General features: G+C 61.0%; 63 protein-coding genes (1 of these 63 cut by a window edge). 39 read left to right on the forward strand and 24 right to left on the reverse strand.

What is annotated here, in order from left to right; genetic code table 11:
• The 3 genes from ACW9HX_RS01245 to ACW9HX_RS01255 all read right to left on the reverse strand — a co-directional run.
• A protein-coding gene (locus ACW9HX_RS01245) for a helix-turn-helix transcriptional regulator (RefSeq protein ID WP_457379162.1) crosses the window boundary here: on the reverse strand, window positions 1-107 show its beginning. The gene continues 610 nt to the left of window position 1, outside the view; only the first 107 of its 717 coding nucleotides appear in the window; its start codon is at window positions 105-107; its stop codon lies beyond the left edge, outside the window.
• A gap of 177 nt (window positions 108-284) precedes the next feature.
• Window positions 285-1,244, reverse strand: a complete 960-nt coding sequence (speB, locus tag ACW9HX_RS01250; protein ID WP_457379163.1) for an agmatinase — start codon at window positions 1,242-1,244, stop codon at window positions 285-287.
• Window positions 1,245-1,272: 28 nt separating this feature from the next.
• Window positions 1,273-2,364, reverse strand: coding sequence for a polyamine ABC transporter substrate-binding protein (locus ACW9HX_RS01255; RefSeq protein ID WP_457379164.1), 1,092 nt, complete (start codon window positions 2,362-2,364; stop codon window positions 1,273-1,275).
• Between the two features lie 99 nt (window positions 2,365-2,463).
• Here ACW9HX_RS01255 and ACW9HX_RS01260 point away from each other — a divergent pair, with 99 nt between their 5' ends.
• The 4 genes from ACW9HX_RS01260 to ACW9HX_RS01275 all read left to right on the forward strand — a co-directional run bounded on the left by ACW9HX_RS01260 (window position 2,464) and on the right by ACW9HX_RS01275 (window position 6,078).
• Window positions 2,464-3,363, forward strand: coding sequence for a LysR family transcriptional regulator (locus tag ACW9HX_RS01260; protein ID WP_457379165.1), 900 nt, complete (start codon window positions 2,464-2,466; stop codon window positions 3,361-3,363).
• A 99-nt stretch (window positions 3,364-3,462) separates the two neighbouring features.
• Window positions 3,463-4,929, forward strand: coding sequence for a nucleobase:cation symporter-2 family protein (locus tag ACW9HX_RS01265; RefSeq protein ID WP_457379166.1), 1,467 nt, complete (start codon window positions 3,463-3,465; stop codon window positions 4,927-4,929).
• Between the two features lie 71 nt (window positions 4,930-5,000).
• Entirely contained in the window at window positions 5,001-5,474 is a 474-nt protein-coding gene (locus tag ACW9HX_RS01270) for an LEA type 2 family protein (RefSeq protein ID WP_096820297.1), read from the forward strand.
• A 52-nt stretch (window positions 5,475-5,526) separates the two neighbouring features.
• Window positions 5,527-6,078, forward strand: a complete 552-nt coding sequence (locus tag ACW9HX_RS01275; RefSeq protein ID WP_457379167.1) for a GNAT family N-acetyltransferase — start codon at window positions 5,527-5,529, stop codon at window positions 6,076-6,078.
• Here the strand turns inward: ACW9HX_RS01275 and ACW9HX_RS01280 are convergent.
• Complete coding sequence (locus ACW9HX_RS01280) at window positions 6,068-6,991, reverse strand: carbon-nitrogen hydrolase family protein (RefSeq protein WP_457379168.1); 924 nt, start codon at window positions 6,989-6,991, stop codon at window positions 6,068-6,070. The genes ACW9HX_RS01275 and ACW9HX_RS01280 overlap by 11 nt on opposite strands.
• A gap of 84 nt (window positions 6,992-7,075) precedes the next feature.
• Between ACW9HX_RS01280 and ACW9HX_RS01285 the strand changes: the two genes are divergently transcribed.
• Window positions 7,076-7,990, forward strand: coding sequence for a LysR family transcriptional regulator (locus ACW9HX_RS01285; RefSeq protein ID WP_457379169.1), 915 nt, complete (start codon window positions 7,076-7,078; stop codon window positions 7,988-7,990).
• Here ACW9HX_RS01285 and ACW9HX_RS01290 read toward each other — a convergent pair whose 3' ends face one another.
• On the reverse strand, window positions 7,991-8,245 hold the full coding sequence (locus tag ACW9HX_RS01290; protein ID WP_007957535.1) for a hypothetical protein: 255 nt from the start codon (window positions 8,243-8,245) through the stop codon (window positions 7,991-7,993).
• A gap of 153 nt (window positions 8,246-8,398) precedes the next feature.
• On the opposite strand from ACW9HX_RS01290, the gene ACW9HX_RS01295 reads away from it, so the two are divergent.
• Complete coding sequence (locus ACW9HX_RS01295; protein WP_096820293.1) at window positions 8,399-8,716, forward strand: DUF883 family protein; 318 nt, start codon at window positions 8,399-8,401, stop codon at window positions 8,714-8,716.
• A gap of 54 nt (window positions 8,717-8,770) precedes the next feature.
• On the opposite strand, the gene ACW9HX_RS01300 is transcribed toward ACW9HX_RS01295, so the two are convergent.
• On the reverse strand, window positions 8,771-9,802 hold the full coding sequence (locus tag ACW9HX_RS01300) for an Ldh family oxidoreductase (protein WP_457379170.1): 1,032 nt from the start codon (window positions 9,800-9,802) through the stop codon (window positions 8,771-8,773).
• Window positions 9,803-10,172: 370 nt separating this feature from the next.
• Between ACW9HX_RS01300 and ACW9HX_RS01305 the strand changes: the two genes are divergently transcribed.
• Entirely contained in the window at window positions 10,173-14,786 is a 4,614-nt protein-coding gene (locus ACW9HX_RS01305; RefSeq protein WP_457379171.1) for a dermonecrotic toxin domain-containing protein, read from the forward strand.
• A gap of 309 nt (window positions 14,787-15,095) precedes the next feature.
• Window positions 15,096-16,097, forward strand: coding sequence for a FecR family protein (locus ACW9HX_RS01310; protein ID WP_457379172.1), 1,002 nt, complete (start codon window positions 15,096-15,098; stop codon window positions 16,095-16,097).
• 57 nt (window positions 16,098-16,154) lie between these two features.
• Here ACW9HX_RS01310 and pvdQ read toward each other — a convergent pair whose 3' ends face one another.
• Entirely contained in the window at window positions 16,155-18,497 is a 2,343-nt protein-coding gene (gene pvdQ, locus ACW9HX_RS01315; protein WP_457379173.1) for a bifunctional acylase PvdQ, read from the reverse strand.
• Between the two features lie 300 nt (window positions 18,498-18,797).
• Between pvdQ and ACW9HX_RS01320 the strand changes: the two genes are divergently transcribed.
• Window positions 18,798-19,175, forward strand: coding sequence for a fe2+ zn2+ uptake regulation protein (locus ACW9HX_RS01320; protein ID WP_457379174.1), 378 nt, complete (start codon window positions 18,798-18,800; stop codon window positions 19,173-19,175).
• A gap of 18 nt (window positions 19,176-19,193) precedes the next feature.
• On the opposite strand, the gene ACW9HX_RS01325 is transcribed toward ACW9HX_RS01320, so the two are convergent.
• Window positions 19,194-19,382: a hypothetical protein gene (locus ACW9HX_RS01325; protein WP_249486335.1), complete on the reverse strand. Its 189-nt coding sequence runs from the start codon at window positions 19,380-19,382 to the stop codon at window positions 19,194-19,196.
• A 157-nt stretch (window positions 19,383-19,539) separates the two neighbouring features.
• On the opposite strand from ACW9HX_RS01325, the gene ACW9HX_RS01330 reads away from it, so the two are divergent.
• The 6 genes from ACW9HX_RS01330 to ACW9HX_RS01355 all read left to right on the forward strand — a co-directional run bounded on the left by ACW9HX_RS01330 (window position 19,540) and on the right by ACW9HX_RS01355 (window position 26,986).
• Window positions 19,540-19,680: a hypothetical protein gene (locus tag ACW9HX_RS01330; protein ID WP_170929569.1), complete on the forward strand. Its 141-nt coding sequence runs from the start codon at window positions 19,540-19,542 to the stop codon at window positions 19,678-19,680.
• 264 nt (window positions 19,681-19,944) lie between these two features.
• Window positions 19,945-21,198 carry an MFS transporter gene (locus ACW9HX_RS01335; protein WP_457379175.1) on the forward strand — a complete coding sequence of 418 codons (1,254 nt, stop codon included), beginning with the start codon at window positions 19,945-19,947 and terminating at the stop codon, window positions 21,196-21,198.
• Between the two features lie 12 nt (window positions 21,199-21,210).
• Window positions 21,211-22,341, forward strand: a complete 1,131-nt coding sequence (locus ACW9HX_RS01340; protein WP_457379176.1) for a LuxE/PaaK family acyltransferase — start codon at window positions 21,211-21,213, stop codon at window positions 22,339-22,341.
• A 1-nt stretch (window position 22,342) separates the two neighbouring features.
• Window positions 22,343-24,793, forward strand: a complete 2,451-nt coding sequence (locus ACW9HX_RS01345; protein WP_457379177.1) for an aldehyde dehydrogenase family protein — start codon at window positions 22,343-22,345, stop codon at window positions 24,791-24,793.
• Complete coding sequence (locus ACW9HX_RS01350; RefSeq protein WP_457379178.1) at window positions 24,777-26,060, forward strand: phenylacetate--CoA ligase family protein; 1,284 nt, start codon at window positions 24,777-24,779, stop codon at window positions 26,058-26,060. Before ACW9HX_RS01345 ends, ACW9HX_RS01350 begins: the two co-directional genes overlap by 17 nt.
• Window positions 26,060-26,986 (forward strand): GNAT family N-acetyltransferase, encoded by a 927-nt coding sequence (locus ACW9HX_RS01355; protein WP_457379179.1) that lies wholly within the window; start codon window positions 26,060-26,062, stop codon window positions 26,984-26,986. Before ACW9HX_RS01350 ends, ACW9HX_RS01355 begins: the two co-directional genes overlap by 1 nt.
• Before the next feature lie 48 nt (window positions 26,987-27,034).
• Here the strand turns inward: ACW9HX_RS01355 and ACW9HX_RS01360 are convergent, their stop codons facing one another.
• On the reverse strand, window positions 27,035-27,568 hold the full coding sequence (locus ACW9HX_RS01360) for a hypothetical protein (protein ID WP_457379180.1): 534 nt from the start codon (window positions 27,566-27,568) through the stop codon (window positions 27,035-27,037).
• Window positions 27,569-27,949: 381 nt separating this feature from the next.
• Between ACW9HX_RS01360 and ACW9HX_RS01365 the strand changes: the two genes are divergently transcribed.
• The 18 genes from ACW9HX_RS01365 to ACW9HX_RS01450 all read left to right on the forward strand — a co-directional run bounded on the left by ACW9HX_RS01365 (window position 27,950) and on the right by ACW9HX_RS01450 (window position 50,755).
• The gene (locus ACW9HX_RS01365) at window positions 27,950-29,941 is read left to right on the forward strand and encodes a methyl-accepting chemotaxis protein (RefSeq protein WP_457379181.1); all 1,992 of its coding nucleotides are present in this window, start codon (window positions 27,950-27,952) and stop codon (window positions 29,939-29,941) included.
• Window positions 29,942-30,114: 173 nt separating this feature from the next.
• A complete protein-coding gene (locus ACW9HX_RS01370) occupies window positions 30,115-30,561 on the forward strand; it encodes a DUF411 domain-containing protein (protein ID WP_096820280.1) in 447 nt (148 codons plus the stop codon).
• On the forward strand, window positions 30,561-30,995 hold the full coding sequence (locus tag ACW9HX_RS01375) for a YqaA family protein (protein WP_457379182.1): 435 nt from the start codon (window positions 30,561-30,563) through the stop codon (window positions 30,993-30,995). The genes ACW9HX_RS01370 and ACW9HX_RS01375 overlap by 1 nt, the downstream gene beginning before the upstream one ends.
• An 85-nt stretch (window positions 30,996-31,080) precedes the next feature.
• Window positions 31,081-32,106, forward strand: coding sequence for an alpha/beta fold hydrolase (locus tag ACW9HX_RS01380; RefSeq protein WP_457379183.1), 1,026 nt, complete (start codon window positions 31,081-31,083; stop codon window positions 32,104-32,106).
• A gap of 13 nt (window positions 32,107-32,119) precedes the next feature.
• Window positions 32,120-33,073 carry a D-2-hydroxyacid dehydrogenase family protein gene (locus ACW9HX_RS01385; protein ID WP_457379184.1) on the forward strand — a complete coding sequence of 318 codons (954 nt, stop codon included), beginning with the start codon at window positions 32,120-32,122 and terminating at the stop codon, window positions 33,071-33,073.
• Between the two features lie 528 nt (window positions 33,074-33,601).
• Window positions 33,602-35,188: a glycogen synthase GlgA gene (gene glgA / locus ACW9HX_RS01390; RefSeq protein WP_457379185.1), complete on the forward strand. Its 1,587-nt coding sequence runs from the start codon at window positions 33,602-33,604 to the stop codon at window positions 35,186-35,188.
• Window positions 35,189-35,206: 18 nt separating this feature from the next.
• A complete protein-coding gene (gene treZ / locus ACW9HX_RS01395) occupies window positions 35,207-37,009 on the forward strand; it encodes a malto-oligosyltrehalose trehalohydrolase (RefSeq protein WP_457379186.1) in 1,803 nt (600 codons plus the stop codon).
• Window positions 37,006-39,084, forward strand: coding sequence for a 4-alpha-glucanotransferase (malQ, locus tag ACW9HX_RS01400; protein ID WP_457379187.1), 2,079 nt, complete (start codon window positions 37,006-37,008; stop codon window positions 39,082-39,084). The genes treZ and malQ overlap by 4 nt, the downstream gene beginning before the upstream one ends.
• The gene (locus tag ACW9HX_RS01405; RefSeq protein WP_457379188.1) at window positions 39,081-41,855 is read left to right on the forward strand and encodes a malto-oligosyltrehalose synthase; all 2,775 of its coding nucleotides are present in this window, start codon (window positions 39,081-39,083) and stop codon (window positions 41,853-41,855) included. The genes malQ and ACW9HX_RS01405 overlap by 4 nt, the downstream gene beginning before the upstream one ends.
• Before the next feature lie 29 nt (window positions 41,856-41,884).
• On the forward strand, window positions 41,885-42,205 hold the full coding sequence (locus tag ACW9HX_RS01410; RefSeq protein WP_457379189.1) for a DUF2934 domain-containing protein: 321 nt from the start codon (window positions 41,885-41,887) through the stop codon (window positions 42,203-42,205).
• Between the two features lie 103 nt (window positions 42,206-42,308).
• Entirely contained in the window at window positions 42,309-44,468 is a 2,160-nt protein-coding gene (gene glgX / locus ACW9HX_RS01415) for a glycogen debranching protein GlgX (RefSeq protein WP_457379190.1), read from the forward strand.
• Between the two features lies 1 nt (window position 44,469).
• The gene (locus tag ACW9HX_RS01420; RefSeq protein WP_457379191.1) at window positions 44,470-45,468 is read left to right on the forward strand and encodes an acyl-CoA dehydrogenase; all 999 of its coding nucleotides are present in this window, start codon (window positions 44,470-44,472) and stop codon (window positions 45,466-45,468) included.
• On the forward strand, window positions 45,465-46,223 hold the full coding sequence (locus ACW9HX_RS01425; RefSeq protein ID WP_457379192.1) for a PIG-L deacetylase family protein: 759 nt from the start codon (window positions 45,465-45,467) through the stop codon (window positions 46,221-46,223). Before ACW9HX_RS01420 ends, ACW9HX_RS01425 begins: the two co-directional genes overlap by 4 nt.
• Entirely contained in the window at window positions 46,220-46,819 is a 600-nt protein-coding gene (locus ACW9HX_RS01430; protein WP_457379193.1) for an SAM-dependent methyltransferase, read from the forward strand. Before ACW9HX_RS01425 ends, ACW9HX_RS01430 begins: the two co-directional genes overlap by 4 nt.
• Window positions 46,816-47,475, forward strand: coding sequence for a glycosyltransferase (locus ACW9HX_RS01435; protein WP_457379194.1), 660 nt, complete (start codon window positions 46,816-46,818; stop codon window positions 47,473-47,475). The genes ACW9HX_RS01430 and ACW9HX_RS01435 overlap by 4 nt, the downstream gene beginning before the upstream one ends.
• A 172-nt stretch (window positions 47,476-47,647) precedes the next feature.
• Entirely contained in the window at window positions 47,648-48,409 is a 762-nt protein-coding gene (locus ACW9HX_RS01440; RefSeq protein ID WP_457379195.1) for a PIG-L deacetylase family protein, read from the forward strand.
• An 86-nt stretch (window positions 48,410-48,495) separates the two neighbouring features.
• Entirely contained in the window at window positions 48,496-49,293 is a 798-nt protein-coding gene (locus ACW9HX_RS01445) for an endonuclease/exonuclease/phosphatase family protein (RefSeq protein ID WP_457379196.1), read from the forward strand.
• Window positions 49,294-49,684: 391 nt separating this feature from the next.
• Complete coding sequence (locus ACW9HX_RS01450) at window positions 49,685-50,755, forward strand: autotransporter domain-containing protein (protein WP_457379197.1); 1,071 nt, start codon at window positions 49,685-49,687, stop codon at window positions 50,753-50,755.
• Between the two features lie 54 nt (window positions 50,756-50,809).
• On the opposite strand, the gene glgB is transcribed toward ACW9HX_RS01450, so the two are convergent.
• Genes glgB through ACW9HX_RS01465 form a run of 3 tightly spaced genes read right to left on the reverse strand, consistent with a single transcriptional unit; the run spans window position 50,810 to window position 58,419 of the window.
• Window positions 50,810-53,041, reverse strand: coding sequence for a 1,4-alpha-glucan branching protein GlgB (gene glgB, locus ACW9HX_RS01455; protein ID WP_457379198.1), 2,232 nt, complete (start codon window positions 53,039-53,041; stop codon window positions 50,810-50,812).
• Between the two features lie 2 nt (window positions 53,042-53,043).
• A complete protein-coding gene (gene treS / locus ACW9HX_RS01460; RefSeq protein WP_457379199.1) occupies window positions 53,044-56,385 on the reverse strand; it encodes a maltose alpha-D-glucosyltransferase in 3,342 nt (1,113 codons plus the stop codon).
• A gap of 39 nt (window positions 56,386-56,424) precedes the next feature.
• On the reverse strand, window positions 56,425-58,419 hold the full coding sequence (locus tag ACW9HX_RS01465) for an alpha-1,4-glucan--maltose-1-phosphate maltosyltransferase (protein WP_457379200.1): 1,995 nt from the start codon (window positions 58,417-58,419) through the stop codon (window positions 56,425-56,427).
• A 218-nt stretch (window positions 58,420-58,637) separates the two neighbouring features.
• Here ACW9HX_RS01465 and ACW9HX_RS01470 point away from each other — a divergent pair, with 218 nt between their 5' ends.
• The 4 genes from ACW9HX_RS01470 to mapR all read left to right on the forward strand — a co-directional run bounded on the left by ACW9HX_RS01470 (window position 58,638) and on the right by mapR (window position 62,435).
• Window positions 58,638-58,796: a hypothetical protein gene (locus ACW9HX_RS01470; protein WP_173861372.1), complete on the forward strand. Its 159-nt coding sequence runs from the start codon at window positions 58,638-58,640 to the stop codon at window positions 58,794-58,796.
• A gap of 89 nt (window positions 58,797-58,885) precedes the next feature.
• On the forward strand, window positions 58,886-59,119 hold the full coding sequence (locus tag ACW9HX_RS01475; protein ID WP_085708222.1) for a DUF3203 family protein: 234 nt from the start codon (window positions 58,886-58,888) through the stop codon (window positions 59,117-59,119).
• 195 nt (window positions 59,120-59,314) lie between these two features.
• On the forward strand, window positions 59,315-60,745 hold the full coding sequence (gene ccoG / locus ACW9HX_RS01480; protein WP_457379201.1) for a cytochrome c oxidase accessory protein CcoG: 1,431 nt from the start codon (window positions 59,315-59,317) through the stop codon (window positions 60,743-60,745).
• A gap of 280 nt (window positions 60,746-61,025) precedes the next feature.
• Entirely contained in the window at window positions 61,026-62,435 is a 1,410-nt protein-coding gene (gene mapR / locus ACW9HX_RS01485) for a GntR family transcriptional regulator MpaR (RefSeq protein WP_457379202.1), read from the forward strand.
• Window positions 62,436-62,474: 39 nt separating this feature from the next.
• On the opposite strand, the gene ACW9HX_RS01490 is transcribed toward mapR, so the two are convergent.
• The 8 genes from ACW9HX_RS01490 to ACW9HX_RS01525 form a co-directional block, all read right to left on the reverse strand.
• Window positions 62,475-63,221: an SDR family oxidoreductase gene (locus ACW9HX_RS01490; protein ID WP_457379203.1), complete on the reverse strand. Its 747-nt coding sequence runs from the start codon at window positions 63,219-63,221 to the stop codon at window positions 62,475-62,477.
• Between the two features lie 85 nt (window positions 63,222-63,306).
• Window positions 63,307-65,388 (reverse strand): putative bifunctional diguanylate cyclase/phosphodiesterase, encoded by a 2,082-nt coding sequence (locus ACW9HX_RS01495; protein ID WP_457379204.1) that lies wholly within the window; start codon window positions 65,386-65,388, stop codon window positions 63,307-63,309.
• 307 nt (window positions 65,389-65,695) lie between these two features.
• Window positions 65,696-67,165, reverse strand: a complete 1,470-nt coding sequence (locus ACW9HX_RS01500) for an efflux transporter outer membrane subunit (protein WP_457379205.1) — start codon at window positions 67,163-67,165, stop codon at window positions 65,696-65,698.
• Window positions 67,162-70,269, reverse strand: coding sequence for an efflux RND transporter permease subunit (locus ACW9HX_RS01505; RefSeq protein ID WP_457379206.1), 3,108 nt, complete (start codon window positions 70,267-70,269; stop codon window positions 67,162-67,164). The genes ACW9HX_RS01500 and ACW9HX_RS01505 overlap by 4 nt, the downstream gene beginning before the upstream one ends.
• Window positions 70,266-73,370 carry an MdtB/MuxB family multidrug efflux RND transporter permease subunit gene (locus tag ACW9HX_RS01510; protein ID WP_457379207.1) on the reverse strand — a complete coding sequence of 1,035 codons (3,105 nt, stop codon included), beginning with the start codon at window positions 73,368-73,370 and terminating at the stop codon, window positions 70,266-70,268. The genes ACW9HX_RS01505 and ACW9HX_RS01510 overlap by 4 nt, the downstream gene beginning before the upstream one ends.
• On the reverse strand, window positions 73,367-74,659 hold the full coding sequence (locus ACW9HX_RS01515; protein WP_457379208.1) for an MdtA/MuxA family multidrug efflux RND transporter periplasmic adaptor subunit: 1,293 nt from the start codon (window positions 74,657-74,659) through the stop codon (window positions 73,367-73,369). The genes ACW9HX_RS01510 and ACW9HX_RS01515 overlap by 4 nt, the downstream gene beginning before the upstream one ends.
• Before the next feature lie 203 nt (window positions 74,660-74,862).
• Window positions 74,863-75,363, reverse strand: a complete 501-nt coding sequence (gene tpx / locus ACW9HX_RS01520) for a thiol peroxidase (RefSeq protein ID WP_085731150.1) — start codon at window positions 75,361-75,363, stop codon at window positions 74,863-74,865.
• 132 nt (window positions 75,364-75,495) lie between these two features.
• Window positions 75,496-75,939 (reverse strand): polyketide cyclase, encoded by a 444-nt coding sequence (locus ACW9HX_RS01525; RefSeq protein ID WP_457379209.1) that lies wholly within the window; start codon window positions 75,937-75,939, stop codon window positions 75,496-75,498.
• A 132-nt stretch (window positions 75,940-76,071) separates the two neighbouring features.
• Between ACW9HX_RS01525 and ACW9HX_RS01530 the strand changes: the two genes are divergently transcribed.
• Window positions 76,072-76,497, forward strand: a complete 426-nt coding sequence (locus tag ACW9HX_RS01530; protein ID WP_096820252.1) for a YciI family protein — start codon at window positions 76,072-76,074, stop codon at window positions 76,495-76,497.
• A gap of 306 nt (window positions 76,498-76,803) precedes the next feature.
• Window positions 76,804-78,180 carry a DUF1254 domain-containing protein gene (locus tag ACW9HX_RS01535; RefSeq protein WP_457379210.1) on the forward strand — a complete coding sequence of 459 codons (1,377 nt, stop codon included), beginning with the start codon at window positions 76,804-76,806 and terminating at the stop codon, window positions 78,178-78,180.
• 189 nt (window positions 78,181-78,369) lie between these two features.
• On the opposite strand, the gene ACW9HX_RS01540 is transcribed toward ACW9HX_RS01535, so the two are convergent.
• The 4 genes from ACW9HX_RS01540 to ACW9HX_RS01555 form a co-directional block, all read right to left on the reverse strand.
• Window positions 78,370-79,041: a DUF3313 domain-containing protein gene (locus ACW9HX_RS01540; RefSeq protein ID WP_457379211.1), complete on the reverse strand. Its 672-nt coding sequence runs from the start codon at window positions 79,039-79,041 to the stop codon at window positions 78,370-78,372.
• 209 nt (window positions 79,042-79,250) lie between these two features.
• Window positions 79,251-80,225: a hypothetical protein gene (locus ACW9HX_RS01545; protein ID WP_457379212.1), complete on the reverse strand. Its 975-nt coding sequence runs from the start codon at window positions 80,223-80,225 to the stop codon at window positions 79,251-79,253.
• Window positions 80,226-80,365: 140 nt separating this feature from the next.
• Window positions 80,366-80,845 carry a DUF934 domain-containing protein gene (locus ACW9HX_RS01550; protein ID WP_457379213.1) on the reverse strand — a complete coding sequence of 160 codons (480 nt, stop codon included), beginning with the start codon at window positions 80,843-80,845 and terminating at the stop codon, window positions 80,366-80,368.
• Window positions 80,842-82,515, reverse strand: a complete 1,674-nt coding sequence (locus ACW9HX_RS01555; RefSeq protein WP_457379214.1) for a nitrite/sulfite reductase — start codon at window positions 82,513-82,515, stop codon at window positions 80,842-80,844. Before ACW9HX_RS01555 ends, ACW9HX_RS01550 begins: the two co-directional genes overlap by 4 nt.
• Between the last annotated feature and the right edge of the window lie 100 nt (window positions 82,516-82,615).

Here is an 82,615-nt window from a genome sequence, read left to right on the forward strand (position 1 = left end):
GTGCGCTCGGAGATTTCCAGCTCGGATGCCAGCGACGCCGCAGTAACCGGGCGTTTCTTGCCACGCAGCACTTGCAGAAGGGTCAACAGGCGAGTGGTTCGCGACACGGCATGAGGCTCTGTACGGAAATTTGCCGGAGCTTAGCAGAGCCTGGTGTCAGAAATTGTCAGGAGCAACGTGGGAGCGAGCCTGCTCGCGAAAGCGGTGTATTAGACACCGATCAGTCGACTGAACTGACGCCTTCGCGAGCAGGCTCGCTCCCACAGGGGTGTGTTGTGGCTGGCCTATATATCAACTTTGTGCCGGGCTGCGTAAAGGCACAACATTTCCATCGCCAGCGTCGCCGCTGCCAGTGACGTCACGTCCGCATGGTCGTAGGCCGGCGCCACTTCCACCACGTCCATCCCCACCAGATTGATCCCGCGCAATCCGCCAAGGATTTCCAGTGCCTGCACCGTACTCAGCCCGCCGCAAACCGGCGTCCCGGTGCCCGGTGCGAAAGCCGGATCCAGACAGTCGATGTCGAACGTCAGGTACACCGGGTTGTCCCCGACCCGCGCACGAATCGCCTCGACAATCGCCTCGCAGCCACGGCGATGTACCTGCCGCGCGTCCAGCACCTGAAAGCCCTGATGATCGTCATTGGTGGTGCGCAAACCGATCTGCACCGAGCGCGCCGGATCCACCAGCCCTTCCCGCGCCGCGTGCCAGAACATGGTGCCGTGATCGACCCGCTTGCCGCCCTCGTCCGGCCAGGTGTCGCTGTGGGCGTCGAAGTGGATCAGCGACAGCGTGCCGTGCTTGCGCGCGTGGGCCTTGAGCAGCGGATAGCTGATGAAGTGGTCGCCGCCGAAAGTCAGCATGGCGCTGCCGGAGCTGAGGATGTGTTCGGCATGGGCCTCGATGCTTTCCGGGATTGTGTGCGGCGAGCCGTAATCGAAGTCGCAATCGCCGTAATCGATGACCGCCAGATGATCGAACGGGTCGAACGCCCATGGCCAGTGGCGTTCCCAGGCGATCCCGGTGGACGCCGCACGAATCCCCCGCGGCCCGAAACGGGCGCCAGGACGGTTGCTGGTGGCGGTATCGAACGGCACGCCGCTGACCGCAACGTCAACGCCGCGCAAGTCACGGCTGTAACGCCGGCGCATGAAACTGGTGATCCCGGCGTAGGTGCTTTCGGCAGCGGTGCCGTAGAGGCTGTCACGGGTCAGGGCCTGATCGTTCTGCATTGGCACGTCCATCGGTCTGCTCCTTTGGTGTTATCCAGCGTTATTGATGGCTACGGAAAGTGGTCCACAAGCGCGTGCGCTGGCGCATGTCCTTGAGGCTCATGCTGCGGTCGGCGTACAGCCGCTGGCGCACGTCCGCTTTGGGAAAGATGTCGGGATCGTTGCGCACCGCTTCGTCCACCAGCGGCGTGGCGGCCTGGTTGGCGGTGGCGAAGAACAGCGTATTGGTCAGCGCCGCCACGGATTCGGGGCGCAACATGAACTCGATGAACGCCCGCGCGGCTTCCGGGTGCGGCGCGTCCTTGGGGATGGCCAGGTTGTCCTGCCACACCAGCGTGCCTTCTTTCGGGATCCGGTACGCGACTTCGAACGGCTTGTTGGCCTTGCGCGCCTGATCGGCGGCCATGCTCGCGTCACCGTTGTAGGTCAGCGCCAGGCACACGCTGCCGTTGGCCAGATCGCTGATCTGCCGCCCCGTGGCAACGTAGAGCACCGAGGGCTGCAACTTCTGCAACAAGGCTTCGGCGGCGGCCAGATCGTTTTTGTCGGTGCTGTAGGGATCCTTGCCGAGGTAGTGCAGCGCCAGGCCAATCACTTCCTGCGGCGAGTCGAGAATGGCGATCCCGCAGTCCTTGAGCTTGCTGGCATTTTCAGGCTTGAACAGCAGATCGAGGCTGTTGAGCGGCACATCCGGCAGCCGCTGCCTGACCGCTTCGACGTTCATGCCCAGGCCCAGCGTGCCCCAGGTGTAAGGCACACCGTAGCGATTGCCCGGATCCACGGCCGCCAGTTTTTCCAGCAGATCAGGATCGAGATTGGCGTATCCCTTGAGCCCCTCGTGAGGGATTTCCTTCAGCGCGCCGGCGGCCAATCCACGGGCCAGCACGCTGGATGATGGCACCACCACGTCGTAGCCGCTGCCGCCGGTGAGCAGTTTGGTCTCCAGCACCTCGGAGGTATCGAAAGTGTCGTAGCGCACGTGAATGCCGGTTTCCTTTTCGAAGCGCTGCAGGGTTTCGGGCGCCACGTAATCGGCCCAGCTGTAGAGGTTGAGCGTCTTGTCCTCGGCCTGGGCGGCGATGGAGACAGAGAGCAACAGCGCGGGGAAACACAGCTTGAACAAGGGAGCCATGACGAACACCTGACCAGAGGAAGTGGTGGCAGGATGCGCCGTCGGATACATTGGAAAAATATCAAGTTAATTAACCTGACTTTATGCTGGAGTAATGTGATGCTCGGTCAGCTCCACGATGTCGATTTGCAGCTGCTGCGCCTGTTTCTCGGGGTGGTCGAATCCAATGGTTTCAGTGCCGCCCAGGGTGAGCTGGGGCTGAGTCAGTCGAGCATCAGCCAGCAAATGGCCAAGCTTGAGACCCGACTCGGCTATCGGGTCTGCAACCGTGGCAAGGGCGGTTTCAGCCTGACGCCCAAAGGCGAACAACTGCTGATTGCCGCCCGCAGTCTGTTCGATTCGATCGAGACCTTCCGTCATCAATCCAACGGCGTTGCCGGGCGCCTGATCGGCGAAGTGCGTCTGGGCTTATCGGAAGCAGTCGACCAATCGGTGCTGCAACGGGTGGCCGAAGCGATCCGGCGTTTTCGCGAACGGGACGAATCGGTGCGCATCGAGCTGATCAGCGCCATGCCCGGCGAAATGGAGCGCCTGTTGCTGCAACAGCGGCTGGACCTGGCCATCGGTTACTTCTCCCAGGTGCAGAGCGCCTTCGACTACCGCGAACTGTTCAGCGAAACCCAGCATCTGTATTGCGCGCCCGGCCATCCGCTGTTCACCGACGATGCTCCCAGTGACGCAGCGTTGCTGGCCTGCGACCGGGTCGATCACCCGTATCGGTTCCTGCGCAGTGACGAGCCGTTCCAGGGCAAGCTCTGCTCGGCGCGCTCGGAACAGGTCGAAGGCACCCTCGCCTTCATTCTGTCCGGCAAACACGTCGGTTATCTGCCCAACCATTACGCTCGCCAGTGGCAGGATAAAGGCCTGTTGCGCCCGGTGCGCGAAGGCGAGTTGAGCTTTGACGTGGCGTTTCATCTGGCCCGCCATCGGGCGCAGGTGCCGGGAGATGCACAGAAAGCGTTTGAGCAGGATTTGCTCTTCGCCTTTGGTCGAACCTGACCTTTTGGGCAGTTTTAATGCGTTGCCCTCGCCCCTCGCTTACGGCATCCTGCGCACCCATTTTCCGACCCGGCCCCGCATTGCGGCACGCAAACCACCATGACCGTCTCTGAAAAAGCCCCGCGCAACAACGATCTCATCTACGGTCTGAACGACCGTCCGCACTTCACCGCGACGGTGTTTGCCGCGCTGCAACACGTGTTGGCGAGCTTCGTCGGCATCATCACCCCGACCCTGATCATGGGCGGCGCCCTCGGCCTGCAAAGCGAAATCCCGTACCTGATCAGCATGGCGTTGTTCGTGTCCGGCCTCGGCACCTTCGTCCAGGCCAAACGTTTCGGCCCGGTCGGTTCCGGCCTGCTGTGCCTGCAGGGCACCAGTTTTTCCTTCATCAGCGTGATTCTCAGCGCCGGCTTCATGGTCAAGGCCCGGGGCGGCGGCACCGATGAGATCCTGTCGACGATCTTCGGCGTGTGCTTCTTTGCCGCGTTCATCGAAGTGGTGCTGAGCCAGTTCATCGGCAAACTGCGCATGCTGATCACCCCGGTGGTGACCGGCACCATCATCACGCTGATGGGCCTGTCGCTGATCAAAGTGGCGATGACCGACATTGCCGGCGGTTTCGGCGCGGCGGATCTGGGCGCGGCCAGTCATGTGTTCCTGGCGGCGCTGGTGCTCGGCACCATCGTGGTGTTGAACCGGGTTGATGTGCCGTTCCTGCGCCTGGGCGCGATCGTCATCGGCCTGACCCTCGGCTACGTGGTGGCGTGGCTGATGGGCACCGTGGATTTCGCCAACCTGCCCGAAGTGCCGGTGGTCAGCGTGCCGGTGCCGTTCAAGTACGGCTTCAACTTCGACTGGGTGGCGTTCGTGCCGGTGGCGGTGATTTTCCTGGTGTCGCCGCTGGAGGCCGCCGGTGACCTGACCGCCAACTCGATGATCTCCCGGCAACCGGTCAAAGGCCCGCTGTACATCCGCCGGATCAAGTCCGGCTTGCTGGCCGACGGCCTCAACTCGGCCATGGCCGCGGTGTTCAACAGCATGCCGATGGTGACGTTCGCCCAGAACAACGGAGTGATTCAGCTCACCGGCGTGGCCAGCCGTTACGTGGCGTTTTTCATTGCCGGCCTGCTGGTGCTGCTGGGGCTGTTCCCGATGATCGGCGCGGTACTGCAACTGATGCCGAAACCGGTACTCGGCGGCGCGGAACTGGTGATGTTCGGTACCGTGGCCGTGGCCGGGATCAAGATCCTCGCCGAGGCCGGCCTGCATCGGCGCAACATGCTGATCGTGGCGATTTCCGTCGGCATGGGCCTGGGTATCGCCGCCGTGCCGGAAGTGCTGCGCGAACTGCCGCAGGCGCTGCGCAACATCTTCGAGTCGCCAATCACTGTTGGCGCGCTGTGTGCGATCGTGCTGAATATTTTCCTGCCGGAAGAATTCATCGAACTGGAAGAGGATGACTTCGACCCGGAAGCCTCTATCCTTCAGGTCATGGAAAACCCGGACGTACCGGCCAAAGGTGAACCTGCCTCTACGGCCGCTGTCGCACAGTTGAACCGTTGATCCTGTCCGCTCAATAAAAAAAAGGGCTGATACCGGCAACGGTTCAGCCCTTTTTCAATGAGAGAGCATCAATGCGCCGCATCCAAGCCGTCATCCTGTCCCTGCTTCTGCTCTCCCTCAGCGCCTGTGCGCTGTTTCCCAACCGCGATCCGGTGAACATCAACGTGGTCGGCGTCGAACCGCTGCCGAGCCAGGATCTGGAAGTTCGCTTCGCCATCAAGCTGCGGGTGCAAAACCCCAACGAAACCGCCATCGACTACAACGGCATCGCGCTGGATCTTGACGTGAACGGTCATTCGTTCGCTTCCGGTGTCAGCGACCAAAGCGGTTCCATTCCACGGTTCTCCGAAGCCATCGTCAGTGTGCCGGTGAGCATCTCGGCGTTCTCGGTTTTGCGCCAGACCCTGGGCCTGAGCCAGACCCAAACCCTCGACAACCTGCCTTACGTATTGCGCGGCAAACTGGCGGGCGGTGTGTTTGGCACCATGCGTTTTGTCGACAGCGGCAAGCTCAGTCTGCCCAAGGCCAGTGCCGCAACCTGGTAAAGATGCGGTAGCCTGCACGGCTCACTGACAGAAACAGGGAAGCCGCAGGTTTATGGAAGACACCCCAACGTTGTACACCGAACGGCTGATTCTGCGTCCTCTGGAGCTGGCGGACGCCGAGGCCATCCAGCAGCAGTTTGCGCACTGGGAAGTGGTGCGTTATCTGAACGCCTTCGTGCCCTGGCCTTATCCGGACGACGGCGCCCTCACCTACCTGCGTGACATTGCGCTGCCGGCGATTGCGGCGGGCAAAGAGTGGCACTGGACGATTCGCCTCAAGTCGGCACCAGAGCAATTGATCGGCAACATCAGCCTGATGGACGAACCGGACAACCATCGCGGGTTCTGGCTCGCACCAGCCTGGCAGGGCCAGGGCTTGATGACCGAAGCCAGCGAAGTCGTCACCCGGTACTGGTTCGAAACTCTCGATCAACCGGTGCTGCGCGCGCCGAAAGCCGCACCGAACCTTGGTTCGCGAAAGCTCTCGGAGCGCACCGGCATGCGCTTGATCCGCTCCGATGAGGACAACTTCGTCGGCGGTCGCTTCCCCCGGGAGATCTGGGAAATCACCCGTGAGGAGTGGCAACAGCGCCTCAAGCGGTGAAGCGCACTCCGGGTTTGGCCCGCTCGTCCACGCTCAGTTCGAACACATCCGGCCGTGCATAGTGGCCGACCACGTCGTAGTCGTAGCGAGCCCGCACCAGTTCATCGGTATCGATCTCGGCGGTGAGCAAGCCAGCCTCACCGCGTAACGGCCCGGCCAGTACATCGCCCATCGGCCCGACGATCACACTGCCACCGGCAATCAGTGGTCGATCCCCGGGCCAGTTGGCGATCTCCACGCCCAGTTCGTTCGGCGAGGCCTGCACCTGGCAGGCGCTGACCACAAAGCAGCGCCCTTCATGGGCTATGTGGCGCATGCTCACTTGCCACATCTCGCGCTCATCCACGGTCGGCGCACACCAGACTTCAATCCCTTTGGCGTACATCGCCGTGCGCAGCAGCGGCATCATGTTTTCCCAGCAGATCACTGCGCCGAGCTTGCCGACCTGAGTGTCGAGCACCGGCAAAGTCGAACCATCGCCCTTGCCCCAGATCAGTCGTTCGGTGCCAGTGGGCATCAGTTTGCGGTGCTTGGCCACCAGCCCCGCCTGCGGGTCGAAATACAGCGCGGTGCAATGCAACGTGCTGCCCGCCCGCTCGATCACCCCAATCACCAGATTGGCGCCAGTGCGCGCCGACAGTCCGGCCAGCGCTTCGGTCTCTGCGCCTGGCACATCGATGGCGTTGGCAAAGTAACGGGCGTAAGCCTCGCGTCCTTCCGGCAGGCGATAACCCAGTTGCGTGCCGAAGCCCTCACCTTTCGGATAACCGCCGAGCAACGCTTCGGGCATCACCACCAGCGCTGCGCCGGATTCGATGATCGCGGTTTCCCAGCTCAGGATCTGTTCCAGGGTCTCAGCCTTGCAGCCGGGCAAGGCGCCGATCTGCAGGGCGGCAACGATTGATTTGGGCATGACGGTCACTCCGTGAAGTTCAGGTGTTGCTCATTCTCCGGCGCCACAGGATCATGAATAAAGCCTGACTCACTGCTGAATGATATGAACCAAATGAATATCGCCACCGTCGATCTCAACTTGTTGAAAGTCTTTGAAGCGTTGCATGAAGAATCCAGTGCGAGCCGCGCGGCGTTGCGTCTGGGCGTGACCCAATCGGCGGTCAGCGCAGCGTTGCGCCGGTTGCGCGAGGTCTATGGCGATCAATTGTTCGTGCGCACCGGCCGGGGATTGGCACCGACCCTCAAGGCCAATCAGTTGAAACCGGTGGTCAGCGACGCCCTGAACAAATGCCGGCAAAGCCTGGCAATGGTCGATCCTGCTGCAAATCATTACGAGGGCCGTTCGGTCGCTGTGGGGCTGTCGGATGATTTCGAGATTGCTTACGGACGACGCTTGATCGAGGAAATCGAACGAAGCGCTCCGAAACTGCGCCTGATCTTCCGCCAGACCCACAGCCAGATCGTCGCCCGAGCCCTGATGGAGCGCAGCATCGATCTGGCGATCACCGCCGGTGGATTCGCCGAGCGGCTGCTCAGTCGTCAGGTGTTGGGTGAAGGGGGTTACGCGTGCCTGGTGGATCCGGCGAGCCTGGCGCCAGGCCAGCAGCAGATCGGTCTGGAAGAGTTTGTCGCCCGCGAGCACATTCTGGTGTCGTCGGGTGGTTTTATCGGGATCACCGATGAAGGGCTGGCCGCGCTGGGGCTGACTCGCCGGGTCTGCGCCTCGACCACGCATTTTGCGGCATTACCGCACCTGCTCAAGGGCAGCGCCAGTGTGGCGACCATCCCGACCCACGCGGCGCAGGCGATTGCGTCACTGAGCGGGCTGGCGCTGCTGCCCTGCCCGCTGGCGCTGCCACGCTACCCGATCGAACTGGGCTGGCGCACCAATGCCCAGATCGATCCGGTGGTACTGAAAGTGCGCGAAGCGATTGTCGCCAGTTTCAAGACCGAATGATTACTTGTTGGCAGCCATCAGCCGGTTGACTTCACTGCGCACCATGTTGGCGAACTCCGGCGGCGACATGCCGTCCAGTTCGGCGCGAACGAATTCGGCCCATTTGCCCTTGCGCTTGGAGCGCTCGCCGAACAATCGCGCGGCTTCGCCCTTGGCTTTGCCCAGATTGTTCTGCCAGAGTTCGAACAGTCGGGATTTCTCGTCTTCCAGCGCAGCGCGCTCTGCGAGGGATTTGTCGGCCAGATTGAAACTCATGGGGAATTACCTGCTGCATGAAATGGCGACATCTTACACGCTGGACGGAAATCTCCGGCGCTGGTTTTTCTTCCTGACAGAAATTCGCTGCAACTTTTCAAGCAGCGCCACACTCCATTGTTCACTGTCCATTCACCTGCAAGGAGTCACCCAATGGCCCGCAAAAGCGCCGTTCAAGCCGCTGAAGACCAAATCAAGGATCAAGCGTTCAGCGAACTTCAGGCTCTGATCGAAGAGTCGGACAAACTGCTCAAAAGCAGTGCCTCACTGGTTGGCGAAGAAGCGGAGACCCTGCGCGGACAAATCGCCCTGAAATTGCAGCAGGCGCTGGACTCGGTATCCAGCGTGCGTGACCGCACCAAACCGGCGGTCGATGCCACCGAAAACTACATCGGCGGCCACCCTTGGCAGACCGTGGCGATCTCCGCCGGGTTTGGCCTGGTGGTCGGTTTGTTGCTCGGCCGGCGTTAAGCGATAGACACAAAAAAGGCGAGCCCATCCGGCTCGCCTTTTTCATGCCCGGCCTCAAAGCCCGGCCAGCTCCCGTAACTGCGCCAGCGTCGTGTCGTCCAGCGCGATACCCTGCGCCAAAGAACGGGCCCGCTGCAAATGCCGCCGATCACCCGGCAAACGCTTGAGCCCTACCCCATGCATCTGCCTGACCAGTTCCTGACTGCGTTCGGCGAAGTTCTGCCCGGCGGTCTTGCTCGGGTCGATCACGATCAGCAACTGCCCGGTCCACGGGGTCTTGGCCCCGGGATGGTTCTTCCAGTCGAATTCGAACGAGAAATTGCCACCGGTCAGCGCGGCGGCGAGCAGCTCCACCATCATCGACAGCGCCGAGCCTTTGTGCCCGCCAAACGGCAGCAATGCGCCGCCCTCCAGAATCGCCTTCGGGTCGCAAGTCGGCTGGCCGAGGCTGTCGACGCCCATGCCAGCCGGCAACTTCTCGCCCTTGCGTGCGGCGATCTGCACGTCGCCATGGGCGATGGCACTGGTAGCCAGATCGAAAACGATCGGCGCACCGTCGGCCCGGGGGGCGGCGAAGGCAATCGGGTTGGTGCCGAACAACGGCCGGTCGGCGCCGTGCGGCACCACACAGGTCATGCTGTTGACCACGCTCAGCGCCACCAGGCCTTCGTCGGCGAAAGGCTCGACGTCCGGCCACAGCGCGGCGAAGTGATGGGAATTACGGATCGCCAATATCGCGATCCCGGCACTGCGGGCCTTTTCCACCAACAGTGGACGCGCCGCCGCCAGCGCAGGTTGGGCGAAACCATTATCAGCATCGACACTGACAAACCCTGAAGCCACGTCCTCGACCTTCGGCACGGCCTGGCCGTTGACCCAGCCGCTGTTGAGGGTCGAGACATAACCGGGAATCCGGAATACGCCATGACTGTGAGCACCGTCCCGCTCGGCGTTGGCGCAATTGGCGGCCAGCGTCCTGGCGACCTCGGTCGAGGTGCCGTGACGGGTGAAAATCGCTTCCAGCAGTTGAGTCAGCTCGTCCAGAGACACCGTGGACGAGTTCGCATGATCGTGTGGCGCAGACATCTGAAGCTCCATTGTGGTTTTTGGAGGGAACAACAGCGTACGGACAACCCGCAACGAGGATTAACCACATGCGGCCCACAGCCTGTCAACCCCGCCATGCGCATCGCCCCCCGCGCGATATGTATTTACCACCGACGCCTGCCAGCGTTTTTTTAGCCTTGGGTTTCGATCTACCCACGCGTGTAAACGCCCTCTTCGAGACTCGACGATGTCAGCCCCCACTCCACCATTGTTATTCCCCGAAACGTTTGACTCACCGGGCCTTTGGCCCGCACTGGGCAAGGCCCATGGCTTGAATGAAAAGGATTTCAGATGGCTCGCCCATGCCAGACTGGCGTCCGACGCCCTGCGCCGCCAGCAAGAGCCGCCCATGGTCATCGAACGTCTTTTGCTTAACATTGCCGGCGAGCCACCCGTGCCATTGGCTGGCGCCTTTGTCATCGGTGAGACGCCGGACGACAAGGGGCTGATCCTCTATACCCCGTACGCGGGCATCCAGAAATTTCACAACCGTGCCGATTTGAAGGAGCGGCTTGAAGAACGGCTCAACAACATCGACGAGCAGGACAAACTGCTGCCATTCCTGGCGTTGTCCCTGCGCCAGCGATTGCTGGACGCCGAGCGTATTTCAATCACGTTCGCCAGCCTCACCGGTGACGTCTTCGCTGAGCATTTGGCGGATTTTCGAGGGAGCCTGCTGCCGAATGCCGAAATGATGTGCGAAGAGCTGAAAAAACTTCCGACCCTGCCACAGCTTCTGGATGCGGTGCTGGATGAGTTGCTCCGGCCTCACTTCGGCTCATTGGCGCAAAACCGCACTCAAGTCAGCTTCAACCGGTTGACCGGGGACAGTGGCGAGCGGCAACACATCAGCGACCTCATGAGTCTGAGTGATGCGGTATTGATGTATTACCGCCATCAATATTGGCCAGCCGAACAACGGCCCCGTTTTTCCAACCCTGGCAGAACACCGGCCACCGATGATCAGGAGCAATGGGAAAATGCTGTCACACAGGCTGCGAGCAAACTGCCCGCGCTGTTGTTCCGGCACCTGGAGCGCTATTGGGAAGCACCATCCGCCCTCGGACTGTCGCGACGCGCCCTCTTTGCCCAGGCACTGGAAGATCAGGCGCACAACGAATGGATGTTCAAGCGCGAAAGCGGCGTGATCGACTCCGGGCAGTTCAACACGCTGCAACAACTGATTCGACCGGTCACTCAGGCCGTGCGCTTTCCCGTCGTGGAAAACGTGCGTCTCTGGGAACGCGAAGCCAATTATGTGGAGCTGGCGGGCTCACTGATGATCAGCGAGCCTCATGCCTTCCTGTACACGCCCTCTCACGGCTTGCAACTGCTGAAGGACTACGATGACCTCAAGGAAACACTGAAGGAAAAGTTCATCGCCAAGGGCCATGAAGATGAGCTCTATGGGCTGTTGAGCCTGGACGAGCGCAATCGTTTTCTCGGATTCGGACAGCCGCAAGTGTCCGGCGAGCGGATTGTCGGTGACATTTTCAGGATTCTGTTCGAGTCGATCATCACCAAACAACGGCAGAACATCGAATATGCGCTGCAAGTCTTTCGCCACAGTGACGGGGCCGTCAATCTCCATGCATTGCTCGACAAGAGCATGGATATCCGTTCGACGATCCACGAGCGACTGCAGCAAATCGATATGGGAGGACGCTGGAGCACGCATCCGGTGATTTCCGGCAACCAGCAACCGTCCGTGGTGCTGGCGGACAAGGCACTTGCAGCGATCAAGACTTTCGATTCGGTGGCTACGCCCATCCTCGAGCAGCTCAGGGTTCAACCGATGGCGAACCTGGCTATCCAGCGTTACTGGCTCGAACGCCTGAAACCGGATCTGGCGCAAGCCTGGTTCGTCGGGGTCAATGGCGAGGCCCGACTCAGGTTACTCGATGGCTCCCTGAACACCGCGGTGCAGGCCATTGTCAGCAATGTCATCAATGCCGATCAGCCGAGCCGTGCGCAGCGCTCCGCCCTCAATGGTTTCCGCCCGGATGCCTATGCGGTGACGCTTGAATGCTCCGCCCAACCGACTCCGGTGCCCCTTGCCCACTGCCTCTTCATCACCGAGCGCGGCGGGCTCGATGAACAGCACTCCGGGCGCGCCGTATTGTGGACACCGGCACTGGGGCTGGAAGTTTTCGACTCCGTCGCCGTTGCCCGACAGGCATTGAAACGACGCTTGAGCGACAGCGACCGGCGCCTGTTCCTGCTGGAAAACATCGTGCCTTCGCAGTACCAGCCCCATCAACGGTACAGCCTCGGGCCGTTTCAATACATCGATGGCAATGTGTTGCACGAGTGCGTGCAATCCGCCATCGGGCACTATCTGGACCGTTGCCAGCAAGTGCGGGAGCGGATCAAGGACACCACTCGCCGTGACAGGGCTTTGGAAGCACTGCGAGGTGCTCCCCTGCACACCAATCTGCCACTGGCGAGCGCCCATGCCCGGGCGATTGCCACTCAGCAAACACTTCCCGCCTGGCTGGGTATGGCACCGGTCCAGGATCAGAAGCTGCATGTGGAGCTACTGGAGCAGTGGTACCAGAGCGTCACTGACGACAAGGATTACCTGTCCGGGGTACCGTCGCTGGTGGGTCATGTCGAGCAGACTTTGAAATCAATGCTCGACAGCCGTTTCCCGGACAGCCGACTGGACCCGCATGAGATTGAAATCGCCCCCAACCTGGCATTGGCCGGGCCCGCGCGATCCCTGGTCGAGTTCGCCCTGAATCACATCAATGTCGCGCAGGGCACCGGTTTCAGGATCGCCTCGAAAAACGCCAGGACCTTGCCGGCCGGGCTGGATCAAACCGCCGTAACGCAAATGCTGCTGTCGCTGGCGATACCGACCACCTATGCCCGGAAAGTGGTACAGGCATTGTCGGCGAACGACCCCGAAAGCCGGGAGCGCAAGCAACGTTTTTTCCGTCAGTTACCCTGGCAGCTGCTGCAACATGCCCATGCAGCAAAACTGCAGCAACATCTGTCAGACAGTGCCTTCAATCTGATCCAGCAGGTACTGGACATGCCCGATGCCCTTGCACGAGCAGCGGTGCACGGCGCCCATGCCATCGCCAGCCCGCTGTCACTGATCAAGACTGCCAGAGCGACTGCCGTGTCCGTTCAAGGGATGTATGTTTTCTCCCCGGGGAACGGGCACAAGGGCCCTCTCGTGCTCTATGCGCCTTATGCCGAACAGGTTTTCCAGGAATTCGAAAACGAAAAAAGCCTGATTGCAGCCCTCAACATGCCCGGTCTTTTACAAGACCTGCTGCTGCGTCGCCTGCATGACAGTGAACGAGCAATATTCCGCAACCTGCTGGAGTCGTCCGTTGGCCAGACCAGCGAAATGAAACTGGCCACCAATGCAATTGAAGGAAATCTGCTGGAGTACCTCTACAACGACAATCTCGTGCTTCTGGAACAGCAGTTAGGCACGCAGAAAAGCACTGAATCGCAATTCGATTGGGAGACAGTGAAAATCCTGTTAAGTCAGGAAATAAGGCAGCTCGGCACCCTGCTGCCAGGCAAGCTTGGTTATATCCCCGTGCTCTGGAAAGCCTATGACAGGTTCAAGGACTCCGCCGAGGCTCTGCAGAATCACCATTGGAAACGGGCGCTGAAGTCCTTTATCCAGGGGGCCGAGCAAATGGTCCTGGTGGGGTTGTTACCGGAAGCGTCGGGTGAAGCAGAAGTCGTTGTCGAGGAGGTTCAAGAGTCGGCGGGAACAGCGGAACTGGCCGACATCGACCCGACCGCGCCCCAACGCACGATGCTGCAATCGTACGAGTCCGTGGACATCGCGCTCAAGGACCTGAAGTTCACCCCGGGTCAAGGCACTTACCTTCAGGTATCCCGCAACCGTCATTTCGCAGCGGTTGATGGCAAGGTGTATCCGGTCGTCAAAAGCGGTAATGCCTGGCGTCTGGCCAACAGTGTGCCCCTTGGTCCGACGTTCCAGAAAAACGGACCTCGCATGGTGCGAGTCGCCGATCACCAGACCGTTCACTACGGCCAGGCGTTCGGCAGACTGGTCGAACGCAACACCTACACAAACCTGCGCCGCACAATGCTGAATATCGAAGCGCAGGGGATGGATGAAATCCGTCTCAAGTTTCCTCTTAAAGCGCGGGCGCTGGTACACGCGGTCGACCTGGCACGACGCTATGCCTTCTATTGCCTGCATAATCTGGTCCCCCTCGCCAATGGCCCTATCCATTCACGGGTGAGCCATTTTCTGGAGGACTTCTTCAATGTGCCGACGATCACCCCCGAGATTCTCTCCAGGATCAACGCAGCCATCCTGCCGATCTGCAACGCACTGGTAGACCCGTCGGATGAGTTGCTCAATACCGATCGTTTCGTTGTTGGCTCGAACAAATTGCTGCACGACGTCATCGCGTTTGTGCTCGATGGCGATACAGAGAAGCGGGTGCACTTCACAGAGCACTTTTTCAAACAGCAGCTGGATCACTACAAACCCTTCATGTTCGAGCAGTTCGATGTGGATGGGCACGCACAGGCGTCAACGTTGATTCACGAGTTCTCCCATCAATTCAGCAATACACTGGATATCACCACCCTCAGGGCGCGGGAGCCGTTCAGCGACCTGATATCGACGATTACCTCGGGCGGTTTGAAGCTATACAACGAGCTGGAAAACGAACAGAAGTCAGCCCTGTCACTCAGCACGCCTCGCGCCCAGTTGTTCGCCGAATGGAACACCGTCCTCAAGGACTGGGTCGATGTCGATAAGGTGCCGGGAATGGAGCTGATCCACGGAGAAATCCTGCGGTTGACCGGTGCCCGGAACCTTCGGGAGGCCCGTAATGCGTTCCTCGACCAACAATCTCCGGACGCGCGCATCAATGTCATTCTGCGTAATGCCGACTCGATAGCCCGCCTGATCTGTGAAGTCGGCCGGCAACTGGATCCCGCGCCGGCCCCCTGACGCAGGTAAAAAAATGCGCAGGCTCAACACCTGCGCATTCGGGACATCTGGCCATCAGGCGTTGATCCAGACTGCGCCCGCCCTGTCGGCCAGCACCACGACCGCACTCCGCAGGACAGTGCAGCAGCGAAGTCAGCCAACGGTCTTTTGATCATTTTTTCACTCCGTTTGTGGATAGTGGCCGCGGAATATCCCGCTTTGGCGGTCATTCCAGTGAAAAATCAGCTCCACATTGATGGGCAATTGCCATGACAGATGTTCTCGGCACCTTGCCCTCAAGGTTAGAATGCCGGAAACCAGGACGAGTCAATGACCCAGAACACCCTCTCCGAAGCCGAATACGATGCGATCACCGATGCCGCCGCGCACTGGTGCATGCGCTTGCACGCCGTCGACTGCACTGCCGAGGAGCGGTTGGCATTCGAGCAATGGCGCGATGCGCATCCGCTGCACGCTTTCGAATACGAGGCCATGCTGGAAATCTGGGATGTCGCCGAACATCTGCCGCGCCCGGAACCTTCGGTGGTCGTACCGATCCGCCAACCGGCACGCACCTGGCGTCAATACGCGGTAGCGGCGTCCGTCTGCGCGCTGGCTCTGCCACTGGCGGCCTGGACCGGATGGAACCTGGGCTGGCTGCCCAACAGCTATCAGCATTTCTCGGCCACCGACAATGTCCACCACGTCACCCTGGGCGATGGCAGTCAGGTCGAGTTGAACCTCAATACCGATCTGACCTTCAGCAATTACAAGGACGAGCGCCGGGTCACCCTGAAAAAGGGAGAGGCCTTTTTCGAAGTCAGCCATGACCTGAGCCATCCGTTTGTCGTCAAGGCCGGCGAAGGCCAAATTCGCGTCACCGGCACCCGTTTCAACGTCTGGATGTATGAAGACCAGGTGAAAGTGAATCTGGTCGAAGGTTCCGTACTGGTCACCAGCAACAGTCAGTTATCCGGCGATGGCCTGCGCCTCGGGCCGTCGATGCAGGCACGCTACAAACATGGCGATTACATGCCGCAAATCAGCCAGACCTACGCCAACGACACTTCGCTGGCCTGGCGCAGCGGCAAGTTGATTCTCGACAATCTGGCGCTGAACGAAGCCCTGCCGTTGATCAACCGTTACCTGGACAAACCGCTGATGCTGGCCGACAGTGCCACGGGATCGATCCGGGTCGGCGGTATCTACAACATCAAGGAGCTCAACAGCTTCGCCGGCTCGATGCCCAAAGTCCTGCCGGTGTTCATCACCCGAAACAAGGATGGCAATCCGGTGATCAACCCGATGCCGCAGCAACCCCCAAAAAGCTGAAGGCCGCCCCTTTTCAAGGGCGGCCTTCAATGGTTGTCGCGATCTCCTGACGACTGATTACTGCGCCGCCACGTTCCCCGTTTTATCCAGCGTTTCACCCACGCTTTGCACCTGATACTGCGGATCAGCCTTGATCTGCTGTTCGGTAAACGGCAATACGCTCCATTGTTTCTTCGAGAACGCTTCGGTCTGATCCCGCGAGTACTTCGATGCCGGATCGCTGGACAACGAAAACGCGAGCAAGCCCTGAGCGTGCGGCCCCTTGTCGTCGAACGTCACCACTTGCAGGTAACTGGTGCCGCTGACGACCTCAAGCTTGCCGTCTTCACGCGGCACACTCTGGATCGCGTTGTAGATGCCCAGCGTCCCCGGGCCGCCATGGATTGGCGTCTGCTGACCACCACTGCTGACCACCTGGACATCGCCCCAACGGGTTTGTGCTGTCAGCCCCATTTTGCCGGCCGACTCGGCTGACGCCAGCATCGCTTCGCGCAGTGCCTTGGCCACTTCGGGCCTTTCAGTCGCCAGTCCGCGCGGGGTGTGCTGCGCGTCTTTCGGATCGAATGCCACTCGCCAGATGTCCGGCGATTCCTGCAAGGTCTGCATGATGTTCTGGAAGTGCACCAGGCCCATTCCCGAATCCAGGTTGGCTCGACCGTCCCATGCCTTGAGACCCGTGCACACCGATTTCAGTGCTGCCTCGGCACCGGTTGGCGATGCACAGAACTTCAGCAGATCCGGCAGCACTTGAGTGGCCAGAAACACCTGATCATCCATCACCATGCGTTGCAGGTCCTGCACCGACACCGAACCTTTTTTGCCCAGGGTCGCCAGGCGATCCAGCGCAAAACGCGAGCGCAGTCCCAGTGGCTGACCTTCCTGACTGATCAGCGGTGAAAATCCGGTCAGCGGTTGCGCGGGGTTGGCCAGCCACGCGGAGTCGTTGGAGTGCTGGACGAAATCCTTGCGTAACAACTGAGGCAGTTGGCTGGACGCATAAATACCCTTTTGAGCGGCTTGCGGATCGATGTCCCAGGCGCAGGCGCTGTTGGAGCCGTCGAGCACAATCATTTTCAGGCCGATACGCGGGTCGCTGCACTTGGCCAGTTTGTCGGCACTGACGTTCGGCACGACCGACAGGTTCATGTACAGCGTCTGCCCCTTGTCATCCACCGCCAGGGTGTTGACCCACGGGATGCCCTGGATCTTGTGCACTGAATCCTGCAGATCCTTGAGACTCTCGGCGCGGTTCATCGCGTACCACTGCATCAACACGCGATCATTGTCGAGGTTGGCATCGCGCAGGCTGTAGGCGTATTGATTGTCCCAGTCGAGCTTGCCCGGCCACTGCACGATCGGACCGAACTGCGAGCTGTAGATATCGCGCGATACCGGCGTCACCTGCCCGTCCGCCTGCTTGACCTGCACCGTCACTGTTTGCTTGTTCAACGGCAGTGATTTGCCATCGAGCAGGTAGCGGGTCGAGTCCTTAGGATCGAGTTGCAGGCGATACAGAGTGAAATGCTTGGACGAGTCGACCGTGTGGGTCCAGGCCAGATGCTGGTTGAAACCGATGTTGATCATCGGCAGCCCCGGCAGCGCCGCGCCCATCACATCCAGTTTGCCGGGAATGGTCAGGTGCATCTGATAGAAACGCATGCCACCGACCCACGGGAAATGCGGGTTCGCCAACAACATCCCGCGGCCGTTGAAGGAGCGCTCGTTGCCCACGGCCACCGCGTTGCTGCCACGATCCAGGGCGAAGCGTTGCAGGCGCGTTGCGGCCAGCTCATAAGCGCGGGCATGACGTTCGTTTTGCGCAGTGGCTTGCGGCGGCGTGGCGCCGGCCAGTGCCTCGGCGAACTGACCGACGCCGCCCTCGACCAGCAACCGGCGCGTCAGCTTCACCAGGTCTTCGGCCGAGATATCACGCACCCATTCACCCTGGCACTGTTGCGGCAGCCCTTGCTGACGACGCTCGGCCAGATAACGGTTGTAGCCGGCGGCATAACCTTGCACCAGATCACGGACTTCGACCGGCTGCGCCTGCCAGAAGGCATTCACCGCCTGCGGGGTGTTGAGCCATTGGAAGAACACGTCACTGACACGATTTTCGCGCTCTTCAACCGTCAATTGCTCCGGTCCGAAGTATCGCGACCGCTCGCCGTTGACCGTCACGATTTCGTTGGCCAGCAGACACAGATTGTCCTGCGCATAGGCGTAACCGATGCCAAATCCGAGACCGCGTTCGTTTTCCGCACGGATATGCGGTACGCCAAAACTCGTGCGACGGATATCGGCACCGGCCTGGGTGGAAGGACTGAACGCATGCGCCGACAGACTCAGCCCGAGAAACACGCCGGCAAGGGTCAGTCCGGTTAACTGCCTGGAAATAATCACACTCGCTCCTGATCGAAATGCCGAAGAGCGGACCGGCGCGCCACATTCGAATGCGTCGTGCGCTGCGGCCCGCCCTGAAATCACCCACGCGTCCGCGCGCAATGAGCCTTTTCAGAAAACGAAGCCGAGGGAAAAAATTTAGTCTGTCGCAAGCCCGTTTCGAGCCCGGATCACGGAGAAAAGACGAATCAACGACAAAATTTCTACATTTTTCACTTCATGATTTGTCGGGCTGAAACGTCTTGTTTAGAGAGAGCACCAGTAACCTTTCCTGATCAGGCTCTGAAAAGGAGTAATCGCATGTACAACCCGCAACTACCATCGGACGGTAGCCAGGCACCACAAGGAGCTTCCATGGGTTCGCACGCCGGCGTATTCGGACAAAGGGCCGAGCGCCACGGTAATGAACGTATTCGACTGCTGCTCAAGAGTTTCGGCCTGCGCACCAGTCTGATTCGCCTGAAAGTCATCGACGCCCTGCTGATCGCCGCCCAGAGCGAGCGCAACCTGGGTGTGCGCGGTGTCCACAGCCAATTGCTGGAACTGGGCATTCCGCTGTCTTTTCTCAGCGTGCGCGAAGTGCTGAAGCGCCTGTGCGCCGAAGGTGTGATCACCTTCAACGCCGACAAGAGCTACAGCCTGCATCCACAGGCTGCCGCCGTCCTCAATAGCGATTGAGATCCTTCTTGAGCGCCGTCAGGGTTTGACCTTGCGGCGCATCACACCATTGATCACCACCACGACCACCGCCACGCCAATGGCGATGTACTGGAACACTTTCTGGCTGATCATCCCGGCGTTCTGCATCCAGGAAAGGCCGAACATGATCGCCAATACGGTAAGGGCGATCAGAATCGAGTATTTCAAACGTTGCGACTGAGTCATTGCGAATTCCTGAAACTTTGAAATGTATCGGGTTTGTATCGGCTTTCATGCCATCGGCATACCGTGTCACGGGGATGCGCCGCTATAAACGGGGTCTCATGTTACAGCCGATGAAGAGCTTTGGCTCCATGCGGCGTTAACCATGAGGACTTTTGAAATGCTGCGTCGAATCACCTGGCTGATTCCTGTATTGGCGCTGCTCACGCTGAGCGGCTGTATCATTTTCCCCCACGGCGGCTGGCATGGTGACCATCGCTACTATGGCGCGCCCGGCCCAGGCTACTACCAACATCGGTAAATCCGACTGTTGAACGACACTGATATCCATCTCTTCAAATGCAACAATTGATTAAACGCCCGTAAAAAATGCCCACGAGGATGTGGGCATTTTCCGTATATATCCCCCATCAAAATGTCGGACGTTTCGCCAGCGGCAGTCAGTAATCCGCCTTCGGCAATACCCTGCAAACCTGCGACATACCACGTCGCAGCAACGACGTAGGAACACGCCACCTCACGCCCCTACCCTTTGCGCTCTATCCTTTGAAGGCCATGGAAGCGCATGCAAAGAACACTCATCGATATCCCGCCACTAAAAACGCTTGGCTTCTGTCTGGCCGTCACGCTGTTCGAGTGGCTGACCTACATGGCCAGCGACATGATCATGCCGGCCATGCTCACTGTCACCGAAGACCTCGGTGCCGATCCACGTCATATCCCCAATGCATTCAATCTTTATCTGCTCGGAGGCGTCTGCCTGCAATGGCTGATCGGGCCTCTGTCCGACCGGTTTGGTCGTCGTCCCTTGTTGCTGATCGGCTGTGTGCTCTTCGGTATGACCTGCCTGGCTGCAATCGCCGCGCCCGGCATTGAAGTCTTCAATGCGTTACGGCTACTGCAAGGCATGGGGCTGGGGTTCGTGGTGGCTGTCAGTTATCCCGCGCTCCAGGAGGTGTTCTGTGAAGCGGATGCCGTGCGGCTCATGGCGCTGCTTGGCAACGTGGCGCTGTTGTCGCCGCTGCTCGGCCCGTTGCTGGGCAGCCTGTTGCTGGAATGGCTGAGCTGGCGCGAACTGTTCCTGGCCCTGGGCCTGGTTGCCGCCATCGCTTGGGCCGGACTCTACGCCTGCATGCCGGAAACCATCGGGGTCGTTCGCCGCAATGGTAGCCATCAGGCTCCGATTGCGCTGTCCTGGCGACAGACACGCCGTCGCTATCTGGCCCTCTTGCGCAACCCGAAGTTTCTCAGCGCAAGCCTTGCGCTCGGGCTTATGAGCTTGCCGCTCATTGCGTGGATCGGACTCTCGCCACTGTTGCTGATCCAGTTGCTTGGCTTGTCGACGCGAGAGTACGCCTTGTGGCAGATCCCGATTTTCGCAGCAGTCATCGTCGGCAATCTGATTCTCGACCGATTGCTGGCCTCGCGCGAACTGGCGCAATTGATTCGCCTGGCGCTCTGGCCGTTTTGCCTCGGACTCTTGACCCTGCTGGCGGGCGCTCTGACGGGCCTGTCCCTGGGCTTGCTGATTGCCGGCCTCGCGCTGTACGCCGTTGGTCTGGGCATGAGCAATGCGGCGCTGTATCGGCTGGCGCTGTTTTCCAGCGATGACAGCAAAGGCCTGGTCTCGGCCGCGGTGGGCATGATCTCGATTGCAGTGATGGGCACCGGCGGTTCGATCATCGCGGCGATTGTCGGCGGTGCCCGCCTCGAATCCTTCGCCCTTTGGTCTGCGCTCGGCGGGCTGCTGAGCCTGCCCCTCTTGTACCGGTTTCTACGAAACGCCTCGGCAGTAACCACTTCCTCGTCACATCAATAACAAGGACGCCTGATGTTCCATTTCCCCCATAGCGACGCACTCTGTGCGTTGACGCAACCCTATTGTCCGGAATCCGTGCCGACAGGGCTTTTTGATCGAGCCATGGCCGAAATAAGCCGGTTTCACAGCGAGCACACGCCTGGCTATGAGCATTGGCTCAATGCCAACGGGCTGATGGTGGCAGACCTGGACAGCCTCGACGACTGGTCGAGACTGCCGCCGATCTTCGCCAGTTTTTTCAAGCAACAACAACTGCTCAGCCCGACCGGTGCACAGGCACTGGAACTCACATCGTCAGGCACCAGCGGCCAGAAAAGCCGCATGCGTTACGACGAGCGCAGTCTGTCCGCTGCCCAATACATGGTCGAACGGATCTTCCACCACTATGGCTGGGACCGTTCGCAAACGCCGTGCAACTACTTGCTGCTGAGTTACGAGCCCGAAGCCAGCATCACCCTTGGAACGTCATTCACCGATCAGTTCCTGTGTCGGTTCGCTCCGGTCAATCGCGTGGCTTATGCCTTGCGCCGGACCGGTGGCAGCCATGAGTTCGACTGCTTCGGCGTCATCTCGGCGTTGCAGTCCTTTGCCGAAGAAGGCCTGCCGGTGCGGATCTTCGGGTTTCCTGCATTTCTCTGGCAAACCCTGCAACGCATGCAGACCACCGGCGTGGCCGATCTGCAACTGGCAGCGGATTCACTGACTCTGTTTGGCGGCGGCTGGAAAACCAGCGCCGCGCAGGAAATCCCCCGCCGCAAGCTTTACGAGCGTATCCACCAGCAATTGGGAATCGACATCGCCCGATGCCGCGACGGCTACGGTGCGGTCGAGCATCCGGTGCCTTACCTCGAATGCGCTCACCATCATTTCCATGTTCCGGTCTATTCGAAGGTATTTGTGCGTAGCCCCTCCGATTTCACCGTCCTGCCCTATGGTCGGCCGGGGCTGCTGAGTACGGTCTCGCCCTACATTTCTTCGAGCCCCGCTCATGCGGTGGTCATGAGCGACCTCGTCACCCTGCACCCCGGCGCAAGCTGCGGCTGCGGCCTGGACGGCGACTGGTTCGAACTGCATGGCCGCGCTGCCACCACTGCCGGCAGAAGTTGTGCCATGGCAGCGTCCGAACTGCTGGGGAGGCACTGATATGTATTTGATCGATGGACAACTTCACGCTGACTTCGGATTCGATAACGCGCTGGATCAGTTGCGTCATGCCCTGCCCCAACGCCTGAACTCGCCTCTGCACAGCGAGACGGTCATCCATGCGGCCGCCGCGTTCGCCCTCCGGTTGGGCGATGTCAGCCTGGCCCTGCCGCTGGACGTCGAACAACGTCAGTCACTGATCGAGTTCTGCCAGCCTCAAGGACTGCAGCGCAAGCTTGAACGCGAGCTCGGCGATCAACCCGGGGCGCTGCGTCGCTTCGATTATCGCCAACCACGCTTCGAGCGCTGGAGCCCGCTGGGCCTGGTGGTCCACATCACCCCCGGCAACGCGGCACTTCTGGCGTTTTGCGCAGTGATCGAAAGTCTGTTGGCCGGCAACGTCAACTGGCTGCGCCCCAGCAGCAGCGATCAGGGACTGACCGCGCAATTGCTCCACGCACTGACGCAATGCGACCCCAGTGGCCAACTCGCGGGGCATGTCGCTGTCGTTCCGGCGACCACCGCGCACATCGGCCAGCTGTGCCAATGGGCCAACGGCGTCTCGGCCTGGGGTGGTGAATCGGCCCTGCAAGCGATTCGTCAGCAGATCCCCGTCGGATGCCGCTGGATCGATTGGGGGCACCGCATCAGCTTCGTTTATCTGACGCCGGACGCCGCCTCGCCACAGGCGCTGGACGCCGTTGTGGACGAAGTCTGCCGTCTCGATCAGCAAGCGTGCTCGAGCCCGCAATGGCTGTTGGTGGACAGCGAAGATGAGACTGTCCTGCGCGGTATCGGTGAGGGTCTGAGCGAAGCATTCGAACGCCGTGCGGGGCAATGGCCGCCATTGCAACCAACCCTTCAGGAAGCTTCGCAAATCACCACCGACACAGCCATGGCCAGGCTTGCGCACAGTTTCACCGAGGTGTCTGGCGAGGTCTGGACAGCTCCGGGCTGGCGGGTGATCTGGACCCATGATTTACAATTGAAGCCTTCGCCGCTGTTTCGCAGTTTGCTGCTCAAGCCACTGCCGCGCACACGGCTGATCGACGCATTGCTGCCATGGCGAAACGTGCTGCAAAGCTGTGCCTTGATCTGCCCGGAACAACATATTGCTGATCTTTCGCAAAACCTGATCGCCGCCGGCATTACCCGGATCGCCCCGATCGAGGCCATCCACGATGGCTACGGCGGCGAACCCCACGACGGCGTCTATGCCTTGCAGCGATTGAGCCGGCGGGTATCGGTCAGCCTGGCGTCGGCGCAGTTGCCCACCCACGCCACGCTCGACAGCTCAGCCATTGCGCCTTGCGTGACTGACCTGCCGATCATGAGCAAGGAAGACTTCGTCACACGCACCATCAACCCTTCGGCCCAACTGTACTTCCGTTCTGGTGGCAGCAGCGGCGTGCCGGCGCTGTCGGGTTTCAGTTATCGGGACTTCCGCCAACAGATGCGCGCGACGGCCGATGGTCTGTTTGCTGCAGGTCTCGATCCCACTCACGACCGGGTGATGAACCTGTTTTTCAGTGGTGGGTTGTATGGCGGCTTTTTCAGTTTCGCCAAAGTGCTGGAGCAACTGGACATCACTCACCTGCCGATGGGGGCCCCGGCCGATGATGACTACCGGGAGATCGCCCAATTGATCGTCGAACAGCGGGTGAACACGCTGATCGGCATGCCGAGCACCCTGCACCGCTTGTTTCTCAACGAGCAGACGCGGCTGCGCGCCTATGGCGGGGTCGAAAAGGTATTTCTTGGCGGCGAACACCTCGGCGAACAGAGCCGTCAGTTGCTGCAAGACTGTGGCGTCAGCCTGATCCGCTCGGCGATATACGGCAGTGTCGACGCCGGCCCACTCGGTCACGCGTGCCCAGCCACAGGCGACGGTGTGTTTCACCTTTTGAGCGATATCCAGCATCTGGAAATTGTCCAATTCGAAACCGACCAGCCAGTTCGTGACGACGAGACAGGTCGCCTGGTGTTCACCTCCCTCGCTCGAGAAGGTCAGGACGTTCAGCGTTATGACGTCGGCGACAGCGGTCGCTGGGTCTCTGGTCGCTGCGAATGCGGTCTGGCGTCGCCGCGGTTCGAACTGCTGCAACGCCACGGCAGGTTGGTGCGCATCGGCACCGATTTCATCTGCCTCTCGGAACTGGCGCAGCACCTGCAGACCGAGTTTCAGGTGATCCTCGAACATGCCCCCGACGGACTGGAATGCATGAAATTTCTAAGTGCGCTCGCCCCCCAAGACGTGCATCGCCGATTGCTGGGCTACCCGACGCTGGCAACCCTTGTGCAGACCGGGCTGCTGACAGTGGACGCGCAAATATGCGCCATCGACCGGTTCAGCCGAAACAAACACAGCGGCAAGACCCCGCTGCTGATCGATAATCGAGGAGCCCGCGCCTCCTCCGTTCTGCAAGGAGCTCACCATGAAATCAAGGATTGAATTGCAGGAGCTGGTCGCTTTTGCGCGTCAGCATTCAAGCTTTTACGCCAGCCACTTTGCCAGCGTCCCCGAGCAGGTAACGGCACTGACCGATTTACCCGTGATTGACCCCGCGCACTACTGGAAAGGCAGCCAGGACCTTGACCGCTGGCCGGTATTGACCGCAAGCCTGGGCAACGCACTGGTGTTCAAAACCGGAGGGACCACCAGCGATGGCAAACTGTCGGTCTTCGAGCGGCGGGAATGGCAAACGCTGGTGGAGGATTTCGGTCGCAGCCTCACCGGGCAACTGAACAAGGGCGATCGGGTCGCCAACCTGTTCTTTGCCGGCGACCTGTATGCCAGTTTCATCTTCACTCACGATGCCTTGGCGCATGTCGAGCCGGGCGTCGTGGAATTCCCTTTCACCGGCCACGTCGACTCCACCGTGCTGGCGGATACGATTTCTCGTCATCGGATCAATGTACTGGCCGGTTTACCGGCGCACATGTTGACCTTCGCCGCGTGGCTGGAACGCCAGGGGCGGCGGCTGGAGTGCATCGAATGTCTGCTCTATGGCGGTGAAAGCCTGTTCCCGGCGCAGTTGCAACTGCTCGGCCGGGTATTCCCCAATGTACGCGTCACCTCCATGGGGTACGCCAGTGTCGACGCTGGCCTCATAGGCACCAGTCATCGCGACTGCGCCTTGGGTGAACACCGGATGGCGAAGGGCCACAGCGTGCTGGAAATCCTCGACGAACAGACCGGCGAGGTGATCGAGGAATGCGATCGCACAGGACGTCTGGTGATGACCAATCTCACCCGGCGACTGATGCCGTTGATTCGTTACCCGGTCGGCGACCGCGCCTGCTGGCGAGAACTCGAGCGAACACCCAGGCGCAAATTCGCGTTGATGGGCCGCAGCGCCGACAGCCAGCGAGTCAGGGTAGGAATCCTGACACTGCTGCCCGATGAAATCGGCGAAACGGTGCGACGCCTCACCGGCAGTGACGATTGGCAATTGGTGATCGAACAGGCCGGAACGAAAGATATCCTGCGCCTGAAATGGGCTCCGGACGCTGTGCAATCCGCAGACACAGACCGAAGACTGCACAGCGCGCTGATTGAACGTTACCCGTTGATCAAACAACTGAATGCCGATCACTTGCTGGACGTGGAGATTCACTGCTGCACGGTTCAGGACCTGTCACGCCATCCGCGCTCCGGCAAACGCCAGCGCGTACTGGATCTGCGCGTCTACGACAGCCCGCCCATGGAACACCGCTGATGGAAACAGTTACCCTGCGCAGTTACCGCAACAGCGACGCTGTGGCCGTGAGCAACCTGTTCCGAAAAACCTACGGCGATCTTTACGCCCAGCCTCACGTCTATCTGCCCTGCATGATTGATCGCAACCATGCGCTGGGGCGCTGGCACTCTCTGGTCGCCGTCGCCGAAGATCAAATGCTGGGACACGCGACCTTGATTCGTGCCAAGGGATCGCACATCGCCGAGCTGGCGTTGAGCGTGGTTGACCCTGAAACCCGAGGTCAGAACATTGCCACCCGCCTGGGACGGCAGCTGTTGATTCATGCGCAAGCCCTGGGATACCGGGGCGTGACGATCAAACAGGTCACCGGCCATCCTTACACACAGCGCATGGCAGCCAGTCTCGGCTTTCAGAGTGTCGGATGGCTGCCCGACCATGTCCCGTCTCCATTTAATGCCTCGGCGCGGGAATCGCTGGTCATCGGTTACACGCCTGTCGACGATAACCGACGTCCGCTCCCGACCCAGGCGTGGCCCGAAAGCTGCCGGGATTTCATGAGGCAGATGTGCAGCGTGTTCGGAACACAGGACAAGGCCGCGCCCTGGGTGGGCGAACCGGTGCAGCTGGAACAACAATTGAACCGGTATGAAGGCATTTTCAAAGAGATCGATGGCGGCTTGCTCAAGCAGTTGCAGGAACTGCCGGCGCATTGGCTCATTTCAGTCAGGCTCAGGCTGGCAAAGGAATTCGCAAGCGCTTTTCACTTGCTGACGACGGCGGGATTCGTGTTCACCGGGGTGGTGCCGGATGAGAGAGGAGCTGGCTGGCTGGCGTTGTTTCATCGTGGCGCCAGGCCACCGGCGTTGACGCTGATTTGCCCGCAGATGCAGCGGCTGCATGACGACCTGCAATCGCTCATTGCCAAGCCATCATCGTCCGTGTAACGCAAGAATGCCCAGGCCCTGCGCATCGGAGGGCCTGGTTTTACGCGATCAAGCCTTGGCGCTGACGCCTTTGTCGGTCGGAGGCGGACGTTCACCGCCCTGTCCGTAGGTTTTCAGGCTCTGCAGCACATAAATGGCTTTCTTGTACTCCGGGATCAACGTATTGGCGTACTTGTTGCCCTTGAGGCTGTTGTTGTTGATGGTGTCCAGTTGCGTGGCGAAATATTCCAGCGCATTGAACTTGGCATCCGGGTCTTTCTGAATGCCGAAACGATCGAACTTGTCACCGGCATTGAGCAGCGTCATCGAGGTCACTTCGGAAATGAGGCCCCGGCTGCGCAGGAAGTCAGTCAGTTTGCCCAATTGCTTGGGAGTGACGTTTTCCGGATCGAACCCCTTGATGTTCTTGTGCAAACGCTGCTTGTCCATTTCCGCCGTGTTGAGAACGGTGGGGTCGTTGCCGACCAGGGCCAGCATCTGCTTGACCTTCACGCTTTGAGAAACCGGTTTGCCCGCGCTCCCTGCATCTCGAACCAGCAAACCTGCCTTGGGCTGCCACGCGCCGGTATAACCAACGGTCATGAGCGTGCTCCTTGCGAAAAGAACATGAAAATATCCTTGTGGAACGTCTTGAGTTGCCCGGAGTATCGGCCGGCAAACTGATGTCACCAATCTGTTTTTCACTTTTTTACAAATTTTGTACATTCTCGATACAAAGCACTGCAAGCCCCGCAGATATTGAGCCAGAGCCGCTTGGCCAGTCCGGCGAAAATCGGCTTTTTACTCTAACGAACGGGCTGGTTAGTTTGCATGTGTCGGATCTGTTACTTGCCGGTCAGCGTTTCAAAACTTTTTAGCACGTGAGTACCTAAAGCTTCCTCGCGCCGCGACGATACGTAAGGGATACCCCTACTGTTTTACTCCTCGCCCCTAATAAGAAACGCTGCTCAAGGACCGGTCTCCATGCCCGCATTCCGTACCATTCAGGCTCGCTACACGCTGTTTCTGGTTCTATTTATCCTGTTGCTGTCGGTCCTGACCGTGGTAGGCATCAGCCAGTTGGTCGCGCCGAAACTGCGTCATACCGAAGAGCAGGTGGTGCTCAACCGCATTGCCGAGGTCGCCGAGCAGATCCAGGGCGAACTGAACAAGGTTCAATCGCAGCAACGCAGCATCACCCAGACCATCCCGCTGCTCGACAGTGCCGCCATCGATACGGTGCTGCCGGGGCTGGTGGACCAGTACGGTGAATTGAAAGTATTTGGCGGTGGTATCTGGCCACTGCCCGGTCAGCGTGAGGCGGGACGCAACAAGTTCAGCACCTTCTGGCACCGCGACGGCTCCGGCAAACTGGCCGTGAACACCTTCTGGAACAGCGACGCAGCGCCCAACTATTACGACCAGAGCTGGTACAAGGGCGGCCTGCAGACACCGCGCGGCCAATGCGCCTGGGCCGCCGCCTATAAAGACGATGCCAGCGCCGAGCCACGCACCAACTGCGCCATGGCCATTCAGAAGAACGGCACGACCTGGGGTGTATCTACCATCGACGTGACGCTGGGCTTCTTCAACGACCTGGTGGCGCGCAAGGAAAAAGACCTCAGTGCCGAAATGCTGATCGTCGAGGCCGACGGCAAAATCATCAGCAACAGCTCGCGCATCAATGGCCCGATCGTGCTGAAAAACATCAGCGACCTGGCTGGCAGTTCACCTTTCGCGAGTCAGGTAAAGGCTGGCTTGCAGCAACGTGATCAGGCCCAGCGCGTCGAGTTCGACAACAACGGTGAAGCCAGCACTTTCTTCATGCGGCCGATCGAAGGCACGCCCTGGTTCCTCGCCACCGCCCTGCCGACCAAGTTGATCACGGCTCAGCGCGATGACGTGCTCAGCACCCTGAGCCTGTTGCAGATCCCGCTGGTGATCCTGCTGGTGCTGTGGCAGGTCTATGCGATCCGCCAATTGATCCAGCGCATGAAGGCCCTGAAAGCCAACATCGATCTGCTGTCCAGCGGCGATGCCGACCTGACCCGACGCATCACCATCCGTGCCGAAGACGAACTCGGTGCGATCGGTCACTCGGTCAACACCTTCATCGCCTACCTGCAAAACATGATCGGCGAAGTCACTCAGGCCACCGGCGCCATGGCCTCGAGCCTCGACAACCTGCAACGCACGTCGCAGCACACCAGCCAGATCCTGCTGCGCCACGCTTCGGAAACCGATCAGACCGTCACCGCCATCAACGAGATGAGTTCGACCGCTGAAAGCGTCGCCCAGAATGCCGCTGAAACTGCAGCCTTCACCCAGCGCGCCAACGAAAATGCCGATCGCTCGCGGGTCGTGGTGGGCGAAGCCTCAAGCAGCGTCGTCGCGCTGATCGACGAAGTGGCCAGCGCCACGCACAAAGTCGAAAGCATGCAACAGGACGCACAGCGCATCACCGAAATCCTCGGTGTGATTGGCGCTATTGCCGGCCAGACCAACCTGCTGGCGCTGAACGCCGCCATCGAAGCGGCCCGCGCCGGTGAACAGGGCCGCGGCTTTGCGGTAGTGGCCGACGAAGTCCGCGCCCTCGCCGCCCGTACCCAGGCCAGCACCTCGGAAATCAACGAAATGTTGACCCGCCTGACCCAAGGCGTGAGCTCGTCTGTCAGCGCCATGGAAAACACCCAGGCCAGTTGCCAGTCCGCCGCCGACGCCACGGCGCGGGTCAACAGCGGGCTGGACGAGATGGCCGGTTCGGTCAGCCACATCAACAGCCTCAGCACGCAAATTGCCACCGCCGCCGAACAGCAGAGCGCCGTCACCGAAGAGATCAACCGCAGCATGGTGCAGATCCGCCACATGGTCGATGAACTGGTACAAAGCGGTCAGGCCAGCGAGGTCAACACCCGACAACTGCTGGAAGCCAACAGCCGGGTCAGCGCAATCATGGGCCGGTTCAAGGTGCGCTGATCCCCGGTTTCCTGACAGATCTGTCATCTCTCGCTCAGCGGGCTGTCAGCCTTGATCTACGATCATGCTGGCAGCCTGCCTTGTATCACTTGGAAACACTCCGTTGATGCCGGGCAGGAAAATCCGGTCAAAATGCGTTCTTTTTTGACCGTCACTCAAGCCGAGAGCCCTCCATGCGAAACCATCTGCGTCTGGCCGCCCTGAGCGCGCTGTTCATTTCCTCCCTGGCGCAAGCCGCCGACCTCATACCAATCGAAGTTCACCGCGACGCCAACTGCGGCTGCTGCAAAAAGTGGATCAGCCACCTGGAAGCCAATGGCTTCAAGGTCGAAGACCACGTCGAAGCCGACATGAGCAGCTTCAAGCAACAACACGGCGTACCGCCGCGCCTGGCGTCCTGCCACACCGCAATCATCAACGGCAAATTCGTCGAAGGACACGTCCCCGCAGAACAGGTGCTGGCCCTGAGCAAGCGCGACGACCTGCTGGGTGTGGCCGCTCCGGGGATGCCGATGGGCTCGCCGGGCATGGAGATGGACGGCATGAGCGATGCCTATCAGGTCATCGGCCTCAAGAAGGACGGTGCCGATGTGGTGGTGGCGGACTACCCGGCCCATTGATGGCGGCGGGTTATCTCGGGCTGTTCTTCGCTGCATTTGGCGCGGCAACCTTGTTGCCGTTGCAATCGGAAGCCGTGCTGGTCGGGCTGCTGGTCAGCGATCGCTATTGGCTTTGGGGATTGCTGGCGGTGGCGACGCTGGGCAATGTCCTTGGCTCGCTGGTCAATTGGTGGCTGGGGCGAGGACTGGAGCGGTTTCAGGATCGGCGCTGGTTTCCGGTCAGCCCGAAGCACATGGCTCGCGCCCGTGCTCACTATCAGCGTTATGGTCACTGGTCGCTGCTGCTCAGTTGGCTGCCGATCATCGGTGATCCCCTGACGTTGATCGCCGGTGTGATGCGTGAACCGCTCGGGCGCTTTCTGCTGATCGTCACCCTGGCCAAGGGCGCCCGGTATGGGGTGCTGGCGATGCTCACCCTGGGCTGGCTCGGTTGAACGATCGGGCGCGGGCATTGCCTGTGTTTAACGTCGCCCTAATCCGGCCGTTCCAGCATCGGCCGATTTCCTGTGGAGTTGTCCTATGTCTGTGTCGCTGACCCGCTGGCTGCCCGGCCTGTTGCTGACCGCTGCCCTGCCCCTGTTCGCCCATGCCGAAGGCCCGCAATACGGCGCGGAACTGCAAGGTTTCGATTATCCCTACACCCTCAAGCACTTTGCCTTTCAGTCCCAGGGCCAGTCTCTGCAGATGGGTTACATGGACGTCGCCGCCCACGGCAAGGCCAACGGGCGCACCGTGGTGCTGATGCACGGCAAGAATTTTTGCGGCGCGACCTGGGACAGTTCCATCCAGGCCCTGAGCGAGGCCGGTTACCGGGTGGTAGCGCCGGATCAGATCGGCTTCTGCACCTCCAGCAAACCCGATCATTACCAGTACACCTTCCAACAACTGGCGGCGAACACCCAGCAATTGCTCAAGGCACTGGGCATCCAGAAAGCCACCCTGCTCGGTCACTCTACCGGCGGCATGCTCGCCACCCGCTATGCCTTGCAATACCCGGATCAGGTCGAACAACTGGCGCTGGTCAACCCGATCGGCCTGGAAGACTGGAAAGCCCTCGGCGTGCCATATCGCAGCGTTGACCAGTGGTATCAGCGCGAACTGAAAGTCACCGCCCAAAGCATCCGCGACTACGAGCGCAGCACCTATTACGACGGGCGCTGGAAACCCGAATTCGATCGCTGGGTGGATATGCTCGCCGGCCTGAGCAACGGCCCGGGCAAGACTCAGGTCGCATGGAACTCGGCGCTGATCTACGACATGATCTTCACCCAGCCGGTGTACTACGAGTTCAAGGACTTGAAAATGCCGACCCTGTTGCTGATCGGCACCTCCGACACCACGGCCATCGGCAAGGACATTGCGCCGCCCGAGGTGAAAGCGAAAATCGGCCACTACGAAGTGCTGGGAAAACAGGTGGCCAAACTGATTCCGCAGTCCACGCTGGTGGAATTCCCGGGCATGGGCCACGCCCCGCAGATGGAAGAACCGGCGCAGTTCCACCAGGCGCTGCTCGGCTGGCTGAACAAAACCAATCCCGTTCGTTGAGGAGTCAAGGCTGATGGCGGTGCAGATTGCAGTGATCGATGACTGGCAGGACGTCGCGCGGGGCGTAGTCGACTGGTCGGTGCTCGACAGTCTCGGCGAAGTGACCTTCGTCCATGAGTACCCGACGGACAACGCCACGCTGGCCGAACGCCTGGGCCGGTTCGAGGTGATTTGCGTGATGCGCGAACGCACGCGCTTCGATGAAGACCTGCTCAAGCGTTTGCCGAACCTCAAATTGCTGGTCACCGGCGGCATGCGCAACGCGGCGCTGGACATGCCGGCCGCCGCCCGGCTCGGAATCAAGGTCTGTGGCACCGACAGTTACAAGCACGCGGCACCGGAACTGACCTGGGCGCTGATCATGGCTGCCACCCGCAATCTGGTGAACGAAGCCAACGCCCTGCGCGCCGGTCAATGGCAGCAAGGACTGGGCGGCGACCTGCACGGCAAGACCCTCGGCATTCTCGGGCTGGGCAGCATCGGCCAACGGGTGGCGCAGTTCGGGCAGGTGTTCGGCATGCGGGTGATCGCCTGGAGCGAAAACCTGACCGCCGAACGTGCCGAACAGGCCGGCGTCACCTATGTCAGCAAGCAGCAATTGTTCGAACAGGCTGACGTGCTGTCGGTGCACCTGGTGCTCAGCGACCGCAGCCGTGGTCTGGTCGATGCTCAGGCACTGGACTGGATGAAGCCCACTGCCCTGCTGGTCAACACCGCGCGCGGGCCGATCGTCGACGAAGCGGCGCTGATCAAGGCCTTGCAGAAACAACGCATCGCCGGGGCCGCTCTGGATGTGTTCGATCAGGAACCGTTGCCTGCGCTGCATCCGTTTCGCACGCTGGACAACGTACTGGCCACGCCTCACGTCGGGTACGTCAGCCGGCAGAACTATCAGCAATTCTTTTCTCAGATGATCGAAGACATTCAAGCCTGGTCGGCGGGAGAACCGATTCGACTGCTGAATTGACCTTCATCCAATTCGCGGGCAGCCCCTGCCCGCGAAGCAGAACACACTGACCGCACGCCAACACAACTGCCCGCACCGCAACAGTGCACCCGCACTTTCCTCGCGCCCGAAAACGTGACCAGCCAGTCACCGTTTTGCACCGCCCACAACTGAAAACATGCACTTCGTCGGTGCGATGCGCTTCTCAAAGCCACGTATTCCGTGAGCCTGCAACAGATTGTCGAACAATTCGTCCGATTGCCCTGGCCCGCTCTAGGATCTGGCCTAGACTGGTTTTCGCGGGGCGAAACCGGTCGGTCACAATGCGGAAATTTTGTCGAAACTTTTGCTGATCGCGACGGGTCATCTGAAAGACAAGGCCAAAGCGACTGGTTCATTCCTTGCAATGGTCTCTTCACCCATTCTGCTTGCGCGTGTTGGGTAGCGTTTGCTCACCGATGCGTGGCGCGTTTGCGCCCGGCCACAGGATTTGGCCATGGACATCGCTTGTTCAAGACAAGAATCAGATCAACAAAACGGGAGATTCATATGATCAGTGCGGCATTGGATATTCAGGGAGAGCGTGCTCATCAGCCGGTCGGCGAATCGAGCACCGTGAGCGTTCCCGGCAGCCGGTCGATCAACGTCCCGGGCACCAAGACGCTGGCACCGGTAGCCAGTCAGAATCCCAACAAGAAGAAAGTGTTGTTCGTGACCTCGGAAATCGCCGATCTGGTGAAGACCGGCGGTCTTGGTGACGTTTCTGCCGCCCTGCCCCGCGCGATGGCGCATCTGCACGATGTCCGGGTCCTGATCCCCGGTTACCCGCAAGTGATGAACAGTGAAAATCCGATCCACATCATCGGCGAACTGGGCGGCCACGCAGCGCTGCCACCGTGCAAGATCGGGCGCATGGACATGCCTGACGGCCTGGTCATTTATGTGTTGATCTGCCCCGAACTCTACGCCCGCGAAGGATCCCCCTACGGTGCCAACAACGGTCGCGACTGGCCGGACAACCACATTCGTTTCGCTCGTCTGGGGCTGGCCGCCGCCGATATCGCCGCCAACCTCGCACAAATTCACTGGTGCCCGGATCTGGTGCACGCGCATGACTGGCCGGCCGGCTTGGCGCCGGCCTACATGCACTGGCGCGGGCAGCGCACGCCGACCCTGTTCACCATTCACAACCTGGCCTATCAAGGCGTGACCAGCCTCGGTTCGTGCCCGGAACTCGGGATCCCCGCCCATGCCCTGCAACAGGAAGGCATGGAGTTCTACGGCAAAATGTCGTTCCTCAAGGCCGGCATGGCCTATTCGAGCCACATCACCACGGTCAGTGCCACCTACGCGCAGGAAATCACCACCCCTGATTTCGGCTGCGGCCTCGACGGTTTTCTCGCCGCCAAGACCCAGCAAGGCTTGCTCAGCGGCATCCCCAACGGCATCGATGAGAGCTGGGACGCCGCCACCGATCCACATTTGTTCGCACCGTTTGCCATCGGCGACTGGGAAGGCAAGGCAATCAACGCCGCCCACGTGCGCGAACTGTTCGGCCTCAAGGACTCCGAAGGCCCGCTGTTCGCTGTGGTGTCACGACTGGTTTATCAAAAAGGCCTGGACCTGACCGAAGCCGTCTCCGAGTACATCGTGCAGAACGGTGGCCAGATCGCCATCATCGGCCGTGGCGAGCCGGAGGAAGAGCAGGCCATGCGCGAACTGGCCCTGCGTTTCCCCGGCCAGATCGGCGTACGCATCGGTTTCAATGAAACCGATGCCCGGCGGATGTTTGCCGGCAGCGATTTCCTGCTGATGCCTTCGCGTTACGAACCTTGCGGTTTGAGCCAGATGTATGCACAGCGTTTCGGCTCATTGCCAGTGGCGCGCAATACCGGTGGACTGGCTGACACCATCGAAAACGGCGTTACCGGATTCCTGTTCAACGAGTCGACGGCAGACAGTTATCGCGAAGCCTTGAGCCGTGCGTTCAAGGTGTTCGCCTTCCCGGACCTGCTCCATGCCATGCGCTGCCGGGCGATGGCGGCACCGTTCAACTGGTGCAAAGCAGTCGAACCCTACGCCGAACTCTACGAACAACTGGTGGCCAAGTCGTTGGGTAAAACGCACCACAAATAACCAGGGAGGTTTTCAACGATGCCGTCACGGTCCCTTGAAACCTGGCCCCACGGCGCGATCATGCTGGATGCCGACCACACGCAATTCGCGTTGTGGGCGCCGGATGCGTTTTACGTCAGTGTCGAGCTGGATACCGGTCAGTCCCTGCCCATGCTGCCGCAGGCGGATGGCTGGTTCGTGATCAAAAGCCGCTGCCCCGCCGGCAGTCGCTACCGTTACAACATCGACGGCGAACTGGAGGTGCCCGACCCGGCCTCGAGGGCGCAGGACGGCGAGCTCGACCGCCACAGCGTGGTGGTCGATCCACATGCCTATTGCTGGCGCAACACGACATGGCAGGGTCGACCATGGAATGAAGCGGTGATCTACGAGTTGCATGTCGGCGCGCTGGGCGGCTTCGCCGAAGTCGAGCAGCATCTGGCGCGACTGGCCGGTCTGGGCATCACCGCCATCGAGCTGATGCCGATCGCGCAATTCCCCGGCGAACGCAACTGGGGCTACGACGGTGTACTGCACTTCGCGCCACAAGCTTCCTATGGCACGCCGGAACAGCTCAAGCACTTGATCGACAGCGCCCACGGTTATGGCCTGGCGGTGATTCTTGACGTGGTCTACAACCACTTCGGCCCCGACGGCAATTACCTGCATCGCTACGCCAAGGGCTTCTTTCGCGAGGACAAACACACGCCCTGGGGCGCGGCCATCGATTTCCGGCGCCGCGAGGTGCGGGACTTCTTTGTCGAAAACGCCTTGATGTGGTTGCTGGAGTACCGTTTCGATGGGTTGCGCCTGGACGCGGTGCACGCTATAGAAAGCCCCGATTTCCTGCCAGAACTGGCGCAGCGCATCCGTCAGCAGATCGACCCCGCCCGCCATGTCTGGCTGACCATCGAGAACGAACTCAACCAGTCGAGCCTGCTGGAGGAAAACTACGACGCACAGTGGAACGACGACGGCCACAACGCCCTGCATGTGCTGCTGACCGGTGAGACCGACGCCTACTACGCAGACTATGCGATGCAACCCACTCGGCAATTGGCACGCTGTCTGAGCCAGGGCTTCGTGTTCCAGGGTCACATCACCCGTCATGGCGAGCCCCGGGGGGAGCCCAGCGAGCATTTGCCGTCCACGGCCTTCATATTGTTCCTGCAGAACCACGACCAGATCGGCAACCGCGCCTTCGGCGAGCGCTTGCATCAATTGGCCGACCCTCGGGCGGTGGAAGCAGCGACCGTACTGCTGTTGCTGTCACCGATGATTCCGCTGATGTTCATGGGCGACGAATACGCCGCCGAGCAACCGTTCCTGTTTTTCACCAGTCACCATGACGAACTGGCGAGGCAGGTACGCGAAGGCCGACGCAATGAATTCGCAGGGTTCAGCGCCTTCACCGATCCGCACAAGCGCGAGCAGATTCCCGATCCCAATGCCGAACAGACGTTCCACGCCTCTCAACCGCGCCTGATCGGCAGCGGCACGCCCCACCAGCGAGCAACCCTGGCGCTGTATCGCCAACTGCTGCAATTGCGCCATCAATACATCATTCCAAACCTGTCCGGCACCCAGGCCCTCGGTGCCACTTTGCTTGACCGTGGCGCTGTCAGTGCACGCTGGCGCCTGGGCGATGGCAGCGAGCTGCGAATCGACCTGAACCTCAGCGACAAGTCAGTGGTCAACCCTCCACAGGCCGATGCGGTGTGGCGTTTGCAACATCCGCCCGCCGCCGACCTGACGAACGAGGGCCAATTGCCCCCGTATTGCGCGCTTGTCAGCCTCACGGCCGCAACCCCTTTGCCACCCCTGGATGGAGAGCGCCTATGAGCGATGCGCAACTGGAAATTCTTGCCAGCCGAGCCGGGCTCGCGGTCGACTGGATCGACGCCAATGGCCGTCCGCAAAAAGTCGCGCCGGCCGTGCTGCGCAATGTCCTCACCGGACTCGGCCACCCGGCCGGCACAGCCCAGGAAATCGACGCCAGTCTGCTGGAACTGCAACACGTGCAACAGGATCGCCAATTGCCGCCACTGCTGACCGCCGATGTCGGCGCAGGCCTGGACCTGGCGCGTTATTTCGAACCTGGCAGCCATTGTGAAATTCACCTTGAGGACGGCTCGCGACTGTCACTCAAGCTCGATGCCGAGGCGGTGTTGCCCGGTGAAATCCCGGTCGGGTATCAACAAGTCCATATAGCCGATCAACACTTCACCCTGGCGGTAGCGCCCGAACGTTGCTACAGCGTGGGCGATGCCGTCGACAGTCCGACCCCTCGCGTCTGGGGGCTGAGCGTGCAGCTGTATGGTCTGCGCCGCCCCGGCGACGGCGGTTTCGGCGACACTCAGGCGCTGGAAGAACTGGCCCGCAGCGCCGGCGAGCGCGGTGCCGATGCCCTGGCGATCAGTCCGTTGCACGCGATGTTCAGCGCCGACACCGGGCGCTACAGCCCGTATTCGCCGTCCAGCCGTCTGTTTCTCAATTCGCTGTATGCCGCGCCGGGGACGATTCTCGGCGAGCGAGCCCTGCGCGATGCCATCGAAGCCGCGGGGTTGTCGGATGAGTTCCGGCAGCTGGAAGACCTGAAACTGATCGACTGGCCAAAAGCCGCCGACGCCAAGCAAAAACTCCTGCAGGCGCTGTACGAAGGCTTCACTCGTGGCGAGCATCCGTTGCAGGCGGATTTCTCCAGTTACCGCGACGCGGGTGGTGAAGCACTGGAAAACCACTGTCGCTTCGAAGCCATTCAGGAAATGCGTGCCGCTCGTGGCGAAAACCTCGACTGGCGCGAATGGCCCGAGCACTGGCATGACCCACGCGGCGCAGCCCTCGGCGCGTTTGCCGAGGAATACGCCGAGCGCATCGGCTATTTCGCCTTTTGCCAATGGCTGATTCACCGCTGCCTGGAGCGCGCACAAAACGCCGCCCGCAGTGCCGGCATGGGCATCGGCCTGATCGCCGACCTCGCGGTGGGTGCCGATGGCGCCGGCAGTCAGGCCTGGAGTTTTCAGGATGAACTGCTGGCTTCACTGACCGTCGGTGCACCGCCGGACATTCTCAACCGGTCCGGCCAGGGCTGGGGCATTTCCGCCTTCTCTCCTGAAGGTCTGGTACGCAATGGCTTTCGCGCCTTCATCGACATGCTGCGCGCCAACTTCGCCCACGCCGGCGGGCTACGCATCGACCATGTCATGGGCCTGCAACGGCTGTGGGTGATTCCGAACGGCGCGGCGCCTGCCGATGGCGCCTATCTGTATTACCCGGTGGACGACTTGCTGCGCTTGCTGACCCTCGAATCACACCGTCATCAGGCGATCGTGCTGGGCGAAGACCTCGGCACCGTACCGGATGGCCTGCGGGAAAAACTGATCGCCCGGGCCATGCTCGGCATGCGTGTGCTGTTGTTCGAACAGGACAACACCCATTTCAAACCGATCCTCGACTGGCCGGACAACGCGTTGGCCACCACCAGCACCCACGATCTGCCGACGCTCAACGGTTGGTGGCATGGCCGGGACATCGACTGGAATGCGCGACTCGGGCTGATCGACGCCAATGGTGAAATCGACTGGCGCCGCTATCGCGAGCGCGAACGCGACGGTTTGCGCAATGCCCTGAGCCAGGATCCGCAGAACTTTCGCGAGGAGTCCCACGAAGCCGATCAAGTGGTCGACGCCAGTGTCCGCTTCCTCGGCCATACTCGCGCGCCGCTGGTGTTGCTGCCGCTGGAAGACGCGCTGGGCCTGGACGAACAGGCCAACCTGCCCGGCACCATCGACACCCATCCGAACTGGTCGCGGCGCCTGCCGGGCACCAGTGAAACCCTGCTCGATGGCCTCGATGCCGCGCGGCGTCTTGAGCTGCTCGCCTGTGCCCGCCTTCAGGCCGCCGAGCGTGACCAATGAGTGCAGTGCAAAACCTGACCTTGCGCGCCACGGTGCGTCTGCAGTTTCACAAGGGTTTCACCCTCGATGAGGCGGTGCCGTTGGTGGCGTATTTTGCCCGGCTCGGCATCAGCCATGTTTATGCATCGCCTCTGCTCGCCGCCCGCGCCGGCTCCATGCACGGTTACGACGTGGTCGACCCGACCCGGGTCAACCCTGAACTTGGCGGCGAACCAGCGTTACGCCGGCTGGTCGCGGCCCTGCGTGAACACGGCATGGGGCTGATCCTCGATATCGTTTCCAATCACATGGCGGTCGGCGGCGGTGACAATCCGTGGTGGCTCGACTTGCTGGAATGGGGCCGGCTCAGCCCTTATGGCGAGTTCTTCGACATTCAATGGCATTCGCCCGACCCGTTGATGGAAGGCCAGTTGTTGCTGCCCTTTCTCGGCAGCGATTACGGCGTCGCGTTGCAGGACGGCACGCTGCCGCTGGTGTTCAACGCCGAGTGCGGCACCTTCCACGTCGAGCATTACGAGCATCAATTTCCGATCTGCCCCGGCGATTACGGCGAATTGCTCAAAGCCGATGAGCCTTCGAACGAAGCACTCAAATCGCTGGCCGATCGTTTCAGCGCCCTCAGCTATCAGACCGACGCACGTTCGCTGGCCATCCCGCTCAAGGAGGAACTCCAGCAACTGGCCAGCGACCCACAAACTCTGCAAGCCATTCAGCGCAATCTGGAGCGCTACGACTCGAAGACCGACGAGGGCTTCCAGCGCCTGCATCAACTGCTGGAACGGCAAAGCTATCGCCTGGCGAGCTGGCGCACGGCGGCGGACGACATCAACTGGCGGCGCTTCTTCGACATCAACGAACTTGGCGGTTTGCGCGTCGAGCGGCCCGCCGTGTTCGAGGCCACCCACGGCAAGATTTTCCAGTTGATCGGTGAAGGCCTGATCGATGGTCTGCGGATCGACCACATTGATGGTCTCGCCGATCCCCGGGGTTATTGCCGCAAGTTGCGCCGACGTCTCGACTTTCTGGCACCGGGGCGACATTTGCCGATCTACGTCGAAAAGATTCTCGGCGACGGTGAAACCCTGCCCACCGACTGGTCCGAGGACGGCAGCACGGGCTACGAATTCATGAACCAACTGTCTCTGCTGCAACACGATCCGGACGGCGAACATGTGCTCGGCGATTTGTGGAAGCGCCGCACCGAACGCCCCGCTGCGTTTATCGAAGAAGCACAACTGGCGCGCCAACAGATCCTCAACGGTTCGTTGGCCAGCGATTGCGAAAGCGTTGCCCAGGCCCTGCTGCAAGTGGCGCGCGATGACCTGATGACCCGCGACCTCACGCTCGGTTCGATTCGCCGGGTATTGCAGGCGCTGATCGTGCACTTCCCGGTCTATCGCACCTATATCACCCCGATGGGCCGCTCGGCGCGGGACGAGGTGTTCTTCCAGCAGGCCATGGACGGTGCGCGGCAAACGTTAAGCGAAAGCGACTGGCCGGTGCTCGACTCCGTGGCCGGTTGGCTCGGCGGCCAACCGTGGCGGCGCAAACCCCGTGGGCGTTCGCGCAAGATCCTGCGTCATGCCTGCGTGCGCTTTCAGCAACTCACTTCGCCGGCCGCCGCCAAAGCGGTGGAAGACACTGCGCTGTATCGCTCGGCGGTGCTGCTGTCGCGCAATGACGTGGGTTACAACACCGAACAGTTCAGCGCCCCGGTCAGCGAATTTCACGAGACAAACCTGCAACGTCTGGCGACATTCCCCGACAACCTGCTGGCCACCGCCACCCATGACCACAAACGCGGCGAAGACACCCGCGCACGCCTGGCCGTGCTCAGCGAGCGCAGCCACTGGTACGCCGAACAGATCGAGCTGTGGCGCGCCCTCGCCCGGCCACTGCGCAATGACGATCAGATGCCGTCGCCCGCAGACGAATTGATCCTGTATCAGGCGCTGCTCGGCAGTTGGCCGCTGGAACTGCGCAACGACGATCAGGACGGATTCGCCGACTACGCCAAGCGCATCTGGCAGTGGCAACAGAAAGCCCTGCGCGAAGCCAAGCTGCAAAGCAGCTGGAGTGCGCCGAACGAGGCCTACGAAAACGCTGCGCAATCCTTCACCGAGCAGCTGTTGCTGGCGCCGGAAGGTGAACTGTTGCGCGGAGCACTGGCCAAGAGCGTCAACAGCATCGCCGCTGCCGGCGCCCTCAACAGTCTGGCGCAAACCTTGCTGCACATGACCGTACCGGGCGTGCCGGATCTGTATCAGGGCAACGAGTTCTGGGATTTCAGCCTGGTGGATCCGGACAACCGCCGGCCGGTGGACTACGACTTGCGTGAGCAATCCGTAAAACCTGCGCCCGTATCGGAACTGCTGTCGAACTGGCGCGACGGACGCATCAAGCAGGCGTTGATCGCGCAGGTGTTGAGCCTGCGCGCCGAACATACCGAATTGTTTCGCCGTGGTTCGTACCAGGCCCTCGAGGTACTGGGCAGCCAGGCGCACAACGTGCTCGCGTTTGCTCGCGAGCATGGGGGGCAACGGGCAATCGTCATCGTGCCGATCCGTTGTGCGACGCTGCTGGAAAACGGTGCTGTCCCTCAGGTCGATGCGCTGCGCTGGGGCGAGACACGGGTGGAATTACCGTTCGCCGCCTCGGACGAAAATCTGAAGGGACTTTTTTCGAGCACCGCAGTCACAAAAAACAGGGAGCTGGAGGTCAGCGCTGCGCTGGGGGATTTCCCGGTCAATCTGTTTATCCAACACTTCTAGAAGCATGAGTTCAGTTCAGGAGCATTGCGATGAGTACCGACGATAAACGCATCCGCGAATTCGCCTATCAGATCTGGGAATCGGAAGGTAAGCCCGAAGGCCATGAAGCCCGCCACTGGGAGATGGCGCGCAAACTGGCCGAGGCCGAAGCTTTGGCACCAAAGAAATCGCCGAAGACTACGACTGGTAAAACGACGGCCACCAAGGCCTCTGAAGCCAAGGCACCAGCGGCCAAGGCCAAAGCCACGACGGCAAAAGCCAAACCGGCGAGCGCCGCCAAAGTGATTCCCCCTGGCGAAAAAGCCACCGAGAAAAAGCCTCGCGCCCCGCGCAAGCCCCCGGCGGTCTGACGCGTCCCGAACCGTTGAAATGAATGGCCGTGTGGCGGGTTCGCTCGCCACCGAGGGTTCACTCGTCCTTTAAAAATGCCCACCCCGATTTGCAGGAGCAATCATGACCCGTCCAAAGAAAGCCGAGCCCGCCGCACACGCCGAGCCCTCGCGAATCCGTGAAGGCCTGCCCTTCCCGCTCGGCGCGACCTGGGATGGTCTGGGGGTGAACTTTGCGCTGTTTTCCGCCAACGCCACCCGCGTCGAGCTGTGCATTTTCGACGATGCCGGCGAAGTTGAAGTCGAACGCATCGAACTGCCGGAATATACCGACGAGATCTTCCACGGCTACCTGCCCGACGCACACCCCGGCCTGATTTACGGCTACCGGGTCTACGGCCCTTACGATCCGGCCAACGGCCATCGTTTCAACCACAACAAATTGCTGATCGACCCCTACGCCAAGCAACTGGTCGGCCAGTTGAAGTGGTCCGAAGCACTGTTCGGTTACACCATCGGCCACCCGGATGCCGACCTCAGTTTCGACGAGCGCGACAGTGCGCCCTTCGTGCCCAAATGCAAGGTCATCGACCCCGCGCACACCTGGGGCAACGACCACCGCGTCAGCGTGCCGTGGGACAAGACCATCATTTACGAAACCCATGTGCGCGGCATCAGCATGCGCCACCCCGCGGTGCCGGATAACGTGCGCGGTACGTTTGCCGGCCTGATGGTCGACGATGTGCTGGAACACATCCGCAAACTCGGCGTCTCCACCGTGGAGCTGTTGCCGATCCACGCCTTCGTCAACGATCAACACCTGCTGCACAAAGGCATGACCAATTACTGGGGCTACAACAGCATCGCCTTCTTCGCCCCGGACCCGCGTTACCTGGCCAGCGGCAAGATCGCCGAATTCAAGGAGATGGTCGCGCACCTGCACGAAGCCGGTCTCGAGGTGATTCTCGATGTGGTCTACAACCACACCGCCGAAGGCAACGAGCAAGGCCCGACCCTGTCGATGCGCGGAATCGACAACGCTTCGTACTATCGGCTGATGCCGGACGACAAGCGCTTCTATATCAACGATTCGGGCACCGGCAACACCCTCGACCTGAGCCACCCTTGCGTGCTGCAGATGGTTACCGACTCGCTGCGCTATTGGGCCAGTGAAATGCACGTCGACGGCTTCCGTTTCGACCTGGCGACCATTCTTGGCCGCTACCACGACGGTTTTGACGAACGTCACAGCTTCCTCGTCGCCTGCCGCCAGGACCCGGTGCTGCGCCAGGTGAAACTGATCGCCGAGCCTTGGGACTGTGGCCCCGGCGGCTATCAGGTCGGCAACTTCCCGCCGGGCTGGGTCGAGTGGAACGACAAGTTTCGCGACACCGTGCGCGCCTTCTGGAAAGGCGACGACGGCCAACTCGCTGACTTTGCCAGCCGCATGACCGCCTCCGGGGAGATGTTCAATCAACGTGGCCGGCGCCCTTATTCGTCGGTGAACTTCGTCACCGCCCACGACGGTTTCACCCTCAACGACCTGGTGTCGTACAACGACAAGCACAACGAGGCCAACGACGAAAACAATCAGGACGGCAGCAACAACAACCTGTCCTGGAACCACGGCGTCGAAGGCCCCACCGACGATCCGGAAATCAATACGCTGCGCCACCGACAGATGCGCAACTTCTTCGCCACCCTGCTGCTGGCCCAAGGCACACCGATGCTGGTGGCCGGCGACGAATTTGCCCGCACACAGGACGGCAACAACAACGCGTACTGTCAGGACAGCGAAATCGGTTGGGTCAACTGGGACCTGAGCGAGGACGGCAAGGCCCTGCTGAAATTCGTCAAACGCCTGATCAAGCTGCGCCTGACCTACCCGATCCTGCGGCGCGGGCGCTTTCTGGTTGGCGAATACAACGAGGACATCGGCGTCAAGGACGTGACCTGGCTCGCACCCGACGCCACGGAAATGACCACCGAGCACTGGCACGACGCGCACAACCGTTGCCTGGGCATGCTGCTCGATGGCCGCGCTCAGGAAACCGGCATCCGCCGCAAGGGCGCCGACGCGACGTTGCTGCTGGTGGTCAACGCTCATCACGACATCGTCAACTTCACGTTGCCGGAAGTGCCTGAAGGGAGTTTCTGGACCTGCATGGTCGACACCAACCAACCGTCGATCCGCGGTCAGGAACGCTTCGATTTCGGGCACCAATACTCGGTCACCGGACGCTCGTTGCTGTTGTTTGAACTGCAACGCGAAGAAGAGGACTGACATGGACTTGCCCGGCTATCTCTCGCGGCGCACGCCGGACTACGGCGACACCGACGCCCTCGGCCGCTGTCTGGGGGAAATGGTCGAAGCCGGCCTCGACCGTCTGCCATTGCCGGGCAGCGGTCGTACGCTGGAGCGCTGGCAAAGGCTGTCCGAAGTCGGCGGTCATGATCTGGGGTTGTGCAAACTCTACGAAGGTCATACTGATGCCTTGGCGATCATCAAGCAGCTCGGTGGCTCACCGACACCCGGCAGCACGTGGGGTATGTGGGCGGCCGAACCACCGCAGGCGCGGGTCCGGATCAGCCGTTCGGGGCAACTGGTGCGGTTGAACGGGCGCAAGGCCTGGTGCTCCGGGGCGGCGGTGCTCAGTCACGCCCTGCTCACGGCGTGGGGTGAGGACGATCGTCAGCAACTGGTGGCCGTGGCCCTCGATCAACCGGGCGTGCGCGTGACCGATCAGGGCTGGCAAGCCGTCGGCATGGCCGCCACCGGCAGCGTCGAGGTGCTGTTTGACGAAGTGGAGGCCCAGGCGATCGGCGACCCCGGCGACTACCTGCAACGTCCGGGGTTCTGGCACGGCGGGATCGGGATTGCCGCGTGCTGGTACGGCGCCGCAAGGGAGATCGGCGAACGTTTGCGCCAGCAATGTGCGCGACGTGAAGAACCGCACGCGCTGGCCAGTCTCGGCGCCGTCGACAGCGCCTTGCACGCCGCTGCTCAAGTGCTGCGTGTCAGTGCCATGGTCATCGACAGCGATCCCGGCGCCGACGCCGAGTTGCTGGCCCGCCGCGTTCGCGCCATGGTCGAGCACGCCGCCGAGCAGGTTATCCGCGAGACCGGACGGGCACTCGGGGCCGGGCCGTTCTGCAAGGATCCGCACTTCGCCCGCCTGGTGGCCGACTTGCCGGTTTACCTGCGTCAGAGCCATGCCGAACGTGATCTGGCGGCACTCGGTCAACTGATTGCGAAACAGCCACGCGAGGGTTGGGCCCTATGAAGCGCAACCCGATCGTTGGCGAGGGAACCTCACTGCATGAATGGCAAGGCTCACGTCATCTGGCGGCGGTGGACAGCATCGACATTCTCGATCTCGTGCCACCGGGATCGCGGGCGGTGGTGATTGCCCCACACCCGGACGACGAGGTCCTTGGATGCGGCGGACTGCTGCAGCTGCTCGCTGCGGCTCGGCGCACACTTCAACTGATTTCGGTCACGGATGGCAGCGCCAGTCATCCGGGCTCGGATCACTGGCCGGTAGAGCGCCTGAGCGTGGTGCGCCCGCAGGAGTCCGCCGAGGCCCTGCGTCGCCTCGGCCTGCCCATGCACCGGTTGCAATGGCTGCGCGGCGGTTTTCCCGACACACAAGTCGCGGCGCGCGAGTCGATGCTGTGCGAATACCTGACCCGCTATCTGCAACCCGATGACGTGATCTTCACTACATGGCGCGAAGACGGTCACAGCGACCACGAAGCCGTCGGCCGCGCCAGCGTCGAAGCGGCGCTGCGCATGGGTGCTATTTGCCACGAGCTGCCGGTCTGGGCCTGGCACTGGGCAACCCCGGAAGATGCCATCGTGCCCTGGGAACGGGCGCGCAAGATTCTGCTCAGCCCGGAGCAGGTCGCGCGCAAGCGTCACGCGGTGCATGCTTTCACCAGCCAGCTGGAAGGCGATCCCGAAGCAGGCCTGGCTCCGGTACTCAAACCTTATGTCATCGATCGACTGTTGCAACCATTCGAGGTGGTCTTCCTGTGAGTGTCGAGGATCGCTACTTCGAAGGCCTGTTCGCGGGCAATAACGACCCCTGGGGATTCCGCCAGCGCTGGTACGAACAACGCAAACGCCTCGTGACCCTCGCAGCCCTGCCCCGCCCGCACTACCGGGCCATCTTTGAACCGGGGTGCGCCAACGGTGAACTGGGTGCGGCACTGGCCGAACGCTGCGATCGGCTGTTGTGCTGCGACACGAGTGCTGCCGCAGCCAATCTGGCGCGTACCCGGCTGAGCCTGTTCGACCACGCCGAAGTGCGTCACGGTCGCTTGCCTGTTGACTGGCCCGAGGAAAAATTCGACCTGATCGTATTCAGTGAAATCGGTTACTACCTGGATCGGCAGGATCTGACAGAGGTCATCCATCGCATCAGCGATTCGTTGACCGCAGACGGGCAACTGCTGGCCTGCCACTGGCGTCCAGTCATCGAAGGCTGCCCGCTCAATGCCCGCCAGGTCCACGACCAGATACATGAGCAGTTGCATCTGCCGCGACTCGTCCTGCATCAGGAAGCGGATTTCCTGCTTGAAGTCTGGAGTCGCGAACCCCGCTCGGTAGCCGCGCTGGAGGGATTGCGATGATTGGCATCCTGATCCCCGCACACAACGAAGAAGACTGGCTCGACGCCTGCCTTGGCGCAGCCGTGCAGGCTGCCGGTCATGCACTGCTGGCGGGTGAGCCGGTAGAAATCCTGGTGGTGCTCGACAGTTGTACCGATCGTTCCGCCCACATCGTCAGCCAGTATCCGGTGCTGGCGCTGAGCATCGAAGCGCGCAACGTCGGGCAGGCGCGGGCCATCGGCGCACAGCACCTGCTTGAACGCGGCGCTCGCTGGATTTCCTGCTCGGACGCCGACAGCCGTGTTGCCGAAGACTGGCTGGTGGCACAACTGGGGCTTGGCACGGATGCCGTGTGCGGAACCGTGACGGTCGAGCGTTGGCATGACACGTTCGATGAAGCGGCGCAGATTCGCTATCACCACCATTACCAGGCGTGTGAAGGCCATCGACACATTCATGGCGCCAATCTGGGTGTCAGTGCGCAAGCCTACGTCCGCGCCGGCGGGTTCGAGCCGTTGCCCTGTGATGAGGATGTGCAACTGGTCCGGCAACTGGAGCGTTGTGGAGCCAGCATCGCCTGGAGCCATCGCCCGCAGGTCATTACCAGTGCCCGCCTGGACAGTCGCGCACGCGGTGGTTTTGGCGACTATCTGCGAAACCTGGCACAGACTGAATAAAAAAAACCGGAGCAGATCGATCTGCGACGCGACGAACCGGGCGTCTTGAGCAATACTCTGCATCGCGGCAATCCAGGGTTCGGAGCGCTGCAGGGTTATCAACCAGCCTTCACGGGTCAGACACGCGTAGCCGTGGAGGACTGAAGGCCAGACTCAACAAGGACGTCCTGCCATGAAACCGTTATCTCTCAACGAAAGCGGCCTGCCGGCGCAAATCTGGAACAGTGCCGCGCAACTCGACAACATCCCCGTCATCAACACCCACAGCCTCGTGCCGCCCGGTGCGCGTGCCGTGGTCATTGCGCCACACCCCGGCGATGAGGTGGTGACCTGCGGCGGCCTGCTGCAACTGCTGTCCTCTCTTGGCCACCCCCTGCAATTGCTCTCGATCACGGACGGCAGCGCCAGTCATCCCGGCTCGCGCCAGTGGTCGGAAAAACGCCTGAGCGTGTTCCGCCCCCAGGAAAGCGTCGAGGCCTTGCGCCGCCTGGGCCTGCCGATGCACAGCCTGAAGTGGGTTCGCGGAGGTTTCACTGACAATGCCCTGCGAGAACAGGAAGCCCAACTGACCGAGTTCATCTCCCGTTACCTGCGACCCGGTGACGTGGTGTTCAGCACCTGGTGCGAAGACGGCGCCGAAGACCATGAAGTGGTCGGCCGGGCCAGCGCCAAGGCCGCACAACTGGCCGGCGCCCGCTACCACGATGTGCCGGTCTGGGCCTGGCACTGGCCTGAGCGCGATCAGGCACAGATCCCCTGGCACCGCGCGCGCAAGCTGCGTCTCGATACCTGGACCGTCGCGCGCAAGAGCCACGCCACCCACGCTTACGCCAGCCAGTTGAACGGCGAACCGGCCATTGGCATTGCGCCGCTTTTACCCAAGGCTATTCTGGAGCGCATGCGACTGCCTTATGAAATTGTCTTCGTTGATTGATGGCCGGGCGCGGGCAGCACTCAATGTGAACTGCCCGCGCCCGGATCAGTCGCATGAAAAGGCAGTCATGATTCAGAGGAGCGAACGTGTCCAGCGATCCCAAGCGTCATGTCATCGACGCACACCCCTTGAACCCGTCGACCATCCATCGCCTGCAGGTGTTGACGGTCAATACACACAAGGGTTTTACCGCACTCAACCGGCGTTTCATTCTTCCGGAGCTGCGTGAAGCGGTGCGCAGTACCAGCGCCGATCTGGTGTTTCTCCAGGAAGTGGTGGGCGAACACGAACGGCATTCGAATCGCTACAACGAGTGGCCACAGACCTCGCAATACGAGTTTCTCGCCGACAGCATGTGGAGCGATTTCGCCTACGGACGCAACGCTGTCTATCCTGACGGCCACCACGGCAATGCCCTGCTGTCGAAGTACCCGATCCGCGAATACCGCAACCTCGATGTTTCGATCACGGGGCCCGAACGACGAGGGCTGTTGCATTGCGTACTTGATGTGCCGGGGCACACCGAAGTCCACGCGATCTGTGTCCACCTGAGCCTGCTCGAAAGCCACCGTCAATTGCAGCTGCAACTGCTCTGTCAGTTGCTCGAATCCCTGCCGGAGGATGCGCCGGTGATCATCGCCGGCGACTTCAATGACTGGCAGATGCAGGGCAACCTCACCCTCTCCCGCCGCGACTACCTGCACGAAGCCTTCGAGCGCCATCACGGCCGGCCGGCCAAGACTTATCCGGCGCGCTTCCCGTTGCTGCGGCTGGACCGGGTCTACCTGCGCAATGCCAGCAGCCATGACCCGCAGATACTCGGCAACAAGCCCTGGACGCATCTGTCGGACCACCTGCCGCTGGCGGTCGAGGTGCACCTGTAACCGCATTAATGACAGCTATATCGGCCCCTGATGAGGACCGCGCGTCGTCGCCAGATACAGGCCGTCAGGCCGATCGTCGGCTACAAAAAGTCTCTGTCAAACGCCTTTCGTGGTGATTCGCCCTACAAACAACAGCTTATATAAATTCGAAAAAACATAACCTTGCAGCGCCTGTTTTGACCAGACCACTCATCGTCCAATTTCTTGACGCGAAGACATCGGTCTTCTTAGCTCTACCTTACTACCCCCGGAAACACTACTCGGGGCGAGCCTTCGGACACTCGTTAAAACGGGTGACTGCGGGTTCGCCTCGCTCCATTCGGTCGCCCCTCATTCGGGGTAGGAGAGACGCCAAGGCGAGATATCACATGCGCTAGCAAGGTAGATCTTCATGAAAACCTCACTCACCCCACACGAGATCAAAATTACCTTTTGCACCGTTTCAAGTTCTATCTTGCTGTGCTCATCCATGGAGGCGCAGGCGGGCCCTGTGGCGGATGAGGCCACGCCCTGGTATCGCCAGGACGTCCCGATCCTGACCCTGCCCGCGACCGTCATCACCCCCGATCCGCAACGCCTGAGCCCGCGTCCCGATCTACGCGGCAACGACCTGATCACCGAAGACCTCGCCCCCTCGGCCTGGGATCAACTCTACGGACAGGCCTCTCGCCAGGCACAGACCGACATCCTCAGCCCCGGGTTCGCGACGCCCGGTAGCGGAGAATTCAAAGGGCCGGCGGTACTGACCCTGCACGGCAACAGCGGCCAGACCCAACGGATCGGATTGATCGGCGGCATGAATCAGATCCAGGTCAACGGCAGCGGTCTGATCGTCAACCGCGCCCTCGCCGACCCGACCACCGACACCCTCAATCTGCAAGGCCAGAGCCTGGGCGCCTACTACAGCCTGACCGGGTCCGAAGGCTGGCATGTCGACCTGTCGGCCAGCGGCGGCCGGGTCAGTGGATTCAGCCGCAATGAACAGGGTGCGCGCCTGGCCACTGAAGGCAGCGCGATGACGTTCTCGGTGGAAGGCGGCTTCCCGATCGGCTTGAGCGAAAACTGGGTCGTCGAGCCTCAGGCGCAGTTGATCAATCAGCGGATCACCCTCGACACGCCTTACGCGGGCTCGGGTAACGCTTCATCAAGTGACATTTCGTCCTGGAGCGGCCGGGTCGGCGCTCGCCTGAAAGGCAGTTACGACCTGAGCGGCCTGCCGGTCGAACCCTACGTGCGCACCAACTTGTGGCACACGGTGTACACCGGCAACACCGTGACCCTCGACCAGGTGGACAAGATCAGCAGCAGCCGCAAGTCGTCGACGGTGGAATTGGGTCTGGGTCTGGTGGCGAAGGTTACGCCGGCGGTGAGCCTGTACGTCAGCGCCGACTACAGCAGTGATGTGGATGACAATGATCTGAACGGGCTGATTGGCAGTTTGGGGATCCGGATGCGCTGGTAAGGACGATTCCAGCCTTCCTGCGGGAGCGAGCAGCTCGCTCCCGCAGGTGCTTCATCAACGTTCGGGCTTGAGGATCAACACCGCCAGTGGCGGCAGATTCAGCTCCAGCGACAACGCCTGACCATGGCTGGGCACGTCTTCAGTGAACGCCCCGCCACCGTTGCCGTAATTGGAGCCGGCATAGGTGTCGGCATCACTGTTGAGCAACTCGTTCCAGCGCCCGGCAAACGGCACCCCGACCCGATACGACTGGCGCGGCACCGGCGTGAAGTTGGCCACCACCAGCACCGGCGCCCCCTCCTTGCTCCAGCGCAGCCAGGCGTAGACGCTGTTGATCGCATCGTCGCCGATCAGCCACTGAAACCCTTGCGGCGCGTCGTCCTGCTCATGCAGTGCCGGCTCTTCGCGGTACAACCGGTTGAGATCGCCGACCAGCTTCTGCACACCTTTGTGTTCGGAATACTGGAGCAGATACCAGTCCAGTTGCTGATCGTGATTCCACTCGCGCCACTGACCGAACTCGCAACCCATGAACAGCAGTTTCTTGCCCGGATGGGTCCACATGAAGCTCAGATAAGCGCGCAGGTTGGCAAATTTCTGCCAGCGGTCGCCGGGCATCTTGTCGATCAGCGAGTGCTTGCCGTGCACCACTTCGTCATGGGAAATCGGCAGGATGAAACGCTCGGACCAGGCGTAGACCAGACCAAAGCTCAACTCGTTGTGGTGATGGGCGCGATACACCGGATCCTGCTGAATGTAGTGCAGCGAATCGTGCATCCAGCCCATGTTCCACTTATAGGCAAAGCCGAGGCCGCCCTGCTGGGTACTTTGGCTGACCCCCGGCCACGCCGTGGACTCCTCGGCGATCACCAGCGCACCCGGTGCTTCCAGCGCCACCACATCATTCAAGTGACGAAGGAAGTCGATGGCTTCCAGATTCTCCCGACCGCCGTGGCGATTGGGCACCCACTCACCAGCCTTGCGTGAATAGTCGCGGTACAGCATCGATGCCACCGCATCCACCCGCAGCCCATCGACATGGAAATGCTTCAGCCAGTGCAACGCCGACGCCAGCATGTAGCCGTGCACTTCGGTGCGGCCCAGGTTATAGATCAGCGTGTCCCAGTCCTGATGAAAGCCTTCAAGCGGGTTACCGTATTCGTAAAGCGCGGTGCCGTCGAATTGCGCCAGACCATGGGTATCGGTCGGGAAATGCGCCGGCACCCAGTCGAGAATTACCCCGATATCGGCTTGATGGCAGGCATTGATGAACGCCGCGAATTCGTCCGGCGTACCGTAACGCGCGCTCGGCGCGAACTGCGACAGCAACTGGTAACCCCAGGAGCCGCCGAACGGGTGCTCCATGATCGGCATCAGTTCGATGTGGGTGAAACCCAGTTCCTTCACATACGGAATCAGTCGCTCGGCCAGCTCCGGCCAGGTGTATTGACGGGCGACTTCACCGAGATCATCCAGCTCGCACTGCCAGGATCCCGCATGCAACTCATAGATCGACAGCGGCGCATTGTGTTGCTGGCGCTCGCGGCGGCCGCTCATCCACTCCTGATCTTGCCAGTCGATCTGCAAGGGCGAGGCGACTTTGGAAGCGGTGTCCGGTGGCAGGCTGGTGGCCAGCGCCATCGGGTCGGCCTTGAGCGGCAGAATGCCGTGGGTGCCAAGGATTTCGTATTTGTACAGATCTCCCGCCTGCAGGCGCGGAATGAACAATTCCCAGACCCCAGACGGATGGCGCAAACGCATCGGATGCCTGCGCCCGTCCCAGACGTTGAAGTCGCCGACCACCGACACCCGCCGGGCATTAGGCGCCCACACGGCAAACCGCACGCCGTCGACGCCATCCACGGTTTTCAGCTGTGCGCCGAGACAACTGCTGAGGTCACGGTGATTACCTTCAGCGAACAGATACAAATCCATTTCACCGAGCAACTGGCCAAAGCTGTAGGGATCTTCCGCGACCTGCTCGCCACCGGCCCAGCGGGTGCGCAACTGATACGGCCGCGAATGATCGAAATGCCCGACGAACAGCCCCGGCGTTTCGGTCGCCTCCAACGAGCCACGCTCCTCGCCACTGTCCTTGTCCAGCACCGTGACACTCAACGCACCGGGCAGATAGGCCCGAATGAATTGCCCGCCCACACCATCGCCGTGGGGCCCGAGAATGGAGAACGGGTCCTGATGTTCTGCGCGCACCAGGGCATCGATATCCTTCGCCTTGGGCAGCAAACGTTCTTTAACGTGACCCTGTTCCTTGTTCGAGAAACTCATGACTACTCTCCACCAAGATCGGAAAAGGGTTCAAGCCCCGTCAATAACCCATACAAACCGTGCAACGGCACGGGCAGCCAGGTGGGGCGATTTTCGGCTTCATAGGCCACCTCGTAGGCCGCTTTCTCCAGGCCGAACAACGCCAGTGCGGCGTCGGCACCTTCAGGATCTTGCCAGGCATGATCAAGACTAGCTGCCGCCCGGCGATATGCCTCGACAAATGCTTCCCGCGCCTCACGCAAATAGCGTTCGGCCACCCGCCGACGCGCGGCTTCGGCCTCGGGACTGTTGTCGACGTTGTGCACGTTGATGGTCATCGCCGCGGCGTAATCGAACGAACGCAACACCCCGCTGACATCCTTGTACGGGCTGTGCTTGCCCCGGCGCTCGGCCAGAGGTCGCGCCGGCTCGCCTTCGAAGTCGATCAGATAGGCATCGCCCTTGATCACCAGCACTTGCCCCAGATGCAGATCGCCATGGACACGGATGCGCAAGCCACCGACAGACTTTTTCGCCAGCTCCTGCACATGGGCAAGGATGGCTTTCCTGTTGTCGAGCAGGCGAGCGACAAGCTTCTGATCCCCGGCATCAAGTTCGCCCTGATGCTGCTTGAGCAGCTTCAAAGCATGCTCGACCTGTGCCCCCACGTCCTTGCCGGTCGCCTGCGCATCCTTGGCCGAACTGACCTGCGGCGCGAAGTCCTTGTTGCCGCTCGGCGCTGCCAGCACCTGATGCATTTCCCCCAGACGCTGACCCAGCATGCCGGCGAAATCCTTCAGCTCGCCGAGCGCGTTGTAGTGCTGCGACTGTTCGGACACGGCGTCCGCCAGTTCGTCGCGCAATGCCCGTTCGAGGTTGTTCTGTGTCCATTCCCAGGCGTCGCCCTGATTGCTCAAGTAACCCTGGGCAATCATCAGCAGGTTGTCTTCGCCCTGCCCGTCGCGGCGAATCACCGAGCCGAGCAACGGGGAGATATTGGCAAATCCGGCAGCGGTCAGGTAAGCGCTCATTTCCAGTTCCGGATGTACGCCAGACGCGACTTTGCGTATCAGCTTGAGCACCAGACTGTTGCCGATCACCACCGAACTGTTGGATTGCTCGGCCGACAGATAACGCACTTCGGATTCAGCACCGAGGCCGAGTTTGTCCAGTTGCGGCGTGGACTCGAAACGGATCTCGCCGTCACTGGACTCCAGCACCGTGCCGCCCTGCATGCCTTGCAGCACGGCGCGAATAAACGCTTCAAGGCTGAATGCATCGGTAATCAGACCAACCTGCCGGACCCGACGCACCCGCGCCAGGGCCAATTGCTGCGGCAAGGCCGGCCCGACCTGATCTTCCGAAATAAACCCGAACGGCAATTGATATCGGCTGGTCTGCCCGCCGCTGCTGACTTCGATTTCGCTGAGCAACACCGGATGTTGCGCATCGCCGAAGCGCACGCCGTAAGCCAGCCTGACTTGCTCGATGGCCGCGTCCTTGCCGGCGAACCAACGGCGGTTCTGCAACCAGTTCGGCAGGATGCCTTGCTCCAGAGAGGTCCGGGACGGCATGTCGAGCAGTTCTTCCATGCGTTTTTTCAACACCAGCGTGGTGAAGTCCGGCAGGCTCTGCGCCGGTTCGACGTGCCAGCTCGGCATCTGGTTTTCTGCGGCCAGGACAAACCAATAGAAACCGTACGGCGCCAGAGTCAGGAGAAAATTCAATTGGCCAATGGGCGGGAACGCATTACCGCCGAGCATCTCCACCGGCACCATGCCGACGTAAGCCGACAGGTCCAGCTCTGCCGCCTGGGCGCTGCGCGATACATTGGCGACGCAGAGAATGATTTCGTGCCGGCCATCGGCGTCAGTGAATTCACGGGTGTACGCCAGAATCCGCCGATTGCTCGGTGAAAGCATTTTCAACGTGCCACGCCCGAACGCCTTGGACTGCTTGCGCACAGCGAGCATGCGACGGGTCCAGTTCAACAGCGAGTGCGGGTCACCGGCCTGGGTTTCGACATTGACCGACTGATAGCCGTACTGCGGATCCATGATCGGCGGCAGCACGAGGCTTGCCGGATCGGCGCGGGAGAACCCGCCATTGCGGTCGATCGACCATTGCATCGGCGTGCGCACGCCATCGCGGTCGCCGAGGTAGATATTGTCACCCATGCCGATCTCATCGCCGTAATACAAGGTTGGCGTGCCTGGCATCGACAGCAACAGGCTGTTGAGCAACTCGACGCGGCGGCGGTCGCGCTCCATCAGTGGTGCCAGACGCCGACGGATACCGAGGTTGATCCGCGCACGGCGGTCGGCAGCGTAGTAGTTCCAGAGGTAGTCGCGCTCCTTGTCGGTGACCATCTCCAGCGTCAGCTCATCGTGGTTGCGCAGGAAAATCGCCCATTGGCAATTGGCCGGGATCTCCGGGGTCTGACGGAGGATATCGGTGATCGGGAAGCGATCTTCCTGGGCCAGCGCCATGTACATGCGCGGCATCAGCGGGAAGTGAAACGCCATGTGGCATTCGTCGCCATTGATGCCCTCGGCGTCGGTGTCACCGAAGTACAGCTGGGTGTCTTCCGGCCATTGGTTGGCCTCGGCGAGCAGCATCCGGTCCGGATAATTGGCGTCGATTTCGGCGCGGATCTGCTTGAGGACGTCGTGGGTCTCCGGGAGGTTTTCGTTGTTGGTGCCGTCGCGCTCGATCAGGTACGGAATGGCATCCAGCCTCAGGCCATCGATGCCCATGTCCAGCCAGTAACGCATGACCGACAGCACGGCTTTCATGACTTGCGGGTTGTCGAAATTGAGGTCCGGCTGGTGCGAGTAGAAACGGTGCCAGAAGTATTGGCCGGCCACCGGGTCCCAGGTCCAGTTGGACTTTTCGGTGTCGAGGAAAATGATCCGGGTGCCGTCGTATTTCTGGTCGTCATCCGACCACACATAGAAGTCCCGCGCCGCCGAACCGGGTTTGGCCTTGCGCGCGCGCTGGAACCACGGGTGCTGATCCGAGGTGTGGTTGATGACCAGCTCGGTGATGACCCGCAAACCACGCTTGTGCGCCTCGGCAATGAAACGTCTGGCGTCGGCCATCGTCCCGTAATCGCTATGTACGCCTCGGTATTCGGCGATGTCGTAGCCGTCATCGCGCCGTGGTGACGGGTAGAACGGCAACAGCCAAATGGTGTTGACGCCGAGGTCGGCGATGTAATCGAGTTTGGCGATCAGGCCGGGAAAATCGCCGATCCCATCGTTGTTGGAGTCGAAAAAGGATTTGACGTGAACCTGATAGATGACCGCGTCCTTGTACCAGAGCGGGTCCTTGATGAAGGTGGCTGCCTTGGGTTTCTTCGCCATGTGAAACTCCTGTTCAATGCATGAATGCGTCGGCCCGAATCAAGCGCTGATCCGCCAGATCCCGAACGGCTGATAAGCCGGGTCGATCCGCATGAACTGGTACTTGCCGTGCCAGTCCCAGCGATGGCCGCTCATGAGGTCTTCGCCGTGAGTAGTGGCATCGTCCGGCAGGCCCATTTCCCACAGTGGCAATTCGAAATTGGCCTCCTGCACGTGATGCGGATCCAGGCTGACGGCCACCAGAATGAAATTGCTGCCATCGGCGCTGCGCTTGCCGAAATACAGAATGTTGTCGTTCCAGGCGTTGTAGATTTTCAGGCCCAAATGGCTGTGCAGGGCCGAGTTCTGCCGGCGGATGCGATTGAGCTGGGCGATCTCGGCGATGATGTTGTCGGGCGCATTGAAGTCGCGGACACGGATCTCGTACTTCTCGGAATCGAGGTACTCCTCCTTGCCCGGCACCGGCGCCGACTCGCACAGTTCGAACCCCGAATACATGCCCCACAGGCCCGAACCCATGGTCGCCAGCGCCGCACGAATGAGAAACCCGGGACGCCCCGACTCATGCAGGAACGCCGGGTTGATGTCCGGCGTATTGACGAAGAAATTCGGCCGGTAGCATTCGCGCCACGGCGATTCGTTGAGTTCGCTGAAATAGCTCGCCAGTTCGGCCTTGGTGTTGCGCCAGGTGAAATAGGTGTAGCTCTGGGTGTAACCGACCTTGCCCAGCCGCGCCATCATCGCAGGCGTGGTGAAAGCCTCGGCGAGGAAGATCACCTCCGGGTGGAGCGTGCGCACGTCGGCGATCAGCCATTGCCAGAACGGCAGCGGTTTGGTGTGTGGGTTGTCGACGCGAAAGATCTTCACGCCCTCTTCGACCCAGCCGACGACGATGTCACGCAGTTCGACCCACAGGCTCGGAATGGCTTCCGGCGCGTAGAAGTCGACGTTGACGATGTCCTGGTACTTCTTCGGCGGGTTTTCCGCGTATTTGATCGTGCCGTCCGGCCGCCAGTTGAACCAGCCCGGATGCTGCTTGAGCCACGGGTGATCCTGGGAACACTGAATGGCGAAATCGAGAGCGATCTCCAGACCGTGCTCGGCGGCAGCCGCCACCAGCCGACGAAAGTCTTCACGAGTGCCGAGTTGCGAATGAATTGCTTCGTGCCCGCCCTCTTCGCTGCCGATCGCATAAGGGCTGCCGGGATCATCCGGGCCAGCAGTCAGGGAGTTGTTGCGGCCCTTGCGATGACTGCGGCCGATCGGGTGGATCGGCGTGAAATACAACACGTCGAAACCCATGTCCTGAATCATCGGCAATCGCGAGTGCACATCATTGAATGTACCGTGGCGGGCGGGATCGTCGGTGATCGAGCGGGGAAACAGCTCGTACCAACTGGCGAACTCGGCCAGTTCGCGCTCGACGTCCAGCGGAAATTCGGCGCTGATGCTCAGATACGGGCGGTGATCGGCCTCGGCCATCAGCTGCGCACTTTGCGGGTGCAGAAACAGCGCGACCTGCTCGGTTTCGAGCAGGCCAGACAATTCGTGGTGCAACGCTGCAAGCCGCTCGCTGAGCGGCCCGTCACTGCGCTCGGCCGCCTGTTGCACCATTGTGCGACCCTCTTGGAGCTCCAGGCTGACCGGGACGGCGGCTAGATGTTTTTTCTCCAGTTCGTACTGAAAACTGGCGAACGGGTCGATCCAGGCTTCGATCAGGTAAAGATAACGACCAATACGCTGGGGCCGGAACCGGCCTTCCCAGCCATTGTTGCCCTGATCGGTCATGACTTCGCTTTGCCAGACTTCCTCGCCTTCTTCACGCCAGCGGATGCGCACCGCCAGTTTGTCGTGACCGTCGGCGAAGATCTTGCTGGTGACCACGATCTCGCGCCCGACCACCGCCTTGACGGCAAACTGCCCGCCATCCAGCGAAGGCCGGGTGTTTTCAATGACGATGCGTGGCAGCAGCAACGCCTGCGACAGCGGGATGTGCGGGTTGTAGCTCTGTTCGGAGGGTTTTTCAGCAGTCATTGAGCATCTCTCCTTAACGCCCCAAGGACGCTCGTTTGCCTGTTTGGCGATCACAGCCGGGCCTGCGCCCGACGATGAACTCTCTCAGGTTCCGAGCGACCCTCGCCGGCAAAAGTTCACAGGGATTTGCCCCGCCACAAAATCGGATCGAATTCGCGGTGAAGTGGTCAACCCACTTAAGCACTTCTCACGCCATGTGCCACACGGAGGTTCAACTGATGAGTATTCCAATCCCTGCTGAAACGCCCGATCCGAACATCGACAAACCGGTGCTGCCCGAAACCGAGCCGCAGCCGATTCCCGAACAGGAACCACCGGGCACCACGCCGCCACCGAAGGAAGAGCCGCCGACGACCATGCCGCCAGTGATCGTCTGACCCATCGGCGACCATTAATCGGTTGCGCAGAACGATCACACGGGGCTGCGCCCTAACCTTTAAACACCCCCTGGAAAAAGGACAGCCCCATGACCGTGCGCATCGAAAACCAGACCTGTTTTTTCGCCACCGAAAACGGTGAACAGATTCGCCTGTGCGGCGACCTGACGGTCATCACCGACAGTGAAAAATCGATGTCCGCCGTGGAAATCGAAGGTCGGCGCATTTACATCACAGAAGCCGAAGCCGATGCCTTGACCGTCGCAGGTGCCAGGGATGGGCGCAAACACCTGAAAGCCACCGACAGTGATTCGGTGATTTGACTGACCTCGATCAACAACCGGCGCAGACGTCTGGGATAGGCATCTGCGCCACAGCTAGCGGGCTGCTTCAAGTTGTCGCAGGGCTGGGCGCAAAACTCATCTGATACGCTTTTTATTGAAATACCTGAGTCTGTTATGCAAACAGATCGGCGCTCATAGTTCACTGGCCTGATGGAGGCTGATGAGCGAACGACCATGAGCGAACGAATCCCCGTCCGAACCGTAGAAGCATCACCCCAGATAAAAAAAGTACCGGCGCGCCCAATGAAGGCGAAACACGCCACCAGCGACAACCAGATCTTCACCCGCAGCTTCACCGGCCTGTTCCGCACCTTGCGCATGAGTGGCGCGGGATTTCTGTTCCTGCTGTTTTTCGGCACGGTATGGCTGAACTGGGGCGGTCGTCAGGCGGTGCTCTGGGACCTTTCCGAAAGCAAGTTCCACATTTTTGGCGCGACCTTTTGGCCGCAGGATTTCATTCTGCTGTCAGCGCTGCTGATCATCGCCGCGTTCGGCCTGTTCGCCATCACCGTGTTTGCAGGCCGCGTCTGGTGTGGCTACACCTGCCCGCAGAGTTCGTGGACGTGGATCTTCATGTGGTGCGAGAAGATCACCGAAGGTGAACGCAACCAGCGCATCAAACTGCAAGCGGCGCCCTGGAGCCTGAACAAACTGGCGCGGCGTGCGGCCAAGCACACACTGTGGCTGGCGATCAGTATCCTGACCGGCCTGACCTTCGTTGGTTACTTCACCCCGATCCGCCCGCTGGCCGAGGAACTGCTGACCCTGCAGATCGGCGGTGTCAGCCTGTTCTGGGTGCTGTTCTTCACCGCCGCCACCTACATCAATGCCGGCTGGCTGCGTGAGGCGGTGTGCATGCACATGTGCCCGTATGCGCGGTTCCAGAGTGTGATGTTCGACAAGGACACCCTGGCGATTTCCTACGACGTGGCCCGGGGCGAAAACCGTGGCCCGCGCAAACGCGAGGTGAAACCGGCCGAAGCCGGCCTCGGCGATTGCATTGATTGCCAGTTGTGCGTGCAGGTCTGTCCGACCGGCATCGACATTCGCGACGGTCTGCAAATGGAATGCATCGGCTGCGCAGCGTGCATCGACGCCTGCGATTCGATCATGGACAAGATGAGTTACGCCCGCGGCCTGATTCGCTATACCTCCGAGCGTGAGTTGCAGGGTGGCAAGACGCACTTGCTGCGTCCGCGACTGATCGGCTACGTCGCGGTGCTGGTCGTGATGATCGGCGCCCTCGCCCTGGCATTGGTCGAACGGCCGATGGTGTCGCTGGACGTGACCAAGGACCGAGGGTTGTTCCGAGAGAACGGTCAGGGCCAGATCGAGAACATCTACACCCTCAAAGTCATCAACAAGACCCAGCAGCGCCAGGACTACAACCTGAGCCTGGTGGATGGCGACGGCTTCCAGCTGCAAGGCAAGACCGAGCTGAGCCTGGCCGCAGGCGAGATTGTCGATGTGCCGGTGTCGGTGGCGATGACCACAGAGCGTCCGGCCAGCAGCTCGCAAACCTTGAGCTTCAAGATTGCCGACAGCGATGAACCCGAGGTTTATAGCGTGGCGAAGAGCCGGTTTGTTGCGCCGATGAATCGTTGAGGCTTTAAGATGGCGGCGGTTTCGGGGAGTGAGTAGTGTCAGTGCGATCCCCCTCACCCTAACCCTCTCCCAAAGGGAGAGGGAACCGACCGAGGTGTAAGGAGTTGTACATCGACCTGAAAAACCCAGTCGATTATGGATTCACAGCAGAACGTTCAGGTCGGCGTAACTCTGAAGCATCCCCCAATCAGTCCCCTCTCCCTCCGGGAGAGGGTTAGGGTGAGGGCTGATGTCTCTGACCCACCTCAAAAACACCCAACACCACGCACCAAGGCCCCCGATGAAACGCTACGAAAAATTCGCCGACGACATCGCTGAACTGATCCGCTCCGGCGTCCTCGGCCCCGGCCAGCGGGTGCCGTCGGTGCGCTACGCGAGCCAGACCTATGGCGTCAGCCCGTCCACAGTGTTCCAGGCCTATTACCTGCTGGAACGTCGCGGCCTGATCCGCGCCCGGCCGCGCTCCGGCTACTTCGTCAACACTCACGCCCCGAGCCCGTTCTCGGAGCCGGTGATCAGCAGCCAGGTCAACGAGTCCACCAAAGTCGACGTCAGCGAACTGGTGTTCTCGGTGCTGGAATCGATCAAGGACCCAAGCACCGTGCCGTTCGGCTCGGCATTCCCCAGCCCCGAACTGTTCCCGCTGCAACGTCTGTCACGTTCGCTGGCCAGCGCTGCCCGGGAAATGGACCCGCGCATGGTGGTCACCGACATGTCGCCGGGTAATCCGCAGCTGCGCCGCCAGATCGCCCTGCGCTACATGGTCGGCGGCTTGATGTTGCCGATGGAAGAACTGCTGATCACCAACGGCGCCCTTGAAGCGCTGAACCTGTGCCTGCAAGCGGTGACCGAACCCGGCGATCTGGTGGCCATCGAAGCCCCGGCGTTCTACGCCAGCCTGCAAGTGCTGGAGCGATTGAAGCTCAAAGCCGTGGAAATCCCCGTGCACCCGCGCGACGGCATCGACCTCGGCGTGCTCGCCCAGACCCTGGAGCGGCACCCGATCAAGGCCTGCTGGTGCATGACCAGTTTCCAGAACCCGATGGGCGCGACCATGCCCGAGGCCAAGAAACAGGAACTGGTGGAACTGCTGAAACAGCATCAGGTGCCGCTGATCGAAGACGACGTCTACGCCGAACTCTATTACGGCCAGCAGGCACCGAAACCGGCCAAGGCCTTCGACACCGAAGGTCTGGTGATGCATTGCGGCTCGTTCGCCAAGAGTCTGGCCCCTGGCTACCGCATCGGCTGGGTCGCCGCCGGACGCTACGCGCAGAAAATCGAACGCCTGAAACTGATGACTTCACTCTGCGCCTCGATGCCGGCCCAGGCAGCCATCGCCGACTACCTGCAACACGGCGGCTACGACCGCCACCTGCGCAAATTGCGCTATGCCCTCGAAGAACAGCAAAGCGCCATGCTCGCGGCCATCGCCCGCTACTTCCCGGCGCAGACGCGCGTGAGCCAACCGGCGGGCGGGTATTTCCTGTGGCTGGAACTGCCACCGCAGATGGATTCGTTGAAGTTGTTTCAGATGGCGTTGGCGCAGGGCATCAGCATTGCGCCGGGGCCGATCTTCTCGCCGACCCAGCGCTTCAGGAATTGCATCCGGTTGAATTACGGCAGCCCGTGGACCGAGAGTTCGGAGAAGGCGATGGAGACGTTGGGGCGGATAGTGCGGTCGTTTTGAAGCAATCGTTCCCACGCAACGCGTGGGAACGAACCTTGACTAACGCCCGCCGCCAAGATCGACGAAAGTCCCGGTCGCATACGAAGCCTTGTCCGACAACAACCAAACAATCGCCTCCGCCACTTCATCCGGCCGCCCACCGCGAGCCATTGGAATGGCCGATTCCAGCTTGCTGACCCGGTCCGGATCGCCGCTCAGTGCGTGGAAGTCGGTGTAGATGTAGCCCGGACGCACCGCGTTGACCCTAATCCCCTCGCCCGCCACTTCCTTGGACAGGCCGATGGTGAACGAGTCGAGCGCGCCTTTGGACGCCGCGTAATCGACGTACTCGTTCGGCGAACCCAGACGTGCGGCGACCGAAGACACGTTGACGATGCTACCGCCCTGCCCGCCGTGTTTCGGTGACATGCGCAGGATCGCGTGCTTGGCGCAGAGGATCGGCGCCAGGACGTTGGTTTTCATGATTTTGAGGATGCGGAATTCGGACATTTCGTCGACCCGCGATTTGTGCCCGACGGTGCCGGCGTTGTTCACCAAGGCAGTGACCCGGCCCAGCTCTGTGTCGACCCGGTGAAACAGGCCGATCACTTCGTCTTCGATGCTGACGTCGGCGCGGACCGCAATGGCGGTGGCACCGCGTTCACGCACCTGATCGAGTACGTGGTGGGCTGCCTGCTCGTCCGACTGGTAATTGATGCAGATCCGATAGCCTTGCTCGGCAGCCAACAGCGCAGTAGCGGCCCCGATTCCGCGACCGCCGCCAGTGATCACAATGACTTTATCCATGCTGGCCTTCCCCCCGATGCACACGTAACAGTCGGTGGGAAGAATAACCGCCATTGCGAGGTTTTGCATGGCCTGTGTCAGTCGTTCAGCTCACCGCCGCTTGCTTGCCGCGAACGATGTCCTGCAGAAAGCGATCGGCCGGCATCGGGTGGCCCAGCAGATAACCTTGCAGCGAGTCGCAGCCCAGTTGCGTCAGGAAGTCCTGCTGCACCCCGGTCTCCACGCCTTCGGCCACGATGCGCAGGCCCAGCGCCTGACCGAGCGCGACAATCGCCGACACAATCGCAGCGTCGTCGCTGTCATGCTCCAGGTCGCGGACAAAACCGCGGTCGATCTTCAGCTCGTTGGCCGGCAGGCGCTTGAGGTACATCAGGCTCGAATAGCCGGTGCCGAAATCGTCGATGGAGAGGTCGACGCCCATGTCGGACAGTTCCTGCAACACCGTCATGCTCGCGTCGGCATCGCTCATGGCGGTGGTTTCGGTGATTTCCAGGGTCAGGCTGTTGGCCGGCAAGTGGTGAGTGGCCAGGGCCTTGGCGACGCTTTGCACCAGACCGGTGTGGCAGAACTGCAACGCCGACAGGTTTACCGCGATCCGCCAGTCGGTGTAGCCCAGCACGTACCATTCGCGCATCTGCCGGCAGGCTTCGTTGAGTACCCATTCGCCGATCGGAATGATGAGTCCGGTCTTCTCGGCCAGGTCGATGAACTTGTCCGGCATCAGCATGCCGTGGAGCGGGTGCTCCCAGCGCAGCAGCGCCTCGGCACCGACCGGACGCCCATCGGCCGCGTGGAACTTGGGTTGGTAATGCAGGCTGAACTGGCTGTGCTCCAGCGCCGCACGCAGGTCCTGCAACAGTTGCAGTTGCTTGCGGGCGTTGCTGTTCATCGAGGCGTCGAAGAAGCTGTAGCCGTTTTTACCGCCACCCTTGGCGTGGTACATCGCGGCATCGGCGTTCATCAGCAGTTCCTGGGCGTTCTGGCCGTTGCCCGGGTACAGGGCGATGCCAACGCTGGCGGAAATCTGCAGGTCATGCTCGGCCACACGAAACGACTGCGCGATCAAGCCGACCTGACGCGCCGCCAGGCCCAACGCATCGTTGGGTTCGGTCAGGCGCACCAGCAAGACAAATTCATCGCCGCCGATCCGCGCCAGCGTGTCGAGACTGCGCAAATCTTCACGCAAACGCACCGCTACTTCGCGCAGCAACTGGTCGCCCATGTGGTGACCGAATGCGTCGTTGACCGGCTTGAAGCCATCCAGATCGATAAACATCAGCGCGAAACAGCCGCCCTGTTCGTTGACCTTTTTCATCGCCTGATTGATCCGGTCGTCCAGCAGCATCCGGTTCGGCAGGCCAGTCAGGGTGTCGTGCAGGGCCAATTGGGTGAGCTCGCGGTTGGCCACGGTCAACGAATGGGCCAGATCGGCAGTGCGCGCTTCGAGGCGGGCATCGAGAATCGAGGTCAGCAGTGCGATGCTCAGCACGGCGAGCGTGGTGATCAGCACCAGATTATCGAGGCCATTGCCGTTCAGACCGCTGATCGCTGCACCGCAGAAACTGCCGTCGGGAAACCGCGCCGCCGCCATGCCGGTGTAGTGCATGCCGACAATCGCGATGCCCATGACGATGGCCGCGCCGGCACGAAACAGGCGCACGTAGGGCGATTGCTGACGCAGACGGAAGGCAATCCACAACGCCGCTGCCGAAGCGCCAACAGCAATCAGCAGCGAAGCGCCAAACAAGGTCGGGTCGTAATCGATACCCGGCTGCATGCGCATCGCGGCCATGCCGGTGTAGTGCATGGCGCTGATGCCGGCGCCCATGATCAAGGCGCCAAAGGCCAGTTGCCAGGCCGGCAGTTTCGGCTGGCTGACCAGCCACAAGGCGAAGCCGCTGGACAGCACGGCGATCAGCAGCGAAAGCGCGGTGATCGGAATGTCATAACCCAGGCTGATCGGCAGTTTGAAGGCGAGCATGCCAATGAAGTGCATCGACCAGACGCCGATGCCCATGGCGAACGCGCCGCCGGCCGTCCACAAATGCACCGCGCGGCCCTTGGCGGTGGCGATACGCCCCGTAAGGTCGAGCGCGGTATAGGACGCGAGGATCGCCACACACAGCGAAATGAAAACCAGCGTGAAGGAATAACTACCGATGAGCATGAGAGTTCTCGTGACCACCCCACCGTACTGCTTCCGTTCTCAGCGGGGCCAAATGCGCCGATTGTACTGATTGCACAGAAGAACGCACTGACAAAGTAATCAAATGGCCATCAAGGCGATGAAACGCTTGTTTGATCACACTCGAAGGCTCTAGCTCGGTAGCCAAGACACAGGCCGTTCCCACGTCGAGGCGTCGAACCGTCCACGTGGGAATTGCTCTACGGACGCTCCGCGTTCGGCTTTGGATGGGACGCGGCGCGTCCCGGGCTGCGTTCCCACGCAGAGCGTGGGAACGATCAAGCCTGTCTCACGGATTCTGGCTGGTTTCCAGTTGCCCATCCCAGCCACCGCCCAGCGCCGCGATCAATTGCACGCTGGCAATCAGTCGACTCTGCAGGATGTTGAGCACGGTCCGCTCGTTGCTCAACGCCGTGGCTTGCACCACCACCACGTCGATGTAGGCAATCAGCCCGGCCTTGTACTGGTTTTGCGTCAGGCGCAAGGAATCGCGCGCGGCGTCGAGCGCTTCCTGACGCACCGCCGCCTCGTCCTCGTACACCTTCAACTGCACCAGATAGTTTTCCACCTCACGGAAGCCGTCGAGCACGGTCTGCCGGTATTTGGCCACAGTCTCGTCGTACTTCGCTTCGGTACGGTCGACTTCCGCCGAGCGTCGGCCGCCGTCGAACAGCGGCAGGCTCATTTTCGGGCCCACCGACCAAAAACGGTTCGGCAGGCTGATCAGGTTCTGCGAGGTGCTGCTGCTATAGCCGCCACTCAGACTCAGGCTGAAGTCCGGGTAATAGGCGGCTTTGGCCACACCGATGTTGGCGTTGGCCGCGATCACCGAGCGTTCCGCCGAAGCGATGTCCGGACGACGCTCCAACAATTGCGAGGGCAGGCTCAGGGGAATCTGCGGCAGCTTCGGAATGTCCTGGGTTTCGGCCAGTTTGAATTGTGCTGGTGGCTGGCCGATGAGTACCGCAATGGCGTTTTCGAATTGCGCCCGCTGCCAGATCAAGTCCACCAGATCGCCCTGGGTGGATTTGAGTTGTGTCTGCGCCTGGGCTACCGCGTCACGCCCGGAAACCCCGGCGTTGTACTGGTTCTGGGTCATTTTCAGCGAACGTTCGTAGGCTTCCACCGTCGACTCGAGCAAACGCTTCTGCTGATCGATCACGCGCAATTGCAGATAGTTCTGCACCAGTTCCGACTGCTGGCTCAGGCGCATCGCCGCCAGGTCGGCGAAGCTGGCCTGGGCGCTGGCTTCATTGGCTTCCAGCCCACGGCGCAACTTGCCCCAGACATCGGCTTCCCAACTGACACCCAGTTGTGCGTTGTAGGTGTCACGAATACCGCTGGAAGAACTGCTCAGGCTCGAACTGCTGCTGCCGGTGCCCTGGCTGGAGCGGGTCTTGCCCGCGCTCAGGTCGATGCTCGGGTAAAAAGCGCCGCGTGCATCGCGCACCAACGCCTGGGCCTGACGATATTGCGCCTCGGACTGGGCGACGGTCTGGTTGGAACTGTTGAGTTTTTCGACCAGCTCATTGAGCTGACGGTCGCCGTACAGTTCCCACCAGGCGCCACGGGCCAGGGAGTCGGAGGGACTGGCCTGGCGCCAGCCTTCGGCCTCTTTGTACTGGGCGATTTCGGCGGTTTGCGGGCGCTGGTAATCCGGGCCGACAGCGCACGCACTGAGCATCGCCACGCACAATGACAGGCTCAGCAAACGCGAGCCGCGAACACTGGCCAGTTGGATAAGTGAACGGTCATTCATAGCGGAGTTTCCAGAGCGGCATCGGTACGTACGCCACGCCACTTGTTGAAGCGGTGGCGGGCCTTGTCGAGATAGAGGTAAACCACAGGCGTGGTGTAAAGGGTCAGCACCTGGCTGAAGATCAGCCCGCCGATGATCGTCAGGCCCAGCGGCTGGCGCATTTCCGCGCCTTCGGCCCGGCTGAGCAACAACGGCAAGGCGCCGAGAATCGCCGCCAGCGTGGTCATCAGAATCGGTCGCAGACGTTGCAGACAGGCACTGCGGATCGATTCCAGCGGCGCCATGCCTTGGTGACGCTCCAATTGCAGCGCCAGGTCAATCATCAGAATCGCGTTCTTCTTCACCACACCGATCAACAGGAACAGCCCGAGCAACGAGATCAGGCTGAACTCGCCGCCCAGCACATAGATCGACAGCAACGCACCGACCCCGGCCGACGGCAGTGTCGACAGAATCGTCAGCGGATGAATGTAGCTTTCATACAGTACGCCCAGCACCAGATACACCGCCAGCAATGCACCAAGGATCATGAACGGCTGACTCTTCTGGGTTGCCGCGAAGGCGTCGGCGGTGCCGGCCATTTTCGCGATCACGTCCTCCGGCAGGCCGACTTTGGCGATGGCCCGCTCGATGGCGGCACTGCCCTGCTCCACTGTCACGCCTTCGGCCATGTCGAACGCGATGCTTTCGGAGGCGAACTGGCCTTCGTGGCTGACCCGGTCGTCTTCCAGGCTGTTTTCGTAGTGGGCGATGGTCGACAGCGGAATACGCGCGCCATCGGCGGTGATTACCTGCACCTGATTGAGGGTGACCGGATCCTGGGCATATTTCGGATTGACCTCCATCACCACCTGATACTGGTTGAGGCTGTCGTAGATCGTGGAGATCTGCCGCTGGCTGTAGGCGTTGTTCAGCACTGCAGTGACCATGTTCATGTCCACGCCCAGGCGTTTGGCCTGGTCGCGATCGACGATCAGTGTCACCTGCTGCGCACCGCGCCCCTCACGGGCGTCGATGGCGGTCAGCTCCGGCAAGGCGCGCAATGCGGTGACCACTTTCGGGTACCACTCGCGCAAAGCGCCCAGATCACCGCTCTGCAAAATGTAACTGTACTGCGACGTTGTCTGCTCGCGGCCGCCGCCAAATTGCAGGTCCTGGTCGGCCATCAGCATCAATTGCGCGCCGGGCACCTTGGGCATTTCCTTGCGCAGACGCTCGATGACTTTCTGCGCCGAAAGGTTGCGTTCCTTGATCGGCTTCAGGCGCACCAGCATGAAGGCGTTGTTGGTGCCGTTGTTGCCACCGATGAACCCGGCGACACTCTCGACCGCTTCGTCCTTGAGCACGGCGCGGCGGAAGGTCTCCATTTTTGGTTGCATCACGCTGAACGACAGACCGTCGTCACCGCGCACGAAACCGATCAACTGGCCAGTGTCCTGCTGCGGCAGGAACGTCTTTGGCACCACCACGTACAGCGCGACGTTCACGCCGACCGTGATGATCAGGCTCAACAGTGTCAGGCGCCGGTGACGCAACACCCAGTCGAGGCTGGTGGCGTACTTGCCGACCATCCAGTCGTTGGTGCGACGGCTCCAGCGTTGCAGACGGTTTTCCTGGCCCGGCGTGTGCGGCTTGAGCCAGCGGGCGCAGAGCATTGGTGTCAGGGTCAGGGAAACCACCAGCGACACCACAATGGCAGCGGCCAGGGTGATGGAAAACTCGCGGAACAGACTTTCGATGATCCCGCCCATGAACAGGATCGACAGAAATACCGCCACCAGCGACACGTTCATCGACAGCAAGGTGAACCCGACTTCCTTGGCCCCGAGGTACGCGGCCTTCATCGGCTTGACGCCTTCGTCGATGTGCCGGGAAATGTTCTCCAGCACCACGATGGCGTCGTCCACCACCAGTCCGGTGGCGAGAATCAGCGCCATCAGCGACAGGTTGTTCAGCGAGAATCCATAGAGGTACATCACCGCAAAGGTGCCGACCAGCGACACTGGCACCGCCAGGGTTGGAATCAGGGATGCGCGGAAGTTGCCGAGGAACAGAAACACCACCAGGATCACCAGCGCCACGGCAATCAGCAGGGTCATTTCGGCTTCGTGCAGCGTGGCCTTGATCACCGGCGAACGATCCATCGCCAGATTCAGCTTCACACTGGCTGGCAGCACCGCCTGCAACGCCGGCAACTGCGCCTTGATCTCGTTGACCGTCTCGATGATGTTGGCACCGGCCTGGCGGTTGATCACCAGCAGCACCGCCGCGTCGTCGTTGAAGAAACCGCTGTTGTAGCGGTCTTCCACGCCGTCGGTAACCTTGGCCACGTCCTTCAGACGCAGTGCGGCACCGCCGTTGTAGTGGATGATCAGCGATTCGTAGTCCTTGGCTTTCTCCAACTGGTCGTTGGCCTGGATTTGCCACAAGCGCTGATCATCCTCGACCGAGCCCTTCGGCCGACGCACGTTGGCGCCAGCGATGGTCTTGCGTACATCGTCCAGCGCCACGCCGTACTGGTTCAGGGCCTGGGGTTCGAGTTCGATGCGCACCGCCGGCAAGGAGCTGCCGCCAATCTGCACTTCGCCGACACCCTGCACCTGGGACAGACTCTGGGAGAGGATGGTCGAAGCCAGATCGTAGAGCTGGCCTTTTTCCAGCACATCCGACGTCAGCGACAACACCATGATCGGCGCCTGCGACGGGTTGACCTTCTTGTAGGTCGGCATGCTGCGCATCCCGCTCGGCAGCAGGTTGCGCGAGGCGTTGATCGCCGCTTGAACTTCCCGCGCCGCACCGTTGATGTCGCGGTCGAGATCGAATTGCAGAATGACCCGGGTCGAACCCTGGCTGGAGCGGCTGCTCATGGTGTTGACGCCGGCGATGGCGCCGAACGAGCGTTCCAGCGGCGTGGCCACGGTGGATGCCATGACTTCCGGGCTCGCGCCGGGCAGGCTTGCCTGGACCACGATCACCGGGAAGTCCATTTGTGGCAGTGGCGACACCGGCAGCAAACCGAAGCTGACGCCCCCCAGCAGCATGATCGCCAGGCTCAGGAGCATGGTCGCCACCGGGCGCTTGATGAAAGGACCGGACAGGTTCATGGCTGTTCTACCGGCTCCACCGCCGACGGTGCACGGCCCCAGCGTCGACCGAGGCGGTCGAAATACAGGTAGATCACCGGCGTGGTGAACAGCGTCAGAATCTGGCTAACCAGCAAGCCGCCGACCATCACCAGACCCAACGGCTGACGCAATTCAGCGCCGGAGCCGGTGGCCAGCATCAGCGGCACCGCACCGAACAAGGCTGCGAGGGTCGTCATCAGGATCGGCCGGAAACGCAACAGCGCCGCCTGGTAGATCGCCTGCTCCGGCGCCATGCCCTGGGTCCGTTCGGCGTCGAGAGCGAAGTCGATCATCATGATCGCGTTCTTCTTGACGATACCGATCAGCAGGATGATGCCGATGATCGCGATCATGCCCAGGTCATTGCCGCTGAGCAGCAACGCCAGCAAGGCGCCGACCGCCGCCGACGGCAGGGTCGACAGAATGGTGATCGGGTGAATGTAGCTCTCGTAGAGCACGCCCAGCACGATGTACATGGTCACCACCGCCGCCAGAATCAGCAGCAAGGTGCTCGACAGCGAGGCCTGGAACGCTTCGGCCGCGCCCTGGAACTGAGTCTGCACACCAATCGGCATGCCGATGTCCTTCTGCACCTGCTCGATGATATCCACCGCATGCCCCAGCGCCACGCCATGGGCAAGGTTGAACGACATCATCACCGCCGGGAACTGGCCGATGTGGGTGATCGCCAGTTGCGCCTGCCGCTCCTCGACATGGGCCAGGCTCGACAACCGCACTTGGCCGCCATCGGTGGTCTTGACGTGAATCTGATCCAGCGCCTGCGGACCGATCTTCTCCCCGGCCTGAGCCTGCAGCACCACGCGGTACTGGCTGGCCTGGGTGTAAATGGTCGAAATCTGCCGCTGGCCGAAGGCGTCGTACAGCGCATCGGTGATGTTCGCCACCGACACGCCGAGGCGTGAAGCCGCGTCACGGTCGATCACCAGGAACACCTGCAAACCCTTGTCCTGCAAGTCGCTGGCGACGTCGGTCAGCTCAGGACGCTGGGCCAGTGCCTCGACCAGACGGCCGCTCCACAGGCTGAGCAGTTCGGAATCCGGCGAGGACATGCTGAACTGGTACTGGGTGCGGCTGACACGGTCTTCGATGGTCAGGTCCTGCACCGGCTGCATGAACAGGCGGATGCCCACCAGTTTGTCCAGTTGCGGTTGCAGGCGAGCAATCACTTGTGCGGCAGTCAGGTCGCGCTGAGCGTGGGGCTTGAGGTTGATCAGCAGACGACCGCTGTTGAGCGTGGCGTTGTCACCGTCGACGCCAATGTAGGAAGACAGGCTTTCAACGGCCGGATCTTCCAGAATCACCTTGGCCAACGCCTGCTGACGCTCGCCCATGGCGGCAAAGGAAATCGACTGCGGCGCTTCGGAAATGCCCTGGATCACCCCGGTGTCCTGCACCGGGAAGAAGCCCTTGGGCACGACCATGTAGAGGAACACGGTCAACGCCAGGGTGCCGATGGCCACCAGCAGCGTCAGCGGCTGGTGCTTGAGCACCCACTGCAACTTGCGTCCGTAAGCGGCGATCATCCAGTCGATGAACGCACCGCTGGCACGGTAGAAACGGCCCTGTTCTTGCGGCTCTGGCTCACGCTTGAGCAACCGGGCACACATCATTGGTGTCAGGGTCAGCGAGACGACAAGGGAAATCAGGATCGCCACCGCCAGGGTGATGGCGAACTCGCGGAACAGCCGCCCTACCACATCAGCCATGAACAGCAGCGGAATCAGTACCGCAATCAGCGACAGGGTCAGGGAAATCAGGGTGAAGCCGATCTGCTTCGCGCCCTTGAGCGCGGCCTGCATCGGGCTGTCGCCTTCCTCGATGAAGCGGGCGATGTTCTCCAGCATCACGATCGCATCGTCGACCACAAAACCGGTGGCGATGGTCAGGGCCATCAAGGTCAGGTTGTTGACCGAGAACCCGGCCAGGTACATCACGCCGAACGTACCGATCAGCGACAGCGGCACGGCCACCGACGGAATGAGGGTGGCACTGGCACGCCGCAGGAACAGGAACGTCACCATCACCACCAGCGCGATGGCGATCAGCAGTTCGTGCTGCACGTCGGTGACGGAGGCACGGATGGTCTGGGTGCGGTCGGTCAGCACAGTTACTTCGAGACCGGCCGGCAGGTTGTCGGTGATGCTCGGCAGCAGCGCCTTGATCCGGTCGACCACTTCGATCACGTTGGCGCCCGGCTGACGCTGAATGTTCAGCAACACGGCCTGATTCTGGTTGGCCCACGCGGCCAGACGCTCGTTCTCGGCGCCATCGACGATCTGCGCAACATCCTTGAGTCGCAGGGGCGCGCCGTTCTTGTAGGCCAGGATCAGGTTCGCGTAGTCCTTGGGCGACGTCAGCTGGTCGTTGGCATCGAGCATCGACACCCGGGTCGGGCCGTCGAAGTTACCTTTGGGCTGATTGACGTTGGACGCACTGATCAGCGTGCGCACGTCCGACAGGTTCAGGCCGTTGGCGGCGAGCGCCTCCGGGTTGACCTTGATCCGCACCGCCTGACGCTGGCCGCCGGCGATGCTGACCATGCCGACGCCGCTGATCTGGGCGATCTTCTGCGCCATGCGCGTGTCGACCAGATCGTTGAGCTTGGGCAGCAGCATGGTTTTCGAGGTGATGGCCAGGGTCAGTACCGGGGTGTCCGCCGGGTTGACCTTGTTGTACACCGGCGGCGCCGGCAAATCGGTCGGCAGCAGATTGGTCGCGGCATTGATCGCGGCCTGCACCTGCTGTTCGGCGACGTCCATGTTGATGTCGAGGCTGAAACGCAGGGTCAGCACCGACGCACCGCCGGAACTGGTCGAGGCCATTTGCGTCAGGCCCGGCATCTGCCCGAACTGGCGCTCAAGCGGCGCAGTGACAGCGCTGGTCATCACGTCCGGACTGGCGCCCGGGTACAACGTCATGACCCGGATGGTCGGGTAATCGACCTGCGGCAGAGCCGAAACCGGCAGCAGGCGATAGGCGATCAGGCCGGCCAGCACGATGGCCAACATGCTCAGCGTGGTGGCGACCGGGCGGAGGATGAACAGACGCGAAATGTTCATGCGCCCTTCTTGGCCTTGTCGGTGACGGTGGCGGCCGATTTGCCTTGCAGGTGTTCGGTCGGGGTGGCCGGCACATCCTGAGTGTCGTTGACCACTTCCACTTCACTGCCTTCCTTCAAACGGTCGGTGCCTTCCAGCACCACACGGTCGCCGGCGGCCAGGCCTTCGGTAATCACGGTGTTCTGGCCGTCGCTGGCGCCGATCTTCAACTGGCGGATAGTGACTTTCTTGTCGCCGTCCAGCGCATAGACGAAGGTGCCGTTGGTGCCGAACTGGATTGCCGCCGACGGCGCCAGCACCACGCCCTTCAGGGTGTCGGCCAGCAGGTGGACGTTGACGAACTGGTTGGGGAACAGCGACTGGTCACGGTTTTCGTAGCGCGCCTTGAATTTCAGGGTGCCGGTGGTCACGTCGATCTGGTTGTCGAGGCTTTGCAGCACACCGGTGGCTTGGATCCTGGTGTCGCCACGGTCCCACGCTTCGGCCGGCAGTTTGGCGCCGCTGTGGTAGCGGGCGAGCACAGTGTCGAGGGTATTTTCCGGCAGTGTGAAGACCACGCTGATCGGTTGGGTCTGGGTGATGACGGCAAGGAACGTGGTGTCATTCGCCGCCACCAGGTTGCCGACGTCGAGTTGACGCAGGCCGACGCGACCGGCAATCGGTGCGCGGATCTTGGTGAATTCGAGGTTGAGCTTGGCGTCGTTGACTGCCGCCTGATTGGTCTTCACGGTGCCGAGGTACTGGCCGACCAGCGCTTCGGCGGTGTCCAGGGTCTGCTTGGCAATGCTGTCTTCCTTGTACAGGCCGCGATAGCGCTCGACATCGACCTGGGCGTTTTTCAGCTGTGCCTGGTTCTGCAGCAAAGTGCCTTCAGCCTGGAGCAAGGCGTTCTGGTACGGACGCGGATCGATTTCCGCCAGCAGGTCGCCGGCCTTGACCATCTGCCCTTCCTCGAAATAGATCTTCACCAGTTCGCCACCGACCCGGCTACGCACGTTGATGGTATTCAGCGCCGTCACGGTACCCAGGGCCTTGTAGTACAGCGGGAAGTCACCGGTCACCGCGGGCGCCACGCGCACCGGGATCGGACCTGCCGCACCGCCGAAGCCCGGACGCATCATCCCCGAACGACCGGTGTGACCGGCCGCGGCTTTCTCGCCGCCCTCCTTGTGGGTCGATCCGGCGGGCCAGAATTTCCAGCACAGACCGGCGATGACCAGCAGGACAAGCAGGCTCAGCAGCCAGCGACGAGAGTTTCGGGAAGACGATTGCATGGAGTGATTAACCATTGGGCGCGTGGGCTTCTTTTACTGGAGGCTGAACGATAAGCACTGGTGGGGGTAAAGCAAAGCAGCTTTACCGGCAATTTACCTTCAACTTACGTTTCAAGGTGTGAGCCAAAACACTGATACACAAATGAAAACGGCCTGGACAGGGCCAGGCCGTTAACAATTGTAAATGCGCTGATTTCAGCGCATTTACTTGAGCACACTTATTTCAATACAGCGAGGGCCGCATCGTAGTTCGGCTCTTCAGCGATTTCCTTGACCAGTTCGCTGTGCAGGACGTTGTCGTTTTCGTCCAGAACAACCACTGCGCGGGCAGTCAGGCCTTTCAGCGGGCCGTCAGCGATGGCCACACCGTAGTTCTGGATGAACTCGGCGCCACGCAGGGTCGACAGGTTCTGAACGTTTTCCAGGCCTTCGGCGCCGCAGAAGCGGGCCTGGGCGAACGGCAGGTCAGCCGAGATGCACAGCACCACGGTGTTGGCCAGTTCGTTGGCCTGAGCGTTGAACTTGCGTACCGAAGTAGCGCAGGTCGGAGTGTCGACGCTTGGGAAGATGTTCAGCACTTTGCGCTTGCCGGCGAAGTCTTTCAGGGTGACGTCGGACAGATTGCCGGCTACCAGGGAAAAGGCTGGCGCCTTGGAACCGGCTTGTGGCAGCTGGCCGTTGACTTGAACCGGGTTGCCTTTGAGAGTGACTTGAGCCATGAACGGAGTCCTTCTTAACGTTGTTGGGAAAGCATGCAAGAGGCGGAAGTTAACCACGAAATTGTCCGACGACCTATGCCTCAACCGAAATTGTCATGTGCTGGCACACAACATTGGATACAACCTTGAGCACTACCCAAGCAATTGCAGCATATTGCGATGCCGGGCCTGGAATATCCGCCGCATGTAACCATTCACCAGCAATCGCTCGCTGAACGCCCCGCCAATCGCCGAATACGTCACACGGTCGGTGTACAGCGTACCGCCCTCACCCGCCGCCACCCGATGTTCGTGACGAAAGGCACGCAGCGGTCCCTTGAGCATTTCATCGACGAAATGCGTGTCGCCGACTTCGCGGATCGTCACCGTCCAGTTCGACGGAATCAGGTTGAACATCCAGTGCCGGAAGCGGAATTGCCGCCCGGCTTCGATACGCAAGTTGTTCAGGTCGATATCCCCCAGCGGGGTGACGCGTTCGGGGAAGATCTTCGGGAAATTGATGCCCTCCAGACAGAAGTCGAGCACCTCGCTCGGGGTGCGATCGGGAATCAGGGTGGTGAGTTCCAGTGTGGGCATGGCGGACACATTCCGTATGGAGGCGATGCTTGTTAAAACGCGAGTCTGCATCTTTTATTTAACGACCTGTCGATTCAAGCCCCCGCCATTCGACGAAGCATTGAATCCCTCACTTTCCAGCGGAGAAACACCATGCGCTTCATGATCATTGTCAAAGCCAGCCAGGACTCCGAAGCCGGCGTGATGCCCAGCGAACAGCTGCTGACCGACATGGGCAACTACAACGAGGAACTGGCCAAGGCCGGCATTCTGGTGTCCGCCGATGGTCTGCACCCCAGCAGCAAAGGCGCGCGGGTGCGTTTCAGCGGCGAAAAACGCAGCGTGATCGACGGCCCTTTCGCAGAAACCAAGGAGCTGATCGCCGGTTACTGGATCTGGGACGTGAAGTCGAAGGAAGAAGCCATCGAGTGGGTCAAGCGCTGCCCTAATCCCATGCCGGGCACCGAGGCTGAAATCGAGATTCGCCAGGTATTCAGCCCCGAAGACTTTGGTGCCGAGTTCACCCCGGAACTGCGCGAGCAGGAAGAACGGGTACGCGAACAGGCGAAAAAGCATTGAAATTGCACGGGGTTCACGCCAGTGCACAAACTGGCGTGATCCTGCGCACAAAACCAAAGAATTAATCCCTCTGACTGGCTAACCCCCGATTAGCTGCTAGTTTCAACAGACATGTCCTACAGGCTTGAAAAGAAAAGGATTACGCCTTAACGGCCGCAAAGTGCCGAGTCGTCCACTGAGCCACCAGGGAATTGGGGAATCATGTCGAATAAAACGGGAATTCACGCCTTTTCGTCGGCGCGCTCGCTGACGTCCGTTATCTGTAACCGGTCGAAGACAGCCCTCAAGATAGCTGCATACAGCGTCATGGCTACGTTCGTCAGCTGTGGCGTCGGCGCTCAGGAATTCACCGCCAGTCCCGATGAAGCCCGGGCCATCGCCAAGGAAGCCTATCTGTACGGTTTCCCGGTGGTCGAGATGTACAAGACCCTGTACACCCAGGCCATCGATACCAAGAGTCCGAACTACAAAGCGCCGCTGAACCAGATCGGCAACACCGCCAAAGCCTTCACCGCAAAAGACACTGCGTTCGTCACCCCGAACGCCGATACGCCTTACTCGTTCGTCTGGATGGACCTGCGCACCGAACCCCTGATCCTCACTCTGCCGCCCATCGAAGAGCACCGTTATTACTCGGTGCAACTGATCGACGCCTACACGCAGAACTTCGCTTACCTCGGCACCCGCAGCACCGGAAACAACGGCGGTCATTTCATGATTGCAGGGCCGGAATGGCAGGGTCAGCAGCCGCTGAATATCGACCGGTTGCTGCGCAGCGAAAGCAACATCACCTACGCGCTCTACCGCACGCAACTGTTCGACGACAAGGACCTGGCCAAGGTCAAGCAGATCCAGAAAGGCTACAAGGTCGAACCGTTGAGCCATTACGTCAAACAGAAAGCGCCGGCGCCAGCGCCGAAAATCAGCTGGCCGAAACCGACTCCAACCATGAGCGAAACCCCGGATCTGTTCCGCTACCTGAACTTCATGCTGGCCTTCACCCCGCCACAGGATGTCGAGAAAGACCTGCTGGCGCGCTTCGCCAAAATCGGTATCGGCGCGGGCCGGCCATTCGACCTCAAGGCCCTCAGTGCCGAGCAGCGCAAGGCGCTTGAGGACGGGATTGCTGACGCGAAAGCCGAGTTCGCCGCGTTCCAGAAAGACAAGGTCGATACTCACCAAGTGACCAGCGGTGATTTCTTCGGCACCCGCGATCACCTCAAGGGCAACTATCTGTACCGCTACGCCGGTGCGAGAGTCGGAATCTTCGGCAATTCCGCCGAAGAGGCCAATTACATCGGTTACTTCCTCGACAAGGACGGGCAGCCGGCCGACGCCTCGAAACACGACTACACCCTGCATTTCGACAAGGGCACCCTGCCCCCAGCGGATGCGTTCTGGTCGCTGACGATGTACGACGGCAAGAGCAAATTGCTGGTGGCCAACCCGCTCAACCGCTACCTGATCAACTCGCGGATGCTGCCGGACCTGAAGCTCGATACCGACGGCGGCCTGACCCTTTACGTGCAGCACAAGAATCCGGGGAAAGACCGACAGGCCAATTGGCTGCCGGCCCCGAACGGCCCATTTTACGGAATCTTGCGTCTGTATCTGCCAAGGCCGGAGGTGGCCAGCGGGGAATGGAAAATGCCGTTACTCAACCCGGTGGACTCGAAACGATAAACGGTATCCGTGATGATCAAGCCTTGTGTTGTGCGTCCATTCGTCGTACGCAACGGTCTACGATGCTACCGGTGGGTTCACGCAGCGGCTGCAGGCGCACCGGCAAAGGCTGATGCCGTTTTACCGCGCGAGCCTGCATGTCTATGACGACGAGCGTCTGCTGACGACGATCCCATCAGCAGCACTGCATCATTTGGATTTCATCTTCAGATACGACTGATGCAAGTCCGACGCCCATCCATCGATCACCGCTTTAACGTCATCGGCTTTCATCACCTGGGAGTCGTTCTGCAGCGGCTTGCCGGTGCCTTTGCGCACGACCTGCGCCACTACCTTGTTATTGCCACCATCGAGAAAAACCGCTTCGGTGGCCAGGGTAGTTTCCTGATCGCGAATGCCGCTTGCGGTACTGACCGCTGCGGCCACCAGGGCAATCGGGACCACTTCATAGGCATGCAGGCCTTCGGTCTTGCTGCTGACCGCTGTGATCGCCGCACGCACCACAATCACGCCCGGGCCGGGGCCATTGGCCAACGGCAGGGATTTACCCACCTCACGCTTGAGTGCCTGATCATAGTAGGCGGTGATTCCGTTGAGGGTCTGCTGCGGAATTTTCACGGTCGGCTGAGGCTTGGGATACAGCTGAGTCGGTTCGATATAGACGCTGGTGAACTTGTTGATATCGAGCTTGGGATCGACCCAGCGCATCACCTCGGCGCCGGAGGGTGATTTGGCCTCTTTGAGTTGGCTGTAGTCCTTGAGGAAGCCTGAATACTCATCCGGAGCGACGGTTTTGCTGGAGCAGCCCGCTACGCCAAGCGTGGCAATACACAGGGTGCTCATCATTACGGCTAGCTTCATGCTGTAACTCCTGTCAGAAGGCCTGATTTGTTACATCGGGGAGTTACAGGTATAGCTAAAACCTCAGGCTTTGCGCTCGCCCGTTACGATATTCGTATTGCATCGCAAGGTGGCTCCATAGAGCTCGGCAAACGGTTTGTGGCAGGGCTGGCGAGAAATGAATCCCGACGCCCTGCCAGAAGTGCGGCAACACCCGACTCAGATCGGGTTCACCAGGTCGAACTCTCTCCACTGCGCAACGCAATCTCCCGCCGGCTGTTGAGCCGCATCGCCTTGATCAGCGACACCGTGCCTACCAGCAGCAGAGCCGCGCCAAACAGGAAGTCGATGTTGTACAGCTGGAAATCCTGCACCGGCCCCACCAGCACCGTGCGCACCACGCCGATCCCCACCAGCGTGGCGAGGAAGTCGATCCCCGGCTCATCACGGTAGAACACCAGCAGCAACGGCAGGCACAACACCAGCAGCATCAGCAGCACCACGACCTTGAACGCGCCTTTGCGCTCGACGCTGAACGCGCATTCGTGGTGGCCGTAGGCTTTGTAGTCCTCGTCGCGGACCATCACGTTTTTCTCGTTGATGTAGTCGGCGCGGTTGTACTTCTGGATCGGCGTGAAGGTGTTGGACATCTCCATCAGCGTGGTGATGTTCTTGAAGCGCAGGTCGACGCGCTCGTTGCCCTTGAGGTAATACAGGACTGGCTTGTAGCCGTAGCGGTAAGTGTCGAAAGGAAACTCGGTGACCCGGCCCTGAACGCCGATCGGGCGCGATTCGAGCTGGGCGAAGGCACTCTTGTCGGTCGAGGCGAGGTTGCGGCTCAGCGGCAGGACTTTGACTTGTTCCAGGAAGATCGGCGTGACGCCGTAGGACCACTGCAACGGTTCCAGGCGCAGACGCAATTCGTTGCGGCCCAGGTCATAGCGGTTGAAGGTTCGTTCAGACACCACCACCGCGCCGCTGAGCATGAACTCGCCGCGCAGGTTGTTGGTGATGCGCAAGGTCAATTGATCCTTGCCCAGCAGCGCCGCATCCGAGGACGGCGGCGTGCCGCACCACGCGGTGCTTTCGCCGACACCGCCGAGCTGACCGCCGCGGCTTTCGTTGAATACGTAGATGTAACCGGCCCACAGCGTCAGCATCAAAAGCAACGCGGTGAGGCCCAGAATCTTTTTGCCCGGACCCACTGATCAGACTCCCTTCTTCGTTCCGTCGTCCAGCCGAAAACCCGCTGGCGACGGGGACTCTACCAAAAGGCCAGCATCGACCCAAGGAAAAATCCCCGATTTGTAAGGGTTCTAAGGGTTTCCCCTGTGCGAGCCTCGTCTCAACGACGACGAAACAACGGCCGCGGCTCAATCACCGAGCGCCCATACAACACGCTCATCCCCGCCAGCCCCTTGAGCGCATCCTCGGCGGATTTGTCCTCGCGCACCGCGAAGCTGTCGAAACCGCACTGGCGCATGTGGCTCAGTTGATCGCGTAACACATCGCCAATCGCCCGCAACTCTCCTTTCCAGCCGAAACGGCTACGCAACAGATAGGCCTGGCTGTAGGCGCGACCGTCACGAAAGCTCGGGAAGTCGAGAGCGATCAGCGGCAGCGACGCCAGCCACGGCAGCAGGCTTTCGACACCGTCGTCCGGGCCCAGCCAGACCGCATGGGTCGAGGGCGACTCGAGCCAATGGGCCAGCGGCAGAATCAACATTTCAGCCGCGTCATCCGTTTCAGGCGAGCGGATCAGCGTCCACGGATCGTCCATTACAATCCGCGCTCCGCCCTCCTCCATCCGCAACAGATTATTCATGCCGACACCTCCAGCGTTTTCGGGTAGACCCGTTCCTTGAACGGCTCCAGGCCGATGCGCGCCACGGTGTCGACAAACAGTTCTTCGGCCTCGCGATAGCGCACGAAGGTGCCGATGATCCGCTCGATGACCTGCGGCACTTCAGCAGCGCTGAACGACGGGCCGATGACTTTGCCCAGTGCGCTGTTCTTGCCCTGCGCTCCGCCGAGGGTGATCTGGTACCACTCGCTGCCGTTTTTATCGACACCGAGAATCCCGATGTTGCCGATGTGGTGATGGCCGCAGGCGTTCATGCAGCCGGAGATGTTCAGGCTGATGTCACCCAGATCGTGCAGGTAATCAAGGTTGTCGAAACGCGCCTGAATCGCCTGGGCAATCGGGATCGACTTGGCGTTGGCCAGCGCACAGAAATCACCGCCGGGGCAGGCAATGATGTCGGTCAGCAGACCGACGTTGGCGGCGCCCAATCCCTGCTCTTTGGCCAGTTGCCACAGTGCATACAGCTCGGACTTGGGCACATCCGGCAGGACGACGTTCTGTTCATGGGCGATACGGATTTCACCGAAGCCGAAGCGCTCGGACCAGTCGGCCACCGCCAGCATCTGCAAACCGGTGACGTCCCCCGGTGGCGAGGCCAGGCCCGGTTTGGTCGACAGCACCACGCTGGTGTAGCCCGGCACTTTATGCGGTTGCACATTGCGCGCAACCCAGCGAGCGAACGCCGGGTTTTCCGCCAGGTGCGTGCCGTAATCCAGATCGGTGCCCGCCAGCGTGCGGTAGCTCGGCGGCACAAAGGCGTCGGCAACCCGCTGGTATTCAGCCTCGGTCAGTTGCGCCGGACCGTCCTTGAGATGTTGCCATTCCTCTTCGACTTCCTTGGAGAACGCCTCGATGCCCAGCGCCTTGACCAGAATCTTGATCCGCGCCTTGTACTTGTTGTCGCGCCGGCCGTGGCGGTTGTAGACCCGCAACACCGCCTCGACGTAAGACAGCAAATGCTGCCACGGCAAACCATCGCGGATCTGCAGACCGAGAATCGGCGTGCGCCCCAGACCTCCACCGACGATCACCCGCAGCAGCATCTGCCCGTCGCGACCGGGGTAAAGGTAGAGGCCGATGTCGTGCATCATGATCGCCGCGCGGTCCTGCTTCGCCGAGCAGATGGCGATCTTGAACTTGCGCGGCAGGAACAGGAATTCCGGGTTGATCGTCGACCATTGCCGCAGGATCTCCGCCAGCGGACGCGGGTCGATCAGCTCGTCTGCCGCGACCCCGGCGAAGGCTTCGGTGGTGATGTTGCGCACACAGTTGCCCGAGGTCTGGATCGCATGCATGTTGACCTGCGCCAGGCGTTCGAGAATGTCCGGCACCTCGTGCAGTTCGATCCAGTTGAACTGCATGTTCTGTCGCGTGGTGAAATGGCCGTAGCCACGGTCGTAGTCACTGGCAATGCTCGCCAGCGTGCGCATCTGCCCGGCGCTCAACGTGCCGTAGGGAATCGCCACCCGCAGCATGTACGCGTGTTTTTGCATGTACAGGCCGTTTTGCAGGCGCAGCGGCAGGAACTCCTCTTCACTCAACTCACCGGCCATGAAGCGCTCGACCTGATCGCGAAACTGCGCAACGCGCTCGAACACCAGCGCCCGGTCGTAATCATCGTACTGGTACATGCAACTGCCACCTCATCAGGGTTAAACGCAAATTCAAAACTGTGGGAGCGGGCTTGCTCGCGAATGCGGTGTGTCAGGCAACTGACTTGTTGGCTGACAC

Source organism: Pseudomonas sp. SDO52101_S400, from assembly GCF_054071635.1.

What these genes read in the sequence shown, in the direction of transcription:
- malQ (WP_457379187.1), top strand. Translation starts at nt 37,006, where the DNA reads ATGAGCGATGCGCAACTGGAAATTCTTGCCAGCCGAGCCGGGCTCGCG.
- ACW9HX_RS01365 (WP_457379181.1), top strand. Translation starts at nt 27,950, where the DNA reads ATGCCCGCATTCCGTACCATTCAGGCTCGCTACACGCTGTTTCTGGTT.
- ACW9HX_RS01350 (WP_457379178.1), top strand. Translation starts at nt 24,777, where the DNA reads ATGAAATCAAGGATTGAATTGCAGGAGCTGGTCGCTTTTGCGCGTCAG.
- ACW9HX_RS01505 (WP_457379206.1), bottom strand. Translation starts at nt 70,269, where the DNA reads ATGAACCTGTCCGGTCCTTTCATCAAGCGCCCGGTGGCGACCATGCTC.
- ACW9HX_RS01290 (WP_007957535.1), bottom strand. Translation starts at nt 8,245, where the DNA reads ATGAGTTTCAATCTGGCCGACAAATCCCTCGCAGAGCGCGCTGCGCTG.
- glgA (WP_457379185.1), top strand. Translation starts at nt 33,602, where the DNA reads ATGATCAGTGCGGCATTGGATATTCAGGGAGAGCGTGCTCATCAGCCG.
- ACW9HX_RS01515 (WP_457379208.1), bottom strand. Translation starts at nt 74,659, where the DNA reads ATGGTTAATCACTCCATGCAATCGTCTTCCCGAAACTCTCGTCGCTGG.
- ACW9HX_RS01475 (WP_085708222.1), top strand. Translation starts at nt 58,886, where the DNA reads ATGACCGTGCGCATCGAAAACCAGACCTGTTTTTTCGCCACCGAAAAC.
- ACW9HX_RS01385 (WP_457379184.1), top strand. Translation starts at nt 32,120, where the DNA reads ATGGCGGTGCAGATTGCAGTGATCGATGACTGGCAGGACGTCGCGCGG.
- ACW9HX_RS01275 (WP_457379167.1), top strand. Translation starts at nt 5,527, where the DNA reads ATGGAAGACACCCCAACGTTGTACACCGAACGGCTGATTCTGCGTCCT.
- ACW9HX_RS01375 (WP_457379182.1), top strand. Translation starts at nt 30,561, where the DNA reads ATGGCGGCGGGTTATCTCGGGCTGTTCTTCGCTGCATTTGGCGCGGCA.
- ccoG (WP_457379201.1), top strand. Translation starts at nt 59,315, where the DNA reads ATGAGCGAACGAATCCCCGTCCGAACCGTAGAAGCATCACCCCAGATA.
- ACW9HX_RS01470 (WP_173861372.1), top strand. Translation starts at nt 58,638, where the DNA reads ATGAGTATTCCAATCCCTGCTGAAACGCCCGATCCGAACATCGACAAA.
- mapR (WP_457379202.1), top strand. Translation starts at nt 61,026, where the DNA reads ATGAAACGCTACGAAAAATTCGCCGACGACATCGCTGAACTGATCCGC.
- ACW9HX_RS01525 (WP_457379209.1), bottom strand. Translation starts at nt 75,939, where the DNA reads ATGCCCACACTGGAACTCACCACCCTGATTCCCGATCGCACCCCGAGC.
- speB (WP_457379163.1), bottom strand. Translation starts at nt 1,244, where the DNA reads ATGGACGTGCCAATGCAGAACGATCAGGCCCTGACCCGTGACAGCCTC.
- ACW9HX_RS01500 (WP_457379205.1), bottom strand. Translation starts at nt 67,165, where the DNA reads ATGAATGACCGTTCACTTATCCAACTGGCCAGTGTTCGCGGCTCGCGT.
- ACW9HX_RS01295 (WP_096820293.1), top strand. Translation starts at nt 8,399, where the DNA reads ATGGCCCGCAAAAGCGCCGTTCAAGCCGCTGAAGACCAAATCAAGGAT.
- ACW9HX_RS01285 (WP_457379169.1), top strand. Translation starts at nt 7,076, where the DNA reads ATGAACCAAATGAATATCGCCACCGTCGATCTCAACTTGTTGAAAGTC.
- ACW9HX_RS01465 (WP_457379200.1), bottom strand. Translation starts at nt 58,419, where the DNA reads ATGACTGCTGAAAAACCCTCCGAACAGAGCTACAACCCGCACATCCCG.
- ACW9HX_RS01410 (WP_457379189.1), top strand. Translation starts at nt 41,885, where the DNA reads ATGAGTACCGACGATAAACGCATCCGCGAATTCGCCTATCAGATCTGG.
- ACW9HX_RS01370 (WP_096820280.1), top strand. Translation starts at nt 30,115, where the DNA reads ATGCGAAACCATCTGCGTCTGGCCGCCCTGAGCGCGCTGTTCATTTCC.
- ACW9HX_RS01530 (WP_096820252.1), top strand. Translation starts at nt 76,072, where the DNA reads ATGCGCTTCATGATCATTGTCAAAGCCAGCCAGGACTCCGAAGCCGGC.
- ACW9HX_RS01510 (WP_457379207.1), bottom strand. Translation starts at nt 73,370, where the DNA reads ATGAACATTTCGCGTCTGTTCATCCTCCGCCCGGTCGCCACCACGCTG.
- ACW9HX_RS01280 (WP_457379168.1), bottom strand. Translation starts at nt 6,991, where the DNA reads ATGCCCAAATCAATCGTTGCCGCCCTGCAGATCGGCGCCTTGCCCGGC.
- ACW9HX_RS01450 (WP_457379197.1), top strand. Translation starts at nt 49,685, where the DNA reads ATGAAAACCTCACTCACCCCACACGAGATCAAAATTACCTTTTGCACC.
- ACW9HX_RS01535 (WP_457379210.1), top strand. Translation starts at nt 76,804, where the DNA reads ATGGCTACGTTCGTCAGCTGTGGCGTCGGCGCTCAGGAATTCACCGCC.
- ACW9HX_RS01440 (WP_457379195.1), top strand. Translation starts at nt 47,648, where the DNA reads ATGAAACCGTTATCTCTCAACGAAAGCGGCCTGCCGGCGCAAATCTGG.
- ACW9HX_RS01320 (WP_457379174.1), top strand. Translation starts at nt 18,798, where the DNA reads ATGTACAACCCGCAACTACCATCGGACGGTAGCCAGGCACCACAAGGA.
- ACW9HX_RS01335 (WP_457379175.1), top strand. Translation starts at nt 19,945, where the DNA reads ATGCAAAGAACACTCATCGATATCCCGCCACTAAAAACGCTTGGCTTC.
- ACW9HX_RS01265 (WP_457379166.1), top strand. Translation starts at nt 3,463, where the DNA reads ATGACCGTCTCTGAAAAAGCCCCGCGCAACAACGATCTCATCTACGGT.
- ACW9HX_RS01300 (WP_457379170.1), bottom strand. Translation starts at nt 9,802, where the DNA reads ATGTCTGCGCCACACGATCATGCGAACTCGTCCACGGTGTCTCTGGAC.
- ACW9HX_RS01305 (WP_457379171.1), top strand. Translation starts at nt 10,173, where the DNA reads ATGGTCATCGAACGTCTTTTGCTTAACATTGCCGGCGAGCCACCCGTG.
- ACW9HX_RS01345 (WP_457379177.1), top strand. Translation starts at nt 22,343, where the DNA reads ATGTATTTGATCGATGGACAACTTCACGCTGACTTCGGATTCGATAAC.
- ACW9HX_RS01495 (WP_457379204.1), bottom strand. Translation starts at nt 65,388, where the DNA reads ATGCTCATCGGTAGTTATTCCTTCACGCTGGTTTTCATTTCGCTGTGT.
- ACW9HX_RS01420 (WP_457379191.1), top strand. Translation starts at nt 44,470, where the DNA reads ATGGACTTGCCCGGCTATCTCTCGCGGCGCACGCCGGACTACGGCGAC.
- ACW9HX_RS01555 (WP_457379214.1), bottom strand. Translation starts at nt 82,515, where the DNA reads ATGTACCAGTACGATGATTACGACCGGGCGCTGGTGTTCGAGCGCGTT.
- treS (WP_457379199.1), bottom strand. Translation starts at nt 56,385, where the DNA reads ATGGCGAAGAAACCCAAGGCAGCCACCTTCATCAAGGACCCGCTCTGG.
- treZ (WP_457379186.1), top strand. Translation starts at nt 35,207, where the DNA reads ATGCCGTCACGGTCCCTTGAAACCTGGCCCCACGGCGCGATCATGCTG.
- ACW9HX_RS01360 (WP_457379180.1), bottom strand. Translation starts at nt 27,568, where the DNA reads ATGACCGTTGGTTATACCGGCGCGTGGCAGCCCAAGGCAGGTTTGCTG.
- ACW9HX_RS01380 (WP_457379183.1), top strand. Translation starts at nt 31,081, where the DNA reads ATGTCTGTGTCGCTGACCCGCTGGCTGCCCGGCCTGTTGCTGACCGCT.
- ACW9HX_RS01490 (WP_457379203.1), bottom strand. Translation starts at nt 63,221, where the DNA reads ATGGATAAAGTCATTGTGATCACTGGCGGCGGTCGCGGAATCGGGGCC.
- ACW9HX_RS01405 (WP_457379188.1), top strand. Translation starts at nt 39,081, where the DNA reads ATGAGTGCAGTGCAAAACCTGACCTTGCGCGCCACGGTGCGTCTGCAG.
- ACW9HX_RS01330 (WP_170929569.1), top strand. Translation starts at nt 19,540, where the DNA reads ATGCTGCGTCGAATCACCTGGCTGATTCCTGTATTGGCGCTGCTCACG.
- ACW9HX_RS01260 (WP_457379165.1), top strand. Translation starts at nt 2,464, where the DNA reads ATGCTCGGTCAGCTCCACGATGTCGATTTGCAGCTGCTGCGCCTGTTT.
- ACW9HX_RS01435 (WP_457379194.1), top strand. Translation starts at nt 46,816, where the DNA reads ATGATTGGCATCCTGATCCCCGCACACAACGAAGAAGACTGGCTCGAC.
- tpx (WP_085731150.1), bottom strand. Translation starts at nt 75,363, where the DNA reads ATGGCTCAAGTCACTCTCAAAGGCAACCCGGTTCAAGTCAACGGCCAG.
- ACW9HX_RS01550 (WP_457379213.1), bottom strand. Translation starts at nt 80,845, where the DNA reads ATGAATAATCTGTTGCGGATGGAGGAGGGCGGAGCGCGGATTGTAATG.
- ACW9HX_RS01310 (WP_457379172.1), top strand. Translation starts at nt 15,096, where the DNA reads ATGACCCAGAACACCCTCTCCGAAGCCGAATACGATGCGATCACCGAT.
- glgX (WP_457379190.1), top strand. Translation starts at nt 42,309, where the DNA reads ATGACCCGTCCAAAGAAAGCCGAGCCCGCCGCACACGCCGAGCCCTCG.
- ACW9HX_RS01255 (WP_457379164.1), bottom strand. Translation starts at nt 2,364, where the DNA reads ATGGCTCCCTTGTTCAAGCTGTGTTTCCCCGCGCTGTTGCTCTCTGTC.
- ACW9HX_RS01340 (WP_457379176.1), top strand. Translation starts at nt 21,211, where the DNA reads ATGTTCCATTTCCCCCATAGCGACGCACTCTGTGCGTTGACGCAACCC.
- ACW9HX_RS01540 (WP_457379211.1), bottom strand. Translation starts at nt 79,041, where the DNA reads ATGAAGCTAGCCGTAATGATGAGCACCCTGTGTATTGCCACGCTTGGC.
- ACW9HX_RS01325 (WP_249486335.1), bottom strand. Translation starts at nt 19,382, where the DNA reads ATGACTCAGTCGCAACGTTTGAAATACTCGATTCTGATCGCCCTTACC.
- glgB (WP_457379198.1), bottom strand. Translation starts at nt 53,041, where the DNA reads ATGAGTTTCTCGAACAAGGAACAGGGTCACGTTAAAGAACGTTTGCTG.
- ACW9HX_RS01355 (WP_457379179.1), top strand. Translation starts at nt 26,060, where the DNA reads ATGGAAACAGTTACCCTGCGCAGTTACCGCAACAGCGACGCTGTGGCC.
- ACW9HX_RS01425 (WP_457379192.1), top strand. Translation starts at nt 45,465, where the DNA reads ATGAAGCGCAACCCGATCGTTGGCGAGGGAACCTCACTGCATGAATGG.
- ACW9HX_RS01270 (WP_096820297.1), top strand. Translation starts at nt 5,001, where the DNA reads ATGCGCCGCATCCAAGCCGTCATCCTGTCCCTGCTTCTGCTCTCCCTC.